The organism is Dechloromonas denitrificans (assembly GCF_001551835.1).
In the GTDB taxonomy this organism is placed as follows: Bacteria; Pseudomonadota; Gammaproteobacteria; order Burkholderiales; family Rhodocyclaceae; genus Azonexus; species Azonexus denitrificans.
In genome coordinates, this window is the sequence record NZ_LODL01000002.1 from 57,672 (window position 1) to 171,669 (window position 113,998).

The following is a 113,998-nucleotide window of genomic DNA, read 5'->3' on the forward strand; positions in this document are numbered from 1 at the left end:
CAGCACATCGCGTTGAGAATGCAGGATCTGCAGCGCGGAAACCGGCTCGACCAGTTCCATGGCGACAATGAACTCGGTCCGCGGATCGAGCAGTTCCGGCGGTACTGGCGGGGCCGGCACATCGTGCAGCTCCTCGACGGCTTCGGCCGGCGGCGTGCTGCGTACTGCCTTGCGCAAGGGCATGGCCGGCGCTTCCGGTTCGGGCAGGGGTTCGGGCTCGGGTGCACAAGCTGGCTCGGCTTCGTGGGACTGTTCCAACTCCGCCTCCACTTCCTCGACCGCCGGGACGAAATCGTCGGACGGCAATGTCGGATTGGGATCGGTAAAGACGGGCTCGACCCGCTCGGCCGCCACCGGTTCATCGAGACGAATTTCCGGCTCGCTGCGTTCTGGCGCTACCGGCGCTGCCTTCGGCCCGTCACCAAGCAGCACATCGTCGTGATGCGGCTTGAGCACGGCTTCCGCCAGTTTGCGATGGCGGTATTCCTGCCATTTGTTGTAAGCGAACACGCCGACCACCGCCGCCGCGCCCAAGCCAATCAATCCCATCTGGAGTTCGGTCATTTACGCCGCATCCCTCATCTTCAAAGCTTCTTCGATATCCACTTCCACGACCCGCGAAACGCCGGATTCCTGCATCGTCACGCCGACCAGTTGCTCGGCCATTTCCATGGCGATTTTATTATGGGAAATGAATAGGAACTGCGTATTGGCGGACATTTTCTGCACCATGCCACAAAAACGCTCGGTATTAGTATCGTCCAGCGGCGCGTCGACCTCGTCAAGCAGGCAGAACGGCGCCGGGTTGAGCTGGAACATCGAGAAGACCAGCGCAATCGCCGTCAGCGCCTTTTCGCCGCCGGACAGCAAATGGATGGTCGAATTCTTCTTGCCCGGCGGCTGGGCGATGACCTGGACGCCGGCATCGAGGATTTCCTCACCGGTCATCACCAACTCGGCCCTGCCGCCGCCGAACAGTTCGGGGAAAAGTTGCCCAAAATGGCCGTTGACCGTGTCAAACGTGCTCTGCAGCAGATCGCGCGTCTCGCGGTCGATGCGGCGGATAGCGTTTTCCAGGGTTTCCATCGCCTCGTTGAGGTCAGCCGCCTGCATGTCAAGGTAGCCCTTACGCTCGGTCGCCGTTTCCAGTTCCTGCAGCGCCGCCAGATTGACCGCACCGAGATCGGCAATGGCGTTGCCGAGCCGGGTGATTTCGCCCTGCAGGCTGGCCGGCCGGGCATTGCCCAGCTCCGGCAGCAGGGCTTCCTCGTCGGCCCCGGCTTCCAGCAATTGTTGCGCGAACTGCTCGGTATTCAGCGCCGCTGCCTGCTCCTTCAGCTTCAGGTCACCAATCCGGACGCGCAGCGGCTCCAGGCTCTGCTCGATCTTCAGGCGCTGCTCTTCCAGGCCGCGCAGACCGTTGGTCGCCGCCTCCAGCGCATCGCGCTTCTCGGCCAGCGCCTTTTCCTTTTCCTGACGCAATTCGAGCGCCGCCTGCAGGTTGTCTTCCATGACATCCGGCGGCGCTGCTTCGACCTGTTCGGCGCACTGCGCCCGGTCCTTCTCGATCCGGTTCAACTCGCGCTGGGCGGTGGCCTGCTGGGCAAAGATGTCCTGCAACTTGCTTTCCGACTCGCGCAGCGAGAACTGCGCCTCGCGCAGCGCCCGATCGTAGTCCGAATTACGCTCGCGCTCGGCGCGCACGGCCCGCTCGGCTTCGTCCAGCCGGGCCTGCGCCCCGGCCACCAGCACGCGAATCCGCCCGAGGCCGTCGCGGATCTCGGCGATTCGCTCGTCGGCCGACATGTCGCGCTCGCGCTCGCTTTCCTCTTCCTCGGCCAGTTCGGCCATCTGCTCCTGCAGACGCTCCTTCTGTTCGCGATAACGCTCGATGGCCTGGCTCAGCTTGAGCACTTCAAGCTGCACGGCGTGCACGCGCTGCTGGCGGTCGGTGATGTAGTGGCGGGTTTCGGTGACTTCCTCGCGCTTGTCGTCGAGTTGCTCGTCGAGCACGGCCAGTTGCTCGCGAATGCCCTCGGCCTTTTCCTCGAAAGCGGCGACGCCTTCGGCCAGCGCTTCGATTTCGCGCTGGCGTTCGAGCAGGCCGTGTTCGCTCTTGTCGGGCGCGAAGAAGGTCAGGCTGGAACGGGTCAGGATGTCGCCGGTCTTGGTGACCAACGCGACGCCGGCCGGCAGGTCGGCCCGCACAGCCAGTGCCGCATCAAGGCTCTCGGCCGTGCGCACGCCGCCCAGCCAGTCGGCGAGCACGGCGGCCAGCGCCGGTTTGTCGCAACGCACCTGCTGGCCGAGATTACCGGCGGTGGACGTGCTGTCAGGAGCAAAATCCGTCGCCGGCGGAAAGACGACGCTCAAGCGGGCATCCGGCCGGTCGTGTAACCATTCGTCGAGCTTGGCCGGATCGTCGCAGGCAATGGCGCTCAAACGTTCGCGCAACACCGCCTCGACCGCCGATTCCCAGCCTGCTTCGACATGGATCTGCTGCCACAGCGGCAAGGCGGCATCGAGGCCGTGACGATGCAGCCATTCGGGCAATTTGCCGCTCCGCTGCGTCCGCGCCTGCATTTGCTCCAGCGCGGCACGGCGCGCCTGGCCGGCCGCCAGTTCGCGCTCGATACGCTGCAATTCCTCCTGCACTTGCCGGCGCGAGGCTTCCAGTTGCGGCAACTCGTGCTGCAACTGTTGCAGGTGGTCCTGATCGCCGGCCAGTTCCTCGCGCAGCAGCGCCAGCTCCTCTTCCTTCTCGGCCAGATCCATCGCGTCCGGCGCATCCTGCCCGCCCGCCTCGTCGCGCAGGCGTTCCCGGCGTTGGACGATGGCCTGCAGCGCCCGCTGCGCATGCGACTTGTTGGTCAGCTCGACTTCCAGCTTCTGCTCGCCATTGACCGTGCGTGCCTTCAGCCGCTGCAGTTCCTCCTGCGCCTGGGCGTGGCTTTCCTCGACCTGCGGTGCGATATTCATCTGCTGATCAAGGCGCTCTTCGGCTTCCTCGACCCGCAGGCGGGTGATTTCCTGCAACTCCTCCCAGCGCAGGCGGTCCTCGGCCAACTTTTCCGCCGTCGCCGACCACTGGGCCAGTTCGCCTTCCAGCTGGGCGAGCCGGGTTTCCAGCTGGCGCTGCGATTCGCGGCGGTGGCGGATTTCCGCTTCCAGCTTGGCGACTTCGGCATTGGCTGCGTACATCTCGCTCTGCGCCTGATGCAGGGCGTCACCGGCGGCGAAATGCGTCTCGCGCATTTCCTCGGCCCGGGCCTCGGTCTCGCGCAAGGCGGCGCTCTGCGCTTCGAGCTCAGTCGTCGCCCGCTCGACTTCCAGCGACAGACGCTGGCGTTCGGCCTCCGCTTCCCGTTTGCGCAGCAGCCAGAGGATCTGCTGGCGCTGGACCAGTTGCTCGTTCAGCGCATGGTAGCGCCGCGCCACTTCGGCCTGCGACTCCAGGCGCTCCATCTGGTTGCCCAGTTCGAGCCGGATATCCTCGACGCGCAACAGGTTTTCACGGGTATCTTCCAGTCGACCGTTGGTTTCCTTGCGGCGCTCCTTGTAGCGGCTGACACCGGCCGCCTCTTCAAGAAAGACGCGCAGGTCGTCCGGCTTGGCCTCGATGATGCGCGAGATCATGCCCTGGCCGATGATGGCGTAGGCGCGGGGCCCGAGGCCGGTGCCGAGGAAGAGATCGGTAATGTCCTTGCGCCGAACCTTCTGGTTATTGATGAAGTAGTCCGACTGGCCCTGCCGGGTCAGCAGGCGCTTGACCGACAGTTCGGCGTATTGCGACCACTGGCCCATCGCCCGGCCGAGCGAATTGTCGAAAATCAGCTCGACCGAAGCGCGCGACACCGGCTTGCGGTTCGAGGAGCCATTGAAAATGACGTCCATCATCGACTCACCGCGCAATTCCGACGCCTTCGACTCGCCCAGCACCCAGCGCACGGCATCCATGATGTTGGATTTGCCGCAGCCATTCGGGCCGACGACGCCGACCAACTGCCCGGGCAGGGCAACGGCAGTCGGATCGACGAAGGATTTGAAACCGGCGAGTTTGAGTTTGGTCAGGCGCATGGATTAAGCCAGGCGGCGCGCCAGGCGGCACCGCAACGGGGGCCGTATGATAGCATCGCAGACACGCATGACATGGCGCCCGCCCGTTTCGGGCCGCGACGCCAGGCACACGGAGAATCGGCAGCCATGAATCCGGATGATCAATTTCTCGCCCGCGCCATCAACCTCGCCCGCCAGGGCAGCACCAACGGCGACGGCGGCCCGTTTGGCGCCGTCATCGTGCACGACGGGAAAGTCATTGCCGAAGGCTGGAACCGCGTCGTCAGCAGCGGCGACCCGACCGCCCACGCGGAAGTCAATGCCATCCGCAGCGCCTGCGCCACGCTCGGTCACTTCCACCTGACCGACTGCACCCTCTACGCCTCCAGCGAACCCTGCCCGATGTGCCTTTCCGCCGCCTACTGGGCACGCATCGGGCGCATCGTCTTCGCCAACAGCCGGGCCGAGGCAGCGGCCATCGGCTTCTGCGACGACGAACTGTATGACGAACTGGGCCGCCATTTCTCGGCGCGCAGCATTGTCATGGAACATCACCCGCTACCGAATTCACTCGGCCCAATGCAAGAGTGGGCCGACAACCCAAAACATATCCCTTACTAGCGCCGCTCGACGCGAAATTCCAGGCGGTTGCCCTGGGCATCGACGCCGCTCCCCCGCCATGCCCGACAACTGATCGCCTGCCAGCGCACCGGAATCTTTCGCCCGTCGCTGCACAGCACCTCGCCCTCACCGGCATCGTCGGCGCAATTGCCCGAATTCGGTAAAGCCTTTGCGGGCAATGCCTGCCCATCGCAACTCAGACGCCCGTCCCGATCGCTCAAGGAAAAACGCCCGCCACCCCGGTTGCCCGGATAGCCCTTGCCGAGCAGTTCGCCCGGCACGTCGCTCAGGCTGCCGGTGGCCCGATAGCCGAAGGCACAGGCGCCCAGTAAAACGGGGACAAGGAGGAGGACAGCAAAGGCGCGTTTGTTCACGAGGCAGCGAAAGCGTTTTCAGGGATAATCGACATTTTTACACCCATTCGACGCTCGACGTGAATCCGCACCTCGCCCAACTCCAGCCCTACCCCTTCGAAAAGCTGCGCGCCCTGTTCGCCGGCGTCACCCCGAACCCGCAATATAAAGAGATCAAGTTGTCGATCGGCGAGCCGCAGCACCCGACGCCGCCCTTCATCATGGACGCGCTGGCACACGGCCTGAAAGGCCTGGCCAACTACCCGACGACGGCAGGTGTCCCGGCCCTGCGCCAGGCCATCGCTGCCTGGTGCCAGCGGCGCTACGACCTCGAATTGAATGCCGAAACCGAGATCCTGCCGGTCAACGGCTCGCGCGAGGCACTTTTCTCCTTCGCGCAGACGGTGATCGATCCAAGCCGTGGCCATGTTCCACTGATCGTCAGTCCGAATCCTTTCTATCAGATCTACGAGGGCGCCGCCTATCTGTCGGGTGCCGAGCCACGCTTCCTGAACAACCTGCCGGACAACGGCTTTGCCTTCGACTACGCGGCACTGTCGGAAGAGGAATGGGCGCGCGTCCAGTTGTTCTACGTCTGCTCGCCGGGCAACCCGACCGGCAAGGTGCTGTCGCTCGACGACTGGAAGACGCTGTTCGCACTCTCCGACAAGTACGGTTTCATCATCGCCTCCGACGAGTGCTACTCGGAAATCTATTTCGACGAAGCCAACCCGCCGATCGGTGGCCTGCAGGCGGCCAAGCTGCTTGGCCGCTCGAACGAGCGACTGGTGATGTTCTCCAGCCTCTCGAAGCGCTCCAACGTGCCCGGCATGCGCTCCGGCTTCGTCGCTGGCGATGCGCAGATCCTGAAGAAATTCCTGCTCTACCGCACCTACCACGGCTGCGCCATGGCGCCACCGGTGCAAACCGCCTCGATCGCCGCCTGGAACGACGAAGCGCACGTTCTCGACAACCGCGATCAGTACCGCGAGAAATTCGCTGCCGTGACGCCGCTGATCGCCGAGGTGCTCGGCACCGGCATGCCGGACGCCAGCTTCTATCTGTGGGCGAAGACGCCGATTGCCGACACCGAGTTCGCCCGTGGTCTGCTCGAACACTATAATGTCGTGGTGCTGCCCGGCAGCTTCCTCGCCCGCGAGGCCAACGGCGTCAATCCGGGCACCAATTTCATTCGTATCGCCCTGGTTGCTTCGCTCGCCGAATGCCTCGAAGCGGCCAGCCGTATCCGTCAATTCGCACAACAACTGTAAACAGAGAGAACCCCTCATGAGCCATCCGCTGCAAGCCACCATCGACGACCTCTGGGAACGCCGCACCGAGCTTTCCACCCAATCTACCGACGCCATCAAGATCATCGAATCCGTGATCGGCGACCTGGACAGCGGCAAGCTGCGCATTGCCGAAAAAATCAACGGTGAATGGGTCGTCAACCAGTGGGCCAAGAAGGCCGTGCTGCTCTCCTTCCGCACCCGCGACAACCGCGTCCAGGAAGCCGGCGACGTCCGCTTCTACGACAAGGTCGACACCAAGTTCCAGGGCTGGACCGAGGAGCAGTTCAAGGCCGGCGGCTTCCGCGTCGTGCCCGGCGCCTTCGCGCGCAAGGGTTCGTTCATCGCCAAGAACGCCGTGCTGATGCCCTCCTTCGTCAATATCGGCGCCTACGTCGATGAAGGCACCATGGTCGATGCCTGGGCCACCGTCGGTTCCTGCGCCCAGATCGGCAAGAACGTGCACCTGTCCGGCGGCGTCGGCATCGGCGGCGTGCTGGAGCCGATCCAGGCCGGCCCGGTCATCATCGAAGACAACTGCTTCATCGGCGCCCGTTCGGAAGTCGTCGAAGGCGTCGTCGTCGGCGAAAACTCAGTCATTTCGATGGGCGTCTACATCGGCCAGAGCACCCCGATCTACGACCGCGAAACCGGCGAAATCACCTACGGCCGCATCCCGCCGGGCTCGGTCGTGATCTCCGGCAACCTGCCGAAGGATGGTGGCAAGTACAGCCTGTACGCCGCCATCATCGTCAAGAAGGTGGATGCGCAGACCCGTTCGAAGACCAGCATCAACGAACTGCTGCGCGCCTAATCAACGCATCACGGACCCGGACGTCCCGCCATGATTCTCGACAAACTGTTCCTCCTGATGTCGGAAAAGCAGGCCTCGGATATTTTCATTTCCGCCGGCACGCCGATCCACATCAAGATCCAGGGCAACACCATGCCGGTCAACCAGCAGGTGATGCTGCCCGACATGATCGAAAAGATCGCCTACGAACTGATGTCGCCGGAGCAGATCAAGACCTTCGAAAGCACCTGGGAAATGAATCTTTCCTTCGGTGTACCGCAGGTCGGCAACTTCCGGGTCAATATTTTCCGCCAGCGCGGCTCGATCGGCATCGTCGTCCGTTTCATTCTCGGCAACATACCGGGGCTGGAAAGCCTCGGCCTGCCTTCGGTACTGTCCGATCTGATCATGGAAAAGCGCGGCCTGATCCTGATCGTCGGCGCCACCGGCTCCGGCAAGTCGACGACCATCGCCTCGATGCTGGATCACCGCAACGCCAACCGTTCCGGCCATATCCTGACCGTTGAAGACCCGATCGAATTCCTGTTCAAGCACAAGAAATCCATCGTCAACCAGCGCGAAATCGGCATGGATACGGTCGACTGGCAATCGGCCCTGAAAAACGCCATGCGCCAGGCCCCGGACTGCATCCTGATCGGCGAAATCCGCGACAAGGAAACCATGCAGGCGGCCATTGCCTATGCGCAGACCGGCCACCTCTGCCTGGCGACGCTGCACGCCAACAACAGCTATCACGCGCTGAACCGCATCATCAGCTTTTTCCCGATCGAGAACCGCCCGGCGCTTTTCCTCGACCTCTCGGTCGCCATGCGCGCCATCGTTTCGCAGCGCCTGGTCAAGAAGCCGGACGGCAAGCGCATCCCGACCAGTGAAATCATGCTCAACACGCGCCATATCAGCGAACTGATCGAGCGCGGCGAAGTGCAGGCGATCAAGGACGCCATGGAGCAAACCCTGGCCCCGGGCTCACAGACCTTCGAACAGGACCTCTTCCGCCTTTATCGCGAAGAGGTCATTACCCTCGACGAGGCCCTGGCCAATGCCGACTCGCCGACCAATCTGTCGTGGCTGATCAACAACTCCGAGGCCAGCACCGGTAACGGCCACGAAGAAAAGAAGAGCGATATTGCGCTCGAGTTCGACAGCACCAATCTGGGCGGCACCTCCTTCAAGGAGTTCACGCTCAGCCTCTCCGATACCGACGAAGACAACCCCTGATGTCAGACCCCACGCTAGACCTGGCCCAACAAATCATTGGCCGCCCTTCGGTCACCCCGGAAGACGGCGGCTGTTGCGACCTGTTCGCCGAGCGCCTGCAAGCCCTCGGCTTCAGCATCGAATTCATCAACCGCAACGGCGTCACCAACCTCTGGGCACGCCGCGGCACAACCAAGCCGCTGTTCGTTTTCGCCGGCCACACCGATGTGGTGCCGACCGGCCCGCTGGAAAAATGGACTTCGCCGCCCTTCGCCCCGGAAATCCGCAATGGCATGCTCTACGGGCGCGGCACGGCCGACATGAAATCGTCCCTCGCTGCGATGTTGACCGCAAGCGAAGCCTTTGTCGCCGCCAACCCGAACCACCCCGGCTCGCTCGCCTTCCTGCTCACCTCCGATGAAGAAGGCGACGCCAACGACGGCACGATCGCCGTCGTCGAGGCTCTGAAGGCACGCGGCGAACGCCTCGATTTCTGCGTCATCGGCGAACCGACCTCGGTCGACACCCTGGGCGACATGATCAAGAACGGCCGGCGCGGCTCGCTGTCCGGCGTGCTGACGGTCAAGGGCATCCAGTGTCACATCGCCTACCCGGAAAAGGGTCGCAACCCGATCCACGAAGCCGCCCCAGCGCTGGCCGAATTGGCCGCCACCGAATGGGACCAGGGCAACGAATATTTCCCGCCGACGACCTGGCAGATCTCCAACATCCACGGTGGCACCGGCGCTACCAATGTCGTCCCGGGCCACGTCGAAATCAAATTCAATTTCCGCTTCTCGACGGCCAGCACACCGGAAGGCCTGCAGCAGCGCCTGGGCGCCATTCTTGAAAAGCACAAGCTGGATTACGAGATCAAATGGACGCTCGGCGCCAAGCCCTTCCTGACCGGTCGCGGCCCGCTGGCTGATGCGGCGACGACGGCGATCCGCGAAATCTGCACCATCGACACCGAGCTTTCGACCACCGGCGGCACCTCCGACGGCCGCTTCATTGCCGAAATCTGCGAGCAACTGCTGGAAATTGGCCCGGTCAACGCGACCAGCCACAAGATCGACGAATGCGTCGAAGTCGCCGCCCTGCCCAAGCTTTCCGCCATCTACTGCCGCATTCTCGAACAGACCCTGACCGCATGACTACTGCCGCCAAGAGCGAACTGATCACCGTTCGCGACTATCTCCGTTACGCCGTCAGCCGCTTCAACGCGGCCGGCCTGTTCTTTGGCCACGGCAACGACAACGCCTGGGACGAAGCGGTTTACCTGACGCTGCACACTCTGAATCTGCCACTCGACCGTCTTGAGCCCTTCCTCGACGCCCGCCTGCTGCCGCATGAGCGCGAAATGCTGCTCGATATTTACAGCCGGCGCAGCCAGGACCGCCTGCCGGCCGCTTACCTGACCCATGAAGCCTGGCTCGGCGAGCACCGTTTCTATGTCGACGAACGCGTCATCGTGCCGCGCTCCTTCATTGCCGAACTACTGCAGGAACAACTGACGCCGTGGATCGACGATCCCTGGGCCGTCGAGTCGGCGCTCGATCTATGCACCGGCTCCGGCTGCCTGGCCATCCTGACCGCCCTCGCCTTCCCGGAAGCGCAGGTTGATGCGGTCGACCTGTCAAAAGATGCAATTTCCGTTGCCGAGCGCAATGTCGCCGACTACCACCTGACCGAGCGCGTCGAGCTCATCCAGTCCGACGCCTTCAGCCAGCTCGATGGCAAACGCTACGACCTGATCATCTCGAATCCGCCCTACGTCAATGCCGAATCGGTCGCCGCCCTGCCGCCGGAATACCTGCATGAGCCGGAAATGGCCCTGGGTTCCGGCGACGACGGCCTCGACTTCACCCGCATCATCCTGCGCGAAGCCAAAAAGCATCTGACGGCGAACGGCATTCTCGTCGTCGAAATCGGCCACAACCGCGACGAACTGGAAGCCACCTACCCGACCCTGCCCTTCACCTGGCTGGATACTGCGGCGGGCGACGAATACGTCTTCCTGCTCCACGCCGCCGACCTGCCCGACTGATCGGCAAAGCGAAGCGGGCCAGGCCCGCTTCGCGATATCGGCGAGCTCGACCAGCTACTTGTCGGCCTCGCCCGCCTGCTCGGCCGACTGCTGCATTTGGTGGTTTGCCAGATCGAGCTTTTGCTGAAACTGCTCCATCGACTTTTTGGCCTGGTCCGCTTCCTGTTTCTTCAGTGCCGCAGCCGTCGCCGCCGTACCTGCCGTTTCGACACCGCAGGCCGCCAGCGACAAAAGAAGCACCAGGTTAACGATCCGCTTCATTGCGAACTCCCCTGCAAGAATGGCTTCAGCTTACTGCCGCCAGAATCGACTGCAACAGATGCCAGCAGCGACCGACCGAAGCGACCTCGACCGACTCGCCCGGCGCATGCGCCCCACGGATCGTCGGACCAAACGAGACTATATCCAGCCCCGGGTACTTGGCACCAATGATGCCGCACTCCAGCCCGGCATGAATCACCTGCACCGTCGAGTCGGCGGCAAACTCGGTCCGATAGACCGACTGGCAAAGCGCCAGCAGTGGTGACTCCGGGTTCGGTGCCCAGCCCGGGTAATAGCCCGCCTTCTCTGCCTTTGTTCCGCTCAACGCAAACAGACTGACAATCTCGTCGGCCAGCGCCGTACTACCGCTATCGAGCAATGAGCGCACCATAAAGTTGCAGGAGCCACCATTCGGGTGCAAATCGACCATCCCCAAGTTATTGGAAGTTTCCACCACACCCGGCACTTGCCGGCTCATCCGATAGACACCATGCGGCGCCGCGTGCAGCGAAGCGAGCCAGACCGCCTGCTCGGCCGGCGCCATGACCTGTGCACTATTGGCTGTTGAGAACTCCAGTTGCAGACCGGGCTCGACACCGAGCAATTCCTGACGCAAAGATGCCTGCATCTGCGCCAGCCATTGCGGTAGCGCCTGCATCGCCTCAGCCGACAGCGCCAGCATTGCGCTCGCCTCGCGCGGCAGCGCATTGCGCGCCGAACCACCCTGCAGCGCCGCCAGCCGCAGCGGGAATACCGCTTCCAGTTCGCGCAGCACGCGAACCAGCAACTTGATGGCATTGCCCCGCTCTTCGTGAATATTGACGCCCGAATGCCCGCCGCGCAGACCGCGCAGGCTGATCCGGCATGCCTGCAAACCCGCCGGCAACGGCGAGGTCTGCCCCTGTCGCTCGACGTTTACATCAAGCCCGCCAGCGCAGCCCAGGTAAAACTCACCCCATTCCTCGGTATCGAGATTGAGCATCAGGCGCCCCTGCAAAATGCCGGGAGCCAGGCCGCGGGCACCGCCCATGCCCGCCTCTTCATCAACTGTCAGTAGCGCTTCCAGTGGTCCATGCACGAGATCCGGCGCCTCCAGCGCAGCCAGAATCAGCGCCACGCCGATGCCGTTATCGGCGCCCAGCGTCGTCTCTTCGGCCATCAGCCAGCCATCGCGCAGCACCGGGCAGATCGGATCACGGGAAAAGTCATGGGCGCTCTCGCCATTCTTCTGGCAAACCATATCCAGATGGGCCTGCAAAATAACCGCGGGGGCATTTTCGCGCCCCGGGCTCGCCGCCTTCCTGATAATCAGGTTGCCGACAGCGTCCACCGCAGCACTCAGGCCGCGAGCCACCGCCCAGTGCTGCAGCTTGTCGCGCAAGAGACCTTCTGCCTTGGAAGCGCGCGGTGTCTCGCAAAGTGTGGCGAATTGCGCCCATACCGCCGCCGGTTCAAGATTCAGGAAAGCAGCGGGGAGGTTGGCGGGTAACATGCGGCGACTCCAAAGAGAAAACCCCCGAGAGCCTTTCGACTTTCGGGGGTTGAATTCTGGGGCGACTGATGGGGCTCGAACCCACGACAACCGGAATCACAATCCGGGACTCTACCAACTGAGCTACAGCCGCCGCTGAAGAAGGCCCGCATTGTAGGGGCTTCTCCTGCAACTGTCTACAGACTTTTCAAATATGTTTGAAAAAAATGCTGGCATTCCGGCTTTGATCTACCGTGATAGAATCGTCCGCTTTATTTTTCGGCCCTGTTGTCACAAGGAATCCTCATGGAAGCAACTACTGCACAAGCTAACGAACTCGAACGCCGCGTCGACCTCTCCATCGCCATCGCCGATGTCGAGAAGGAAATGGAACAACGCCTGAAGCGCATGGGCAAGAACGTCAAGATGTCCGGCTTCCGCCCGGGCAAGGTTCCGTTCAGCATCGTCAAGCAGCAGTACGGTGACCAGGCTCGCCACGAAGTACTGTCCGAACAACTTGATCGCGTTTTCGGCGAAACCGTTACCGAAAAGAAAATGCGCGTTGCCGGCTACCCGCGCATCGAGCCGAAGACCAGCGAAAGCACCTCGCACCTCGAGTTCTCCGCCATCTTCGAGGTTTACCCGGAATTTACGCCGGGCGACCTGTCCACCGCAGAAGTCGAACGTCCGGTGCTCGAAGTCAGCGCCGCCGAAGTCGACAAGACCCTCGACATCCTGCGCAAGCAGCGTGTTTCCTACGCTGACGCCGACCGCGCCGCCGCCAAGGAAGACCGTGTCGTTATCGATTTCCTCGGCAAGAAGGACGGCGTGCCGTTCGCCGGTGGTGAAGCCACGGATTACCCGTTCGTTCTCGGCCAGGGCATGATGCTGCCCGACTTCGAGAATGCTGTTGAAGGCGCCAAGGCGGGCGAGTCCAAGACTTTCGACCTGACCTTCCCGGCCGATTACCACGCCAAGGATCTGGCGGGCCAAACGGTCCAGTTCGACATCACCGTCAAGCAGGTGCAAGCCCCGGTCCTGCCCGAACTCGACGCCGAATTCGCGACCAGCATGGGCATCGCCGACGGCGACGTCACCAAGATGCGCAGCGAAATCGAAGCCAACCTGAAGCGCGAAGTGAAGCGCCGCATCGAGGCCAAGCTGAAGGATCAGGTCATGGAAGCCCTGCTCAAGGCCAACCCGATTACCGTCCCGACCGCCCTGATCGATATGGAAGTCCAGCGCCTGATGCAAGCAGCTCGCCAAGACATGGAACAGCGCGGCATGAAAACCAAGGACTTCCCGATCCAGCCGGAATGGTTTGCCGACCAGGCCAAGCGCCGTGTTTCCCTGGGCCTGATTCTTGCTGAAGTAGTCAAGACGGAAAAGCTTCAGGCAAGCCCGGAACAAGTCCGTGCGATGGTCGAAGAAACGGCGGCCTCCTACGAACAGCCGGAAGAAGTTATCCGCTGGTACTACGCCCAGCCGCAACGCCTGCAGGAAGTTGAAGGTGTCGCAATTGAAAACAACGTCGTGGCATGGGTGCTGAGCAAGGCCAAGGTCACCGACAAGGCTGCCGTGTTTGATGAACTGATGGGTCAGAAGCAGTAATCTGAACATCGTCACAAAAACGACAAACGTCTGAAATGCAACAGAGAAGGGCTGACATGAATATCGACAACGCAAGCAACTGGGATCCGCAGGCTCTGGGCCTCGTCCCGATGGTGGTTGAACAGAGCGGACGCGGTGAGCGCGCGTACGACATCTATTCGCGCCTGCTGAAGGAGCGGGTGATTTTTCTTGTCGGCCCGGTCAACGACGCCAGCGCCAACCTGGTCGTCGCCCAATTGCTGTTCCTTGAAGCGGAAAATCCGGACAAGGACATTTATTTCTACATCAATTCACCGGGTGGCTCGGTGACGGCTGGCATGTCGATCTACGACACCATGCAGTTCATCAAGCCCGACGTGTCGACGCTGTGTATCGGCCAGGCCGCCTCGATGGGCGCCTTCCTGCTCAACGCCGGCGCCAAGGGTAAGCGTTTCGCGCTGCCCAACTCGCGCGTGATGATTCACCAGCCGCTGGGCGGCTTCCAGGGTCAGGCCTCGGATATCGCCATCCACGCCAAGGAAATCCTGTCGATTCGCGACCGCCTGAACCGGATCATGGCCGAACACAGCGGTCAACCGCTCGAGCGCATCGAAAAGGATACCGACCGTGACAATTTCCTGTCGGCGGTCGAAGCGGCAGAATATGGTTTGATCGACAAGGTGTTGACCCGCCGCGATGCGGCTTAAGCAAGGAGATACAGATGTCTAAAGGCGGCCAGGAAAAACTGCTCTACTGCTCCTTCTGCGGCAAAAGCCAGCATGAAGTCAAAAAGCTCATCGCCGGTCCGTCGGTGTTCATCTGTGACGAGTGCATTGCACTCTGCAACGACATCATCCGCGACGAACTCCCCGAAGAAGCTGCCAAGGCAGGTCGCTCCGACCTGCCGACGCCGCGCGAAATAAGCTCCATCCTCGACCAGTACGTAATCGGCCAGGAAGTCGCCAAGCGCATTCTCGCCGTTGCTGTGTACAACCATTACAAGCGCCTGCGCCACACCGCCAAGAACACCGGCGAAGTGGAATTGGCGAAGAGCAATATCCTGCTGATCGGACCAACCGGCTCCGGCAAGACCCTGCTCGCCCAGACATTGGCCCGCATGCTCAATGTGCCCTTCGTGATGGCCGATGCAACGACGCTGACCGAAGCCGGCTATGTCGGCGAGGACGTCGAAAACATCATCCAGAAGCTGCTGCAGAAATGCGACTACGACGTCGAGAAGGCGCAGCAGGGCATTGTCTACATCGACGAAATCGACAAGATTTCCCGCAAGTCCGACAACCCGTCGATCACCCGTGACGTTTCGGGCGAAGGTGTGCAGCAGGCCCTGCTCAAGCTGATCGAAGGCACCACCGCCTCGATCCCGCCGCAGGGTGGCCGCAAGCACCCCAACCAGGACTTCGTCCAGGTCGACACAACCAACATCCTGTTCATTTGCGGCGGCGCTTTCGCCGGCCTTGAAAAAGTGATCCAGAAGCGCTCCGAAAAGGGCGGCATCGGCTTCGGCGCCGAAGTGAAGAGCAAGGATGATGGCAAGGCCGTCGGCAAGGTTCTGCTCGAAACCGAACCGGAAGACCTCATCAAGTTCGGCCTGATTCCCGAACTGATCGGTCGCCTGCCGGTGGTCGCCACCCTGCAGGAACTGGAAGAGGATGCCCTGGTACAGATCCTGACCGAGCCGAAGAACGCCTTGGTCAAGCAATACCAGAAGCTGTTCAACATGGAAGATGTCGAACTGGAAATCCGCCCGGGTGCGCTATCTGCAATCGCCAAAAAGGCCCTGGAACGCAAGACCGGCGCCCGCGGCCTGCGCTCGATCATGGAACACGCTCTGCTTGACACGATGTACGAACTTCCCGGCATGGAAAATGTCGAAAAGATCGTCATCGATGAAAACATGATCACCGGCGACACCCCGCCCCTGCTCATTTACGCCGATCAGCCAAAGGTTTCCGGCTCGAACTGAGCCGGGACTTGAATTGCGGTTTCCCGCCCCCACGTAGGGGGCACATACCTATTTCAAAGGCTTCGTAATGTCGAACCCCAACACGCTCCCGGAAACCGTCGAACTGCCGCTGCTGCCGTTGCGCGATGTCGTCGTCTTCCCGCACATGGTCATCCCCCTCTTCGTCGGCCGCCCGAAATCGATCAAGGCCCTCGAAATGGCCATGGAAGCCGGCAAGAACATCCTGCTGGTCGCCCAGAAATCGGCCGCCAAGGACGATCCGGAGCCGGAAGACCTCTACCGCATTGGCTGCATGGCCAACATCCTGCAAATGCTCAAGCTACCGGACGGCACCGTCAAGGTGCTGGTCGAAGGCACCCAGCGCGCCCGCGTCGAAGCCATTGAGGTGCAATCCTCGGTCTTCATGGCCACTGCCGCCCCGTTACCGCAAGCGGCGATTGAAGATCACGAGATCGAAGCCATGCGCCGCGCGGTGGTTGCCCAGTTCGACCAGTTCGTCAAACTGAACAAGAAGATTCCGCCGGAAGTCCTCTCCTCCATTGCCGGCATCGAGGATGCCGGCCGTCTGGCCGACACCATCGCCGCCCACCTGCCGCTCAAACTGGAGCAGAAGCAGGAAGTGCTGGAAATGGAAAGCATCCGCGACCGTATCGATCGTCTGCTCTCCCAACTCGAATCCGAAATCGACATCCTGCAGGTCGAAAAGCGCATCCGTGGCCGCGTCAAGCGCCAGATGGAGAAGAGCCAGCGCGAGTACTACCTGAACGAACAGGTCAAGGCGATCCAGAAAGAACTCGGCGAAGGCGAAGAAGGGGCCGACCTCGAAGAACTGGACAAGAAGATCAAGGCCGCCGGCATGAGCAAGGAAGGCCTAGCCAAAGCGCAAGGCGAGCTGAAAAAACTGCGCCTGATGTCGCCGATGTCAGCTGAAGCCACTGTCGTCCGCAACTTCATCGAAACCCTGATCGGCCTACCCTGGCGCAAGAAGACCCGCATCAGCAAGGATTTGCACGAAGCGGAAAAGGTGCTCGACACCGACCACTACGGCCTGGAGAAGGTCAAGGAGCGCATCGTCGAGTATCTCGCGGTGCAACAGCGCGTCGACAAGGTCAAGGCACCGATCCTGTGCCTGGTTGGCCCCCCGGGTGTCGGCAAGACCTCGCTCGGCCAGTCGATCGCCAAGGCAACCAACCGCAAGTTCGTCCGCATGGCACTGGGCGGCGTCCGTGACGAAGCCGAAATCCGTGGCCACCGCCGCACCTACATCGGTTCGATGCCGGGCAAGATCCTGCAGAGCCTGACCAAGGTCGGTGTCCGCAACCCGCTCTTCCTGCTCGACGAAGTGGACAAGCTCGGCCAGGATTTCCGTGGCGACCCCTCCTCCGCATTGCTGGAAGTCCTTGATCCGGAACAGAACCATACTTTCCAGGATCATTACGTCGAGGTCGATTTCGACCTCTCCGACGTGATGTTCGTGGCGACCGCCAACACCCTGAACATTCCAGCCCCGCTACTCGACCGGATGGAAGTTATTCGCCTGTCCGGCTACACGGAAGACGAGAAGGTCAATATCGCCATGCGCTATCTACTGCCCAAGCAGATCAAGAACAATGGCCTGAAAAAGACCGAAATTGCGGTGGCCGACAGCGCCATTCGCGACATCGTCCGCTACTACACGCGAGAAGCAGGCGTCCGCGCCCTCGAACGAGAAATCTCCAAGATTTGCCGCAAGGTCGTCAAGACCTTGGTACTGAAGAAGCGCGACACGAAGATTGCGGTCAACGCCCGCAATCTGGACAAATTCCTCGGTGTGCAGCGTTACAGCTTCGGCATGGCCGAAAAGGAAAACCAGGTCGGCCAGGTTACCGGCTTGGCGTGGACTGAAGTCGGCGGCGAATTGCTGACCATCGAATGCGCCAACATGCCGGGCAAGGGCAACATCCTGCGCACTGGCTCCTTGGGCGATGTTATGAAGGAATCGGTTGAAGCAGCCCGTTCGGTGGTCCGCGCCCGCTCACGCCGCCTGGGTATCAAGGACGAAGCGTTCGAGAAGACCGACATCCACATCCACGTTCCGGAAGGCGCCACGCCCAAGGATGGTCCGTCTGCCGGTATCGCGATGACCACGGCCCTGGTCTCCTCCTACACCGGTATTCCGGTCCGCTGCGAAGTTTGCATGACGGGAGAGATTACCTTGCGTGGCGAGGTGCTGGCCATTGGCGGCCTCAAGGAAAAGCTGCTGGCCGCCGTGCGCGGCGGATTGAAGACAGCCTTGATCCCGGAAGAGAACGTCAAGGACCTCACCGAGATCCCGGACAACATCAAAAACAAGATCGAGATCGTCCCGGTCAAATGGATCGATCAGGTACTGGAGCGAGCACTGGAGCGCAAACCGGAAGCCCTGCCGGAGCAATCCGAGCAAAATTCAGGCGTCGCAGCCGGCGCCGATAGCGCTGCATCACAGGCCATCCTTACTCATTGATTTGAAAGGAAAGGCATGCTGGACCATTCGTCCGGCATGCCCGCCTGGATGTTCCGCCCCGGTGAATGCCGCCAGAATCCGCTTGACACAAGGATTTCGGCAGAGATATAAATCCGTCCTCACAAAATTTTTGCGGTTAAAATCCTTCCATTTAGGGGACTCAAGATGAATAAAACTGAACTGATCGATCAGATTGCTGCTTCTGCTGACATTTCCAAAGCAGCTGCTGCTCGCGCCCTCGACGCCACCGTTGCAGCCGTCAAGGATGCACTGAAGGCCGGCGATACCGTCAGCCTGATCGGTTTCGGCACCTTCTACGTTGGCGAGCGTGCCGCCCGCACCGGCCGCAACCCGCGTACCGGCAAGACCCTGGAAATCAAGGCCGCCAAGTCGCCGAAGTTCCGCGCTGGCAAGGGTCTGAAAGACGCCATCAACTAAGAGCTTTCCGGGTGCTTAGCTCAGTTGGTAGAGCGTCGCCCTTACAAGGCGAATGTCGGCGGTTCGACCCCGTCAGCACCCACCAAGACTCCTGAAAAGGATTACATCAACCCCGCTCCCGTAGCGGGGTTTTTGTTGGGAAGGATCAAATGACTGCGCTGCAAGATGACAACAAGACCGGTGATGCACTCAGAGCCCAGCGTTTTGAGATGCTGGCAGATATTGCCAAGGAACTCGCTGGTGAAGTTGTGTTTCCCACATACTTCGACGCGGTGTTGCGCCTTCGCAAGGCTCTTCAGGAGCAAAACCAGTCGCTGGGCAGGATCGCTGCCGCAGTCGCAGCTGAGCCGCTGATCAGCGCCAAGCTGCTGCACCTCGCCAACTCGGTCGCCTTCAACCCTGGCGGCACCGAAGTGCTCGATCTGCAAGCAGCCATCGCCCGCCTCGGCATCAATGTAGTACGCAGCACGGCACTGTCAATTGTCATGACCCAGCTTCTCCGGGCCAAAGGCATGGCCGCGTACAGCGAACTGACCCATACCCTGTGGGATCATTCGATAAATACTGCCGCGGCCGCTCGCATCATCGCCCGCAAGCTGACCCGCATCAACCCTGAGGAGGCCATGCTGGCGGGCCTGATTCACGACCTTGGTGCCTTCTACATGCTCTATCGGGCAACACAGTACGAGGAGCTCAGCCACCGGCCGGAGAGCGTCAAATACCTGATCATCCAGTGGCACGAAAGCATCGGCGTTTCGCTGCTTAACGCGCTCGGCTTGCCCGAAGAAATTGTCAAGGCGACAGAAGATCATGATCGCCTGCGCCCGCCGCCCAACCCGGTGCGTACCCTGACTGATGTAATTTACGTGGCCAACATGCTGGCTGGCGGACATTTCGAATGGACTATGCAGGATCTGCCGATGTGCTCCGCAGACCTTGAGGCGCTTGAAACTCAGTTTGCCGAGATCAGACCAGAAATTGAAGCGGAAGCTTCAGAAATGCGCACATCCTTCGGCTGACCGGACCAATCAGTCCTTGCGCCCGTAACCGGTCTTGACCTGGGTTGATGCCAGCACGCCACGCAGAATATTGATCTCATCTTTTTCGAGACGTACTCGCCCAAACAAGCGCCGCAATTTAGGCATCAAACGACCCGGTTGTTCGGGGTTGTAGAAACCGGTGTCGGTCATGACTTTTTCAAGATGGCCATAAAGCCCCTCGACTTCATCAAGCGTCGCCGGCGGCGAAGCAAAGGGGGTCACCCCCAGCACCCGTATCGGCGGCTGACCAGCAAACGCAGCCATCCGGCTTTCATAGCAAAGCACCTGGACTGCCGAGCCGAGGTTTAGGGAACTGAAGTCAGGGTTGGTCGGAATCGTGACGGCTGCCTGGCAATGCAGAATCTCCTCATTGCTCAGCCCCATGGTTTCGTTACCGAAGACCAGCGCAACCTCACCCTGCTCCGCCTCGCGCAACAGGCGCGCCACCGTTTCGCGTGGCGCACCGATCTCCGGCCCCAAATCACGCTGCCTGGCTGACAGTGCAACCGCAAATATCGTTCCGGCCAAGGCCTCTTTCAGCGAACTGGTGATTTTGGAAGCCTGAAGGACGTCGACCGCACCAGTTGCCCGCACATCCGCCTCGGGGTCGGGAAACTGTTTGGGCTCCACCAGATACAGACTGGACAATCCCATCGTCTTCATCGCCCGCGCCGCTGCACCGATGTTGCCCGGATGACTCGGACGGCACAGAACAACTCTGATGCGTGAAAGCAGGAGTTGAGGGTTCATAGTGTAAAATCCAGTCTTTCAAATATAAATCGGGTGGCCTCGGCCACCCGTTAGCTCTTTAAGCCCATGCATCCAGCCCTGAATATCGCCATCAAGGCGGCGCGCCGCGCCGGCCAGATCATCAACCGTGCCTCCAACGACCTCGACTTGCTGAAGGTTTCGACCAAGCAACCGAACGACTTCGTCACTGAAGTCGACAGAGCAGCCGAAGCTTCGATCATCGAAACCCTGCAGGAGGCCTATCCCGGCTACGGCATTTTAGCAGAGGAGTCTGGCGAGACTGCCGGCAAGGGCAACAACGATGCCGAATACCAGTGGATCATCGACCCACTCGATGGCACTACCAACTTCATTCATGGCATGCCCCAATACGCGGTCTCCATCGCCCTGGCCAAGGCCGGGGTCGTTGAGCAGGCAGTCGTCTTCGATCCCAATCGCAATGAACTCTTCACCGCCAGCAAGGGCGCAGGCGCCTTCCTCAATGAGCGCCGCATCCGTGTTTCGAAACGGCTCAAACTTCAGGATGCGCTGATCGGCACCGGCTTCCCGTACCGCGAGTTTCAACACATCGACACCTACCTGGCCATCTTCAAGGAATTGACCCAGAAGACTGCCGGCTTGCGCCGTCCCGGCGCCGCTTCACTCGACCTCGCCTACGTCGCCTGCGGCCGCTACGATGGCTTCTGGGAGTTCGGCCTTTCTCCGTGGGACATGGCAGCAGGTTCCCTGCTGATTTCCGAAGCAGGCGGACTGGTCAGTGATCTGCGTGGCGAAACAAACTATCTCGAAACCGGCAACATCATTGGCGGCACCCCGAAGGTTTTCTCGCCGCTACTCAATCTGATTCAGGAAAAACTGCCCGAATCCGTGCGCGGCTAAATTTAGCCAGCCACAACCCAAAAGCGCCAACATGGCGCTTTTTTTATTTCAATTACCCCATATGGAATGGGATGACACATTTTCCCTTGGAAAAGAACTGCCTGATCGCTACACAAAAACACCTAGCACCAATCCCTGGGAATACGTACAAAAATACATACTTCCCGGAATTACACCCTTCACGCCAAGACAACAAAATCGGATTGAGAAAATACCGAACAGCATGGACGAGAAAACGCTTGGAAGCACCTGTCACTCATCAATGACAACCTCTAAAAAGCAAACTAAAGGTTGAGATGATAAAAACGGTGTAATTGATTTCCAGTCTTTACCATCCGTTCTCTCGGTTAAAAACGGATCAACAAAAAGCTGGAGACACCATGAAAATCACACTCAATGGCGTGGGCAATAATCACTGCCTAGTTTTTGAAGGCAAAATGACCTGCAAGTTCGCCCGCGAAATCGAAAACAGTATTATCGACATGATGCGCCGGCATCCGAAAATTAACGTCGACCTGTCACGGGTTCACGAAATTGATCGATGCGGCGTACATCTTCTTTCGGTACTAAAAAGCTTCGGCGGTGAGGCAGTCAAAATCATTGCGACCTCACCCGAAGTCGAAATAACTCTGCATCACTTATATCCGCTTCACCAACATGTTCGACCAGGCAGCAACGGCTCAAAATTCAGAAAAGCCCCTGCGTTGCAGTCCGCTTCGTTGTGATTTTGGATCAAAAACCAAGCAACAGAAGTACTCACCAACATAACGGGTGAATACTTGGGTAATGACACGCATTGAGCACAGCATTAATCCTACCCTGCTGCGGTTTACAGTGCCTCACCACACCTCGACTACCGAGATCACCGTAACCAATTTAGCGCTGTACGAGTATTTCATATTTATCCGAAATAAATAAAACTTTTCCTTAGTCAGGAATATTGCCTGTAAATATAAATTATTAATCATATAGACAATATTAAATTAAAATCCGTGGGGAAAAGAATGACAACCGGAAGCGTAGTTCTGATCGATCCTCAGAGTTACATTAGCCAGCAAATACAAAAACTGGTAATTGAAAACATTAATTTTTTTTGCGTCGAATCAACGGCGGATGCAAAGAATCTTTTATCCAGACAACCGTGTTCGGTGGGCCTGGTTATCCTTGACCCGTCGCTGAAGGACAGTCTGGAAGAGGTCGAGTCACTCGTCGTGGCAACATCAAAGACCGAGTGGATTGCGCTGGTTGCCCCGGCATTTATGGAAATGGCTCATGTGCGTTCATTTGTCGCCAATGCGTTTTACGACTATCACACATTACCGGTCGACCTACAGCGCCTGCTCATGACGATTGGCCACGCCTGCGGTATCGCTCATCTCAGGCTTTCGCTCGCCAAGAGCAAGAAAGAGAATGCGGACCCTGGCCACTTTGGTATTCACGGCAATAGCGCCATCATGCAGACCTTCTTTCAGCGACTGGACAAGGTCATCAATGCCGATCTCGCCGTATTAATTGGTGGCGAAACCGGAACCGGCAAAGAGTTGGTCGCCCAAGCCATCCACGGTCACTCCCGGCGTTCAAAGGGCCCATTTGTAGCAGTCAACTGTGGAGCGGTCCCGCAAAACCTAATTCAGTCAGAACTCTTTGGTCACGAGCGTGGCGCATTCACCGGTGCACAACAAAGAAAGATCGGCAGCATTGAAGCCGCGAATGGTGGGGTGCTGTTTCTCGATGAGATCGGCGATTTGCCACTCAACCTACAAGCAAATCTGCTCAGAGTATTGCAGGAACGCACGATCACCCGGCTCGGCTCGACCCAGCCGGTTCCTGTGGACTTTCGCATCATTGCCGCCACCCACGTTGACCTGCAGCAAGCCATCCAGAACGGCAGTTTCCGGGAAGACCTGTATTACCGCCTCAGCGTCATCCAACTTGATTTGCCGCCCCTACGCAGTCGAGATGGGGATGTTCCATTACTGGCAGAGGTAATATTCAAAAGACTTTCGGCAAACAATCCGCACTGCCGGGCAAACGGGTTCACCAGTCAAGCATTGCGGGTGATGAGCACATACCGCTGGCCAGGCAACGTCCGCGAACTGATCAACCGGATTCACCGCGCAGTTATTCTGTGTGAGGGCAAGCTGATCGGTGTCAGCGACCTTGGGCTGGATGCCTATGTAGACATTCCTGAAGCAAAGACACTGGAGGACGCAAGAGCCTCTCTTGATCGTAGCATTCTCGAAATAAGCCTGCGCAATAACGGGAACAACGTCTCACGCGCCGCACGTCAGCTTGGCGTTTCGCGCGTCACCTTTTATCGGATGATGAACAAGCACAACATTGCAGCGACCCATTAGACAAATTTCGTCGCACCTTACTACCGGTAAACGGGTAGTCAATTAATTACTATTCGGTATTCCTCTTACCGATTCGCAAACATATGATTCCAAGGTAAAAAATACCAATTACATATGGGATTTTCGTGATCAAAAGAGGAATGATGCCCGGCATCAAAGCAACCGGACACCACTTGGCCGGAGCACTGGCTCTGGCTTTCGTCGGAATGGCACAAGGAGCCGACCTGACTCCAGAGGATGAACAATTCCTTCGCAAGCAGATCATCGAGCAATCCAAACAGCTTGACGCACTCAAGCGACAAATGGCGGAGACTGACGCCAAGTTGCTTGAGATGCAGCGAATTCTCAACAAGGAAAAACTCCGCACTACACGTGCGACTGGCACTACCCCGCCACAGGGTGGCACGTCCCCGTCATTTGATCTGGCTCAGGCCCCGCAAGCGCAGCCGAAAAACCAGCCGGAAACGGTCGGCCAGCCCGAAGAACGGTCCCGTGTGCAACAGATTGCTCAGATCTTTGAACAACCCGGTGTCCTGACGCCACGCGGCAAATTCATGCTCGAACCGGGGCTGCAGTACGGCTACTCATCAAGCAACCGAGTTTCTCTGGTGGGCTACACGATTATTCCGGCGATACTGATTGGCCTGATCGATGTAAAGGAAGTCAAACGCAACACCTTCACCCCCAGCCTGACTGCACGCTGGGGCATTACCAACCGCCTCGAACTGGAAGCCAAGCTTCCCTATGTCTATCGTGATGACACAGTCGTATCGCGCCCGCTTAACTTGGGTGCTGCGCGTGATGAGGTTTTCAACAGTACGGGTTCCGGCATTGGTGACTTTGAAATGACCGGTCGCTACCAGTTGAACGAAGGTGGCGTCGACAACCCTTATTACATCGCCACGATGCGCTTCAAGAGCCGTACCGGCAAAGACCCGTTTGAAGTTGAAACGGATACTCTCGCACCAGGAAGAATTTCCAATGAATTGCAGCGGGAACTACCTACCGGCTCCGGTTTCTACACACTCCAGCCCGGCCTGACTGTGCTCTATCCGTCCGACCCGGCCGTCTTCTTTGGCGGCATCAGTTATCAGTACAACATCAAACGCTCGGGCGTCTCGATGAATACCACCAACGGCCCGGTCGCAATCGGCGAAGTCGAGCCCGGCAGTGTGTTGGGTTTCAACTTCGGTATGGGCCTGGCACTCAACGACCGTTCGTCGTTCAGCATTGGCTATGATCACGCCTCGGTCGGCGCGACAAAAATCAACGGCACGACCGCTGTCAACTCGGTTCGTACCGAACTCGGCACCTTGCTGCTTGGTTATTCGCATCGCCTGAACAAGAGCACGTCGTTGAACGTTTCGGTCGGCGCCGGCGTAACGCGGGACACCCCGGATGTACAGCTCTCTGTTCGCTTGCCGATGACTTTCTAAGTCATCAAAAATCGAAGGCCACCACTGCGTTCCGCAACGGTGGTCGGCGTTTTTAGCCGCTGCCAGGCCAGCGACTAACGACGCAGGGAGTTAACGATTCCGTCATGCACGGCGGACTGCACCGACATCGCGCGCATCATCTGTGCGCTATTCACCGTTGCATTGATGGTCGTCACATTCTGGATTGTCTGATTATTCAGCGTGTTCTGGATTACCGTGCCCCCCAGATTGGCGCCAACCTGAGCAGCAATGCCGTTACCGGCGCCATTCTGCACCAGCCCGACCGAGCCGGGCATATTGCTGGCAACCACCACCTGCGGCACCCCGCCGCCGACCGCGGCTTGCAAGTCCTTGACGTTGAGTACGGTCGAGGTAACGAGTTGGCCGTTGATAAATACTGCTCGCTCGATCCCGAAGGAGACTTTGAGGGCGCTATCCGCAAATTCGAAGCCGCCACGGATATCATCAAGCGACTCATCAGCCAAGACCAGAAGATTATTGTCGAATGGGCTGCGAGTGCTACCCGCCGGCGCCTGTGTCAGCTTTTCAGTTTTTTTCTGCCCGACTTCCGCCGAATTTGTCTGACCCCGGCGGTCAACCGTCTCCAAATCCGGAAAATCATTCTCCGGGAGCGTTGGTATCTCGGGCATTGCAGTCAATACGACATCGTTGCCCGAACACTCCACGGGTTCGTTCGTGTCCAGCGGCCAGCTCGCCAAGGCCAGTAGCTCGGGGGCGACTTCCAGCGAGCGACGTATGGCTAATTCGCAAGCGCTGGTTAATAGCTCAGTACGCATCAGCAATGCGGTGGGTGTCATCTCGACTTTGCCGTGATCACGTTTCGTGGCATCGAGGCCATGCGCCAGAGGCTTGCTGGCGAACCAACTGGCAGCCGAAACGCAGACCAGCAGGGAAACACCCATTTTGCTGGTTTGCCTGCCGGAACCTGGATTGCGTAGACGCATCGCCAGACTCCTAAAAATCGTTGGGACCGCGTTTGGGCAGCATGGACTCGGCCGCCCCACGGTAGACACCGTCGGCAACCGGCCCCCTGGGGCTGACTCGCCAGTCCGCATCGGCGTTGAATTTGGCCAGTTCCGTCTTGTTCCGAATCACGAAGAGGATCCGGTTTACCCACATCTCCTTGAATTGGCTCTGCGGCATGGCACGGGTTCCCGATGACGGATCACCGATCAGGATGCGCCCTTCGCGCAAGCCCTTGACCACGACAAAGTGGAAATAGCCATTTTCCTTAACCAGGGCGATGGCCGGAATACCCGCCACCTGCAGTTGCTCGACATCAGCAACAAAACCATCCGCTTGAAAACCGCGCGCATCGAGATAAGCCTTCATGTCGAGCAGCGAAAAACCTTCCTTGCGAATCTTCGCTTTGTCGCCTCGCTCGTACATCTCCTGAAAAACATCCTGCTCACTGATCGAATAGGAATAGTGATGCGTCAGCAAAGTCGCCAAGGCGGCCGAACCGCAACTGAAGTCGTACTTCTGCCGTAGCGTATTACGGAAGCGCACATCCCTCATGCTGGTTACCGGAACCGAAAACGCGCCGCCGGACTGAATCGGCATCTCGATCCGCGAACTGGGCTCGGCTGCAAAGGCAGTCTCTACGGCCGTACTTGGCAGCAAAAACAGGAGAAGTAATGCAGGAAAGACTTTCATCGCCGATGGAAAGCTCATTTGATCTGAACATTGACGATGGTGGAATTCTGGATCAGTACATTGTTACCCGAGTTTTGAATCACCGTCGCCAGACCACTGCTCCCGGCAAAAGACCCATCGCTGACCAGGTTGCTCCCGGTCTTCAAGTTATAGGCCTGGTTATCGCGCACCAAGCCCTCAAGCGCATTCTCGCTATTGACCTGCTCGGCACCACCGCGGAGACTCGCCAGTTGCTCTCCGTTGATCGCATCACCACCCAATTCAACAATGCCCGCCGGTGGCGCAGGTGTAACCACCATCGACCCATCGGTTGGCACCTCTGCATGGGCCGAACCAGAAGCAAAGCAAACGAGCAACAAGCCAGCCATCAAGCGCCAATAATTTATATTTGTCATGACAGTGCTCTCCGGTGTGAAGAAATACCCGGAGGCCGGCTGGCCCCCGGGTTTTCGTTCAGTTACTTGCCGACGTTCAAGTTGGCTTGAACATTGACCGTTTGCTGAACCAGCGAGGCCATGCCGCTGTTTTGGCTGGACACCATGATGCCGGCGCCATTGGTGAAGCTGCTGGTGATGTTGTTGGACATGTTGAAGCTTCCGGCATCAACCAGGACCGAGCCACCGTTGCCACCGTTGCCGCCCGTTGCGCCGTTACCGACGCCACCGACACCACCTTCACCCGCACCACCTTGACCACCGGCTCCGCTCTGGGCACCAACCGCCCCATCCGCACCTTGAGCCGAACCGCCCGTGGCGCTACCGTTCGAAGCTTGGGTCGAAGCGCCGCCATTGGTGGCAGAACCATTGCTGGCCGAACCACCAGCAGCACCGGCACCGCCGGTATTGCTCGCCACGCCACCCGAACCACCAGTTGCCGTGCCACCATTACCGGTTGCATTGGCCGTGCTGGTCGCTGCGCCGCCGGTTGAACTGGCCGTACCACCGGTCCCTGCACCGCCAGTCGAGCTGGCCGAGCCGGTTGCCGCACCGCTGGAAGCGGTCGATTGACCCGTGGTTGCAGCACCGCCACTTGCAGTAGCCGTTCCACCTCCGTTACCAGCCGTCGCGGTAGCCGTTCCGGTCCCGTTGCCAGCCGTCGAGCTGGCCGTCCCGGTGCCGTTGCCAGCCGTCGAGCTGGCCGAGCCCGTTGCTGCGCCGCCGGTATTGGTCGCCGTTTGCGAATTGGCACCAGTCGACGAAGTACCGCCAGCGGCCCCGGTTGCATTGCCGGAAGTCGTTCCGCTGCTATTGGTTGCATAACCGCCGGCTCCACCCGGAGCGGCGGGATCGGCGGCCGCCGCCCCACCGTTACCACCCCATGCCTTGTTCGTCGAGAGTGCAGCGCCAGCCGCGGTCTTGCTGTTGGCATCTGCACTGCCGGTACCTGTCTTCTGACCAGAACTGGAGACCCCACCCATCGCCATATCCGCGGCCTTGGCCGAACCGCCCTTGCTCACGTCGAAGGAGGTTGCGGAGCCACCCTTGGTCATGTCGGCAGCCTTGGCTGAGCCGCCTTTGGAAATATCGAAGGCATCTGCCGAGCCGCCCTTGGCGACTGAAGTATTGTCGGCCGAACCGGTCTTGGCCATATCCATGGACATGGCAGAGCCGCCCTTGGCATTGGCATTGGCATCAGAAGCACTCGTCTTCTGGGCAGTCATGTTCGTCGCGTCACCGCCATATGCCTTGGCATCGCCGCCACCGTAAGCCTTGGCATTCTTGGCATTGCCGCCATCGCCACCATAGCCGGCCGTAGCGCTGCCATTCGTGGCGCTGCCATTTTTGGCATTACCGGCCGAGGCGCTGCCATTGGATGCATTGGCACTGCCACCCCAGCCACCATCACCGCCATTACCGCCATTACCGCTAGCGCCACCATCGCCGCCGGTGCCGCCCTTGCCATCGCCACCGTAACCCTTGCCGCCGGACCCGCCAGCTGCGCCGTTGGCACTGCCAAAGTTGCTGGCGCTATTGCCAATCCCGAAAATCTTGTTGCCGCTGACCGTACCGCTCAAGTCAACCTTGGCAATGGCCTTGCTAGTATTGAAGGCATTGTTGAAGTTGGAGGTCGCCGTTCCGCCACTGCTGGCAGCCGTGCCATAGTCCCTGGCCTTGGCATCGCCCTTGTTTTTGCTGTTGGTGTTGGTCTCGGTCTCCGTTTTGGTATCGTTATCGTTCTTGGTCAAGTTGATAGTCTTGGTATCGGAATCGTTCTTGGTCAAGTTGATCGTCTTGTTGCTGGTGCTGCTATCGGTCTTGCTATTGTTGCTGTTGTCGGTTGCCGTCGAATATTCGTTGGCCTGGACATTCTCCTTGCCGGTCTGCTTGGAGGTGGCCGTTGCGGTTTGCTGGAAGGCGGCGCCCGAGTTTTCCTGATTGGCAGTCGGCTGCAGAGCGCTTTCAGTTGGCGGCGTTGTGACCACCGGGGGATTGTTGATATTTACCGTACCTGCGTTATTGGTAGGATTCGCCAAGGCAGTCGTCGAACCAAAGGCCAATGCGATTGCCGTCGCCATGAGTGTCTTGTTCATGAGAATTCTCCTGTTCGAGGTTAGACGCTGCCCTATGCCGCGCCCTCCGCAACTCCCAACGCAACGGCTGTGCCAACCCAAAAAATTCAATACAACTAATTGTTTTTTAATGATTTGTCAAAAACAACCAGCCACCCGAGCGATCTTTGAAAAAGCCCTATCTGTAACGCCAGAGAAACAGCTTCCGTTACCTGCGACACGTTCAAGACCCCTGTTTTCAGCCGGACAACGAATCAAACAGGGGGCTCACGGGGCAAAGACGCACGGTGTACCAAAACTGAAACAGCGACGCGGGGGCCCTTTCCTGATATCGCCAGGCTGAGGCTTGCCTGGCGCCCCCCGACTGCCGTCCAATATTGCAAGTAGGCGGTATCTAATTGAGAATGAGGCTCTGCTCCTTCAGGGAAAGCCAACCCGCTGGTGCCAATGGATACCCGCTCTCGGGTAATGATTGCTTGGTAAGGTTTTGCTACTCTGATCCCATAATCAGCTAATTAGAATTTACCGATCAGAAGCCGGCGTACCTGACAGGCGCAGCGGACCGATTGGAAGGGATACTGGTTTGGCAAAAATCACATCACCGCTGGATGAGCGGCAAAGAGACACTGAGTATCCGCAGCCGGAAGCAGCCGGCTCAGGTAACAAGCCCCTTTCGGAAATTGGCCTTCTGGAGGAGTCGACCGCAGGATTCTGCATTGCGGGTATTGGTGCATCAGCTGGCGGCTTGGAGGCCATCTGCGAGTTTTTCGAGGCAATGCCCACTGACAGCAACATTGCCTTCGTGGTCATTCAGCATCTCTACCCAACGCAAAAGAGCCTGGCAGCGGAGATCATCGGTAAGCACACGACGATCAGAACAGTGGCTGCAGAAAATGGCATGCGCCTCGAACCCAACTGCATCTACACGATCCCGCCCAATTGCTACCCATCGATTTCCGATGGACAACTCTCTCTCACCCTGCCACCTGACCACAAAGGCCCCCGCCTCCCCATCGACCACTTCTTTGCCTCGCTGGGCAATGACCAGCACGAACGTGCGATCGGGATCATCCTTTCCGGTAGCGGAAGCGATGGCTCGCTTGGCTTGAAAAGTATCGAGGCGAATGGTGGCCTCGTTCTCGCCCAGACACCGGGCAACGCCCAGTTCGACAGCATGCCGCGCACCGCCATCGCTACCGGGCTGGTCAATTTTGTACTGCCGGTTGTCCAAATGCCGAATGCACTTGTCCGCTATTCGCGTCACGAATATGCCGCCGAGCCTCAGAGCAGTCTGGAAAACGAGCAAGAGCAGCTAGGTATCGACAAGATACTCAACATGATCCAAAGCCGCAGCGGCTACAACTTCAGCGGCTACAAACGCAACACCTTGATACGGCGAATCTGGCGCCGCATGGGACTGGCCTCGATACACAGCCTTGTCGACTACGCCGCGCTGCTGGCGACTGACCCGGCGGAAACAGATGCCTTGTTCAAAGATATGCTGATTGGGGTCACCGAATTCTTTCGCGACCCCGAAGCATGGCAAATACTCAAAAACGAGGCCATTGCCCCGCTGGTAGCCAGCAAGAAACCAGGCGAAACGATCCGGGTCTGGGTTCCCGGCTGCTCAACCGGCGAAGAAGCCTATACGATCGCCATCCTGATTCTTGAGCAACTGCGCGAAACCGGAAAGAACTGCCCTCTGGCTGTCTTTGCCACAGACGCCAATGAAGCTGCCCTGCAACTTGGACGCAACGCCAGCTACCCTTTGGGTGTGGCTACCCAGATAAGTAGCGAATACATGCAACGCTACTTTGTCGAAAGCACTGACAACCATCACTTCCAGGTGACCAAACCACTGCGCGACGTCATCATTTTCGGCGCCCAGAACGTGATGAGCGACCCACCCTTTTCCCGCGTGGACATCATCTGTTGTCGCAACATGCTGATCTATTTCGAAGCCGAGATTCAGCAAAAGATTTTCTCGCTGTTCAATTTTGCGTTGCAGCCAAACGGCTACCTTTTTCTCGGCAGCGCGGAAAGCATCGGCAAGCTATCAAACATCTTCACGCCCATCTCGAAGAAGTGGCGCATCTATCGTCATACCGGAACCTACCGTCCGGCCGATCTTCAACTGCCGATCCACAATGCCAGCAAGCCGATAGTGCCGCTTGAATTTCCGCAGCGGGGCGAAGCGGCGAATGTTTCACCGCCCGCCCCTCAACTGGCCAGCCTTTGCCAGCAGATGATGCTGGATTTTTTCTCGCCGGCGGCAGTACTTACCAACCCGAACTTTGAAATCCTGTATTTCTCCGGCCCGACAGCAAACTATCTGCAAATGCCGCGCGGCACGCCAACCAACAACCTGCTTGCCCAGGCACGCGAAGGTCTGCGCTCGCATTTGCGCGTCGCTTTGCGTCGGGCCATTTCGAGCGGTAGTGCGGTTTTTGTCGATGATGCCAGGGTCCAGCGCCGAAACAGCTACCACCCGGTTCGCTTCAGCATCCTTCCCGCCACAGGCAGCCACAACGGAGAAGCGCTGTTCATGGTGGTGTTTGAGGACATCGCAGTGGCCGAGAGCAAGAATGGTGAGAGTCCGCAGCTTCGCCAACTTGAAGAAGAATTGCGTGCCACCAAGGATGACTTGCAGAACTCCATCGAGCGGCTGGAGATATCGAATGAGCAGTTGAAAGTCTCCAATGAGGAAATCGTTTCGATCAACGAAGAGCTGCAATCGATCAATGAGGAACTCGAAAGTTCGAAGGAAGAACTACAATCGCTGAACGAAGAGCTGGTCACGGTCAACCAGCAACTTCAGGCCAAAGTGCAGGAGCTGGAAGGCAGCAATACCGATATGCGCAACTTGCTCGACAGTTGTGAAATAGCCACGATCTGCCTTGATCGCCAGCACAACATCCGCTGGTTCACGCCCAACATGAAAGGGATCGGCAACATGATTGCCGGTGACATCGGCCGCCCGATCAGCGACTTCTCGACCGCAGGCCTCGGCCCCAACCTGATCGATGACGCAGAGACTGTCCTCAAGACGCTCAGCCTGAAGCAGCGCGAACTTGTCTCGCAGGACAATCACTGGTATTTGCGCCGCATCGTTCCCTATCGCACGGAAAACGGCCACATCAATGGCATCGTTGTCACCTACACCGACATCACCGAGGCCAAGCAATCATCCCAAGCTGCAGCTGGCGCCATGCGCGCCATGGCCAACTCGCTGGAAGAGCGGGTACGCGAGCGCACGGCGCAACTGCGCACCCTGACTGCCGAATTGACCTTGACCGAAGAACGCGAGCGGCGCTTACTGGCTCGCGACCTGCACGACGATCTCGGCCAGGTACTGGCTATCGTCAAGATCAAGCTCTCGTCAGTGGAAGGCTCCGAGCGGCGTGGCGCGCTCAAGGCATCATTGAAAGATATCGAACAACTGGTGGACCAGGCCAACCGCTCGGTCCGCTCCCTGATGCTGCAACTGAGCCCGCCGATTCTGCAAACGCTCGGACTGGTTCCGGCACTGGAATGGCTGGCCGAGGAAATGGAGCGTCTTTACGGCCTGGCTGTGCACATCGATCACTATGGTGAACTGCCGGCTCTCCAAGAACCGGCCCGGACAACCATCTTTCGGGCAATTCGCGAATTGCTGATCAATGTCGCCAAGCACGCCAATACGAATGTGGCCCAGGTCTTCTGCCACCCGACCGACGATGGTCGTATTTCGGTATCAGTCACCGATCAGGGGCAAGGTTTCAATTATCAGGAGGCAATGAACAAACCGTCCGGCGACAGCGGCTTTGGCCTGATGAGCGTCAGGGAGCGCATCGAATTCATTGGCGGAGAAATGACAGTGGATACCATGCCGGGATATGGAACAACAATATCGATTGTCTTCCCGGAAAAGCACGAACGTGGACAGGAGGGGGTAAGAAATGGCAATTCGAGTGATGTTGGCGGACGATCACAAAATACTCCGTGAGGCGTTGAAAGGGATACTGGAGCGCGAGCACGATTTCGCGCTGGTCGGCGAGGCAAATGATGGTGCGGAGGCGATCGAACTCGCTCGCAAATTGCGTCCAGACATTATCCTGATGGATATCGGCATGCCGGTCATGGGGGGTATCGAAGCGGCCCGCGAGCTTATTGCCGAGCAACCAGAGATCAAGATCATCGCGCTGTCGACCTACTCCGACCGCCGCATCGTGCTGCAAATGCTCGATGCCGGGGCGCGCGGCTACATCGTCAAATCGGCAGGGCGCGATGAGTTGCTGCGCGGCATACGCGCCGTTGCCCACGGCAGAACCTATCTCTGCCCCGACGCCTCGGCAGTGCTGGTCGATAGCGTGCGGACCAAGAACCCGAGCGAGCCATTTTCCAGTGAACGGCTTGGCAAACGCGAACGCGAAGTCCTGCAATTGCTGGCCGAAGGCCATACCTCGCCGGAAATCGGCAAGCGCCTGCATATCGCCACCAGCACCGTCGAAGTCCATCGCCGCAACATCATGCGCAAACTTGAATTGCACAGCATTGCCGAACTGACCAAATACGCGATTCGCAATGGCCTGACCTCCTCCTGACCCGCCGTCCATCCGGAAAACCCGGAATTACAAGTATCCGCGTATCGGAAATATGGGCTTGCGGGTATTTTGGCTACCCATTGCCGGCGATAAAGTGGCTCCATGGCAAAAGATTCTTCCCGGCAGAACTCGCCGAGTTCTAGCCTGAATCAGGAGTCCGCAAATGGATGGACATTACGATTCCACTGCATTCTCGATGGCAAGGGAACAGTTGCCGCCGCAGCCGGAAGGTAATCGTCTCTCGAAAGCACAGGCCATTGAGAGTCCGATGGCGGTTCTCGACAAGTATGGCATTGTCAGTTTCAGCACGCCGGCGATGGGCGATATGTTCAAGTGCACTCAGCGCGAACTGGAGGGGCGCGATGTCGCCTCGCTGATCCCCGGCCTCCCCCTGAAAACGCTGACCCCGGGCTACAACCTCGCATTCGCAGACTTTTGGGGAAACAAAGGCGAACTGCTCAAATTCAAGGGTCACTCGCCGAACGGCGAACGCATTCCACTGGCTGTTTCGCTGAACAAACTGAGTATCGACAACACCCCGCTTATCCTGCTCCGGCTACTCCCCGGCAGCGAACATGCCATACCGAACGGCGAATTTGAACGCCTGATCGAGAGTGCCAAAAACAAAACGGATGTCGTGATGATTACCGACACAACGGGAATCATTCAGGCCGTCAATGATGCCTTCGCGCAGGCCACGGGCTATAGCAGGGAAGAAGCCGTTGGCCAGCCGGCCAGCCTGATGAAATCCGGTCTGCACACCCCGGAGTTTTACAGCAAGATGTGGCATACGCTATTGGCCGGCAATGAGTTCCAGGCCGTATTCGTCAATCGGCGGAAGAATGGCGAGATTTTTCATGAAGACAAGAATATTCGGCCCTTCATCGACAAATCCGGGCAAATCACCCATTTTGTCTCGACCAGCCACTGCCTCAGCGAATCGCTACGGACCACCCTGCTCCAACTTCACCACGAGGCCTATCACGATGCCCTGACTGGCCTACCGAATCGCCACCTGTTCGAGGATCGGCTCAAACAGGCATTTTCCCGTGCCTTGCGGCGGGGTGAAAACTTCTCCCTGGTTTACCTGGATCTCGACAGCTTCAAGGAAATCAACGACACCTACGGTCATACCGTCGGGGACGAGGTTTTACGCACCACCGCCACGCAACTCAAGGCCTGCGTTCGCAACGAAGACACGGTGGCTCGTCTGGGGGGCGATGAGTTTGCATTGATCCTGCTCGACATCCATCGCCGCGAAGACGTCGAGATCGTTCTCAAGAAAATATTGAGATCACTTGAGCAGGGCATCCATCTCGGAAATAAGCGAATTTCCATTCTCGCCAGCCTTGGCGCCAATATCTTCCCCGACGATGGGACCGATAGCGAAAGCCTGATGATGCGGGCCGATTTCGCGATGTACAAAGCAAAATCGGACGGCGGCCATGGCTTCCACTTTTTCGACAAGGATGAATTCGCGGGGAGCGCGGCAAAAAAACGGCTGGCAGAACTGTTGACCGCAGGCAAACGCCTGAATATCGCTTCCTGCACCAGCGAGCAGTCGACCCGGCACTAATCGACGAAGGGCAACTCACTGCCTGGTAAGCAGGCCGGTCAGATACCGAGCGCACTGCCCTGAAATGCGCAGTCGAACGGGATCGGAGGCATGGTCACGAAGCCAAGATCGGCTTTTGAAGCAAATATCCGGGGGGCGCCATTGCCCCGCACCAGCATTTTTCCGGGCTTGCCAGACTGGGCATCGATGCTGATCGTCGCCGGCAAAAAATCATTGATCAATTCGGCGGTGAGCAGCATTTGCTCGCTGACAGAGGAAGTCGTCAGCGCCGATTCGCCGTTGGCAAAGCTCAAGGGCAGCAACAACTGACTGGCCAGATGCGAGTCGAGCGCCCCCTCTTCGCAATGCAGATGGGCAATCAACGAATCAGCCGCCTTGTTGGCCACCACCTCCGGCGGATGCCCCAACTCACCCAGCGTGAAAAAGGACTGCTTGCTCTGCTCGAACTCGGCCAGCAACACGATGAATGCGCCAGGCAGAGGCGCCGACACCGCCCCTGAGTTGATGTCGATCGGGACGTTCAAGCCTTGCAGGCGCGACATCAACTGCAGGCGTTGGCGCGCCGCCACCGACTGATCCAGACAGGCAACCAGCGAACAGCCCGAGATCCGCAGCAAGCGGCCACGTTCGACAAGATGCAGAGGCTCGACGGCACTGACTGGCTGGATGGAAACCTGCATGACGCCGCCGCCTTTCGGCGCAAACCCGGCTCTTTCGAGCCCAATCTCGGCGCGATAGCCAGCCTGGCGGAGCAAAGGCAGCCATTGCCAGTCGATATTCTCGAAGGCCGGACTGCGTGGTGCATGGGTAACGCCGACCAGACGCAGGCGCGTTGGCAGTGGCGAAAAACTGAGCGGCAGCAACAGGCTTTGCAACAGAAGGGTCAGCGAACCGGGGGTGTCGATATCGATCACTGGCTCATGGGACAACGCCCGTCGCGGCTCAAAGCCCAAACTCTGCGAACCGATCGCCGCGCCATCGACCGCAGCGCCGCTGATGCGGGCCAGCACGTCGATCAAACGCAGGTGCTGCAATTTCAACCCCGGACTGGTCCGCCTGGCACGAATATGCGTCAGGCGAACCGCCTGCCCGGTCAGGACCGACAAGGTCAGGGCGCCACGCAGCAGCAAGCCGCCACCGCTCCCCCTCGATGCATCAATCCTGATCACCATGCTCGACTCCGCCTGTAATTCCGCTAGAGACTGCCTGCTCAAGCGGCTATTTCATCTCGACTGTTCGATGCTCGACCTTTTCGTCTTTGGCCAGCAGGACTTCGAGAATTCCATCCTTGAGATTGGCACTGATTTTCGCCGCATCGACACCGGCGGGAATGAAGAGACTCCGGAAAAAATGCCCATGGGCAATTTCGCTGCAGAAATAGTCGTTCTTCTGCACCTTGACCTCACGGCTTACCCGCCCCTTGATCACTAGGATGCTATCGCTGACCGAAACTTCAAGATCCCTCTTTTCAACACCGGGAAGCTCGACCCGAATCAGGACGTCCTGGTCGCGGTCGATCATATCCACTTGCGGCACCCGAACACCTGGCTGCGCCTCGTCAACGGCGCCCCACAATGGCCCATCCCAGGCGGTGGGTGCAAGCCAGCCGCGTGGCATCAAACGATCAAAGAGACTTTCCACTTCCTCGTTCGTACTGAACATTTGCGCCGAGCGAAACTCGACGCCCCCACCCCCGGATGGAGCACCAACTGCAACATCCTGCTTGGTTTCATTGGCCAAGACATTTCTCCTGAACGATACGGGACTACTTCGGCCCTCGCATGATCTGCAATAACAGTATGAGGAACTCCATTCGCTGATCGGCCTGTTCGCAATTGCCCGAAGCCTGGCCGCTCTCGCCATTTGACGATTTACCGGTCGCAGCCAGATTAGATTCCTGAGCGTCTCGATCGCGCTTTGCCCGCGTATCTCGTGAGACCTTCGAATAACAGGAGGTCTGGGAATCCGTTTTTTTATCGATGTCCTGGGCCGAAGAAGCCTCGGCAACCATCAATGCCGACAATACCCAAACAGTGCACGAGAATAAGGAATGCCGCATGATGCCTCCTCTGATCTGCAAAGTGCCTAATCCAGAAAGGCAAGATCGAGCAATTAGCGATGCCTCAAACTTAATCTATCGTCTCGGGCCGGCGCTCGATATACGGGCAGCGGTGTATTTTGATTACCGGTCACAAGGTAACGGCCCCGACGACGATCTCCCCAGCGTGGATGGCTAGACCGACGAACACTGCGCCGTCCCGGTCAGGGGAACGAAGACCACCGGCAGGGTGCAGCCTTGCGCAAGCCTTCCCTGCTCGTCTTTCCTGAGCAGGCGTAACGTCTGACCGGAATAGCGTTCGCCGACCGGCATCACCAGGCTGCCGCCGGGCTTGAGTTGCTCGATCAACGCCTGAGGTATCTGCGCAGCGGCGGCAGTGACGAGCACGGCGTCGTAGGGGGCATGTTCCGGCCAGCCGAAACAGCCATTGCCGGCAGCAACCTCCACATTGGCGTAACCCAGTCGCTGCAGGCGCTCGCGGGCTGCCGTGGCGAGCGCCTCGATGATTTCCAGCGAGTAGACCTGCCTGACCAGCGACGCCAGCACCGCCGCCTGATAACCGGAGCCGGTCCCGACTTCAAGCACCACGTCGTCGGCCTTCGGCTGAATCAGGTCGGTCATCAAGGCCACGATATAGGGTTGGGAGATGGTCTGGGCATGGCCGATCGGCAAGGGCGAATTGCAATAGGCGCCGGACTGCCAGTCGTCCGGAACGAAGGCATGGCGCGGCACCTTACGCATCGCCGCCATCACCCGCTCGGCCAGTTCGGTGCGACCGGTGTAGGCGGAGGTAGCGCGGACTTCTTCGCGAATTTCGCCGAGCAGGCGCTCGACACTCGATTCGACAGCATCTTTCATCGGCCATTCTCCACTACCGACGCCAATACCATTCGGTTAAGCGTCATTCCGCCCCCGCAGGACGTACCCTTGGCGCAAGGGAACGACAAATACCAAACTGCCTCCTGCTCATCTGACAAAAAAACTGTAAGGGAATCAAGCGTTTTATTGCATCGAATTGAAAATTACATAAAAGCCGTTAAGCAAAATACCGAGCCTCAAGTATTCAACGCCAACCCTTCGAAACTAGAATATGAATGCTGGGTATCGAACGCTCGACGAGCCCGTTTCCGCATCGCCCACCCGGCCAAAGCAAGTTCAAGGCAAATACACCTCACCCCGCCACACGCTTGGGAAAACGGACCGATTCCCGACAGCCGGGCACCCATTCGGGAGTTCCATCATGTTGGAAAATTTGAAGGAAACGGGAAAATCGATCAGCCAGGAAATCAGCCGGGCCTGGGACCTGCTGTCGGATGGCTGGCGTGAAATCTTCAACCGGAGCAGCAATGCCCTCACTCATTTTTCGGGAGGCAAGGACATGCCCCACCCGGCTGGCAACAATCTTCTGCCCTACCCGCGCTGGAGCCTGCTGGCTGGCGAAATCGAGGAAAGCGGCAACGAATTCATCGTCCGCCTCGAAGTGCCCGGCATGGACAAGGAAAACTGCCAGGTCCGGATCGAGGGCAACCGGCTGATCCTGAGTGGTGAAAAGCAATTGGAACGGAGCAGCGAAACCAGCTCCTACCATGTCATGGAACGCGCTTATGGCGCCTTTCAGCGCATCATCCCGCTGCCCGGCTCGGTTATTGAGGACAAGGCTGAAGCCAGCTACAGGAATGGCGTGCTGACCGTTCGCCTGCTCAAGCGCGGGCCGGAAACAAGCATGACGATTCCCGTTTCCTAGCCGGCTACGGCGCCGGGACAGTCAGCGAACATTGCGCTCGCCAAATGCACGCCGAAACGGAGTCCGGTGCTGTAGCGGCCAGATTGCTGCGGGTGCTCGGCGCCCTGGTCGATGAAATGCATCCCGGGGGCGGCTACCCGGTATCGCTCCATAGCCATCTTGAGCGCGACCTGGGTCTGGACAGCCTGGCCCGGGCGGAGCTTTTGCTGCGCCTCGGCCGGGAGTTCGGCAGTACATTTTCCGACCAGGCACTGAGCGACGCGGAGACACCCCTCGATTTATTGCGGGAGATTGGCCGACACGAGACGGCCCTCACCGGCAAGCCGCTCGACATCTTGCCGGAAGCTCCGGAAACAGCCTTGCCAACCCAGGCGAAAACGCTGATCGAGGTGCTCGAATGGCACGCCGCCAAGCATCCGCAACGCACCCATGTCCTGCTCTATGGAGCGGACGAATCAACCGATGCGCTGACCTACGGCGCCCTGCACGATAAGGCGCTGCGTATTGCCGCCGGGCTGCTCGACCGGGGCCTGCTGTCCCGGCAGACGGTGGCCCTGATGTTGCCGAGCGGGGAAGACTATCTGAGCAGTTTTTTCGGCATCATGCTGGCCGGCGGCATTCCGGTACCGATCTACCCGCCGACCCGCCTGGCGCAACTGGGCGAACATTTGCAGCGTCATGCCGGCATCCTGAACAACGCCGAGGCCAGCTTTCTGATCACCGTACCGGAGGCCAAAGCGGTCGCCGCCTTGCTGCAAAGGGATGTGCGCAGCCTCAATGAAATTCTCACGCTGGGCGACGTCGACCGCCGGCATGCCCCGCTGCACTACCGCCCGCGGGCCGAGGACATCGCTTTCCTGCAATACACCTCGGGCAGCACCGGCGACCCGAAAGGGGTGATGCTGACGCATGCCAACCTGCTCGCCAACCTGCGCGCCATGGGCCAGGCGACCGGGGTCGGCAGTCAGGACATTTTCGTTTCATGGCTGCCGCTCTATCACGACATGGGGCTGATCGGCGCCTGGTTTGGCTCGCTCTATTTCGGCGTACTGCTGGTCCTGATGTCGCCCCTATCCTTTCTCGCCCGCCCGGCGCGCTGGCTGAACACCATCTCGCGACATCGCGGGACGATTTCCGCCGCGCCCAATTTCGCCTACGAACTGTGTGCCCGAAAACTGGGCGATGCCGATCTGGCCGACCTCGATCTGTCATCCTGGCGGCTCGCCCTGAACGGCGCCGAACCGGTCTCTCCGGCGACGCTGCAGGCCTTTACCAAACGCTTTGCCGGCTGCGGCTTCAAGCCGGAAGCGATGACCCCGGTCTATGGTCTTGCCGAATGCTCGGTCGGCCTGAGCTTTCCACCGCCCGGCCGGGGACCGCTGATCGATCTCATCGACCGCGCCGCCTTTACCAGCGAAAAACGGGCCGAACCGGCCACCGGCGGCCCTGGCGAGCAAATGCAGATTGTCTCCTGCGGTCGACCATTGGCAGGGCACGAAATCCGCATCATCGACGAAACCGGCGCGGAGCTGGCGGAGCGCCGGATCGGCCGCATCGAGTTTCGCGGAGCATCGGCGACCGCCGGCTACCATCGCAATCCCGAAGCCAGCCGGCGGCTGTTCAACGGTGCCTGGCTGGATACCGGCGACCGCGGCTACAGCGCCGCCGGCGAACTCTACGTCACTGGTCGCGACAAGGATCTGATCATCCGCGCCGGGCAAAACATCTATCCCTACGAACTGGAGCAGGCGGTCGGCAACATTCCCGGCATCCGCAAAGGTTGTGTCGCCGTCTTCGCCGGCACCGACCCGGACAACGCAACGGAGCGCCTGGTCATCGTCGCCGAGACGGCAATCGAGGAAAGCGGCGCCCGGGCCGCACTGGGCCAGCGCATCAACGAGATCGCGCTGGACATCATCGGCATGCCAGCCGACACGGTCGTGCTCAGTCGGCCGAACAGCATCCTGAAAACCTCGAGCGGCAAGATCCGGCGCGCTGCTTCGCGCCAGGCCTACGAGCAAGGCCGGCTCGCCGCCCGGCCGGTGGCGGCCTGGCGACAAAAGCTGGCGCTGGGCACGGCACTGCTGCGCAACGGCCTGAGCATGAGCGCCCGCCGCACCGGCCACTTTCTCTTCGCCGGCTTGTGCTGGCTGCTCTTCGCACTGATCGGGCTCCCCGTTGCCGCACTGCTGGCCGCCCTGCAAAGCCCCGATAGCGGATGCCACCTGCTGCACGTCGCGACCCGCCTCTTCCTCCGGCTGAGCGGCATGCCGGTTCGCGCTATCGACAACAAGCAACTGCCGGAGACGACGCATCTGCTGCTCGTCAATCACTGCAGCTATCTCGATGCCCTCGTTCTCTACGCGGCACTACCGGCCAGCCGGCACTACGCCTTCGTCGCCAAGGACGACCTGGCCAGGCAGCCGCTGATCCGCGCCATCCTGCGGGGACTCGGCACCGTCTTCGTGGCCCGTTTCTCGACGGCGAAAAGCATGCAGGAAGTCGAGCGGATCAGCAGCGCGCTGAACCGGGGGCAAAATCTGGTGATTTTTCCCGAAGGCACCTTCAGCCGCGAGGCCGGCCTCAAGGCATTTCACATGGGCGCCTTTGTCGCCGCCTGCCGGAGCGGCGTGCCGATCCAGACGGCCGGCCTGCGCGGCACGCGCCTTGCCTTGCGCGACGGCAGCTGGCTGCCCCGGCATAGTGCGCTCGGCTTTGCACTCGGACCTTTGCTCGAGGCACCGGGCAACAACTGGCGAACCGCCATCCGCCTGCGCGATCAGGCACGCGGCGAAATATTGAAACTGTGCGGCGAACACGACCTGGCCAGTACGGCAATCAGTGAAGTGCGCGATGAAAATCCTTAGCAAAACACTGAAATATGGGTCATCCCCGCGAAAGCGGGGATCCAGTTTGTTGATTTTTCTGGATTCCCGCCTTCGCGGGAATGACATATTTGAATAAATAAGCATTTCCTTAGCCAAAATACCGCCAAATGAGTATTTAGGCCGCAAGGCGAGCGCATAAACTGGTAGTCAACTGGCGATGGCACCCCCGAAGACAATGAAAGGAACGAGTGATGGGATTCACACTTGTATCTGAAGCATTCAAGGACAACGGGCTGATCCCAATGCGCTATACCTGCGATGGCTGGGACATGTCGCCGCCCCTGCTCTGGCTTCACCTGCCGGAAGGAACGAAGAGCCTGGCCTTGATCATGGACGACCCGGATGCCCCGCATAAGCCATGGACCCACTGGCTGCTCTACAACATCCCACCCGACATCCACAGTCTGAAGGAAGGCATCACGAAGCGGGAGCTGCCAGGCGGCTGCCAGCAGGGGAAAAACGACTGGGGACGAAGCACCTACGGCGGCCCCTGCCCGCCCGAAGGCAAGCATCGCTATTGTCACCACCTGTATGCCCTCGACACCGTCTTGCCCGACCTGAAAACCCCGGGCAAGGCAGCACTTGAAAGCGCCATGCAGGGCCATGTCATTGCCCAGACCACGCTGACCGGTCTCTATCAAAGGGCGCGCGTCTAACCGGAAAACCGCGCAGGCGCCAAGCTACAAGAACGGTTCGACGGCCTCGCTTTCGATTTTGGCGCGGACCGCTCAGGCAGCATTTTTGCCCTGCCGCGTCGTCGACCGCAGCCAGGCGCAAATAAGCCGCAAAAACACATGCCTCGGGCTTTGTAAACGGGTAATACTCAAGTCATAATTTGAGCCAAGCTTCCCCCTTCCCCGCCAACTGCCAGAGAGAGTCATTGCGCATGCAGAATCTGGATCCCGCTCACTATCAGGATATCGTCGACAGCCTGCAGGACGGCCTCTGGGTATCCGACCACGAGCACCGGATCGTCTACGCCAACCCGGCGATGGCGGCCATTGCCGGCATCCCCCGGGAAAATCTCGTTGGCGCCAACGTGCTGGCCGACTTTGGCGAGGAAACCATCAGCAACTTCCGTCATTTCTACCTGGCTGCGGTCGACTCGGGAAAACCGACCAGATACGAATGCCTGGTCGTCACCCCGGCCGGGCGCAAAACCTGGCAAGGCGGCTGGCTGACCCCGCAGCAGAAGGATGGCAAGTTTTCCGGAATGGTCTGCACGGTGCAGGATCTCAGCCAGGCCGAAAACTCGAAGCTGCTGTTGCTGGCCAGCGAATCGCGCTTTCGCAACTTGCTGGAAGCGATCCCCTGCGTTGCCGTGCAGGGCTATGGCCCGGACGGCACCACGCATTACTGGAACCAGGCCTCCGAACGGCTCTACGGCTACTCGGCCGAGGAAGCAATCGGACGCAACCTGCTCGAACTGATCGTGCCCGCCGAAATGCGGGAACACGTCGGCAAACTGATTCGAAAAACCTACGAAACCGGGCAACCGATACCGGCCGGCGAACTCTCGCTGCTGCGCAAGGATGGTTCGTCGGTGGCGGTATTTTCCAGCCATGCCTATATCCATGTGCCGGGCCAGCCGGCCGAAATGTTCTGCGTCGACATCGACCTCACCGAAGTCAAACGGTCCGAACAGACCTTGCGGCGACGCGAAACCTATCAGCGGGCGCTGCTCGACAATTTTCCCTTCATGGTCTGGCTCAAGGACGAGCAAAGCCGCTTTCTTGCGGTCAACCGGGCTTTTGCCAAGGCATTTCAATGGCCGTCGCCGGCCTCGCTGGTCGGCCGCAACGATTTCGACATCACCACGCCGGAACAGGCCGAACTGTACCGGGCCGACGACCAGGCCGTCATGGACAGCGGCAGCAGCCGGCAGACCGAAGAATTGATCGGCTCGCCGGATCATCAATACTGGGTTGAAACCTACAAGTCGCCAGTCATCATCGATGGCAAGGTCACCGGTACCGTCGGTTTTGCCCGGGATATCACTGCCCGCAAAAAAGCCGAGATGGAACTGCTGGCGGCCAAGGCCGAAGCCGAAGCTGCCAACCGCAGCAAGTCGAACTTTCTCGCCGCCGCCAGCCACGACCTGCGCCAGCCGCTCTCGGCGCTCTCGCTCTACGTCGGCCTGCTCAAGGCCGCGGCCCCGGCGGAATGCATCGCCCTGGTAGGCAATATCGAGAATTGCGTCGGCAGCCTGAGCGAACTGCTCACCGACCTGCTCGACGTCAGCAAGCTGGAAGCGGGCGTCGTCGTCCCCAAACAGTCCGATTTCGCCATCGACGATCTGCTCGGTTCGCTGGTCGCCCTGCACGCCGCCGAGGCCGAAGAGAAGGGCCTGCGCCTGCGCTGGCGCCGCTCGAAGGCACTGGCCCGTTCCGACCAGCAACTCTTGCGCCGCATCCTCGGCAACCTGATTGCCAACGCCGTGCGCTACACCCGCCACGGCGGCGTACTGATTGCCTGCCGACGACATCAGGGCAAATGCTGGATCGAAGTCTGGGATACGGGAATCGGCATTCCGGCCGAAAAGACCGGGGTGATCTTCGAGGAATTCACCCAGCTTGGCGTCGATCCACTCAGCCGGGGCAGCGGCTTGGGCCTCGCCATCGTCGCCAAGACCGCCGCCCTGCTCGGTCTGCAGATACGCCTGAACTCACGGCCGGGCCGTGGCTCGATGTTCGCCATCGAACTACCGGACGGCGAGGACCACCCATCGGCGCCAGCCTTGCCAATTGTGCGCAACAACCGGCAATTGCGCATCGCGCTGGTGGACGACAACCCCCAGGTGCTGCGCGCCCTCGCGCTGACCCTGCAAAGCGCCGGCCATCAGGTCGTCGCCGCCAGCGATGGCCAGTCACTGTTCGAACAACTGAACGACAGTGCCCCCGACATCCTGATTTCCGATTACCGCCTGGGCCTGACCGAGAACGGATTCGACGTCATCCAGGCGGCAAAGAACCGCTTCGGCGCACACCTGCCCGCCTTCATCATCACCGGTGACACCGACCCGGCAATTATCCGCAGCATGAGCGGACGCGGCATCGCGGTGCACTACAAACCGCTGTCGATGGAGAGTTTGCAGGCCATCATCAGTGAAACCGTGGAGCGCAGCCCATCATGAAACATCGCATCCTGCTCGCCGACGACCACGCGCTGTTCCGGAATGCCCTGCGCATGAGCCTGGAAATACTGCCCGACATGGCTATCGTCGGCGAGGCACGCGATGGCGAAAGCGTCATCGAAACCGCCCGGCAGACCAGGCCGGATGTCGTTTGCCTCGACATCACGATGCCCGGCCCCAGTTGCACGGAAACAATCCAACAATTGCTGGCCACCGATCCTTCGCTCAAAATCATCGCCATGTCGGCCTATGGCGACCTCTTCCTGGTCGCCCGGATGGTCAAGGCCGGCGCCCTCGCATTTGTGACGAAAATGGATATCGCCAGCCAGTTGCCGGCAGCGATCCAGAGTGTCAGCCAGAACCGGATCTATTTCAGCGCGGACCTGGGCATTAGCGATGTTGCCGAACTGGCGCCCTATGCTCCAACGGACTGAGCGCCGCGGCATCCCGCCAAATATGCCCCGGTAGCGAGTCGACCGGAGGACACATGAACGAGCTGCTCGCCCTCCCCCTGCTCGCCAAGCAGGCAACCGGTGCCGTCGGCTACGGCCGGCGGGCAATCCGAAAGCCGCAGATGCTGCGCGATTTCGGTAGCCACCGCCGCTTGATGTCGCGCCAGTGGACCGAGACCGAGGCTCGCTAGCGAAAGCCCCGGCCCATGCCAAGCTCACGATTCCAGGCAGCCTCGGCCGGCCACTGGCTCTGCTGCCTGTTGCTGGCCCTCCTCGGCCTGCTGCAGCCCGTCAGGGCGGACACGGCAAAACCGGTCATCGAAATTTATGTCAGCCCGGGTTGTCCGCACTGCGCCGAAGCACAGGACTTCCTGCGCCAACTGGCCATTGAGCAGCCGGGCCTGCAATTGAAAATATTCGACATTCAGCACAACCCCGAAGCGCTGCCTCGGCTGCAACTGCTTTCACGGCAGGCCGGCATCGCCCAGGCCGGCGTACCGAGCCTGTGGGTCGGCCAACAGCTGATTGTCGGCTTCGACAGTCCGGCGACAAGCGGCGCCCGGATACGAGCGGCCCTTGCCGGCAGTTCCTTGCCGACTGCAGCCGATAATCAGGCCACCTGTCGCATCAGCGACGAGACCCTGTGCCGACCGGAAGACGAGAGTTCGATTGAGATTCCGCTGCTCGGTCAAAAAATCAGCATCGCAGCCGTCGGCCTCCCTCTGTTCACCATCGTGATCGGCCTGCTCGATGGCTTCAATCCGTGCTCGATGTGGGTTTTGCTCCTGATGATCTCGCTGCTCGCCGCGCTTGGTGACCGCCGCCGGATGCTGGCCATTGCCGGTACCTTTGTTGCGCTCCAGGGCATGGCCTATTTCGCCTTCATGGCCGCCTGGCTCAATCTTTTTCTGCTGATCGGGCTATCCCGTCTCTCGGAGATCGCCATTGCCCTCTTCGCCATCGTCGCCGGCTGCCTCAACCTGAAGGACTTTGTCGCCTTCGGGCGCGGTCCGACGCTGTCCATTCCCGTTGCGGCCAAGCCCGGCATCTATGCGCGCCTGCGCGCCATCCTGCAAACCGAACGTCTGTGGCCCGCGCTGCTCGGCACCGCCCTGCTCGCCTTGCTGGTACAGATGGTCGAACTGCTGTGCACCTCGGGATTTCCGGCGCTCTACACCCGGCTGCTGACACTGCACCAGCTCGATGCGCCAAGCTACTACGGCTATCTGCTGCTCTATAACCTGATGTACATGCTCGACGACGTACTGATTCTGGGCATTGGTGTCCTTACGCTGAGCCAGCGCCGCCTGCAGGAAAAAGAGGGGCGCCGACTGAAACTGCTGGCCGGTCTGGTCATGCTGGGCCTCGGCCTGTACCTGCTCCTGCCCGGCAGCCGCTAATACCCGCTTGGCGGTAGGCACGAATACCGTACCTGGAGAATATCCGCCGAGACCAAAATCCCGCAAAGTGCAATTCACGCTGGTCGGGCTGTCGGCCTCGCCAGCGTGCCTGGCCTCCTGTCAACGAAACAGGGCCGGGCTACGGAGTTAAAGGAGACGCTGGAGATGAATCGAAAAGGCCATGTGCTCGGCGCCCTGTTCGGCGCAACGCTGATTGCGTTCAGCGGCGGCGCGCTTGCTGCCGGTAACGCGGACGGCGAATGCGCCAAAGGCAAGACGCAGTGCCGGGAAGCCGGCCGCGAGCAGCACGACAGCGATCTCGCCCCCCTGAAACGACAACTCTTCGAATTCGCCGGCCTGCCCGACCGGCAGCGCGGGCCAAGCCCGAGCCTGAGCCGCACCAGGCAAGCCGCCGAGCGGCCGCTACCGGGTCGCCAGGCATGGCCGGTGTTTGGCGAAGGCATGGGTTTCCTGGGACACACGCTTTCCAGCCGACTGCTGGGCTTGATCGGCTGGTTCGGCAGCCGCTAGCCTGGCTCGGCCCCGGGCGGGGCGAACGACAGCGAAGCGGATGATGACCCCGGTACTCCGCAACAGCATTTTCCTGCTCGGCCTGCTCGGTTCGCCCGCGCTGCTCTTCGCCGATCCCCAACGCGAACTCGGCCAGCGGGAATATGCAGCGAACTGCGCCATCTGCCATGGCCCGGACGGCAAGGGCGGCGAGCGCCCGGCGCCGGATATGCCCGACCTGACACTGCTCTCCAGCAATAACGGCGGCCAGTTTCCTGTTGCCCAAGTCTATGGCGCAATCGATGGCCGGGCCGAACTTCGGGCCCATGGCCTGCGCGAGATGCCGGTCTGGGGAAACTACTACGCAATGATGGCCGTCCCCGATCACGACGATTACCGGCATCTCCCCGAAGCCTTTGTCCGCAGCCGCATCCTCGCCCTGATCGACTATCTGCAGGGCTTGCAGCAGGCAGCGCCTGCCCCTTGATGTCGATCAGCAGCTACCGACGGGCGGCCGTGGCGGCGAATCGCCTCTTGCCCTGAAGCAAAATTGCCATTTTTTGCCGGTCGACCGCAGGAGCCGCTTCCTGACATGCCTTGCGCGAAACATTGCAAAAGCAGCGGTGCCCCGGCCTTCCCGCTCAGCGGCACCAATGGACGCGGAGCCGCTTTTCGGCCTCGTTGTAGTGAAAGTCGAGTTCGCCGTGATAGGCCTTGTGCAGCGCATCCCCGATATCCCGGGCGAGATGGAGATCGGTCGTCGTGATGACGATGCCGCCTTCGCCGCTGGCGTCTTCGGTGATCGCCATGATCCTGGCCAGCGGGTGCTCGGCCCTTTCCTTCTGCGTGTGATGCTGGATCAGGCTGAGTATTTCCTGGCGATGCTCGACAAAAAATGCGCCGCCGAGATGGACGAAGCCGGCCGGAAAATCATCGCGAATACGCTGGCAGGCCGGACAAAGCACCAGTGCGGCATTTTCCTGCTTCTCACCCCACTGCCAGCGGCCGGCATGAAAGCTGGCCCCGCACTCGGAACAGGCCGCCGGCTCGCTTGGCTTGCCCTGCTGCCGGTAGCTGTCATGCTCGCGCTCCTGATGCAACTGATCACGACGAATGGGATGAAATCCGGTATCGCTTGGCTGTTGTTTCATGACGCTCTCCTTGGTGAAAAATCATGCCGGCGCCCGACTGTCGGTCGCTGCGGCAGACGCCTGACCGCCGGCACCGGTTCGCCGATCGACCTCTTCGGCCAATTGACGCAAGGCAGCGGAGACCTCGACCGGATAAAGCTCGGCCGGCCCCAGATGCCACATGCCGGACGGCAGGGTCAGCAGTTGCGCCTGGGCGTACGCCCGACTGGCGGAGAGCGTCGGCAGATGCGCGACGCGCCGGCCGCCGCGCATTACCGGTTGCAGCAAGGGGGTGCCCGGGCAGGCTTCGGCCAGCAGACCGAGCCGGTCGCCGAACATGCGCCCGCGGCTGTCGTAGCTTCGCCAGACCTGTTTGCGCCCCGGCCAGGTCGCCTTGCCGGCCGACCGCTTGCGACAGGGCAAGCCGGCGTATTCCTGCAACTTGTAGGCGCAATCGAGATAGGGCTGGTCGGCCGAGGTGTTCATCCGGGTGCCGACGCCGAAGCCGTAGATCGGCGCGCCGCCGGCGACCAGCGCCTGCACCGCGTATTCGTCGAGATTGCCACTGGCAAAAATGCGCACCCCGCTCAAGCCACCGCTATCGAGAATGGCCCGCACGCGCCGGGCCTGTTCGCCCAGATTGCCGCTGTCGATGCGCACGCCCTGAATGGCAATGCCCTCCGCCGCCAGTTGCCGGGCCAGCGCGACCACGCCATGAGCCGCCGCTTCGCTGTCGTAGGTATCGATCAACAGCGTGTTGGCCAGCGGAAAGGAACGGGCGAAATCGGCAAAAGCCGCGTTTTCGCTGGCATGGGTCTGGACAAAGGAATGGGCCATCGTGCCGAACAGCGGTACGCCCCAGCGCAGGCCGGCCTCGACCGTGGCTGTCCCGTCAAAGCCGCCGAGATAGCTGGCGCGTGCCGAGAGCAGGCCGGCTTCGGCACCGTGCGCCCGGCGCAGGCCAAAATCGACGAGCAGGCTGCCCGGCGCGGCGAGCCTGACCCGGGCCGCCTTGGCGGCGATCATGCTCTGGAATTGCAACAGGTTGACCAGCCGGGTTTCGATCAACTGCGCCTCGCGCAGCGGGGCGACGACGCGCAGGATAGGCTCGTCGGCAAAGAATGGCGTGCCCTCGGGCATGGCATCGACCCCGCCGGTGAAATGCAGCCCGGCCAGCGAGCCGACGAAACGCCGGTGAAAACGCCCGCAATCGGCCAGCCAGTCCAGTTCATCGCTGCTGAAGTGGAGATCTTCCAGATATTCGACCACCTGCTCTAGACCGCCGGCAATCAGGAAATTGCGCTGTTCCGGCAAGCGGCGGACAAAAAACTCGAAGACCGCCTTCTCGTTCATTCCGCGCTCGAAGTAGACCTGCAGCATGGTCAGCTGGTAGAGATCGGTGAGCAGCGCACTGATCGCCATGCTTAGCCCCTCAACAACTGGGCACCGGCCGCGCACATGGCGGTGATCGCCCGGTCGCCATCGCCGGGCCGCAAATCGACCGGCCGCACCGCATCGCCGAGCAGGACAACGCGGTAATTCAGCCGCAAGGCATCGTTGACCGTGGCCAGAACGCAATAATCGGTGGCCAGGCCGCCGATAAAGAGGCGGCTGATTCCCTGGTCGCGTAATTCACGATCGAGTTCGCTGCCGGCAAAGCCCGAGTAGGCTTCGGCCTCGCGCTGGCGCCCCTTGCTGACCACAATGCTGGCCGGCGGCAAGGCCAGTTGTGCAGGAAAGGCAGCCCCGGCACTACCGGCGACGCAATGTGCCGGCCAGGGGCCGCCCTGCGGCCGAAAGGAACAGTGGCCCGGCGGATGCCAGTCGCGGGTCACGAAGATCGGTAGCCGGGCCTGCCGGAAACGGGCAATCCAGGCATTGAGCGGTTCCAGCACCGCCGCGCCGCTCGCCACCGGCAAGGCGCCACCGGGCAGGAAATCGTTCTGGACGTCGACGATCAGCAAGGCATCCCCGGCCTGCAGCATCTCTTCCGGCACCGGCGGCCGGAGCTCAATGACATTGCCGGAGCGCAGTACGTGCAGCGTCATTGCAGGTCCCGGAGCAGGAAGGTGACATCCTCGACCGGCAAATCGTTGATCCCGGCGGCACTGGCCCGGCCATCGCCGCCATGGCGGCGGGCCAGTCGATCGGCCGCCACGCCGTAGCCCTCCGGCACGCGCAGGCTGACACTGAGCTTGCTGTGGCCGTTGGGGACCAGCACGGCACAAATCCGCCCGCGCTCGCTGTTCACCAGATGATTGGCGTAGATGCCGATGACCCGCCGGGCCCAGGCGGCATCCGGCAGGAGGACGGCGGTCAGCCGCTCGGTCTTCAGGATCGGCCGGACAGCGTTGGCCAGTTCGAGATCCTCGGCCCGACGCTGGGCGATCCGCAAGAAGGCATCGGCCTCGGTCATGAACTCGAAGGGATCGACGAAAGGCGCCATGATTTTGCGCAGGTCGGCCGGCCGGATGGTGAGGTCGGCTTCGCTTTCGCCATAGGCGTTGTAATTCAGGCATTCACCCAGCACCCGGAAGAGATAGGTCTTGCGCTGATCGAGGCCGATCGAACGAGCCAGTTCTTCCGCCGTCGCCGCCATGTTGTCGCCAAAGGCGCCGACCACGGCCCAGGCACGGAAACGCCCGCCGAGATGGCGGTCGACCAGCAGGCTGGTGCACACCTTGGGCGCCGGATCGAGTTTGAGATGCAGCAAGGCGTGCTCCGGCGGCTGGGCGGCATGGTGATGATCGAAATACTCAATGCTGACGCCGACTTCGAGCAGTTGCAGCAGTGCCTCGCGATTGACCCCGACCGGCAGATCGACCACTGTCACCGAATCGCCGGGACGCGCCTTGACCCGGGGCAGCAGCGCATGATCGCGCTTAACGCCGGTAATCAGCACCGACTCCCTGGGCTGGGCGAGACGCAACTGCTGCAGGGCGCAGAGGCCATCGGCATCGCCGTTGAAGACATCGAAATGGGTATAGCGCGGCGCTTTCATGGAGCAGCCTCCTCGACAAGTTGACGCAGAACAGCCGCCAGCGAACCCTCCCGGCCATCGACGACCAGGCATTCCCGGGCTTCGGCCGCAGTCAGCGGCTCGCTGTTCTGCAGTTGATGGCGCAACACGGGCGGGCCGGCATCGGAAGCGTCGCAGTTTGCCAAGGCGCGCGCCTGCAATCGCTCGCTCAGCTGCGCCACCTCGGCACGACAGCTAAGCAGCCGGAAAGGCACGCCCTGGGCCTGCGCCTGGCTGCGGAAGATGGCCCGCTGCCAGCCCTGCAGGCTGGCCGCATCGACTACCACGGGAAAACCGGCGTCCAGGATCTGCCGCGCCAACTGGACCAGATGGCGGTAGGTCGCCCGTGTGCTCTCCGCCGAATAAATGCCGCTGTCGATGCCGCAGCCATCCCGAACGGTGGGCGCCAGCCCGGCCAGACGCTTGCGCTCGACATCGGCGCGAATGCGGATGGCGCCGATGCTTTCGAGCACGGCCTGGGCCACCGTCGTCTTGCCCGCGCCGGACAAGCCGTGCATCAGGATCAGCAAACGCCGGCGCGGCTTCGTCGTCTGCTCGGCACAGGCCAGATAGCGCTCGGCCCCGGTCGCCGTCGCGCCACCTTGCGCGGCGCGGATGCGGGCGACCATGGCGCGCACGATGGCGCGGTAAACCTCGTAAAAAGGCAATAATTGCAGGCCGCCGTAATCGCCGCTGCTTTCCAGGCTGCGATTGAGAAAGCGCCAGGCGTAATCCGCCCGGCCATGGGCGGCCAGGTCCATGCTGGTGAAGGCGAGCTCGCTGATGGTGTCGATCCAGCGCAGATTGGCGCTGAACTCGATGCCGTCGAAAATCTGCGGTTCGTCCGGCCACCAGGCGATGTTGCCGAGATGCAGGTCGCCGTGGCATTCGCGGACAAAGCCGCTGCTTTTGCGCTCGGCGAGCAGGCCCTGCCGGCGACCGAATTCACGGTGTGCCCAGCGTTCAATCGCCGATAGTTGGGCCAGTGCCGCGGCATCGGCCGGCCCGCCAAGTTGCTCCCGCAAGCGGGCCATCGCCCCGCTGATGGCACCCCACACGGCGCTCGGCGTACCGTAGTCGTCGCCGCTGCCGGCCCGGGGAATATCCTGGTGAAAACCAGCTATCCGGTCGGCCAGCGCATCGATCTGCGCCGTCGTCACCGCCCCCTGGGCGAGCATGCCGTCGAGCAGGGCCGACTGTGGAAATTCCAGCATCTTGACGGCGTATTCGACAGCCGGCGCCGGGCCCCCGATCAGGCAGCCGCCTGCCGCATCGCTGATCGGCACGACCGCCAGATAGAGATCAGGCGCCAGCCGACGGTTCAGGCGCAGCTCTTCCTGGCAGTAAAAGCGGCGCTGCGCCAGGCTGCTGAAATCGAGAAAACCGAGATCGACGGCTTTCTTGATCTTGTAGGCAAAGTGCCCGGTCAGGAAAACGTGTGAGATATGGGTTTCGAGCCGCCGGATCTGGCTCACCGGATGCGGATAGGCCGCCGCCTCCAGCAGGCGCGCCAGCCAGGCGGCCGGCTTTTCGGGGCGGGCAGCAGGCAAGGGACGATTCATCGGTGGCGGCAAGGCTGACGGGCTGGCGAAAGCCTCCGTCAGCCCTGCAAGATCGGCCGGCCCCCTGCCCTTTCCCCGGGCAGCGGAGACGGCAAGGCTTTCAGCCTGGGCAAGGCAATCTCCGGTTGGCAAGGTGCGAACCCACGAGGCCAGCGACGAGTTATTTCTGCAGGCGGCTGATGTATTCGATCAGCGCCAGAATCCGGCTGCGAACAAAAACCTCCGGGTTGTAAGGCACCTCGAAAAAGCGTTCGCCGGCGATGGTCCGGTAGGCGTTGCCCCAGATCGGCATGTCACGTTCGCCGTGGCCCTTGACGACTTCACGGCCATCGATCACTTCGTAGACCCGGGCAAAGGGGAAAACCCCCTTGTTATTCTTGGTCAGCTTGGTCAGGTCGCTGGCGCTCTTGTTGAGCAGGTGGGCATATGGCCCATTGCCATCGCCGGCCTCGCCGTGGCAATTGAGACAGTTTTCCCGATATTCCTCTCGCCCGATATCGACCCGCTCGGCGGCGCCTGACAGGCCGCTCGCCACAGCGAGCAGAAGGCCGGAGAGCACGGAAATGGCTGCTTTTTTCATTTTTTCCTCCCGATGTGTATCGCCCCGTCTGGTCGAGCGACAAGACCGGGGCAGGCAAAACTGGTATTGGCAATGACTTGCCATGCCCTGATTGTGACGTTCAGAAAATGCCGTTGATATTCCGGTTTACAGGTAAGCCCTTACCGCAAACCGGGCAGCCTGGGCTGCGCTCAAGGCGGGCTGGTCTGGAACCGGATCGACTCGACGCCCTTGGCCGACGACGGCGCACCGAGGTAGAGACAACCCCGGCCGAACAGCGCCTGTTCCTTGTTATGGACAAAGATTTCGATCTGCTCGTCGAGGACCAGATAGGTACCGTTCGCGCTGCGGTCGACAAAGAAAAAATGGTCAAAACGGCGTTCGATCCGGCCATGCAGCCGCGAACAGCGGGCGTCGCGCAGGACGATGTCCGAATCGGGCTGCCGCCCCACGGTCAGGAAGGATTGCCGCTCGTCAACATGCTGGGCCATGCCGCGATGGTGCAGATACAGGCAATCCGCCGTCCGCCCGATATCCGAGAGCATGCTGCGCACGGCGTGCGGATCGCCGTCCTGCCAGGCAATCTGGCAGATGCCGAGTTGCCGCTTGCCGCAACTGAGCGGCAGGTCGAGACCACCGTCCGCCGCCAGCAGCAGGCGCGGCAACAGCTTCAGGCGGCGCGGCAGACTGAGCAGGATATGCGCCGGATCGGCCATCGCCGACAGGCTGGCGGCAGGGTTCGGCCCGTCGCCTGAGAAAAACCGGGCTTCAGCCGTCTGGTGGCCGGAGCAGACGCCAACCCGCACTGCCAGCGGCTGGCCGGCATAGCGCGGCAAGTCGGCGACCCGGTGCTGGATATCGATGCCCGCCTGCAAGGCCTGGCCGCCATCGCTGAAGAAGGCGGTCAGGTTGCTGCCGGCTTGCCTGACCAGGCGACCACCATGATTTTCGAGAACGTGCCGGATCCGTTTCTCGCAACGACCGAGCACATACTGGATTTCCTCCTGATTCAGGCTGCCGGCCAAACGCCCGCCGCCGCCGAGATCGACACTCAGGACGGATAAGCCATCATCGTTCATCGCCATGCCAAACCTCATTTATTCGCTGGCAGCCATGCCGCCGGTCAACGCAAATCCGACTGCCTTTTCCAGCGTTCGAATTCGGCGAACGAGGCTTCCTCGACTTCGGGAATCCGCCGTTCCGGGGTCCGACGCCGCTCCCTGCCGGTGAACCAGGCGACCGCTTCATCAAGGCGCCGGTCACCCGCCCGGCGTACCTTGAACGGGACAGGGCGAATCACTCTCCGGCGTGGGGTTTCGCAGGGTGGTGCCGGCATTTCACTGACGGGCGGCGTTTCGCTGACCAGCGGAGGCGTTTCGGCAGGCACGCCACGCCGTCTGACTTTGCAGAGCACCCATTCACGAAACGAAATTTCCTCGATTTTCATAAGCCGTATCCCTCGTCTCGCTGCGCCGGGCAGAGACGCCAGCCTTGATCGTAGGCATCTGCCGCCTACCGGGAAATACTGAGGCTGCCTTATTTGCGCTAGCGGGATACAGGTAGTCGGCCGCGCAGGCGGCAATGCCGGCGGTCGACCATCGTTCAATGGCAATTTTCAAGGCGTACCGGCCAGCCGGGTTTCCATGGCGTTGGCCATGGCGTCGTCGACGTTTTCAATGAAGACGAATTCGAGTTTTTCCCTGGCCTCGGCCGGCACGTCCTCGAGATCCCGCCGGTTCCGCTCGGGCAGCAGCACCCGCCGGATGCCGGCGCGCATCGCCGCCAGCACCTTCTCCTTGATGCCGCCGACCGGCAGCACCAGGCCGCGCAGGCTGATCTCGCCGGTCATCGCCGTATCGCTGCGCACGGCCCGGTCAACAAACAGCGAAGCGAGCGAGATGAACATGGCGACCCCGGCGCTCGGACCATCCTTCGGAATGGCGCCGGCCGGCACATGGATGTGCACATTGCATTTCTCCAGTTCGGCCGAATCGATGCCGAGGCTGGACGCCCGCGTCTTCATCAGGGTCAGCGCCGCCTGCGCCGATTCCTTCATGACATCGCCCAACTGGCCGGTCAGCGTCAGCTTGCCGTCGCCCGGCGTCCGCCCCGACTCGATGAACAGGATATCGCCGCCGACCGGCGTCCACGCCAGGCCGGTGGCGACCCCCGGCATGCCGGTGCGCAGGGCGACCTCGTTGTCGAACTTGCTGGGCCCGAGAATCGGTGCCAGGTCGCGCTCATCGACCAGCACTGCGGCAGCACCGCCTTCGGCAATGTTGACCGCGGCACGACGGCAGACGGCGCCGATCAGCCGTTCGAGCGAACGCACGCCGGCCTCCCGCGTGTAGTCGCGAATAATCGCCACCAGCGCCGCATCGGTGATTTCAAACTGGCCGGCCTTAAGGCCATTCTGGGCAATCTGCCGGCCGACCAGATAGCGCCGGGCGATCTCCAGCTTTTCTTCCTGCGTGTAACCGGGCAGATGAATGATTTCCATGCGGTCGGCCAGCGGCCCGGGAATGTTGTCCAGCACATTGGCCGTGGTAATGAAAAGCACGCTCGACAGGTCGTAGGGCAGCGCCAGGTAGTTGTCGCGGAAACTGTTGTTCTGCTCGGGGTCGAGCACTTCGAGCAGCGCCGCCGACGGGTCGCCCTGAATGCCGCTACCCAGCTTGTCGATTTCGTCGAGCATCAGCACGCAGCCGCGCGAACCGGCCTTGCGGATCACCTGCAGGATATTGCCCGGCAAGGCGCCAATATAGGTGCGCCGATGGCCGCGGATTTCCGCCTCGTCATGTACGCCGCCGAGCGAGGTGCGAACGAACTTGCGGCCGAGCGCCTTGGCGATCGACTGGCCGAGCGAGGTCTTGCCGACGCCGGGCGGCCCGACGAAACAGAGGATGGGGCCATGCCCTTCGGGGTTGAGCTTGCGTACGGCGAGAAATTCGATGATCCGCTTCTTCACCTGCTCCAGCCCGAAATGGTCGGCATCGAGCATGCGCCGGGCCTCGCCGATGTCGATCCGGTCGGCCTCCGGCGGTTTCCACGGCAATTCGATCAGGCAGTCGATGTAGGCCCGGATCATCGAATATTCCGCCGAACCGTCCGGCATCCGCTCCAGTCGTTTCAGTTCCTTGCCGGCGTGCCGCGCCACCTCCTCCGGCATCTGTGCCTCGGCAATCGCCTTGTGCAGTTCCGCCAGTTCGGCCGAACTGCCCTCATCGTCCTCACCCAGTTCTTTCTGGATCGATTTCAGTTGTTCGAGCAACAGAAAATGCCGCTGGCGCTCGTCGAGGCTGGCCTTGGTGCGCTCGTCGATTTCCCGCGACAGCTTGAGCACTTCGAGACGGCGCAGCAGGTAGTCGAGCACCAGGTCGAGCCGGGGGACGAGATCGACCGCTTCGAGGACCGCCTGTTTTTCATTCGGGCCGATCTCGAGAAATCCGGCGATCAGGTCGGCCAGCGCTCCGGGCGAACTGATACCCTTGACGGCGGACGACACCTCGAGCGAAGCCTGCGGTTCGAGCTGCAGGACTTGCAGCGCCCGCTCCTTGAGCCGGATGAAACGCGCCGTGATTTCGTTGTTGGCAACCTTGAGATCGTCGATGCCGGCGAAACGAACCACCGGGCAAGCGTAGCCCGGCAAGTACTCGATGACGCGAAAACGTTGCACGCCCTGACAGACGATGACATGCGTGTCGTCGGGCAAGGTCAGGTAGCGCAGGATGTTGGCGACGGTGCCGAAGCCATAGAGATCGTCAGGCCCGGGCCGGTCGATCTCGGGTTCGCGCTGGAGCAGGATGCCAACCGGCCGTTCCAGCTTGAGCGCCTGCTGGGCGGCGAAGATCGATTGTTCACGGCCGAGCGTCAGCGGCAGGATCATCCCGGGAAAGAGAACGACATTGCGCATCGGTACGATCAGCAGTCCGTCATCGGGCATGGCAGCGGCATGATGATCGCCCTCGCCCGTCGGCTGCGCGGGGGATTCATCGAGGATGAGGTCGAGACTCTCGGTTTTCATCGCCGCCTCCGATCAACTCGGCGCCAAGACAAGGGCCAGGCAACCGTCCTCGAAGACCTGCCGGCGCAGACGATAATCGCTGCGCGGCAGCGCCACCTGGCGCTCGAAGCGGCCATAGGGAATTTCCAGGCGCTGAATGGCGGCATGCTTAAAATCGGCCGGCATCGACCGTCGACCGCAGACCATCAGGCTGTCGCCGATCAGGCTGACCTCAAGCTGCTCCGGATGAACGCCGGGCAAGGCGACCAGCAGATGCAGCTCGTCCCCCTGCGCGTACATATCGACCGCCGGCTCCCAGCACGGCAAGGCATGGACGATATCCAGCACGAAATACCGATCCCGCAGGTGCTCGGCATTCCGCAGCAGTTTCAGGGCTTCGGCCCACACCCAGAATCCGGCATCGTGATGGATCATTGACCGCCCCCTCGTGTTTTCATGCATGGCGTAACGTAAAAACCACTGCCCCCGGCGGTCGCCCCATCGAAATATCAGCGGCGCGATAGCGCCATGCCGACAACTTCAATCAAAACACCAAGACCCAGCAATAAAACGCCGGCCCAGGTGGCCGGCGCGAGAAACATCAAAAGCCCGCCGACAGCAAGGCAGGCCAGCACAAGAAAATGCCGGATGCCGGATGCCGGTTAGCCTGGCCGGCCGCTGCTTCATGACTGCAGCCGCATGTAAACCGGTATCCGCTTCTGCCCGAACGGCCGGCCGAATTTTCCGAAAACCCCGGCAATGCTCGCTCCGCAATTCGGGCAATTCCCCTGAGGAGTCAATTCATAGCTCAGGATCTCGTACCAGTCGCGAACAACCAGTGCCTGCCGGCAACTCGGGCAACGGGTGGTTTCCCCCTCCTGATCGTGGACATTGCCGGTATAGACATAGAGCAGCCCCTCGCCGAGCGCGATGCGGCGCGCCATGCTCAGTGTCGCTGGCGGCGTCGGTGGCACATCGATCATCTTCCAGTCGGGATGAAAGGCGGTGAAATGTAGCGGCACCTCTACCCCCAGCTCGGTCGCCACCCATTTCGCCAAGGCAGCAATTTCGCCCGCCGAGTCGTTATGGCCGGGAATCAGCAAGGTGGTTATTTCCAGCCAGCAAGTCGTTTCGTGACGAATGTAGCGGAGGGTATCGAGCACCGGTTGCAGATGGCCGCTGCAAAATTTGAAATAGAAATCCTCGCTAAAGGCCTTCAAATCGACATTGGCCGCATCCATCCGGGCAAAGAACTCGCGCCGCGGCGCAGCATGGATATAACCTGCGGTCACCGCCACCGTCTTCAGGCCCCGGTCATGGCAGGCATCTGCGGTATCCAGCGCATATTCGAGAAAGACCACCGGATCGTTGTAGGTAAAGGCAACGCTATGACAGCCATGCCGGCGGGCCGCCCGGGCAATGGCCTCCGGCGAAGCCTGATCCATCAGCCGGTCCGTGTCGCGCGATTTGGAAATATCCCAGTTCTGGCAGCACTTGCAGGCCAGATTGCAGCCGGCCGTACCAAAGGAAAAGACACTGGAGCCCGGATAAAAATGGTTGAGCGGCTTCTTTTCGATGGGGTCGATACAAAACCCCGAGGAGCGTCCATAGGTGGTCAACACCATCCGGTCATCGACCCGCGCGCGGACGAAGCACGCCCCGCGCTGGCCTTCATGCAGCTTGCAGTCACGCGGGCACAGATCGCACTGCAGTCCCCCGTCTTCCAGCATGTGCCAGTAGCGCGCGGGGTAATGCTGATCAGCTTCGATCATCTGAGCCATATCCGGGAACCATTTCTTTGCCAGCCAGCGGATTGATCGGGAAGTTCCTTGAAACACCCTTCATCGCCCGGCTCGCCCAGCCAGAGATGGCAACTGCGAAAACTCCGGATAAATAGACATCCCCCCGCTACTTCTTCGTAATAGCAGAGGGCGCTCATTGAGCGGAGTGAGGCAACGGTAGGGCACGCAGGGTGTTTGCCGAAACAGTATCCTGCGCAGCCCAAGAGGCCATATACCGGAAAAAGATGGTTTTACTACCCAAAAACAAATACAGCCAAGGCATGGCAAGGTGAAGAGACAGATCGACGAAAAAGGCACGCCGGAACACCCCTGCCCGCCTCTCGGCATCAGGTATTCCCAGTACATATTCCAAAGTATTGCTGGCACAAGAGGACTTGAATAACCTGAATACGCTTGCTCTGGTGGGCCTTGCTCAGCAGCTGTCTTTCGGAAGAGCAAGGTTCGAAGCTGATTTCAGATAAGAAAGTCCATTCCTTACACCTCATCGGTATCGGGCATGGACGCCCAAGGGGAACTCAGGGGGAAAAAATGTCGAAACAACAATCCATCGTCAATGCCTTGGCGATCTGCATCTTGTGCCTCGCCTCGTCGGTCAAGGCCATGCCGGTGGTAACCTCAAGCAGCACGACAATCACATTCGATCCAGGCTTTGCAGTTGCTGGAGCCCCAGACGTAGTAGGGCCGATTCCGATTCCTGCCGCCTTTCCGAACTATCAGTATCAAGGCAAAGTTTTCAATGATGCCGCCTCTGGGGCAATCAGTACGGCAACAGCCGGTATCAGCACACTCACTCGCCCCGATATTTTTGGCGCGATTTTCCCCAATGGGACAGGTGTCGGTCAGACAGCACCAGCTGGCGCCGGATTAAATCCGGCAAGGCTGAGAATCGACTTCAACGTCGTGTTCAGCATCAACGGAGCCCCCTTCGGTCCACCGTTGTTTGATCAGTTTTACTTCCCCCTGGCCGGCAATGTCGGTGGCAATCCAGGCGATTTCGTCTCATTCGTGCTGGATGCCAAATTCACCGATACGGCGGGCACAGCCTTCCACGATCTGACCTGTGGATTTATTCTGGCGCAGCCGGGGAACTTCGAGAATCGCGATTGCAAGGGTAAATTTCCGATCTTCGACCCATTGGGCGGCGCAGCTTTCCTTCCTGTCGGCGATATCGTCACGCTAAACGGCTTTATCGAGTTTAAGGCCAAGGACGATGGACTTGGTACATCATCAATCTATTTTGTCGGCCCAAGCGGGATCAATCCCCCTCCGGAGTTTTTCACCCCGGAACCCCCTATGCTTTTGCTGGTGGCTCTAGGGTTTTTGGCCATGCCGTTAAAGCGTATCGCCAGAAAAAAAGCCCCTACCCAGAGCCTTATCGAGCCTTCAAAGGCTTCTTGATAAGGAAATAATCCGGCTCAAACTAAAGATCAGGGTTCAGCTGTAACAAGGCGGTAATGCGGGACAAATAATATTTCGGCGCTTTCATAACTACTAGAGGATGAGACAAGTGACTGATTCGACGACAAACAACTTTCTGAGCACCAGTGCAGCGTATCTCGGTTTGGGCATGGCGGTGAAGAGCTGAACGGCTTCGGCCGGATATTGCCTAACACGCGCCAGCACCAACGCCTTTAGTACCAGGAGGAGATCATCCGTTTCCCGAAATGAACGAATGGCTGCTCGATAAGCCTGTAGGTGAATTCAGCAAGCAGTCGGGTAACGACGACTGTGATCAATAGAAACGAGATTTCGTAAGCAATCGATGCCACGCCCTCTTTGGCGAATGGCCAGATACTGTGCAGAAAAGTGTTGCTGTATCCAAGCACTGCAAAATGCAGGATGTAGGCGCTGAAACTGACTTTCCCTAGCCCGGTGATGGCCGAATTGATGGCATACCCAGTCGGCTTGAGGATAAGAACAAGCGCCCAGGGCACAAAGCACATTGACAGCAGCAGATGGGTCGGCGGCAGCCCCGAAGTAACGTCGAAAAACTTCCTCACCCCATAGAACGAAATCACTAAAAACGTCAGCAGCATGGCTGCTGAAGCCTGATTCCCGGTGATTTGGCTATCAACAATGCGCTGGCTGATCCCGGGATGCTTGATCAGGTGATAAAGCAAAAAGCCCAACGAGAATATGATCAGGTGATTCGGCGGCCAGAAATACAGAAAGTTGGCGCGTGCCTCCTGGGCGATTTCCGGGTAAAGCACTTGGCCGTAATGGGAACAGGCGATCAAGACGAGAAGCGATATCCCGAAAAACACCAGCGACCGGCGCAGATTGGTGACCAATAGCGCGAGCAGCGGGAAGATGAAGTAGAAGCAAAACTCGACGCCGATGCTCCACCCGCCCGGCACGGGCGTCCAGCCAGGCACAGTGGGGATCCAATAAGGACTCCACGCATTGTAGAAAAACAGACTGGCGAACAGGAGTTCAAAGCTGAATTCACCGGGTGCCACGTTGTAGGCAAACCAGTAAATCAGTATCGCGCTGTAGTAGAAAGGTGCGATTCTGAAAAAGCGACGGATCAGGAACTTGGCACAGCGCTCGCCGAACGGCCCTGTGCTGCGGTGCCAGGACATCAGCAAGGTGACCGCCGATGCAATGAAGAACAGTTGCACGCCGTAAAAGCCAAGAGACAACAGGCGCTTTACCGGCCACACCAGTTCGCTGACATAACCCACGGAATGCACGGCGATAACGAGCAAAATCGCGTAGCCACGCAGCGCATCGATAACCTGGAGATGATCCTGTTTATCGAAGCCGGCGGTGATGCCGAGGGGCAACTTTTCCAATGCTGTCATCTTGGGCGATAAAGACTTCAGTTAGCTTTTGATTTGACAGCATCGTAACGCACAAAAAGAAAAAGCCCCTGATCAACAGGGGCTTTCTCTTTATAACCTGGCGGAGAGGGCGGGATTCGAACCCGCGGTAGGGGATTACCCTACACACGCTTTCCAGGCGTGCGACTTAAACCGCTCATCCACCTCTCCGGAAGGCGCGCATTATAGCAAGCGGATCGGAATAGTCAAACAAACTTCCGCATTAGAGCCAGGCCAATCCACAGGCAGAACAACACTACAAAACAACATATGCCAATCGTTTTTTCACCGGCCGCTTTGGGCAGCAGATGGGCAACAACTCGGCGAGGAGCGTGGGTAATCAGGGCGAATAGCTGATAAATCGGATTTGCCTGCCTTTTAGGGCCGGCCAGTAGCGCCAGCATGCCCTGCCCGATCAGGCAAAGTCCAAGCATTTCGATGATTGCGCGGAGCGCCGCGATCAGGAACAACATTGCAACCTAGGCTTACTTGTCTTCGATGCCGTATTTGGCATCCAGTTTGCGCATGCGGCGGTTGTAGTACCAGATGATGGCCAGATAGATCAGCAGCAGGCCCTGGGCATCCATGTAGAAGCCGAGCGGGAAATCGAGGAAAGTTAAGTCGTTGAGTTCGCGGGCAAACCAGTTCATTACGAAGGTCAGCGCGATCCAGAGCAGCAACAAGGCGAGGGTCAGACGTTTGGTCTGGCGCCAATAGGCATCGCTGCTCGGTCTCACGCCCTGCCCTCCCTGTCGCTGCTGCAGCGGATTCCCTGCAGAAAGCTGGTAGCCTGTGGATCGGGTTTGGTGAACAGGCTGACGACGACAATCGTCAAGAATCCTGCCAGCACGCCAAAGAGCCCGGCCGATGTCGAGTGGACATGGAACCACGGCACCATGTTGAAGCCGCTGATGCCCAGCCAGGGGATGCTGTCGAACTCGACACGCAGGATGTAATAGATGGAAAGCAGCGAGCCGACCAGCATGCCTGAGAGGGCGCCGGCCCGCGTTGCACGGTTCCAGAAAATACCGAGGACCAGTGCCGGAAAGAAGGCAGAACCGGCAATCGAGAAGGCCCAGGCCACCATCGAGAGGATGGTGCCCGGCTTTTGTGCGGCAACCGTGGCGGCCAGTACGGCAACCACCAAGAGCAGCGACTTGGAGATGACGAGGCGTAACTGGGTCGAGGCATCGGGGCGGACGATGCGGTAATAGACGTCGTGCGACAGCGCCGTGGTAATGGTCAGCAACAGGCCATCGGCCGTCGACAATGCGGCGGCCAGCCCGCCTGCCGCCACCAATCCGGACACCACGTAGGGCATGCCGGCGATTTCCGGGGTGGCAAGGACGATCACGTCGGGATTCATCGACAGCTCGGCAATTTGCAGGATGCCATCGCCGTTGATGTCCTCGATACTGACCAGGCCGACCTTGGCCCACGCCGCAACCCAGCCGGGCAACTTGGCGATGGGAATTTCAACGAGGTGCGACAGCACCTCGTACTTGGCAAAGACGGCATAGGCCGGTGCCGTGATGTAGAGCAGCAGGATGAAGAGCAGCGACCAGAAGACTGAGTCGCGGGCCTGACTGACCGTCGGCGTGGTGTAGTAGCGGGTCAGCACATGCGGCAAGGCGGCGGTACCGACCGTTAGACAGAAAATGAGGGCAAGGAAATTGATGCGCTGTATCAGTTGCTGCTCGGCATCATCGCCGGGAAAGGCTTCGGCGTGATGAATGGGCGGCTTGCTGCGGTCGACCGCCGAAAACATCGCACTTTCCCAGCGCGCCTTGGCCTGTTCCGGATCATGCGGCATATCGCGACGCTGCTTTTCAAGCGCGACGATGTCTTTCATCTGCGTATCGCTGTTCTTCATTTCATTGATGCGCTGCGACAGTTGTTCGCGTTCGTGGCTCAGCGAATGCGGCAACTGCATGATTTTCTGGGCGTAGAGATCAGCCCGTTCCCGGTAAAGCTTGCGCACCTCGATTTCGGCCGGCGTATCGAACAGGCGCTCTTCGAGTCGCCCGACTTCCTGCAGCACCTTGCCGTAAACCAGTTGCGGCACCGGGTTGCCGGTGACGTTGTAGGAGAGGATGGCGACCGGCGTAATGTAGGCGATGATCAGGATCACGTATTGCGCGACCTGCGTCCAGGTTACGGCTCGCATGCCGCCGAGGAAGGAGCAGACGAGGATGCCGGCCAGGCCGACGAAGACGCCGATCTCGAATTGCAGGCTAACGAAGCGGCTGGTGATGACACCAACACCGTAGATCTGGGCGACGACATAAACGAAGGAAGCGAGAATCGCCGCCGCCACGGCGACCAGTCGGATGGCGTTGCCGCCGTAGCGGGCGCCAAGAAAGTCCGGGATGGTGTATTCGCCGAAGCGGCGCAGATAAGGCGCCAGCAGCAAGGCGACCAGCACGAAGCCGCCGGTCCAGCCGATCACGTAGGCCAATCCCTGATGGCCGGAGAGGTAGAGCGTGCCCGCCAGACCGATGAAGGAGGCGGCGCTCATCCAGTCGGCGCCGGTCGCCATGCCGTTGAAGAAGGCGGGAACGCTGCGGCCGGCAACGTAGTACTCGGAGACATCCGAGGTCCGGCTCATGATGCCGATCACCGCGTACATCGAGATGGTGAAGAAGAGGAAGGCGTAACCGATCCAGCGTGGCGGCATGCCGTGCTGCTCGAGCACGGCAAGCGCCCCGATAAACAGCAGGAAACTAGCTGTGTAGTAGAGGTAGTAACGTTGCAGTTTGGTCAGGGAACCGAACATGCGGCGTGCTCAGTGCGTCCGGCGCAGGAAACTGCTGGCCCGCGATTCATCGATCAGCCGGGCGGCGGTCGTGATGTCCTTGTCGGTCACCCGGACCAGCAGCATCTGGAACAGGCGGGCCAGCATCAGTGTGTTGGCCATCGCATCGCGCCGGGCCCCGCCGGCCTCCAGCCCGAACAGTTCGAGCCATTGATCGAGCGGTAGCAGGGTGTGCGACTTCTCCTCGAACATCACCGGCAACAGCCAGGCCAGATCGACCCATTGCGGCTCGAAATTGATCCCCAGCCGTTCCTTGTACAGGCGCTGCAGGAAGCCGCCGACATAGGGCACATGGTAAGTGACCAGCGGTGCCTTGGCGGCGAATTGCAAAAAGGCCATTAATTGACGGTCGACCGTAGCACTATCACCATCGAAGCTGGCGAAGTCGAGATAGAAGGCGTCTTCCGGCTGCACCATGCCCCCCTGGCTAACCGCGGTGGCGGCGATGCCGAGCAGCTCGTCGCTGTCCGGATTGAGGCCGGTGCTGACAATGTCGATGACCAGGTAACGGACATGAAAATGCGCGTCGTCGAGCTCCGGCGCCGGCAAGTTCCGCCAGGCCTCGATGGCGGCCCGCACATCGTCCGGCAGGTGTTCGGGCGAGCCGGCCTTGAAGAGAAGCTTCTTGAGGCTGAACATGCTCAATTCACCTGGTAATCGAGTTTGAGGCGGGTCTGGAGCTTGCGCGCCTGGCGGAAGGATTCCTTCAGGATGCGGCGATCCAGCTCGTTCAGCGTATCCGGGTTGATCAGGTTGTCGCCCTGCGTGCCCGGCTCGCCTTCCAGATACTGGTGCTGCAGGCGCAGCAACTGGATGAAGTCGAGGCCTTCGAGGATGGCATTGATTTCCTCGTCGCGAATCGACAGCCGCTTGGAGGCCAGACGCAGGCGCTGCACCGAGTTGGTGTTATGGACGCCGGTGGCCAGCGCGTAGATGCGCGCGACATCGACAAAGATACGCGAGCCGTATTTCTTGAGGTCGATCTTGCCCGGCTGGTCCGGCTCGAGATCGGTCAGGAAATCGCGGATCTTGCCGAGCGGCGGTTCGACATCGAGCGCATTGTGCGCCATGGCGCGCAGGAACATCGGGTTGGACGAAGTCTGGGCCAGCAGGTGGCGGCGCATCGACTCGGCCAGTTCGATCTTGCCGAACAGCGGCCGGAAGTCGAAGAAGATGGTCGCATTGAGCAGCGCTTCCGGCTGCGGCACGCGGATCCAGTTGCTGAACTGATCGCGCCACTCGTCCAGAGTCAGGCACCACTGCGGGTTGCTGGCCATGATGTTGCCCTTGCACAGCGGGAAGCCGCAACGGTCGAGATCCTTGTTGACGTCCAGGGCATAGGCCAGAAAACGCTGGCGCAGCGCGTCGACCGCGTCCGTGTCGGGGCAGGCGAAAACGATGCCGTTATCCTGGTCGGTACTGAAGGTCTGCTCGTCGCGGCCCTCCGAACCGAAAGCCAGCCAGGCCCAGTCGATGCCCTCGAAATTGTGCTTGTCGAGATTGAGCTGGATGACGCGGCGGGTCAGCGCATCGTTCAAGGCCGAAATGAACTGGGTCAGTTGCTCGGCACCGACGCCTTGGGCCAGCATGTTGAAGGCCAGTTGCCGGACATCGGCCGCCGCGTGCTGCAGCGCCTCGACGTTGTGCGCCCCTTCGATGGACTGGCGTATCTGGCGCAGGCCGACTCGTTGCAGCGCAAACAGGTCGCGCTCGGAAACGACGCCGGTCAGCTTGCCCTCGGCATCGGTCACCAGCACGTGGCGAATACCGTGGGTGGCCATGGCCAGCATGGCGTCGTAGGCCGTGGCATGTTCTTCCAGCTTGAACGGGTTGGCCGACATCGCCTGGCTGATCGGCACGTCGTGCGGCAGATCGGCCAGCACGACCCGGTCGAGCAGGTCGGATCGGGTAAAAACGCCGACCGGCTGGCGGTCTTCGCCGGCGATGACGAGCGAGCCGACCCCGGCCTGCGACATTTTTTCCAGCGCCGCCCGCAGCGGCGTCTCGGGCGCCACCGACACCGGCGAGCGCGAGCCGATGCCGGCCAGCGGCGAATTCAGCGTCTGCTGTTCGCTGGCCCGCTGGGCGAACTGCAATTGCAACTGGCGCCTCGACTGGTCGAGCAGGCTGGCGATGTATTGCGTGCAAAACAGGTTGAATTCCGGACTGCTCGCCATCAGGCGCAGGAAATCCTCGGCCGGCAACTGGTAGCAGAAGGTGTCTTCGACCGCCGTGTAGGTATTGGTCGATGGCCGGCCGGCGGTCACCGCACCGATTGGAAAGCTCTCCCCGGCTCCGAGGCTGAGGATGGAATATTCGGTCACCGTCACCTCGCCGGCCTGGCGCGCCTGCACCTTGCCGGATTCGATCAGGTAGAAGAAGCGGACGTTGCCGGCAGCCGGCCCGACAATTTCGCTGCCGGCCGGGTGAAAGGCCAGTTGCGCCTTGTCGGCAAAAACCTGCAGCGCCTCGGCACCCATCTTGTCGAAGGGCGCGTGATTCTTTAAAAAGGCCAGGGTATTGCCGGCGACGCGACGGCGCCCTTCCTGGCGCAGCGAGGTTTCCAGCGGATTCATGGTCGCTTGTTCTGTTTGTGTATTCACGACAACCTCTTCTTCTCAGAGTGCATAGTTTAGCTTGAGGCGCAATTGCAGTCGCCGTGCCTGTTTCAGCGACTCGCGCAGGATCGCCCGATCGACCTCGTTCAACTCGGCCGGCTTCAGGGCGTAACCGGCGGCCTTGCCCGCCGTGGCGTCAGCCATCTGTTGCTGCAGGCGCAGGCGCAAAATGTGCGAAAAAGCACCGTCGACCGCGGCAATCTCGTCAGCCTGCAAGCCGGCGGCGGCGCCGGCCTGGTGCAGGCGCTGGCTCGAATTGACGGCCGGCACGCCGGCCGCCAGCGCGAAAATACGCGCCGCATCGACAAAGATCCGGCTGCCGAATTTTTTCAGATCCAGCTGCCCTTCCGCATCGAGCGCCACCTCGCCGCGAAAGTTGAGCGGCGCCTCGGCCTGCACGGCGTTGGCCGCCATCAGGTGCAGGAAGGACGGGGTATCGACGGTCAGCGAGAGGAGCAGTTTGCGTAGCGCATCGCCCAGTTCGAGCGCGCCGCACAACGGCCGGAAATCAAAAAAGATGCTGGCGTTGAGCAAGGCGGCCGGTTCCGGGCGGCGCACCCACTCGATGAACTGCTCCCGCCATTCGTCGAGCGACAGGCACCAGGCCGGATTGCCGGCCATGATCTGGCCAGTGCACAAGGCAAAGCCGCATTCGGCAAGCTGCCGATTGACGTCCTCGGCAAAGGGCAAAAACAGCGCGCGCAACGCCGCCGCCTCCTGGTTGTCGGCAGCGTTGAAGACCAGGCCGTTATCCTGGTCGGTGACGAAGGTCTGCTCCTGCCGCCCTTCCGAACCGAGCGCCAGCCAGCACCAGGCAACCGGCGGCAAGCGATGGCGCCGGGCAAGCAGGCGAACGACTGCTGCGGTCAACCGGTCATTGAGGCAGGAAACCAGCCGGCTGACCAGCGGCCCGCTCGCGCCACCGGCCGCCAGTATCCGGCACAGTTCGCCGATGCGCCCGGCCAGCACCGGTGCCTCGGCCGGCTCAGCCAAGTTCTGCAACTGCGCTTCGAGGCTGGTCAGTTGCTGGCAGGGCAGCCAGGTTTCGATGGTGGAACGCACCTCAGTACTTGATCCGGGCGTAATAGGTTTTTTCCGAGGCTTCGAGCGCCTGACGGACGGTGACGATGCCCTGATCGGCCAGCAAAGGCACCAGCTTCAGGAAAACGGCGGCGGTCGCCAGTGCGTCTTCCAGCGCGTTGTGCCGCTTGTCGATCTGGATGCCGAGCCGTTCCAGAATGACGTCGAGCTTGTGCGACTCCTGGTTCGGGTGCACCACCGCCGAGAGCAGCAAGGTATCGAGCACCGGCTGGGTGAAGCGGATGCCGGTGCGCTCCTCCTTCAACTGCAGGAAACGCATGTCGAAGGCTGCGTTGTGGGCAATCAGCACGGTGTCTTCGCAAAACTCGTGAAAGGCCGGCAGCACGATGTCGATATTGGGCTGGCCGCGCACCATGTCTTCGGTGATGCCATGGATCGGGATGCCCTCCGGGCGCAGCGGCCGCTCGGGGTCGACGATCTGGTTGAAAACTTCCTGACGCAGCAGGCGGTTATTGACGATGCGCGTCGCGCCGATCTGGATGATTTCGTCGCCGTTCGATGGCTCCAGACCGGTCGTTTCAGTATCGAACACGGTGTAGGTCAGTTCGCTCAGCTTGGTGTCGAGGTCGATCGACTTGTCGGCAAAATTGAAGAGGTCGAAATCGTAGTATTCCGGCCGCCCGCTGCCGCGCTTGCGCTCCTCGTCCTCGTTGGCGATCTCCGGCGTGGCAACCGGCAGCACGAAGCGGAAGAAGGCCCGGTGCGCCGCCTTTTCGCGCTGATACCAGATTTCGCCGCCATGCCGGTCGATGACGTCGCGCAGCGTCAGCGGCGAGTTCTCGCCGGCCACGTGCATCGTCTCCATTTCCCAAGTGTAGAAGGTTTCCGACGACATCGCGGCGCCGGCCCAGATCAGATCGAGGTAGGCCAGCTTGCCTTCGGAAGTCAGACGGAAACGCAGTTCGCGCGGCTCGTAATGATCCTGCAGCTTGGCCGCCAGGCTGAGCAGCGCGAAAACCAGGGAAAAACTGTCGGCCTTGATCCACAGCGCGTCGTCCAGTTCTTCGGTCTTCGTCGCCAGCTTGAGCTTTTCGTCGATCCGACGCTGGGCGGCGGCGATGATGTCGATGCCGAGGACATCCTCGAGCGGCCAACGCGTCTTCATCGAATCGGAAAACTCGACCATGGTCTGGTCGAGACGCTGGCTCATCCGGGCCACCTCGTCGTCGATCACCTTGACGAAGCGCTCACGCAGGTCCAGTTCCATGTCCGGGTAATCGATCAGGTTGGTCACCGCGGCGCGGATGCTACCCAGTGCCGAACGGCTGCCCTCGGTCAGCGAATGCAGGGCCTGATCGCGACGGGCTTCCTGCTCGATGCTGCGCGTGATGTTTTCGACCGTCAGCACGTAGCCGCTCATCGCCGCTTCGCCCTCACCGGCAGCGGCTGACAACACCGGCACCATCTGGGCACGCAGCAACTGGCCGCCACGCGTCGTCGTGATGAAGTTGGAGAGCGCCGTCTTGCCGGCTGCCAGGCGCTGGTGAATGACTTCCTGGGCGTGTTGGACCTGGTTCTTTTCGAGAATCGAGAAAATCGACCGACCGAGGCCGATCAACGCTCCGCCCGACACCGAGGTCGGGCCCTGGGCCAGGGCCTTGAACTGCAGCCGGGCGCGGTTGTTGTAGAGCAGGATGCGGCCATCGAGGTTGCAGACGACGACGGCCTGGGCCAGTTCCGACATCAGCGCCGCCAGCCGGTTTTTCTCCTCCTCGACCGACGCCTTGGCCCGGGCAATCTGTGCATCGACGTCGTCCATCAAGGCATCGCGCTGCTGCGCCAGATCGTTGGCGGCGCGCGCCAGTTGCTGCACTTCGGGCGGCCCTTCCAGAGTCACCCGGAAATCGCGGTTGGCGCCCAGCATCAGGCGGAGCGTTTCGGCCATCCGCAACAACCCTTCGACATACTGCTTGAACAGCTTGTGCAGCACGATGACGCCGACCACGAAGCCGAACAGCGTCATCATCGTGCCGACCGGCAGGCGCGACAGCAGCAACTCCATCAGCATGTTGCGCTCGGCCTCCTTCATGTCCAGCCAAACGAGCAGCGAGGTGACGACGAACGGCCCGGTCATCAGCAGACCGAGAACGCCTACGGCAAAGATGAAACGATGTTTAGCCTTCATGGCAGTGATCCCGATGATTTTTGGCCTGGCGAGGCCGTCGACCGCAGCACTCGGAGGCCGGGCCTCCGGGCGGCGCCATTCCGGCTCAGGCCACCCCGAGCATGCCTTTCACCTTGGCCACCAGGTCCTTGGTCGAAAACGGCTTGGTGACATAGGCATCGGCCCCGATGGCCAGCCCCTTGGCAACTTCGGTATCGCGCCCCTTGGCAGTCAGCATGACGATCAGCAGGCCTGCCCGGGCCGGGTCGGCACGCAGCGCTTCGCAGACTTCGTAGCCGGATTTTTTCGGCATCATCACGTCGAGCAGGACCAGGTCGGGCGCGAAGCTGGCAACCTTGGCCAGCGCTTCGTCGCCATCGCCGGCGACGGCGATCTCGAAGCCTTCCTTCTTCATCAGGAATTCGAGCGAAATGATGATGTTGGGTTCGTCATCGACGATAAGGATTTTTTTGCTCATGTCTTTTGTCTCCCTTGTTATTCCTCCGATGCCGGCAAGGGCACCGTGAAAATGAAATTCGCGCCTGCTCCGGGCCGACTTTCGACCCACAGATTACCACCAAAATATTCGACGATCTGACGGCTGATCGGCAGGCCCAGACCGGTGCCCTGCGGTTTGTCGGTCAACGTGTTTCCACCCTGACGGAATTTTTCAAAAATGACGGTGCATTCCTCGGCCGTCAAACCCGGGCCGTTGTCCGCTACCTCGACCCGGACCCGCTGGCCGGCCACCGCCACCCTCACCTGCACCCGGCCGCTGCCGCCTGGAACAAACTTCACGGCATTCGACAGCAGATTGATCATGACCTGGGTCAGCCGGTCGCGATCGGCCAGCACGACCGGGCCCGGGACCGGAATATCGCCTTCCAGCGCGACGTTTTTGTCGCGAAAAAGCTGGCCGAGCGCATCCATCGCCTCGCGCACCACCTCGCCGATATCGACCTCGCCGGTCGTCCATTCGGCACGACCGGATTCGAGCTTGGCCATGTCGAGAATCTGGTTGATCAAGCGGGTCAGGCGCTCCGCCTCGCCCACGATGATGCCGAGAAAACTCTTGCGATCGCTCAGCTCCAGCCGCGGGTCGTCATGCAGCATTTCGGACAGGGCACGGATAGAGGTCAGCGGCGTGCGCAGTTCGTGGGTCACGGTCGAGATGAAATCGTCCTTCATCCGGTCGAGTTCGCGCAGACGGTCATTGGCCGCCCGCAACTCGCCGGTCGCCGCCTGCAGTTCGTGCTGCTTGACCTCCAGTTCGCGACTGTAGGCACGCACCTGGGTTGCCTCGTCGAGAATATCGAGCACCTCGTCGAGCCCGAGATCCTCTTCCTGCGCCACCGAAGCGACCATGACGCGGGCGCTGGCCGAGCCGATCGCCCCGGCCAGTTCGGCCTCGGCGAAATGTACGAAATCGGCGTCGGCCGGCATTCTTTTCCAGTCGGCAATCTGCCGGCTGGCTGCATAGGCCGCCATTTGCTGGCGGGCGCGGGCCGGCCCGAGAAAGCGTTCGAGCAAAGCGACAAGTTGCTCGACCGAGGCGCTGCCCCGCCACAGACGTGCATCGGCCTCGCGGCCGGCATGGCGGAATATATCGACGAAGCGCTCTGCCTGCCGTGCCTCGGTCGCATCCGGCCGCGAATTGAGCGACACCACGACATACAGGCCGATGTTGGTGAACAGGCTCCACAGCAGGCAGTGCGAGATTTCATCCAGCCCGGATAAACCGAACAGCGCCTGTGCCTTCAACCAGCCAAGTCCAAGCAAGCCTTCCTCGACAAAGCCGCCGCCGATCCAGTGCGACTTGGCAAACGACGGCAGCAACAGCGTGTAGAGCCAGACGGCGAAACCGCCGAGCAGCCCGGCCACGGCGCCGGCCCGCGTACCCTGCTTCCAGTACATGCCACCGAACATGGCCGGGGCAAACTGGGCGACGGCGGCGAAGGAAATCAGCCCGATGCCGACCAGCGCATAGGCTTCGCCGGCGGCGCGGAAATAGATGTAGCCGAGCAGCAGAATCAGCGCGATGGCGGCCCGCCGGATGCCGATCAGCAGCCCCGACAGATCCTGCCGTTTTTCGGCCTGCAGCCAGGTCGACCGCAGCAACCACGGCATCACCAGATCATTGCAGACCATGGTCGACAAGGCGATGGTTTCGACGATGACCATGCCGGTCGCCGCCGACAGGCCGCCGATGAAGACAAGCAGCGCCAGTCCATGCGCCCCGTGAGCCAGCGGCAGGGTCAGCACGAACGTATCCGGATTGACGGCCTGCCCCTGAAAATGCAGCAAACCGCCAAGAGCAATCGGCAACACGAATATATTGATCAGCAGCAGATAAAGCGGAAACAGCCAGACGGCCCGCCGCAAGTGCGACTCATCGACATTCTCGACGACGATGATCTGGAACTGGCGCGGCAGAAAGATGATGGCCAGCCCCGAGAGCAGGACCATCGCCGTCCACGTCCCGGCTCGGCCGGTATCCAGCGACAAGAGACGAACCAGTTCCGGCGAGGCTGCAGCGCGCTGAAAGAGATCGCCCATGCCGCCGAAAATGCCATAGGTGACAAACAGGCCGACGGCGATGAAGGCAAGCAGCTTGACCACCGACTCGAAAGCCACCGCCGCCACCATGCCCTCGTGGCGCTCGGTCGCATCGAGATGGCGGGTGCCGAACCAGATGGTGAACAGGGCCAGGACGATGGCGATCAGGAAAGTCGTATCCAGCCACCACGGGAACAAGTCGTTCCCGGCCTGCGCAAACAGCACGGCCAGGCTGGCCGAAATGGCCTTTAGCTGCAAGGCGATATAGGGTACGACGCCGACCACCGCGATCACCGTCACCAGGCCGGCCAGCAACTGGCTCTTGCCGTAGCGCGAGGCGATGAAGTCGGCAATCGAGGTGATGCGGTGCACCTTGCTGATCCGCACCATTTTCAGGATGACGCCCGCGAAGAGCAGCATCAGCGTCGGTCCGAGATAGATGGTCAGGAAGGACAGCCCACCGGACGTGGCGCGCCCGACGCTGCCGTAAAAAGTCCACGAGGTGCAATAGACCGCCAGCGACAAGGCATAAACATTGGCCGAGATAATCGACTTGCCGGCATCAGCCCGCGCATCGCCGAAACGGGCGACAGCAAACAGCAGGGCGAGATAGCCGGTGGCCAGCAGCGCGATGAACCAGCCGGAAAGCAGCACTTACGGCCCCTTCCGTTCGGCCACCCAGGCGGCGAGTGCGATCAGCCCGGCCCAGACGCCGAACAGATAGAGGTAGCCGGCCGGAATACCGGCCCAACTGCCGCTCGGCAGCCCGAGCAGTGGGTAGGTCAGCAAAGGCAGGCCGAGCAGGCCGAGCGCCGCCAGGCGTTGCCGCGACAGACTCGCGCGCTTCATCGCACCCTCCGAAAATAGAAAACGGCTGACACGCAAAGCGTGCCAGCCGCTGTTGGCATGCAGTCTGATGCGACCACACGGGAGGCCACCTTATGGGCGACCATTGTCTCCTCCTTGCCTTTTAGTCGTTAGAGGCAGCGTGGCAAGCTCGCCGCCTCTTTGGCTCATACAGGAACACAGGGGAGCAACTCTGCGGTTGCTTCCGGAATGACCGGGTTTGGGCGAAGCCGAAACCCGGGGACATTCCTTAACCCTTCAGTTGTTCCAGAATGGCCGGATTTTCCAGCGTCGAGGTGTCTTGCGTCAGCTCCTCGCCCTTGGCCAGACCACGCAGCAGACGGCGCATGATCTTGCCCGAACGGGTCTTCGGCAGGTTGTCACCGAAACGGATGTCCTTCGGCTTGGCGATCGGACCGATCTCCTTGCCGACCCAGTCGGACAGTTCCTTGATGATGCGCTTGGCGTCGTCACCAGTCGGGCGCTGGCCCTTGAGTACGACGAAAGCGACAATCGCTTCACCGGTCAGATCATCCGGACGGCCGACAACGGCAGCTTCGGCGACCAGCGGGTTGGCAACCAGCGCCGATTCGATTTCCATCGTGCCCATGCGGTGACCGGAAACGTTCAGCACGTCGTCGATACGGCCGGTAATGGTGAAATAGCCGGTGTCCTTGTCGCGGATCGCACCGTCGCCAGCCAGGTAGTACTTGCCCTGGAAGTCGGCCGGGTAGTAGGACTTGACGAAGCGCTCGTCGTCGCCCCAGATGGTACGGATCATCGACGGCCACGGACGCTTGACGACCAGGATACCGCCCTGGCCCCAAGGCACGTCGGCACCGGTTTCATCGACGATGGCGGCCTGGATGCCGGGGAACGGCAGCGTGCAGGAACCCGGCACCAGCGGCGTGGCGCCCGGCAGCGGGGTGATCATGTGGCCACCGGTTTCGGTCTGCCAGAAGGTATCGACGATCGGGCAGCGACCGCCGCCGACGTTGTCGTAGTACCACTGCCAGGCGGCCGGATTGATCGGCTCGCCGACCGAACCGAGGATGCGCAGCGACGACAGGTCGTAGGCCTTCGGATGGATGGCCGGGTTGTTGTCGGCCGCCTTGATCAGGGAACGGATCGCGGTCGGGGCGGTGTAGAAGATGTTGACCTTGTGGTCCTGGATCACCTTCCAGAAACGGCCGGCATCCGGATAGGTCGGCACGCCTTCGAAAACGATTTCGGTGGCGCCGCAGGCCAGCGGGCCGTAGGTGATGTAGGTATGACCCGTCACCCAGCCGATGTCGGCCGTACACCAGAAGGTATCTTCCGGCTTGATGTCGAAGGTGTACTTCATGGTCAGGATGGCGTGCAGCAGGTAGCCGCCGGTCGAGTGCTGAACCCCCTTCGGCTTGCCGGTGGAGCCCGAGGTGTAGAGCAGGAACAGCGGATGTTCGGCTTCGACCCATTCCGGTTCGCAGGTTTCCGGCTGATTGGCCAGGGCATCGTGCAGCCACTCGTCGCGGCCGGCAACCATGTTGACGTCGGCGCCGGTGCGCTTAAAGACGATGACGTTCTTGACGCATTCACAACCACCCATGCCGAAAGCTTCGTCAGCGATCGGCTTCAGCGGAATGGCCTTGCCGCCGCGGAACTGGCCGTCGGAGGTGATCAGCATGACGGCGCCGGCATCGTGCATGCGGTCGCGCAGGGACTGGGCGGAGAAGCCGCCGAAAACGATGGAGTGGATGGCGCCGACGCGGGCACAAGCCTGCATGGCGACAACGCCTTCGATGGTCATCGGCAGATAGATGACAACGCGATCACCCTTCTTGACACCCTTGGAACGCAGCAGGTTGGCCATCTTGCAGACCTTGACCAGCAGTTCCTTGTAGGTGACCTTGGTGACGTCGCCGTTGTCGGCTTCGAAAATTATCGCGACCTTGTCGCCGAGACCGGCTTCGACGTTACGGTCGAGGCAGTTGTAGGAAACGTTCAGTTTGCCATCGGCAAACCATTTGAAGAAGGGGGCATTGGACTCGTCAAGCACCTGGGTGAACGGCTGCTTCCAGGTGACCAGCTCCCGGGCGTGCCTGGCCCAGAAACCTTCGTAGTCGGCCTCAGCTTCCGCGCACAGCGCCCGATAGGCGTCCATCCCGGAAACCGCCGCGTTTTTGACGATTTCGTCAGACGGATAAATAAGCTGCACGGACTCATTCGACATATTCTTCTCCTCTGCGGTACTTCGCAATTATGTTGAAACAACCGATCGGATCTCGGGTTCTAACCCGGGATTATTAAAGCCGCGCAAGCTGGAGACCTTTAGCATTCCCCTCGCCAGCGTTGAGGCGGCATTAGACGTTGATAATCTTACAAAGGCCTTACGGAATCACGCTGCAGCGCAGCAATTCGGCATATCCGGAGGACGCTGCAGGCGCGTGGTAAACTCCCGCCCTTTGCAACAAACGACCCGCACGATGCGCTCACCTGTCAAATTCCTCGAATCCTTCATTTTTTCCAGCCGCTGGATTCAAGCCCCCCTCTACATCGGCCTGATCGTCGCCCAGTTGGTCTATTGCTGGCTGTTCATGGTCGAACTGAGCCATCTCGTCCATAACGCCTTCGACACCGCTCACCTCAGCGAAACAGAGGTCATGCTGGTTGTCCTCGGCCTGATCGACGTGGTGATGATCGCCAACCTGCTCGTCATGGTTATTGTCGGCGGCTACGAAACTTTCGTTTCCCGCCTCGACCTCGAAAACCACCCGGACCAGCCGGAATGGCTGTCGCACGTCAATGCCGGCGTACTCAAGATCAAGCTTTCGACGGCGATCATCGGTATCTCGTCGATCCACCTGCTGAAAAGCTTCATCAATGCCGCCAACCTGTCCCAGCATACGCTGATGTGGCAGGTCCTGATCCACGTCGTATTCCTTTTCTCCGCCCTGATCATGGCCATTGTCGACAAGACCATGACCCAGACCCTCGCTCTTCAACACCAGAAACATCACTGACCCGGAGTTGCGCATGACCGCCATCAAACAGGAAGACCTGATCCAGTCCGTTGCCGATGCCTTCCAGTACATCAGCTACTACCACCCGCTCGATTACATCAAGGCGCTCGGTGAAGCCTACGACCGCGAGGAATCCCCCGCTGCCAAGGACGCCATTGCCCAGATCCTGACCAATTCCCGGATGTCCGCCGAAGGCCACCGCCCGATCTGTCAGGATACCGGCATCGGCATGGTCTTCATCAAGGTCGGCATGCAGGTCACCTGGCCGGATGCCACGATGAGCATCCAGGAAATGATCAACGAGGGCGTGCGTCGCGCCTACGGCAACCCGGACAATCCGCTACGCGCCTCGGTGCTGGCCGACCCGGCAGGTGCCCGCAAGAACACCAAGGACAACACCCCGGCCGTCGTGCACTTCGAGATCGTCGAAGGCCACCACGTCGAAGTGATCTGTGCCGCCAAGGGCGGCGGTTCCGAAGCCAAGTCCAAGTTCGCCATGCTCAACCCGTCCGACGATCTGGTCGACTGGGTCCTGAAGAAGATCCCGGAAATGGGTGCCGGCTGGTGTCCGCCCGGCATCATCGGCATCGGCATCGGCGGCACGCCGGAAAAGGCCATGCTGCTGGCCAAGGAATCGATCATGGCGCCGGTCGACATCCATGAACTGAAAGCCAAGGCCGCCAGCGGCGCCAAGCTGACCCGTCCGGAAGAACTGCGCCTCGAGCTGATGGAAAAGATCAACGCACTCGGCGTCGGCGCCCAAGGCCTGGGCGGCCTGACCACCGTGCTCGATGTCAAGGTGCTGGATTACCCCTGCCACGCTGCCAACCTGCCGGTTGCGCTGGTCCCGAACTGCGCCGCGACCCGCCATTGCCATTTCCATCTCGATGGCTCCGGCCCGGCCAAGCTCGAACCGCCGAAGCTGGAAGACTGGCCGGCCGTCACCTGGACACCGGATCTCAAGGCGGCGACGCAAGTCAACCTGAACACCCTGACCAAGGAAGAAGTTGCTGCCTGGAAACCGGGCCAGAAACTGCTCCTCAACGGCAAGATGCTGACCGGCCGCGATGCCGCCCACAAGCGCATTGCCGACATGCTGGCCAAGGGCGAAAAGCTGCCGGTCGACTTCACCAATCGCGTCATTTACTACGTCGGCCCGGTCGATCCAGTGCGTGACGAAGTCGTCGGCCCAGCCGGCCCGACCACCGGCACGCGGATGGACAAGTTCACCCGGATGATGCTCGAACAGACCGGCCTGATCTCGATGATCGGCAAGTCCGAGCGCGGCCCGGTCGCCATCGAGGCGATCAAGGACAACAAGTCAGCCTACCTGATGGCTGTCGGCGGCGCCGCCTACCTGGTCGCCAAGGCGATCAAGTCGGCCAAGGTCGTTGGCTTCGCCGATCTGGGCATGGAAGCGATCTACGAATTCGATGTCGAGAACATGCCGGTGACTGTTGCGGTCGACTCGTCAGGGATCAGTGTGCACAACACCGGCCCCAAGGAATGGCAGGTCAAGATCGGCAAGATTCCGCTCAGCGCCTGATGCAGAAATGACCAAAGCCGGCTCAGCCGGCTTTTTTATTAACCGAGTGCCGGCTCGCTCTTGGCGCGCTCGCGCAGCAACTGTTCCATTTTCTCGATCGGCAGGCCAAAACGAAACGAGTCTTCCAGTTGTTTGAGCAAAGGCAGCATGAGCAGGCCAACCTGACCCAGATGCGGCGCCAGCATCTCGGCGGCAGCGCCTTTACCGAGCAATTCGTTGAAGCACTGCAGCACCTTTTCCTGCTCGAGCTTGCCGGCCACCACCTGGTTGCCGCCGGCCTTGACAGCCATTTCCAGGCGTCGCTCGGCCATACCCAGCAGTTCACCACCCTTCAGGCGATCGCCCTCCTCGGGGAAACTGACCACCCCGACACTGACCGTCATCTCGACCCGCCGCCCACCGACACTGACCTCGGCCGCCGCAAGGCGTTTGCAGATGCGTTCGGCAAATGCCGAGCACAACTTCAGGTTGGTCTCCGAAGCAAGGATGACGATCCGGTCGGCCGCCACTTGCGCAATGCTGTCGCCGGCCCGGAGTTTCCCGCCGAGCAACTGAGCGAACTTCGCCTCGATACGGTTGGCCATCTCTGGGCCAAAGCGCTTGACCAGTCCGCCATAGCCATCCATCCCGAACACCAGCAGGCCAACGCCGCGCAGGCTGGCGTCCGTGGCCAACAAGGTATTCAGGCGCGCCTCGATCTCGGCACGCGAGACCAGTGCCGAAGAAGGCGATTCGCGCCGAGGCACCCGGCTGGCGGATTTTCGGGAAACGATGCCGGCCACCTTGTCGAGCGGCCCGAATATGTCGCTGACCCCGAGATCAGCCCCCAGACAACTGGCCTCAGCCGGGACGGGCGGCCGGACAACGGCCGGCTTGGGAAGCGTCTCCTGAGTGGCGGGTGCCAGAAGGTTTCTGACGATGCGGACAATTCCCGCCGCCCCGGCGCCTTTCGGGACAAACCCCGACACCCCGCAAGCCATCGCATGCTGGCGGATATCCTCTTCCATCGTTTCGGAAGCGATCAACAAAAAGGGAATGTTCTTCAGGCGGCTGAGCTTGTTGCCGCGCAGCCTTTCCAGCAAGCCATAAGCATCGAGTTTCGGCAGGGAAATACCGGCAATCACCGCCACAATCGACGAGTCGAGAACCAGGGTCTGCCAGGCCGACTCGCCGTTGTTTTCCTCGCGGATTTCGAACTGCCCTTTCAGATTCTTGGCCAGAGAAGCACGAACCACTCTGGAGCTATCAACAATAAGCAAGTGAGGCAATTCGGACATGGCAAAGCCTAGATGGTCAGGAGACAACAGGGGCAGCGGTCAAAATGCTGCGTAAATATGAAATTCTACACCGCCATATATTTTAGTTAAGTACGTTGTAATAGGCTCGGCATTTACCTGCTTTAACAAAGGGAAACCAGCCTCCTGCCCGGTTCGGCAAACCTCTGCGGATTGCCTACGGAATAGCGCTTGCAATTCTGTTTTTTCTCCGCCATAGTTCGCCTTCCTGTTTTCCCCACCCAGATCATCGCAACCATGTCCAACGCCACCGCCTTCCGTCTCGACACTGCCCGCGCAGTGCTGCCGGTCGTCGTACGCGTAGTCGTCGTAGGTGTCGTTACGGACACGCCGTCGCGGATCGGGTAAGCAGAAGCAGCACAGAATTCCCCAACCCCCGCCGGCGCAAACCGGCGGGGGTTTTGTTTTGGAGCCCGCCGGTCAAGCCACCAACCGAAAGGAAACCTCCATGACAGAAACACTCACCGGCGCCCAGATCACCGTGCGGCTACTCGAACGCCAGGGCATCCGCATCGTCACCGGCTATCCGGGCGGCGCCATCCTGCCCATTTACGACGCCCTCGGACAGTCGACCGCCATCCGCCATGTGCTGGCCCGTCACGAACAAGGCGCCGGCTTCATCGCCCAGGGCATGGCCCGCGCCACCGGCCAGCCCGCCGTCTGCCTGGCCTCCTCCGGCCCCGGCGCGACCAACCTGCTGACCGCCATCGCCGACGCCAAGCTCGACTCGATCCCGCTGGTCGCCATCACCGGCCAGGTGCCGCGCGCCATGATCGGCACCGATGCCTTCCAGGAGGTGGACACCTACGGCCTGTCGATCCCGATCACCAAGCACAACTTCCTCGTCTCTTCGGTCGAGGAGTTGCTGACCGTTATTCCCCGCGCCTTCCAGATCGCCGCCTCCGGCCGGCCCGGCCCGGTGCTGATCGATATCCCGAAAGACGTCCAGGCGCAGGCCATCGAGGTTAGCGAGTGGCCGGCCCCCGGCCAGGCCACCCCGGCACCAACCGCCGCTAACGAGGCAATCGCGGCGACCGCAGCGATGATCAATGCCGCCCAGCGCCCGCTGCTCTACCTCGGCGGCGGCGTCGTTCATTCCGGGGCGGCCAGTCTAGCGGTCGACCTCGCCGAAAAAGCCAATTTGCCAACCGTGATGACCTTGATGGCGCTCGGTGCGATGCCGGTCGATCATCCGTTGTCCTTGGGCATGCTCGGCATGCATGGAGCGCGCTATACCAACCTGGCGCTCGACGAGTGCGACCTACTGATCGCCGTCGGCGCCCGCTTCGACGACCGGGCGACCGGGAAGGTGGCGCAGTTCTGCCGGCATGCGCAGATCATCCACATCGACATCGACCCGGCCGAACTCGACAAGATCAAGACAGCGCATATCGGCATCACCGCCGATGTCAGCCAGGCCCTTGCCGCCCTGCTCCCAGTGGTAAATGAAAATGCCCGCCAAACCTGGGTTGACCGCATCCATGCCCTGCAGGCCGAGTTTCCTTTCCACATGCCGGATGCCGAGCAGCCGCTGTCGCACTTCGGCCTGATCCGCACCGTTGCCGCCTGCCTCGACAACGAGGCAATCATCGCCACCGACGTCGGCCAGCACCAGATGTGGGTCGCCCAGGCCTACCCGCTGCGCCGGCCGCGCCAATGGCTGACTTCCGGCGGACTGGGCACGATGGGCTTCGGCGTCCCGGCGGCGATCGGCGCCGCCCTCGCCGAACCCGAGCGAACGGTGGTCTGCTTCACCGGCGACGGTTCGATCCTGATGAATATCCAGGAACTGGTCACCGCCGCCGAGCAGAACGTCAATCTGAAAATCGTGCTGATGAACAATGCAGTCCTCGGCCTGGTGCACCAGCAGCAAACGCTGTTCTATGGCGAGCGGCTGTTCGCCTCGCAGTTCCAGGCCATGCCGGATTTCATCATGGTCGCCAAAGGCTGCGGCATTGCTGCGGTCGACCTCGACCAGGCGGCAAATCCCTGCGCCGCACTGATGGAAGCCATCGCCCGCCCCGGCCCCTGCCTGATCCACGCCAGCATCGACGCCGAGCAGAAGGTCTACCCGATGGTGCCGCCGGGCGCCGCCAACCACGAAATGATCGGACACTGAAATGAACGCCATCCATCGCAACGAACAGCAGGCGCTGGCCCGCGCCGTGCTCGAAATCAACGTTAACAACCACCCCGGCGTCATGTCGCACGTCGTCGGCCTCTTCTCGCGCCGTGCCTACAACGTCGAGGGTATTCTCTGCCTGCCGCTCGGCAACGGCCAACATTCGCGCATCTGGCTGCTGGTCAATGAAGACGGGCGCCTGCCGCAAATGATCAAGCAACTGGAAAAGCTGGAAGACGTCATCGCAGTCCGGCGGCATGGTGCCGATCACGCCGTCTTCAGCCAGTTGGAAGCATTCTTCCAGGCCTGACGCGGCTCAAGGTCGTTCTTGCGGCGCCGGCTCAAGGCGCCAGCAGGAACGACCAGTCACACCCCAGTTAACGGACTACTTCAGGTTGACGAAACCGGGCCGGCGGCACGTTTCGCACTTCGCGCCCGCAGCAGGCTTTCGTAAGCCTGGATAACCTGCAACTGCTCATCGCTGATCGACTCGAAGCGCAGGCCGACCAGATGCTGATGCCCGACGCGGCGGATGCGCATCACGCTGACATAGGCCTCGACCGGGCAAGCCAGATCGGGCGATTCGATGGTGCAGATACCGACCGCCCCGCTCGGCTTGGCGCCAAGCACTGCCACATCGAGCATGACGCCGACCCCCGACACTGAAATATCGGCGGCCGGAAACTCGAAGCGCTGCCCCCCCAGTTCGAGCAGGACCTTGCCTTGCAGGTTGAAGCGGTGGTTACGGCGGCGTTCTCTCACAATGACATCCCCAATAGCGAAGCGGCATTTTCCCACGCTTCCTCCCCGGCCCGCAAAAGGAATAGGAAGCGCGACACAGCTCAAATCGCCGCCCCCCCGAGCACGGCTATACTCGCGGCATCGCAACCCGAAACCGCATCATGACCACCCAGCCGATCACCTGGCTCAGCAGCCAAACCTACTCCGATATCCTTTATGAAACAGCGGAAGGCATCGCCAAGATCACCATCAACCGCCCGGAACGCCGCAACGCCTTCCGCCCGGAAACCGTCAGCCAGCTAATCGACGCCTTCCACCGCGCCCATCACGACAATGCCATCGGCGCCATCATCCTGACCGGCGCCGGCGACGAGGCGTTCTGCGCCGGCGGCGACCAGAAAGTACGCGGCGACGAAGGCTATATCGATGAAGGTGGCACGCCGCATCTCAACGTCCTCGATCTGCAGATGCAGATTCGCCGCTGCCCGAAACCGGTGGTCGCCATGGTCGCCGGCTACGCCATCGGCGGCGGCCACGTCCTGCATCTCGTCTGCGACCTGACCATCGCCGGCGACAACGCCCGCTTCGGCCAGACCGGCCCCCGCGTCGGCAGCTTCGACGCCGGCCTCGGCGCCGGCCTGATGGCCCGCACCATCGGCATGAAACGCGCCAAGGAAATCTGGCTGCTCTGCCGCCAGTACGATGCCACCACCGCCCTCGACTGGGGCCTGATCAATGCCGTCGTCCCGGTCGACCAGCTGGAAGCGGAAACCGTCACTTGGTGCCGGCAGATGCTGCAACTGTCGCCGATGGCGCTACGCATGATCAAGGCCGGCTTCAATGCCGACACCGACGGCCTGGCCGGCATCCAGGAACTGGCCGGCAACGCCACCGGCCTCTTCTACATGAGCGAAGAAGGCCAGGAAGGACGCAACGCCTGGCTGGAACGCCGGGCACCGGATTTCGGCAAATATCGCAAGCGTCCGTGATCATCATCGCCGCCGACTGGCTGCCCTACGTTTTGCCGCTGCAGCGCCCCTGGCAAACCAGCCAGGGACAAGTCCTTGAGCGCCGGGGCAAACTGCTCTGCCTGCGGAACGATCGCAGCCTGAGCGGCTGGGGCGACTGTGCGCCACTGCCGGAATTCGGCATCGACGAGCCTGCAGCCCGGGCCTTCGCCGAAGAAATGGCGCATCTTGACCTGGTCGCCCAGTCGGCCGGCCTGCCGCTGCACGCCTGGCTGAGCGGTGATCCGGCAGTCGCCAGCCTGGCGGTCAACAGCAATTTGGGGGCAATTTCCGGCCTCAGCGAAGGGGCACTTCAGGCGAGCCTTGACGCCGGCTTTCAAGTGCTGAAAATCAAGGTGGGCCTGGCAGCGCCGGCAGAGGAAATTGCCCGTCTGCGCGAACTCGCCGCCGGCTTGCCGGCGACGATCAAACTGCGCCTCGACGCCAACGCCGCCTGGTCCTTGCCCGAGGCCCGGCAATTTCTCCAAGCCTGTACCACCTTGCCCATCGAAGGCATCGAGGAACCGCTGCGCCATCCCGTCCCGGACGAACTGGCTCAACTCCAGGCCGGCCTGCCTTTTCCGCTGGCCCTCGACGAGTCCTGCCACCTGCTGACGCCGGCCTTCTTCCGCCACCCGCCGCTACACCGACTGGTCCTCAAACCGGCCCGCCACGGTGGACTGCTGAAAAGCATGGAGATCGCATTACGTGCCCGTGCCGCCGGTCTCGAATGCATTGTTACCTCAAGCCTGGAAAGCAGTTGCGGCCTGCTCGCCTGCGCCCAACTGGCGGCGGCGATTGCCCCAAACTCGGTGCACGGTCTGGGCACGGCCGAATGGCTGGCCGCGGATACGGGCCAGGCGCCACGGATCAGTGGCGCCCGGCTTTACCTGCCGGAGGGCAACGGTCTGGGTTTTGTGCTTGCTGAAAATTGGACCAAGGTGCAAGACCCCGGTTGAACCAATCAATTTGCTGCGGTAGACGCCCCAAAAATGGCATTTTCGCCAACGCACTATCGGCATCGGACAGGACGGATTCAGCAGCTGCCGAATCCGTCGGCGCATAGTTACTTGTCGACCTTGTCGCCCGGATTCGCCTGGAAGCCGGTGAACATGGTCCGCGTCTGTGTTTGCAGTTGATCCTGCATCGACTGGAACATCTTCTTCGACTGGTCCATGTAGGCCGTCATCATGCTCTGCATGGCCGGCTGCTGGAAATTCAGGAACTGGTTCCAGAAATCCGCCTGCATATGGGTGTTGTCGCCAGCCCCGTACATGGTGCGCGACTGGTCCTGCAGCTTATTCTGGAAATCGACGAAGGTCTTCATATTGTTTTCCAGGTACTTGCCGAGCATGCCCTGCATGGCGCTACCGTAGAAACGAATGAAGCCGGAGAGCAACTCGCTCGAGAACATCGGCATGCCGCCGGTTTCTTCTTCGAGAATGATCTGGAGCAGGATGCTGCGCGTCAGATCTTCGCCACTCTTGGCATCCAGTACCTTGAACACCTCAAACTTGAGGACCAGATCCTTGACGTCCCCCAGCGTGATGTAGGCGCTCGTCTTGGTATCGTAAAGACGACGGTTGGGGTATTTCTTGATCAGGCGTACCGGTTCCGACATGCTGCCATCCTTGAACGATTTTGTGTGCAGTGCAACATTATAGCTGAAAAAACAGGCGCCCGAAGGCGCCTGCTTGTGCTGCAATGCAAAAAATCAGCAATATTTTAGGCCGATTTCTGCACGAAACAGCGATTACTGGTAGTACAAGCCACCGTTGATGTTCATCGTTGCGCCGGTCATGAAGGCAGCAATGTCAGAAGCCAGATAAGCACAGGCGCCGCCGATTTCTTCCGGCTTGGCCAGACGCTTCATCGGGACGGAGTCAACGATGGTTTGCAGCACTTCCGGCTTGATTGCCATGACCATCTTGGTGGCGACATAGCCCGGGCAGATGGCATTGACGGTCACGCCCTTGGCGGCCAGTTCGGCAGCCAGCGCCTTGGTGAAGCCGATCACACCAGCCTTGGCAGCGGAGTAGTTGGTCTGGCCAGCCTGACCCTTGACGCCGTTGACGGAGGAGATGTTGATGATGCGACCCCAGCCACGCTCGGCCATCTTGGCAGAGACTTGCTTGGTCATGTTGAACAGCGAGGTCAGGTTGGTGGCGATAACTGCATCCCAGCCGTCCTTTTCCATCTTGGCGAACATGCGGTCACGGGTGATACCGGCGTTGTTCACAAGAATATCGACCTGGCCAAGAGCGGCTTCGGCTTCGGCAACCATCTTCTGGCAATCTTCGAGAGAAGAAACATCACCAGGAACACAGACGAAATCATTGAAGCCGGCGGCAGACATTTCCTTCAGCCATTCTTCCTTGTTGTCGAACTGCGGGTGATAAGAGGCAACCACCTTGTGACCGGCCTTGGCCAGTTCCTGGCAAATTGCGGTACCCAGACCGCCCATAGCGCCGGTAACGAGAGCAACACGTTGCGTCATAGTCTTTCCTTCCTTGTTGTTGATACAGCTAAAAAAACACCGGTCAGTACATGTGCTGACCGCCGTTGATCGAAATATTGGCCCCGGTCACAAACGCTGCCTCATCGGAAGACAGGTAGGCAACGAGGCCGGCGATTTCTTCCGGCTTACCCAGTCGATTGACCGGGATCTGCGGCAGAATTTTTGAATCAAGAATTTCCTGCGGGATCGCCGTCACCATCTTGGTGCCGATATAGCCCGGCGAAATGGTGTTGACCGTCACCCCTTGCTTGGCCACTTCCAGGGCCAGCGCCTTGGTAAAACCGTGCATGCCGGCCTTGGCCGCCGAATAGTTGGTCTGCCCGAAAGCGCCCTTCTGGCCGTTGACCGACGAAACATTGATGACCCGGCCCCACTTGCGTTCCAGCATGCCATCCATGACCTGCTTGGTCATATTGAAGACCGAGTCGAGATTGGTGTGCATCACCGCATCCCAGTCCGCCTTGGTCATTTTCTTGAAGGTCATGTCGCGCGTGATACCGGCATTATTGACCAGCACATCGACCGGCCCGACCTCGGCCGTCACCGTCTCGACACAAACGCGTGCCGATTCAAAATCGGTCACGTCGCAGGGGTAGGCCTTGAAGCCGTAGCCCATGTTGTTCATGGCCTTAAGCCAGTCCTGAACCTTGGCGTTACCCGGCGAATAGGTGGTCACCACCTTGTAGCCCAGCGCAGCCAGCTTGATGCAGACGGCCTCACCGAGACCGCCCATTCCTCCAGTAACCAGTGCAACTCGCGACATTGTTATACCCTCGCTCAGAAGTTTTTATACCGCGCGTTCCTTTACATAACGGCCGGGCGCCGGTTCGATCGGCTTGTATTTTGCACTTCCCGGTTTACGCGGTGCTCGCTGCTCTCCTGACAACGGCTTCAACCAGACAGCCCAATCGTTCCACCAGCTGCCCTTCTTCTCTTCTGCTGCGGTCAACCAGCCTTCGGCATCGATTTTCACATCGTCATTGACCCAGTAACTACGCTTGTTCTTGCTTGCCGGATTGATGACGCCGGCGATATGCCCGGAAGCACCGAGCACGAAGCGGACATTGCCGCCCAGGATGCGGGTGCTCTGGTAGGCCGACTGCCAGGGCACGATATGGTCTTCGCGCGTCGCCAGCAGGTAGACCGGCATCTGCAGGCTACCCAGATCGACCTTGGTGCCGCACATCTCGAGCTTGCCCGGCACGCGCAGACTGTTGTCGTGATACAGATTGCGCATGTACCAGCAAGCAAACGGCCCCGGCAGGTTGGTCGAATCGGAATTCCAGTACAGCAGATCGAAGGCCTGGGGCTTCTGGCCCTTCAGGTAATTGCCGGTCACGTAATTCCAGACCAGATCATTGGCGCGCAGGAACGAGAAGGTCGTCGCCAGGTCGCGGGCCGGCAGCAGGCCGCCCTTGCCGATGCTCGACTCGCGCGCCATCAGGCCGTTGTCGTCGATGAACAGGCCGATTTCGCCGGTATCGGAAAAATCGAGCAGCGTCGTCAGCAGCGTCAGCGAAGCAACGCTATCCTCGCCGCGCGCCTTCAGCACCGCCAGGGCCGAGGTCAGGATGGTGCCGCCGACACAGAAGCCAAGGGCATTGACCTGCTTGACCTTGGTGATTTCCTTGATGACTTTCAAGGAGGCAATCGGGCCGTTTTCCAGGTAATCGTCCCAGGTCAGATGGCCCAGTGCTTCCTGCGGATTACGCCAGGAAATGAGGAAGACGGTGTTGCCCTGCTCGACCATGAAGCGGATCAGCGAATTGTCCGGCTGCAAGTCCATGATGTAGAACTTGTTGATGCAGGGCGGCACGACCAGCAGCGGCCGGGTGCAGACCTTGGGAGTCAGCGGCGCGTACTGAATTAGCTGCATCACGTCGTTTTCGAAGACGACGGCGCCTTCGCTCGTCGCGATGTTCTTGCCAACCTCGAAGACCGATTCGTCGGTCATCGAAATGCGACCCTTCTCGAAATCCTTGATCAGGTTGTTGATGCCGTCGGTAATGCTCTGGCCCTTGGTTTCCAGGGCGCGCTGGATGAATTCCGGATTGGTTGCGGCAAAATTGGACGGCGCCATCGCGTCGGTCATCTGGCGCGCCAGGAAACGCATGCGATGGCGCGCCTTGTCGTCGGTCGCCGGGATGATTTCGACCATTTCCTTGAGGAACTTGGTGTTCAGCAGATAGGCCTGATGCAGATAGTCATAGATCGGGCTATCGCGCCATTCCGGCGCCGAGAAACGACGGTCGCCTGCTTCCGGAGCCACCTTGAAATTTTCCGGCTGTCCCTGCTGCTTGGCCAGCACCGACTGCCACAACGACATCTGCTGATCCGTGAAGCGCTTCTGCAGTTCGGTCATGGCTTGCGGATCGGCCACCGGCGGCTGGGTCATGGTTGGATTTCCGGCCTTGCCGAAAAACTCCATGAACTGCTGCGCCACGTTCTGTCCGGCCTGCATGAACTGCATGGCAGAACCAAGAAATGCGTCGTTGTTGTTCGATCCCTGCTGCGCCATGGGCTTCTCTTTGATATGTCGGGGGCTTGAGCTTCTGGATTCTGCATACCCGTCCCAGCCCTGTCAATGCATTTGCATGCATAATTAAGGCCCCTGCGAGGCACCCCCTATGTACATTGTTGCAATCGGCTGGCTTTATGTAACATTGCTGGTTGCCGCCAACGAACCAAGCGTCGTTGCCGGCATAATTTCATTCTTTTTTTACGGGCTGCTGCCCTGCGGACTGCTGCTCTGGATCAGTGGCAGCAAGGTGCGCCGGCAGCGCCGGCGCTACCGCGAATTACTCGCCAACCAGCGTCCGGACGAGGGCGATCGAACCGATACCCAGCCCGATCAATAGCACCTGCTGAAGCGTCGCCTTCAACTCGGTCCGCTTGTGCAAGCCGGGAATCAGGTCGGCGACGGCGACATAGATCATGCTCGCCGCAGCCAGGCCGAGTAGCGTCGGAATCCACTCGGTCAATTCGGACAGGGCAAAATAGGCGAGCATTGCCCCGACCAAGGTCGCCAGACTGGACAGCAGATTGAAGGCCAGGGCGCGCACCTTGCTGTAGCCGGAGTGCAGCAGGATCAGATAATCGCCGACTTCCTGCGGAATTTCGTGGGCGATGATGGCCAGCGCGGTGACGATGCCGAGTTCGGTACTTTCCAGGAAGGCCGCCGCGATCAGGATGCCGTCCACAAAGTTGTGGAAGGTATCGCCGACCAGGATGAGCAGGCCGGAACGTCCATGATCGTGCGCCGGCGCATGTGCCTCATGCGCCTCGCAATGGTCGTGGTGGCAATGCCGCCAGAGAACCAGTTTCTCCAGGACAAAAAAGACCATGATGCCGAACAGTACAGTCGCCGCCATGTTGTGCGGCTCGCCATGCTCGAGGGCGTGCGGCAGGATTTCCAGAAAAGCAGCGCCGAGCAACGCACCAATCGCGTAGGAAATCAGCATGCTGACTCGCTGAGTACCAACCGCGACGCTTAGGGCCGCCGCTGCGACAACGCTCAAAACGCCGCCCGCCAGCGACACGGCAATAATCCAGGAAAGAGTACTCACAGGGGTCTGATACTTGGGGAAAGGCGCGGATTATACGCCCTCGCCCCCGTCGACCGCCGGCTCATCCGTTCGTGAGCGACGAACCCCGCCCGAGGCCTGCACCTCGGCCAGCAACCAGCAGCGAAAGGCCGCGACCGAGTCGCGCTCGGCGACGGCCTTGCGCATGACCAGATAATAAGCGTAGGGGGAAGGCACCGAAAGCTCGAAGGGAACGACCAGGCGTCCTGCGGCCACATCGGCCTCGACCAGCGGCTGCAAGGCCAGCGCGACGCCCTGTGCTTCAAGCGCCGCCTCAACTGCCAGCAGCGCATTCGAAAAGCGCGGGCCGCGCTGCGCTTCGACGCCACGCACTCCGGCACTGGCCAGCCATTCCCGCCAGCTCGGCTGACGCTCCTCATCCTCGATCGTTTCATCATGAATCAGCACATGCCGAGCCAGATCTTCGGGCACCTTTAGCGGCGGTCCAAGTTCGAGCAAACGCGGACTGCAGACCGGCACCCAGTCCGGGGAAAGAATCTGCTCGACCCGAAAGCCCGGGTAGTTGCCGGTGCCATAGCGAATCGCCAGCGCGCTGCTCGCCGCACGCAGATCGACGGGCTCGCCTTCCAGTTCGCGCTTTTCACCCCGCCGGTCGACGGCATCGCCACTGCTCGAAAGGCGCAACTTGACCTCCGGGCAGGCGGCGGCAAAGCGGGGCAGGCGCGGCACCAGCCAGCGCGCGGCAAACGACGGCGGCGCCAGGATGGTCAGGACACCATCACCGGGGCGGCGGGTACTATCGACGGCGCTGGCAAAGCATTCAAAACCCTCCCGTACCTTGGGCAGCATAGCGCTCCCTTCAGCCGTGATTTCCAGCGCGCGAGTCAGCCGGCGAAACAGGCTGACGCCGAGATACTCTTCCAGCGTCTTGATCTGCTGACTGATCGCCGCCGGCGTGACATGCAGTTCTTCGGCTGCCTTTTTGAAGCTCAGATGGCGACTGGCTGCTTCAAAAGCACGCATGGCGGACAGGGGGGGCAGGCGATAAGCCATTAACGATTAAGATTTTCTAAAGTGTCAGATCATAAATTGTCGTTTGCCGCCGGGCAAGCCGATCACTATCTTTCACCCTACGCCGCCGCTGCGGTGCTTTTGTCCGATAGTGAAAGGAAGTACCAGAAATGAAACGATCCCTGCTCGTTGCCGCCCTGCTCGCCATAGCCCTGACCGCTTGCGGCAAGAAGGAAGAAGCGACGACTGCCCTGCCCGCCCCGGCCACAACCCCCGCCTTGCCGGCAGCCGCGCCCGACAGCCAGGCCGAAACCCCGAAGGCTGCCGATGCTTCCGCCCCGCTGGCAGCGCCGGACGCAAAGCCGGCCGGCGAGGAAAAGCCGGCGAACTGATTGCTCGCCGCAAGCCGATCGCACACGATTAAGATTTTCTTACCTGTCGCGTAAAAAAATCTCGTTCGTTGGCTTTTCCGGCTTTTGTTAGATTTGCGCACCGTCTCCTCCAGACCTTAATGCGCTTTGGATCTGGATTTGAGCCCGCCTCGTGCGGGCTTTTTTTCGGCCCGGTCGACTGGAGACGTTTTCATACCGCTATTCAGGAGCATTGAGAAAATGGGTGGAGCATCCCGCGTCCATAACGCAGCATTGCGCAGCAAGATCATGTCGGCCGAAGAGGCCGCCAATCTCATTCCGTCCGGCGTCAACGTCGGGATGAGCGGCTTTACCGGTGCAGGCTACCCGAAGGTTGTGCCTTCGGCGCTGGCCAAGCGCATCATGGACGCCAACCTGTACGGCAAAAAGTTCAAGATCGGCGTGTGGACCGGCGCCTCGACGGCCCCCGACCTCGATGGGGCGCTGGCCATGGTCGACGGCGTCGAACTGCGCCTGCCCTACCAGTCGGATCCGACCTGCCGCAAGCGGATCAATGCCGGCGAGATGGAGTACATCGACATCCATCTGTCGCACGTTGCCCAGTTCGTCTGGTCCGGCTTTCTCGGCAAGCTGGATATCGCCGTCGTCGAAGTCGCCGGCATTCTCGAAGACGGCCGCCTGATTCCCTCATCGTCGGTCGGCAACAACAAGACCTGGCTGGACCAGGCCGACAAGGTGATCCTCGAGGTCAACTCGTGGCAAAACCCGCATCTTGAGGGCATGCACGACATTTACTACGGGACCAGCCTGCCCCCCAACCGCCGGCCGATCCCCTTGATCAAGACCAGCGACCGGATCGGCGAGCCCTACCTGCGCTGTGACCCGAGCAAGGTGATTGCCGTCGTCGAAACGAACAGCCCAGACCGCAACTCCGCCTTTTCGACGCCGGACGACAATTCGCGCAAGATCGCCGGCCACATCCTTGAATTCATGGAGCATGAGGTCAAGCTGGGCCGCCTGCCCGCCAACCTGCTGCCCCTGCAATCCGGAGTCGGCAATATTGCCAATGCGGTAATGGGCAGCCTGAACGAGGGGCCGTTCGACAACCTGACTGCGTATACCGAAGTATTGCAGGACGGCATGCTGGAAATGCTCAAATCCGGCAAGCTGACCTGCGCCTCGGCCACTGCCTTTTCGCTCAGTTCCGGTGCGCTGGCGGAATTGAATGCCGACCTCGAACGCTATCGCGACAGCATCATCCTGCGCCCGCAGGAGATCAGCAATCATCCGGAAATCATCCGCCGGCTGGGTGTAATTGCGATGAACGGCATGATCGAGGCCGACATCTACGGCAACGTCAATTCAACGCATGTGATGGGTACCAAGATCATGAACGGCATCGGCGGTTCCGGCGATTTCGCCCGGAATGCCTATATCTCGATTTTCATGACCCCCTCGCAGGCCAAGAATGGCGAGATCTCCTGCATCGTGCCGATGGTCTCGCACGTCGATCATACCGAGCACGATGTCCAGATCCTGGTAACCGAACAGGGCCTGGCCGACCTGCGTGGTCTGTCACCGAAACAACGTGCCAAGGTGGTCATCGAGAACTGTGCTCACCCGCACTTCCGGCCGGCGCTGATGGATTACTACAAGCGCTCACTGGATCTATCGCCGGGTAAGCAAACGCCCCATTTGCTTGATGAAGCCCTGAGCTGGCACCTGAACTATCTGCGCAGCGGACGGATGTAAGCCCCAGGCGTAAAAAAGGCAGCGCACGACACGCGCTGCCCTTGCTGCTACTTGAACACTTTCCTCAGAAAAGCTCGATATCGGAAGCGTCCGAGTTTTTCGCAGCGTTGCCCAGCAGCTTGATCGAGTCGCTCTTCTGATGCGAGTCGACCAGCAAAGCGACCAGTTTCTCCGAACGCTTCTTGAAGCGCAGCAGACCATCGGCCTCGCTCTGATCCTGATGCAGGCCGAGGAAGGCATGCAGGTACTGGCCAACGTGCAGCATGCGCTGGGTAATCCGCGTCATGCGCTGGGTCACCAGGTCCTCGAACTGGATGGCGAGTACTCCTTCCTGGGTCAAGCCATGCATCCGCTCGGTGACTTCGGTAATGTGACGCGAGTGCTGACGCGCCTTATCGGTCAGCGAGAGCATTTCCTGGCCGAGACTGATCAGCGTCGCCTGGGAGTTTTCGGCAACACTCATGTCGGTCTTCGCCGCCTCTTCAACACGACCACCGACCGTACTCAGCGAATTGACGATATCGCCGAGAGCCTGACGAATTTCGACGTTGAAGGCACTGGTCCGGGCCGCCAGATCGCGCACTTCGTCGGCCACCACGGCAAAGCCGCGACCAGCCTCGCCGGCCCGTGCAGCTTCGATCGCCGCATTCAGGGCGAGCAGATCGGTTTGTTTGGTAATGCCGGCGATATCGTTGAGCTTGCTCGAAATCGTCGTTACCTGATCCTGGATCTGCTCGAAACCACTGGCGATTTCAACGCTGGCTTCGCGCAAGTCGCCCATTTTCCTGACGAATTCGGCAATCAGCGTTCGCGTTTCCTCGAAAAAGCGCTGCAAGCCGACCTGTTCGCGACTGGTTTCAGATTCGGAACCGGTCATGTCGAGCAGTTCGTCGATCAATGACTTCAGAACCTGGCGCTGATCGGAAGAGTTGGATTCGAGGCCGGTCAGGCTTCCCGACAGCGTACTCACCGAGTCCCGGATAATCTTCTGCGCGCCCTCGATCTCCCGCTCCAGATCGGCGAATTGCAACTCGGCATGGGCCATCGCCTCGTTCGAGAGGACGTGGTACTCGCTCATGATGTTTTCAAGATTCTTCATGTTCTGGCTTTGCCGGGATTTCCAGCGCCCCCGCTCCCGATGCGAAAGCATCGTCGCGCCAGCGATCAGGGCGAGTGGCAGTAGCAGCAACACTGGCGACAAGGCTCCGACAAATTGCCCCCAGCCCCAGATCCCGGCCAGCGTGACAATGGTCAACCAGGTCAGAAGGTCGTCAATACGTTTCATCTAGAAGTCTCGATTGCATGACTGAAAAAGCCCCCTGCAACCGGCAGGGCAGCGCATTAGGCAATATGTTACTTGGCCCGGCCTTGATCCATGGCAAGGATGGCCCGCTATTTGACCAGACAAGTCGCTAGACCAGCCAGATCAGACTGGCCATGCGGCCGGTCACCCCGTCCCGCCGGTAGGAGAAAAAACGGGCGGCATCACTGACGGTACACAGCTCGCCGCCACTGATCGAGCCGAGACCGAGCGATGAAAGACGCTGGCGGGCCAGGAGATAGATGTCGGCCAGCCACTTGTCCCCTCCATGACCGACGAAAGCGGCAGCGGCGAGCGGATCACGGGCAACGAAGGCAGTACGCACCTCATCCCCCACCTCGAAGCAGCTCGGGCCAATGGCCGGGCCAAGCCAGGCGAGGAGTTCGCCCGGCGGCACACCCATGGCTGCCACCGTCGTTTCCAGCACGCCGTCCAGCAAGCCACGCCAACCGGCATGGGCGGCGGCGACGACACTGCCTGCCCGGTCGCAGAAGAGCACCGGCAGACAATCGGCCGTCATCACGGCGCAAACGGTACCGGACCGGCGGGCATAAGCGGCATCGGCCTCGGGCATTTTTGCCGAAATATCAGCGTCGACCGCAGCAATGCCATGCACCTGGCGCAACCACAGCGGCTCAGCCGGCAAATGCCGACGTAGCAGGGCACGATTGGCCTCGACATGGACGAGGTCGTCCCCGACATGATCACCCAGATTCAAACTGCGCCAGGGCGCCGCACTGCAGCCACCGCTACGCAGGGTTTGCAGCGCCCGGACGTTGGCCGGGACCGGCCAATCCGGGACCAGCAACTCAGCCATAACGCAGTTGGTCGAGCAGATCGCGCATATCTGCCGGCAGCGGCACTTCCCACTGCATTTTAAGCCCGGTCAGCGGATGCACCAGGCCGAGACGGGTGGCGTGCAGCGCCTGGCGGTGGAATTCCGGCAACTTCGGGTTGCGCTTGCCGTAGACCTGGTCGCCAACCAGCGGATGATGGATGGCCGCCATATGGACACGGATCTGGTGGGTACGCCCGGTTTCCAGCGAGCACTCGACGAAGGTGGTATAGGTAAAGGCTTCGAGGATGCGGATGTTGGTGATTGCCGGCTTGCCGCCCCGATTTTCCGGCACCACGGCCATCTTGATGCGCAGCGACGGATGCCGGCCGATTGGCTCGTTGACCGTCCCCTCATGCTTCATCGCGCCAGCCGCCAGCGCCAGGTAGATGCGCCGCACGGTGCGGGCCTGCAACTGACGGACGAGGTCGGTCTGCGCCTCCAGCGTCTTGGCGACGACTAGCAGGCCACTGGTGTCCTTGTCCAGCCGATGCACGATGCCGGCCCGCGGCACCGCCTCGATGCCCGGCACGTGGTGAAGCAGCGCATTCATCAGCGTACCGCTCCAATTGCCGCTGCCCGGATGCACGACCAGCCCGGCCGGCTTGTTGATGACGAGCAGGGTTTCATCTTCGAAGACGACATCAAGCGGAATATCTTCCGGCTGTTCGGCCAGCACATGGGCCTCCACCGGTGCCTCGACGAGCAGGCGCTCGCCACCGAGCAACTTGCGCTTGGGTTCGCTCTCGACTTTTCCATCAACCTGAACGCAGCCTTCCCGCACCCAGGCTTGCAGACGGTTACGGGAATGCTGCGGCAGCAGTTCAGCCAGCACCTGATCAAGACGCCGACCGTAGCTGGCGTCAGGAACCGTCAGGTGGAGCGGCTCAGTTCGGCTATAATCGCCGGAATCTTCAATAGGATCGTTCATGATGCGAAGTTTACCCGCATTCCAGTCATTCCCCGCCCTCTTCCGTCTGTTCCTGGCACTTTTCGTCGCCGGCGTCATGGCTGGTTGCAGTTCGTTCGGCAATGGTCCGGATGAAACCGCCGGCTGGTCAGCCAGCAAGCTTTACTCCTCGGCCAAGGACTCGCAGGAAGATGGCGCCTGGGACAAGGCGGCCAAATACCTGGAAAAGCTGGAATCGCGCTACCCCTACGGCCGCTTCGCCCAGCAAGCCCAGCTTGAACTCGGCTATGTCTACTGGAAGGGCAATGAGCCCGGTTCGGCGCTGGCCGCCTGCGACCGCTTCATCAAGCTGCACCCGAACCATCCGGCCGTCGATTATGTCTATTACCTGAAAGGCCTGATCAACTTCAACGAAGATCTCGGCTTGGCCGGCTTGATCAGCACGCAGGACCCGACCGAACGTGACCCGAAGGCAGCCCGCGATGCGTTCGATGCCTTTCGCGAACTGGTCATCCGTTTCCCGAACAGCAAATACACACCGGATGCCAGCAAGCGCCTGAACTATCTGGTCAACGCGATGGCCTCGCAGGAAGTCAACGTCGCCCGCTACTACATCAAGCGGGGCGCCTACATTGCAGCGGCCAATCGCGCCCAGATGGCGATCAAGACCTACCCGCAGGCCCCGGCCAACGAGGAAGCGCTGTTCGTCATGATCACCGCCTACGACAAGCTGGGCATGACCGATCTGCGCGACGATGCCGACCGGGTGCTGCGCCAGAACTATCCGAACAGCCGTTATTACAAGGATGGCCTGGAGCGCAAGGTGGCCTGGTGGAAGCTCTGGTAAGACGACCAGCCAACTGCTAGCAAGACAACGATGCCCGCCCTGCGGGCATCGTGCTTTCCGGCCTCAGCTTCCCTGCTTGATCGCCAGCACCGCCTGATTGCGCAGCGTGCGCAGCAGCGACAGTTCCTTTTCGGGAATATCGATCCCGCCCGGCTCGTCACGATCGGCGTAGATCAGGGCTACCGGGTTGCCCTTGATGTTGAGCGGCAAGAGCACGAAGGAATGGGCCGGCACGGCCTTGCGATACCAGTCGGGAATACGGCTGGCGATCTTGGGATCGTTGATGTCGCTGATCAGGATATCGGCCCCCTTCGAGGTTGCCGCATGGAAGATGTCCGGCGTGAAGGTCAGCGGGAAGCGAAAGGCCTTGGCGATCTCGTTGGCCTCGGGCCCAAAGCCGAAACGCCCCTGCATGCAGCCGCTCTTGGCATCGCGGATGCACAGCACGACGCGCTTGAACCCCATCGCCCGGTACATGGTTTCGAGAATGATGCGCAGGATGTCGTTCAGCTTGAAGCCATCGACCAGCGTATTGCTGATGTCCTGGATACCGGCCGTCAGGATGGCTTGCGCATCGACCACCGCCCCGCCCGGATCATCCGGATCGCTGGTGCCGAGCGGGCCGCTCTCGCGGAGCAGCGTGCCATTCATCGAATCATCGCCATTTGATGCGTCGACCGCAGCCCTGCCTTCCTGGGCGCTGCCGCGGGCAAACTGCCGCATCTGCTTGCCGAACGTGGTCTGCTGCAGATTGAGATGAATGATGCGGGCGAATTCGGCAATTTCCTCGACGGCCCGTTGCACCGTCTGCTGCAATTCCTTCTGATCGAGCGACACGGCGCTGGCAAAGCGGGTCATCGCCTTCTTCATTTCCCGGTCACGCGCTTCCGGTGTCGCCTGGGCAATCACGTCGCACAATTCGTTGGAGTAGCCGGATAGAACACGCAGGCGCTCCTCCTGCGTCACTGGCTTCTTGACGGGGCCGGCCGGCAGTTTGCGCATGGTGCCGACGATCAGTGGCGGAAAACCCCATTGGCGGGCGATGGCGATGCCCATATCCTCGAAGGAAATCCCCAGCACCTGTAGCGCAGCATTGTCTTCGCTGCAATTCTTCTGCGCCATGATGCGGCGGATCTCGTCCGACTCCTCGGGGAAATAGTATTGCGACAAAAGGCGCCCCAGGCTGTGGAACAGTGCGCAGATGAAGGTCTGCTCCAGATCGCGCATCTGCGCCACCGCACTGATGTCCTTGGCGAGAATGCCGGCCAGGTTGGCACGCAGGAAATCTTCCTTCAACTGGTTGGCATTCGACTTGTTCTGCAGGTGCTCGAACAACAGCACGGTAATCGCTATATTGCGTACCGCCTCGAAACCTAGGACGATCACCGCCCGCGACACGGTACTGATGCTGCCGCCACCGGCCGGCCGGAAATAAGCCGAATTGACCAGGCGCAGAATCTTGTTGGTCAGCGCGAAGTCCTTGAGGATGGAATTGGACAGCTTGTTGATGCTCTCCGTCTCGCTGTTGGCAATCTTGTTGATCGCACTGACCGATTCCGACAGAGCGGGGAAATCGCTCTTGTGGCGCATGCGACGGAGCAGGAAATCGAGCGTTGCCTGTTTGCCGCCGGCGTTTTGCGCCGCGTCCTCTTCCGGGTCGAGATAATTGTCGAGCGCCTCGGCAAACTGCGTCGCCGACTGGTAGCGCACCGACGGGTCACGGGCCAGCGCCTTGTACAAAATACCGCTCAAACGCTCGTCGACCGCAGCACTCGCCGGCAATTTGACATCTTCGTTGGCAATCCGGTGCATGACCTGGAAGATGTTGCTCCCTTCCACGGCGCGCCGCCCGGCCAGCATCTCGAACAGGATCAGGCCAGCCGCGAAAACATCCGAGCGTTCGCTCGACTCGCGCTTCTCGACATATTCAGGCGCCATGTAGGCTGGCGTCCCCGAATACTCGTCGGCCGACTCGCTGACACTGCCGAGACGGGTGGCGATACCAAAGTCCATGACGCGCGGCGTGCCGTTTTCATCGAGCAGGATATTCGACGGCTTCAGATCCCTGTGGATGATGCCCTGGGCGTGAGCCTGCGCCACGGCGTCGAGAATCGGCCGCAGAATGCCGACCGCCTTGACGGCCGACAGTGCGCCGCAGTCACGCAGGAACTCGGCCAGATTCTTGCCCGGCACATATTCGAAGACCAGGTAGAGATCGCCGCCGTCCTCACCGGCCTCGTAGATCGGTACGATGTTCGCATGGCGCAACTTGCCGACCGTCCGCGCTTCATCCAGCAATACCTGATTCTGCGCCGGGTCGGGCTTGCTGAAATGGACGGTCTTGATTGCGACCTCGCGTTGCAGTTGGGCATCGAAACCCAGATAAACCGTACTCTGGGCGCCTCGCCCCAACTCGCCACGGACCTCAAAACGACCGATTTTTTTTGCCATCATGCGTCGCCGTACTCAATCCAGAGCAGTCGCGGCACGCCATCGGCGCCGCCAAAAACCACCGCATTCTGGCCATAATCCTGACCCAGGGCACAGGCGTCTTCCGCCGCGATATCGGCGACGAAACAGCTTTCCTCGACCGGCCAGGCCGCGTCATCGGCCACATTCTCGCCGGCGTAGGGCTCGTAGTTACCCTCCAGCAGATCGCATTCGAGCAACGACTGTTGCTCCGCATTCTTCGCTGCATCCACCAACTGCGAACCCGGATTGCACGCCGTAATGATGGCAAAGTTCGACGCCCCAGCGGTTTCCAGCCAGCAACTCAGCTTTTCACAGGGCTGGTCGATACGCAGGTCGCAATGCCCCCCCGGCAAGAACACCCGGTAAGTTGTTGCGCGGTACAGCGCCTCCAGTTCACTCGTCTTCGCCATCAAACTCCACCACCCCAATCAATTGTTCCGATTCCGCCACCGGCAGCGCCTCGACTTCCTTTAGTTTGCGCGAGAGCTGACGGGTGCGGGTTTCTGCCTTGCTGATACTGCTGCTCGCTTCATCGAGCTTCTTTTTGGTATGCGCCAAGGCTTCGCCAAACTTGCCGAACTCGGTCTTCACCGCGCCGAGCACGGCCCAGACTTCGGCCGAGCGCTGCTCGATGGCCAGCGTCCGAAAACCCATCTGCAGCGTATTGAGCAACGCCGCCAGCGTCGTCGGACCAGCCAGGCTGATCCGGAAATCGCGCTGCAGCGTTTCGGCCAGGCCCGGCCGGCGCAGCGCCTCGGCGTACAGCCCCTCGATCGGCAGATAGAGCAAGGCAAAATCCGTGGTCTGCGGCGGCGCGACGTATTTGTCGCGGATGCTTTTCGCCTCGCTCTTCAGGCGCAATTCGATACCCTTGGCGGCATCCTCGACAGCCGCCGGATCGCCGCGCTCCTGAGCCTCGCTCAACCGCAGGTAATCCTCGATCGGAAACTTGGCATCAATCGGCAGCCAGACCACTGCGCCATCATCCTTGCCCGGCAGGCGAATGGCAAAGTCGACGCGCTCGTTGCTGCCCGGCCGCGTCGCGACATTCGCCGCGAACTGATCGGCGGTCAGCAATTGTTCGAGCAGCGCCGAAAGCTGCACCTCGCCCCAGGTGCCGCGCGTCTTGACGTTGGTCAGCACGCGCTTGAGATCGCCGACCCCGACGGCCAGCGTCTGCATCTCGCCCAGCCCGCGATGGACCTGTTCCAGCCGATCGCTGACCAGTTTGAAGGATTCGCCGAGGCGCTGTTCCAGCGTCGCATGCAATTTTTCATCGACAGTCCGCCGCATCTCTTCCAGCTTCGCCGCATTATCGGCCTGGATTGCGGTCAACCGCCCTTCAACGGCCAATTTCAGGCGTTCGAAACGTTCGTCCAGGCCGAGCGAAAAACGGTTCAGTTCACGGGCAAAGGCTTCGAGCCGCTCGCCCTGCAGCGTGCCGAACTGACCAACCTGGGTGCTCAGCGCCTGGCCGAGCAGGGTTGATGACTGGGCCCGCTCCTCACGGTCACGAAAGGCCTCCTCGGCATCTTCGCGCCGGCCGCGCGCCAGTTCCTCGCGCAACTCACGCTCGAGGCGCGCCAGGCCTTTTTCCTGCGCCTCCTGCAGGCTGCGCAAACGCAACTCATCGTCCGGGCGCCGCCCGCCGCGCAGCAGCACAACCACCTGCAGCAGGATGACGACCACGACCGCGGCGATCAGGGCAAGCCCCATCGTTTGGCTCATCGCATCATCTCAACGAAAAATCGACCCGGCTGGTCTTGGCTTTTTCATCGGCTTCGATCTTTGCCGGCAGCAGGAAGATTCGCTCGACCGGCACCTTGCCCGACTCGACCAGCCAGCCCTGTACCGTTTCGGCCCGGCGCACGGCCAGAGCACGGACATCGTCATCGCTCGCCGGCAAGTTGGTCAGCATCAGCTTTTCCATCTCCTCGACCGGCAGCTCCTTCTGCATGCCGACCATGTTGCGCGGCTTCGGGAACTTGGCTTCCTTGTAGGCCCGGGTCAGGTAGGTTTTATATTCTTCCGGCGCAATTTCAATACTTTCCAGAGAATCCCCCTCGCCGCTCTTCTTCAGCGTGTCCTTCAGCTTCTCGGCCTTCATGGCGCGTTCGATGGCAACCCGCTTGATGCCTTCCTTGTCGGCCTCCGGATCGGCCCGGCCGGTAATTTCCAGCTTCAGCGCGGCGCGCTCGTTCAGCGCCTTGGCCAACGCTTCCAGCTTTTTGCCGGCTGCCTCGTTGATCGCCGCCCGGCCCGGAGCGAACTCGACATTCGACAATTCCTCGCCGCTGCCGAACATCGAACCGAGCAATGCGAACGGGGAAGTGACCGCCTTGACGAACAGGTTGCCGATCACCTTGAAAATCAGGCCACCGACCGAGAACTCCGGGTCATCCAGCGAACCGGAAATCGGCAGGTTGAGATCGATCTCACCGCGATTGTTCTTGAGTAGCGAAATCGCCAGATTGACCGGCAGCTTGGTCGCATCCGGACTTTCGATCTGGTCGCCGAAAGTGAATTGATCAATGAACAGGCGGTTGTCGGCAGTGAGCAGGTTGTTCTCCAGCTTGTAAGCCAGATTCAGCGACAACTTGCCTTTCTCGATGGCGTAGCCGGCATACTTGCCGGAGTACGGCGAGAAGCCGACCAGATCGACACCGGTCACCTCCGCCTTTATGTCGAGGAATGACTTGGCAGCCAGCGGGTTGAGTTTGCCGGCTATCTGAACAGGCGCCGAGTTGGCATAACTACCCCGCAATTCGAGATCGGCCAGCGTATCGGCCGCCGATGACAGGCCGGAGATACGACCGCCGAGCTTGGTGACATTCACCGTGTAATTCGGCTTGACGAAAAAATCGGAGAAATTGACCGTCCCGTTTTGCAGCGTAATCTTGGCGATCTTGATCGGCACAACCGGTTTCGCCGCTACAGCCTCCTTGGCGGGCGGTTTGACGGCTGCCGTCTTGCTCGCCTCGGTCGGCCCCTGGGTCGGCGCCGGCGGGGCAACGACAACTTCGCCCTCCGGTTTTTTGACAATATCCTGAACGTTCAGTCGTCCGGCCGCATTGAGAATCAAACGGGAGTAAAAATCGGCGAGTGCGATTTCACCGACATTGATCGTCATCGGCTGCAACTGGAAATCGACGCCGCCGACATAGAGGGATTTCCATTTCAGGAAATCGGCACTGTTGATCTTGTCGACCGCAAGAAAATCGCCCAGCGTCAGCGAACCCTTGTAGCCGGCCTTCAACTCTCCCTTGTCGATGACGGCCGTGGCTTCGCCCTTGTTCGAGAACTGGCCGCGGCTCAGCGCGATATTCAATTGCTCGCTGAAATAGGGCTGCAGCGGCATCAGCGGGATCGCCTCGGTCTGGACCTTGAGGGCGACGCTGAGCGGCATGATCTGGACAGTGCCATCGACGTTCAGGTTGCCCTTCTTGTTGATCTTGCCCTTCAGGGAAACCGTGCCTTTTTTGCCCGGCTCGTTACCCAGGTGTTCACCGTGCAGGCTGAAGCCCTCCAGTTCCTGCACGGCGGCAGGGCGGGTCGTCTGATCCTCCAGACGGAAGGCCAGATCCTCGATGGAAAGCTTGGCGATAGCGCCAACCCACGGCCGTTCATCTTCGACTTTCTCTTTGGTGGCCCGGATCGTTTTCAGCACTGGCGAACTGACCCACTCGATCTGCCCTGTCTTATTGCGCAGCATGCGGGCCCGTGTCTGGCTGTTGCTCACTTCGGCAATATCAATCCGATGCGCCGGCAGATCGACGCGAATGCCCTTGATCTGCATTTTTTCGACCCGGAAACGCTCTCCGAGATCGACTTGATAACTGACCTCGCCAATTTCGATCGGCTCGACCAGTTTGCTATCGAGCCGGCCAACCACTGCTTGCAGATGGCGCACCTCGCCCACAACGGGTGCCAGTTTCGAATCGTCGTTCCAGCGCAGCAAACCGTCGGTCAGCACGAATTCCCCGAGCGACCATTCGAGCGGTTTAGCCGGCGAGCTTGTTGCCGCTGGCTTCTCAGTCGGGGCTTTGGCAGCCGGTCGGGCCAGTCTGTCGGCCAGCATCAGGATATTGAACTCACCCTGGCGGTTGACCGTAAGCGTTGCGTCCAGCCCGTCGAGCGTGATTCGCTTGATGGCGATTTTCCGATTGATCAGATCGGCATTTTCCAGATCGACATCCAGCCGCTTCCAGCCAATCAGCGGCTGGCCGCCGCTTTCGGCCAATGCCAGGCCGGAAACATGCGCGCTGCCGACGACAGCCAGCGAAAAGACCTGCTCGGAAAGCTCCCTGAAGACGATCTTCAACTCCGAGTCGAGCGTACCGGCGCCGAGATGCAGCGGCACCGAATCCGGCAGGTAGGGCTGGAAGCCCGCCAGATCGAAACGATCCAGGTCGAGATCGAGTTCGCTTTCATGCTTGCCGGCAAAGGGCTTGCTGCGCCCCTTCAAGGCCAGCGGGGCACCGTTGATGACGGCCGAAAAGCTCGGTTCAATATGGACTTCGGCCTGATACGGCAGGCTGGAGACAAAAGGCAGGCCGAGATTGATATTGCCGATCGTATGGACCTTGCCTTTGGGCTGATCGTCGAACTCGATCTTGCCGCCGATCACCTGAATATTGTTCAGGGAAAAACGGGGCAGCGGACTCTCCGGCTCCTCCTTCGGCTTCATCCACGCATCGAGCAGATCCGAAATGTCGTAGCGCCCCTCGCTGAGTCGCGCCACCGCCAGGCGTGGTCCCTGCAGGCGGATGGCATCGACGACAAGGCCCGCCTGAAAAACGGAGAAGGTCGACAGGTTGACGAACAGTTCGTCAAAGCCGGCCAGCTCCTTGCCCCCCTCGGCCTTGATCGACAAGCCGCTGATGCGGGCCGACAAGGCGAAGGGATTGATATCGATACTCTCGATGCTGACCTCGCGGTGCAGCTCGGTCGAGAGTTGCTTGAGCAAAATAGATTTTACGAGCGGCGGCGCGGCAAAAAAGCCAAACAGACCGAAAAGAAGCAAAAATCCGCCGAACCATTTCCCAAAACGCCGGCTGCGTGGGGAGTTCAACACGGCGCTGGCGCGCGACATCGTCGTCGAATTGGTGCCTGTTTCTTCAGCCATGATAATCTACCGGGTAACTCTATTTTGTATTTGTGTCGAATTTAGCACAATGACCCAGACCGAAACGCGGCAATAATTCATGAAATGGCTGTTTGACGAACTGAAGAATCTGGCTGCCCAGCTCAAGCGTGGCGAAACCTGGCTGGGCCTTGCCCTGCTGACCGGCTTCGGCCTGCTCACCTATACCGTCAGTCAGTTTGCCTTCAAGACCGACTCGGTACTGCGTTACCTGCATTACACCGCTGCCTCCTGCCGCGACCTGTCGAACGGGCCGATCATTTTCCTGTTTTGCGGGATGATTTTCTTTGGCCTGGCGGTCGTCGTCACCTTCGGCGAATTTCAGCGCTATTTCGACTGCAGGAAACGGGCCGGCCATTACGAGGCGCGCCAGGCCTTGATCCAGGGCACCATCTGGGGCCTGGTTGCCATTGGGATATCGGCCGCCGCGCTGCTGTTCTTCTGGACATATTGTCGTTAGACTTCGGGCGGCCAATTCTCCAAGTCCGCCATGAAAATCCTGATTGTCGAAGATACGCGCTCCAATCTGCTGGTTCTCACCCAGTATGTCGAGCGCTTGGGTGCGACGGCAGTCAAGGCTGAAACCGGTGCCCAGGCCATCGAGATTTTTCAGTCGGAACATCCCGATATCGTCCTGCTCGACGTCGTCCTGCCCGATACCGACGGTTTCGCCGTCGCCCAGCGCCTGCGCGGTCTGGAAAGAGCCGAAAACTGGACGCCGATCATCTTTCTCTCCTCGCTCGGCAAGGATGAAGACATCGAACGTGGCATCGCCTCGGGTGGCGACGACTACCTGCACAAGCCGATCAGCGAAGTCGTGCTCGGCGCCAAGATTCGCGCCATGCAGCGCATCATCCAGATGCGCACCTCGCTGGTCGTCCTCGCCCGCAAACTGGATACCGCCAATCAGGAACTGAAACGCCTGTCGGCCAGCGACGGCCTGACCGGCATCGCCAATCGCCGACTGTTCGACGAATACATTTCCCGCGAATGGCGTCGTGCCCGCCGCACCTCGAACAGCATTGCGCTGCTGATGTGTGACGTCGATCATTTCAAGCTGTTCAACGACACCTACGGCCACCAGGCCGGGGATGACTGCCTGCGTCAGGTCGCCGGCGTCATTCAGCGGACCATGGAACGCGCCTCCGACGTCGCCGCCCGCTATGGTGGCGAAGAGTTTGCGGCGATCCTGCCGGAAACCGCCATTGGCGGCGCCCTCTTTGTCGGCGAAAAAATCCGCCATGCCCTGCATGCCCTGAATATTCCGCACGCTGGCTCGCCGCACGGCCGGGTCACGCTCAGCATCGGCATTGCCGCCCAGGTTCCCGATACCGAAGGCCTGCACGATGACCTGATCAAGGCCGCCGACCGCGCCCTCTATCGTGCCAAGCACGAAGGCCGTGACCGGGTGGTCCGGGCCGATGCCATGCTGGCTGATCATGAATAGCAAACGAACGACCATCGTCATTGTCGACGACAACGACATGATGCGCGGCATCCTGCGCGGCATTTTGCGCGGCGAAGAATACGAAGTGATCGGCGAGGCCCGTAACGGCAACATCGCCGTCGACATGGCAGAACGCCTGAAGCCGGACATCATCTGCCTGGACGTCATGATGCCGGAAAAGGATGGCCTGGAAGCCTTGGTCGAAATCAAGGCCGCCCGGCCACTGACCGAAATCGTGATGATTACCGGCAACGCCGACCCCGACACCGTTCAGGAATCGATCATGAACGGCGCCAGCGGCTTTATCATCAAACCCTTCAATGCGGCCCGCGTCCTCGATGCGCTGGCCAAGGTGACGGCTCGCCTGCGCCAGAAAGCAGCTTAAAAGCTGTTCCGCCAGGCGCGGATGGCGGTGAAAATTGCCGTTTTTGAACGGTCGACCGCAGCATGTTGCAAACCGGCCGCCACGACGGCCGCTTCCTCGCAACGCAGGAAGGGATTGGTCGCTTTTTCCTCACCCAGCGTCGCCGGCACGCTGGACTGGCCAGCCGCACGCAGCGCCGCCACTTTCGCCACCCGCTGCTGCAAGGCTGGGCTTTCAGGCTCTACGGCCAGCGCAAAACGCAAATTCATTTCGGTGTATTCGTGGGCGCAATAAACCAGCGTCTCATCGGGCAGCGCGGCAAGCATCGCCAGCGAAGCCGCCATCTGTGCCGGCGCACCCTCGAACAGACGACCACAACCGGCACCGAACAGGGTGTCGCCGCAGAACAGGGCGGGCGCCGCGTAGTAGGCCAGATGGCCCAGCGTATGGCCGGGCACCGCCATGACCTCGACCGTCTGGCCGAGCACCTCGATCCGTTCGCCGCCGCGCAGGGGGTGATTACAGCCTGTGATAGACTCGGCAGCCGGGGCAAAGACCGTGGGCTGCCAGCGCTCGGCCAGTGCGCCGACGCCGCCCTGGTGATCGGCATGGTGATGGGTGATCAGGATGCTTTCCAGCGTCAGCCCCTCGGCCTCCAGCCGGGCGATGACCGGCGCCGCCTCGCCGGGGTCGACCACGGCAGCGTGCTGGCCCTGGGTCAGCAGCCAGATGTAATTGTCCTTGAACGCGGGAATGAGTGAGATCGTAAACATGCCGGAACTATCGAGCCAGGAGCAGCGGATGTCAATTCCCGGCCTCGATCGCTGGCTGAATACGGCCCAGGGACGTTACGTACTGAACTGGGAACAGGCGGTCCTCGACAACGCGGTGGCCGACGTTTTCGGCTTCAATGCGCTGCAATGCGGTCTGCCGCAATACGATTTCCTGCGCGCCAACCGCATTCCGCTGCGCCAACGGGCCGGCTGCACCGGGCCGGTCGATGTCCTCTGCGACCTGAGCGCCCTGCCCTTCGCCTCGCACAGCACCGACCTCGTCGTCCTGCCCCACGTCCTGGAATTCAGCGACGACCCGCACCAGATCCTGCGCGAGACCGAACGGATCCTGATTCCGGAAGGTCAGGTCATTATCGTCGGCTTCAACCCGCTGTCGCTGTGGGGCGCCAAGAAAACCCTGAAGCGGTCGGGTGAGTTCCCGTGGAACGGCAGTTACCTGTCGACCCAGCGCCTGCGCGACTGGCTCAAGCTGCTCGGCTTCGAAGTCGACGGCGGCACCTACGGCTGTTATGCCCCGCCCTGCGAAACCCAACAATGGCTGCAACGCTGGCAGATGCTGGAGGCGGCCGGCAATCGCTGGTGGAGCTTCTCCGGCGGTGTTTACATGCTGCGCGCCATCAAGCGCACTCACGCCATGCACTTGATTACTCCCAATTGGCGACAAAAGCCGGTGCGCGCCAAGGCGCTGCGCCCGGTGGCACACAAGGAAAGCGATGTCTGCTGAAGAAAACGTTGAAATTTTTACCGATGGCGCCTGCAAGGGCAATCCCGGCCCCGGTGGCTGGGGCGCGATCCTGCGCGTCGGGCCGCATGAAAAGGAAATGTGGGGCGGCGAGCCGGAAACCACCAACAACCGCATGGAACTAATGGCGGCGATTCGCGCCCTCGAAGCCATGAAGCGGCCGATCGCCGGCAAGGTCTACACCGACTCGCAGTATGTGCTGAAAGGCATCAGCGAGTGGATCCACGGCTGGAAACGCAACGGCTGGAAAACGGCGGACAAGAAGCCGGTGAAGAATGCCGACCTCTGGCAACGGCTCGATGCCCAGGTCAAGCCGCACAAGCTGGAATGGATCTGGGTCAAGGGCCATGCCGGCCACCCGGAAAACGAACGCGCCGATGCGCTGGCCAACCGCGGCATCGACGAATTGAAGAGATAAGCATGCGACAGATCGTTCTCGACACCGAAACCACCGGCCTCGACCCCCGCTCGGGCCATCGCATCATCGAAGTGGCCTGCATCGAGATGGAGAATCGGCGCTTGACCGGCCGCCATCTGCATAAATACACCAACCCGGAACGCGAGATCGACGCCGGCGCCCAGGCGGTGCACGGCATTTCGCTGGAGTTCCTCGCCGACAAGCCGAAGTTTGCCGACATCGTCGATGAGTTCCTCGAATTCATCAATGGCGCCGAACTGATCATCCACAACGCGCCGTTCGACATCGGCTTCCTGAATGCCGAACTGCGCCGCCTTGATCGCGTCCCGGTCGAAACCGTCTGCAACGGCGTCATCGACACGCTGCGCATGGCCAAGGACCTCCATCCGGGCAAGCGCAACAGCCTGGACGCGCTGTGCGAACGCTACGAAATCGACAACTCCAGCCGCACGCTGCACGGCGCGCTGCTCGACACCGAACTGCTGGCCGACGTCTTCCTGGCCATGACGCGCGGCCAGAACAGCCTGATGATCGAGCCGGATTCGGCCCCCCGCCCGCAACTCGGGGCGGATGGCGTGGTTCGCCAGCGCAAGCCGCTCATTGTCCGCCGAGCGGCGCCCGATGAGATTGCCGAGCATGAACGGGTGCTGCAGGTGATCGACAAGGAATCCAAGGGCGCCTGCATCTGGCTGCCGAAAACCGAAGTGGCGGCCTGAACAGCATGGTTCCTGTTTCGCTGCTGCTCTGGATGGCGCTGGAAATCTCCGGCTACCTCGCCCTCGCCCGCCTTGGCCTGCATCTCGACTGGCCCTACGCGATTGCCTTGGCGATCGGCACCCTGCTCGGCGTGCGCGCCAGCATCAATGCCGTGACCTGGATGTTCGGCATGGCCTTCGCCTCGCCGGCGCCGCGCCTCGGCTTTGCGAGTACGGCCCGGCTGATGTGGGACGAATACCTGGCTTTCCTGCTCACCTTCCTCATCGTGCTGCCGCTCGAACGCCTGTGGATGCCGGCCGATCGCCTGCCGTCCGGCCGCCCGGTCGTGCTGCTGGTGCATGGCTACGGCTGTAGCCGCGGGGTCTGGTGGAAACTGCGCCGGCGCTTCGAAGCCGCCGGCTACGCGGTAGCCAGCGTCAGCCTGGTGCCGCCCTACACCAGCATGGGCAAGATGGTGCCGCTGCTCAACCAGCGCATCGAAGCCGTCTGCGCGGCGACCGGCGCCAAGCAGCTGACCCTGGTCGCGCATAGCATGGGCGGCTTGGTCTGCCGTTCCTACCTGGCCCGCCACGGTAGCAGCCGGATCGCCAAGCTGGTGACGCTCGCCACCCCGCACGCCGGAACCGAAATCGCCCGCGTCGGCTTCGGCCAGAACGCCCGCGAAATGGAACCCGATTCATTGTGGCTGCAGGACATGGCCGGCGAAACGCCGAAAGTGCCGGTCGTCAGCCTGCGCAACCCCTACGACAACTACGCCATGCCGCAGGACCGCCAGCGCCTGCCTGGCGCCACCGATGTCGAGCTGCCGGCCGTCGGCCACATCGCCATGCTCTACGACTCACGCGTCGCCGAAGCCCTGCTCGCCGCCTGCAGCAAGGAAGGAAACCAACGATGATCATCCCCGCCACTGCCCGCACCCAGGCGCAAGACCTGCTCGACTTCATCGACGCCAGCCCCAGTCCGTGGCACGCCGTCGAAAGCTGTGAAAACCGCCTGCAAGCGGCCGGTTTTTGCCGTCTGGAAGAAGTCGACCGCTGGCATCTGGTTGCCGGCGGCCGTTACTACGTCGTCCGCGGCGGCGCCTCGATCATCGCCTTCATCGTCGGCAGTCAGCCGGCTGCCGAAAGCGGGCTGCGCCTGATCGGCGCCCATACCGACTCGCCGGGCCTGCGCCTCAAGCCGAAACCGGCGGAGGACGCCGCCGGCATGGTGCGTCTTGGCGTCGAAGTCTATGGCGGCCCGCTGCTCGCCACCTTCGCCGACCGCGACCTGTCGCTGGCCGGCCGGGTCAATGTCCGCACGGCGGACGGCTTCTTCACCCGCCTCGTCCGCTTTGCCGAGCCGCTGCTCCGCCTGCCCAATCTGGCCATCCACATGAACCGCGAGGTTAACGAAAACGGCCTCAAGTTCAACAAGCAGACCGAATTGCCGCTGCTGCTCGGCATTAGCGAGGAAGGGGGCAGCGCCGACCGCCGTTTCCGCCAGCCGATTGCCGCCGCGCTCGGGGTCGAGGCCGACGACCTGCTGACTTGGGAACTGAATGCCTACGACACGCAAAAAGGCACGTTCTGGGGTGTCGACCGCGAGTTCGTCGCCAACAGCCAGCTCGACAACCTGGCCTCCTGCCACGCCGCGCTGAATGCCCTGCTCGCCACGCCAGAGCCGGCAGCAACCTGCCTGATTGCCTTCTTCGACCATGAGGAAGTCGGCAGCGAAAGCGCCACCGGTGCCAGCGGCAGCTTCATCGCCGACCTGGTCGGTCGCCTCGCCGGCCAGGCCGGGCTGGATGGCGAAGACCAGCGCCGGATGCTGGCCCGCAGCTTCTTCATCAGCGCCGACATGGCGCACGGCTGGCACCCGAATTTTCCGGCCGCCTACGAGCCTTGCCATCGGGCGCTGGTCAATGCCGGCCCGGTCATCAAGAGCAACGCCAACCAGCGCTACAGCACCAGCGCCGATACCGCCGCCCGCTTCATGGCGCTCTGCGACAAGGCCGGCGTGCCCTGCCAGCAATATGCCCACCGCACCGATCTCGGTTGCGGCAGCACGATCGGTCCGATTGTCGCCTCGCGCCTCGGCATTCCCAGCGTCGATGTCGGCTCGCCGATGTGGGCCATGCACAGCATCCGCGAAAGTGCCGGCGTGCTCGACCATGCTTATATGATCGCCGCCCTGAGCGCCGCCTTTACCGACTAATCAACTGGCGCCTATTCCGGCGCCAGCTTGTTGCCCATCATCTCGTTGCAGGTCGCCCGGCCGAAGGTTTCCGCCTTCTTCGGGCTGGAAATCTGCGGCTCTTCGTAAATGCGCTGGATGATCAGGTTGGTGATGCGCGCTCCGTCGCTGCCGTCCTCCTCGAACAGCTTCATCGGCCGGCCCTTGTCGCGATTGTAGAAAGCCTGCAGGGCATGGTCGCGAACGCGCTCGCAGAAGCGGATGCGCTGGGCATCCGGCATGCTGTCGTCGACCGGCGCCGGGTGACCATGCGCCCAGGCGCTGCTGGCGAGTACTGCCGCAATGGTGGCCAGCGCATAGCGCTTCATTCCTTCGGCTCCTGGATCGAGGTCAGATAGGCCAGGATGTCCTGGATATCCTGCGCCTTCAAACCATTCAGCACGCCAACCGTGCCCTCTTCGTCATGCGGCCGATCGCCCTTCAGATAGAGCTCGACCTGGCGCTGCAGGTAATTGGTGTACTGGCCGACCAGCATCGGGAACATGCCGCGGCCGCGCCCCGTCTTGCCGTGACAGGCCGCACACTGCTTCTTGTAAAGCTTCTCGCCATTGTCGAGGTCGCCCTCGGCGCGCGGGATGATCATCACCTTCTCGGCCATCAGCAGCTTGGTCAGCGCATCTTCCTTGCCGGTATAAGTCGGCATCTTGGTATCCAGCTCGATGCCGGTCAGATAGGCGGCGATATCCTTGATGTCGGTATCCGACAGTTCGCGCTCCTGGGTGTAGGGGAACATCGGGATATTGACCCGGGTCCGCGCCCGGAAATTCTTCAGCTGGGTTTCGATGTATTTGACCTGCTGGCCGGCAATGCGCGGGTATTCACCCTTCTTGCCACCCTGGCCGTTGTCGCTGTGGCAGGCGGCACAGGTGCCGTTGATTTCCTTGCCTTTTTCGAGGTCGACCGCAGCAACCGGGTTGGCGGACAACATACCGGCAAGACACAGGGCAAAAGACAGGCGTTTCAACATGCAAGATCACTCCAAGGCAGACTGCGGCTAATTGTCGCACGCGACCAGCATCTGAAAATTGACACAAATCACGCATAATTCGCCCCATGCCTTTCATCTCCTGTGCTGCCGACGGAACCGACCACCTGGCCAACCTGCGCCGACTGGTCGCCAGCCGCTGGATCGTGCTGGCCCTGATGTTCCTGCTGGTGATGATCGCGCCCGGCCTGCTCGACATTCCCATCCAGCAAATGCCGCTGCTCGCCGTGCTGGCCATCACGCTGTGCTTCAATGCCGCCGTCCATTGGCGGTTGCGCCAGGCCCGCAGCGCCACGCCTTATGAACTGTTCAGCCAGTTGCTGATCGACATTTGCGCCTTGGGCGCCCTGATTTTTTTCAGCGGCGGCGCCACCAACCCGCTCGTCTCTTTGCTCCTGCCCTCGGTGGCGATTGCCGCGCTAACCCTGCCCGGGCATTGCGTGCTCGGCATCGGCCTGATCGCCGTCGTCGCCTACTCGCTGCTGATGGTTTTCTACATTCCGCTGCCGATGCCAGATGCGACGCGTGCCACCCGCCTGCACCTGATCGGCATGTGGCTGACCTTCGTCGTTTCGGCGACGATGATCGCCTGGTTCGTGGTCCGCATGACCCGCCTGATCCGCCTGCGCGACGCCGAACTGGCGGCCGCCCGCGAACAGGCCTTGCGTGACGAACGGGTGATGGCGATGGGTACGCTGGCTGCCGGCGCCGCCCACGAACTCGGCACGCCGCTCGGCACCATGGCGCTGCTCGCCGGCGAACTGGCGCACGAGTTTGCCGACAACCCGAACCTGCCGCAGACGGCCCGCGACGATATCGCCCTGCTCCGCCAACAGATCGGCGTCTGCAAGGACATCATCACCGTGCTCTCCCGCCGCGCCGGCGCCGAACGTCTGGAAAACGCCCAGAAGGAAGCCGCCGATCGCTGGCTCGATGCCATCCGCCAGCACTGGCACGCTGTCCGGCCACAAGTCAGCTGCCGGCTGGTGCTCACCAGCGACGGCCCGGCCCCGGCCATCCTGGCCGACCCGCGACTGGAGCAGGCCATCCTCAACCTGCTCAATAATGCCGCCAACGCCAGCAAGCCACTCCCCCTCGAACTGCGCCTCGGCTGGTCGAGCCATGATCTCTGCATCGACATTCGCGATCATGGCCCCGGCTTTCCGCAACACGTGCTGGAGCGCGTCGGGCACAGCACCTTCCCGCCGCACGAGCGCGGCAGCGGCATCGGCCTGATGTTGACCAGTGCCGCCATCGAACAGCTTGGCGGTCGCCTGACCCTGAGCAATCCCGACGACGGCGGCGCCCTGGCCCGCATCGAACTT

General features: G+C 60.9%; 104 protein-coding genes and 3 tRNA genes (2 of these 107 only partly in view). 50 read left to right on the plus strand and 57 right to left on the minus strand.

Translation table 11 applies throughout. The features are described from left to right. Positions 1 to 564, minus strand: partial view of a cell division protein ZipA C-terminal FtsZ-binding domain-containing protein gene (locus AT959_RS00250; protein WP_066879179.1) — the beginning only. The gene continues 723 nt to the left of window position 1, outside the view; 564 of the gene's 1,287 nt are visible here — the first part of the coding sequence; the start codon lies at positions 562 to 564; its stop codon lies off the left edge, out of view. Next, positions 565 to 4,077, minus strand: coding sequence for a chromosome segregation protein SMC (smc, locus tag AT959_RS00255; RefSeq protein WP_066879182.1), 3,513 nt, complete (start codon positions 4,075 to 4,077; stop codon positions 565 to 567). A 126-nt stretch (positions 4,078 to 4,203) separates the two neighbouring features. On the opposite strand from smc, the gene AT959_RS00260 reads away from it, so the two are divergent. After that, positions 4,204 to 4,677, plus strand: a complete 474-nt coding sequence (locus AT959_RS00260; protein WP_066879185.1) for a nucleoside deaminase — start codon at positions 4,204 to 4,206, stop codon at positions 4,675 to 4,677. Here the strand turns inward: AT959_RS00260 and AT959_RS00265 are convergent. After that, on the minus strand, positions 4,674 to 5,051 hold the full coding sequence (locus AT959_RS00265) for a hypothetical protein (RefSeq protein WP_066879188.1): 378 nt from the start codon (positions 5,049 to 5,051) through the stop codon (positions 4,674 to 4,676). The genes AT959_RS00260 and AT959_RS00265 overlap by 4 nt on opposite strands. 59 nt (positions 5,052 to 5,110) lie before the next feature. Here AT959_RS00265 and dapC point away from each other — a divergent pair, with 59 nt between their 5' ends. Genes dapC through prmB form a run of 5 tightly spaced genes read left to right on the plus strand, consistent with a single transcriptional unit; the run spans position 5,111 to position 10,377 of the window. Next, positions 5,111 to 6,301, plus strand: coding sequence for a succinyldiaminopimelate transaminase (gene dapC / locus AT959_RS00270; RefSeq protein WP_066879189.1), 1,191 nt, complete (start codon positions 5,111 to 5,113; stop codon positions 6,299 to 6,301). Between the two features lie 16 nt (positions 6,302 to 6,317). Further along, the gene (gene dapD / locus AT959_RS00275; protein WP_066879191.1) at positions 6,318 to 7,133 is read left to right on the plus strand and encodes a 2,3,4,5-tetrahydropyridine-2,6-dicarboxylate N-succinyltransferase; all 816 of its coding nucleotides are present in this window, start codon (positions 6,318 to 6,320) and stop codon (positions 7,131 to 7,133) included. Positions 7,134 to 7,163: 30 nt separating this feature from the next. Then, positions 7,164 to 8,351: a PilT/PilU family type 4a pilus ATPase gene (locus AT959_RS00280; RefSeq protein ID WP_066879194.1), complete on the plus strand. Its 1,188-nt coding sequence runs from the start codon at positions 7,164 to 7,166 to the stop codon at positions 8,349 to 8,351. After that, entirely contained in the window at positions 8,351 to 9,484 is a 1,134-nt protein-coding gene (gene dapE, locus AT959_RS00285; protein WP_066879197.1) for a succinyl-diaminopimelate desuccinylase, read from the plus strand. Before AT959_RS00280 ends, dapE begins: the two co-directional genes overlap by 1 nt. Beyond that, positions 9,481 to 10,377, plus strand: coding sequence for a 50S ribosomal protein L3 N(5)-glutamine methyltransferase (gene prmB / locus AT959_RS00290; RefSeq protein ID WP_066879200.1), 897 nt, complete (start codon positions 9,481 to 9,483; stop codon positions 10,375 to 10,377). Before dapE ends, prmB begins: the two co-directional genes overlap by 4 nt. A 54-nt stretch (positions 10,378 to 10,431) precedes the next feature. On the opposite strand, the gene AT959_RS00295 is transcribed toward prmB, so the two are convergent. From AT959_RS00295 to AT959_RS00305, 3 genes are all read right to left on the minus strand, one after another. Further along, positions 10,432 to 10,638: a hypothetical protein gene (locus AT959_RS00295; protein ID WP_066879203.1), complete on the minus strand. Its 207-nt coding sequence runs from the start codon at positions 10,636 to 10,638 to the stop codon at positions 10,432 to 10,434. Between the two features lie 25 nt (positions 10,639 to 10,663). Further along, positions 10,664 to 12,130, minus strand: a complete 1,467-nt coding sequence (locus tag AT959_RS00300; protein ID WP_066879206.1) for an aminoacyl-histidine dipeptidase — start codon at positions 12,128 to 12,130, stop codon at positions 10,664 to 10,666. Between the two features lie 57 nt (positions 12,131 to 12,187). Continuing rightward, a tRNA-His gene (locus tag AT959_RS00305) sits at positions 12,188 to 12,263 on the minus strand. 152 nt (positions 12,264 to 12,415) lie between these two features. Between AT959_RS00305 and tig the strand changes: the two genes are divergently transcribed. The 7 genes from tig (at position 12,416) to AT959_RS00340 (ending at position 19,622) form a co-directional block, all read left to right on the plus strand. Next, the gene (gene tig / locus AT959_RS00310; RefSeq protein WP_066879209.1) at positions 12,416 to 13,720 is read left to right on the plus strand and encodes a trigger factor; all 1,305 of its coding nucleotides are present in this window, start codon (positions 12,416 to 12,418) and stop codon (positions 13,718 to 13,720) included. A gap of 56 nt (positions 13,721 to 13,776) precedes the next feature. Then, positions 13,777 to 14,406, plus strand: coding sequence for an ATP-dependent Clp endopeptidase proteolytic subunit ClpP (clpP, locus tag AT959_RS00315; RefSeq protein WP_066879212.1), 630 nt, complete (start codon positions 13,777 to 13,779; stop codon positions 14,404 to 14,406). A 14-nt stretch (positions 14,407 to 14,420) separates the two neighbouring features. Next, positions 14,421 to 15,683 carry an ATP-dependent Clp protease ATP-binding subunit ClpX gene (gene clpX / locus AT959_RS00320; RefSeq protein ID WP_066879215.1) on the plus strand — a complete coding sequence of 421 codons (1,263 nt, stop codon included), beginning with the start codon at positions 14,421 to 14,423 and terminating at the stop codon, positions 15,681 to 15,683. A gap of 67 nt (positions 15,684 to 15,750) precedes the next feature. Further along, positions 15,751 to 18,165, plus strand: a complete 2,415-nt coding sequence (gene lon, locus AT959_RS00325; protein ID WP_066879218.1) for an endopeptidase La — start codon at positions 15,751 to 15,753, stop codon at positions 18,163 to 18,165. Positions 18,166 to 18,330: 165 nt separating this feature from the next. Further along, positions 18,331 to 18,603 (plus strand): HU family DNA-binding protein, encoded by a 273-nt coding sequence (locus AT959_RS00330; RefSeq protein WP_066879221.1) that lies wholly within the window; start codon positions 18,331 to 18,333, stop codon positions 18,601 to 18,603. A 9-nt stretch (positions 18,604 to 18,612) separates the two neighbouring features. After that, positions 18,613 to 18,688 (plus strand) — tRNA-Val (locus AT959_RS00335). Positions 18,689 to 18,752: 64 nt separating this feature from the next. Next, a complete protein-coding gene (locus AT959_RS00340) occupies positions 18,753 to 19,622 on the plus strand; it encodes an HDOD domain-containing protein (RefSeq protein ID WP_066879224.1) in 870 nt (289 codons plus the stop codon). Between the two features lie 9 nt (positions 19,623 to 19,631). Here the strand turns inward: AT959_RS00340 and AT959_RS00345 are convergent, their stop codons facing one another. Continuing rightward, positions 19,632 to 20,393 (minus strand): RNA methyltransferase, encoded by a 762-nt coding sequence (locus AT959_RS00345; RefSeq protein WP_066879227.1) that lies wholly within the window; start codon positions 20,391 to 20,393, stop codon positions 19,632 to 19,634. 66 nt (positions 20,394 to 20,459) lie between these two features. Between AT959_RS00345 and AT959_RS00350 the strand changes: the two genes are divergently transcribed. The 5 genes from AT959_RS00350 (at position 20,460) to AT959_RS00360 (ending at position 25,065) form a co-directional block, all read left to right on the plus strand. Next, positions 20,460 to 21,272 (plus strand): inositol monophosphatase family protein, encoded by an 813-nt coding sequence (locus tag AT959_RS00350; RefSeq protein ID WP_066879230.1) that lies wholly within the window; start codon positions 20,460 to 20,462, stop codon positions 21,270 to 21,272. A gap of 31 nt (positions 21,273 to 21,303) precedes the next feature. Beyond that, a complete protein-coding gene (locus tag AT959_RS20800; protein ID WP_157651155.1) occupies positions 21,304 to 21,567 on the plus strand; it encodes a hypothetical protein in 264 nt (87 codons plus the stop codon). An 85-nt stretch (positions 21,568 to 21,652) separates the two neighbouring features. After that, positions 21,653 to 21,997, plus strand: a complete 345-nt coding sequence (locus tag AT959_RS20805; RefSeq protein WP_157651156.1) for a hypothetical protein — start codon at positions 21,653 to 21,655, stop codon at positions 21,995 to 21,997. A 279-nt stretch (positions 21,998 to 22,276) separates the two neighbouring features. Continuing rightward, positions 22,277 to 23,629, plus strand: a complete 1,353-nt coding sequence (locus AT959_RS00355; protein ID WP_066879233.1) for a sigma-54 dependent transcriptional regulator — start codon at positions 22,277 to 22,279, stop codon at positions 23,627 to 23,629. A gap of 140 nt (positions 23,630 to 23,769) precedes the next feature. Then, the gene (locus AT959_RS00360) at positions 23,770 to 25,065 is read left to right on the plus strand and encodes an acetate kinase (RefSeq protein ID WP_205629802.1); all 1,296 of its coding nucleotides are present in this window, start codon (positions 23,770 to 23,772) and stop codon (positions 25,063 to 25,065) included. Positions 25,066 to 25,139: 74 nt separating this feature from the next. Here the strand turns inward: AT959_RS00360 and AT959_RS00365 are convergent, their stop codons facing one another. The 4 genes from AT959_RS00365 to AT959_RS21940 all read right to left on the minus strand — a co-directional run bounded on the left by AT959_RS00365 (position 25,140) and on the right by AT959_RS21940 (position 29,362). Continuing rightward, on the minus strand, positions 25,140 to 26,030 hold the full coding sequence (locus AT959_RS00365) for a hypothetical protein (protein WP_157651157.1): 891 nt from the start codon (positions 26,028 to 26,030) through the stop codon (positions 25,140 to 25,142). Positions 26,031 to 26,040: 10 nt separating this feature from the next. Beyond that, complete coding sequence (locus AT959_RS00370; protein ID WP_240481643.1) at positions 26,041 to 26,760, minus strand: C39 family peptidase; 720 nt, start codon at positions 26,758 to 26,760, stop codon at positions 26,041 to 26,043. Next, positions 26,757 to 27,137, minus strand: a complete 381-nt coding sequence (locus AT959_RS00375) for a hypothetical protein (protein WP_066879239.1) — start codon at positions 27,135 to 27,137, stop codon at positions 26,757 to 26,759. The genes AT959_RS00370 and AT959_RS00375 overlap by 4 nt, the downstream gene beginning before the upstream one ends. Positions 27,138 to 27,199: 62 nt before the next feature. Next, a complete protein-coding gene (locus AT959_RS21940) occupies positions 27,200 to 29,362 on the minus strand; it encodes a hypothetical protein (RefSeq protein WP_157651158.1) in 2,163 nt (720 codons plus the stop codon). Between the two features lie 472 nt (positions 29,363 to 29,834). Here AT959_RS21940 and AT959_RS00385 point away from each other — a divergent pair, with 472 nt between their 5' ends. The 3 genes from AT959_RS00385 (at position 29,835) to AT959_RS00395 (ending at position 35,410) form a co-directional block, all read left to right on the plus strand. Next, positions 29,835 to 33,236, plus strand: a complete 3,402-nt coding sequence (locus AT959_RS00385; RefSeq protein WP_083518118.1) for a chemotaxis protein CheB — start codon at positions 29,835 to 29,837, stop codon at positions 33,234 to 33,236. Then, positions 33,205 to 33,834 carry a response regulator gene (locus tag AT959_RS00390; RefSeq protein WP_240481644.1) on the plus strand — a complete coding sequence of 210 codons (630 nt, stop codon included), beginning with the start codon at positions 33,205 to 33,207 and terminating at the stop codon, positions 33,832 to 33,834. Before AT959_RS00385 ends, AT959_RS00390 begins: the two co-directional genes overlap by 32 nt. Positions 33,835 to 33,997: 163 nt before the next feature. Continuing rightward, positions 33,998 to 35,410, plus strand: a complete 1,413-nt coding sequence (locus AT959_RS00395) for a sensor domain-containing diguanylate cyclase (RefSeq protein ID WP_083518119.1) — start codon at positions 33,998 to 34,000, stop codon at positions 35,408 to 35,410. A 38-nt stretch (positions 35,411 to 35,448) separates the two neighbouring features. Here the strand turns inward: AT959_RS00395 and rtcA are convergent, their stop codons facing one another. After that, positions 35,449 to 36,582, minus strand: a complete 1,134-nt coding sequence (gene rtcA / locus AT959_RS00400; protein WP_083518120.1) for an RNA 3'-terminal phosphate cyclase — start codon at positions 36,580 to 36,582, stop codon at positions 35,449 to 35,451. A 46-nt stretch (positions 36,583 to 36,628) separates the two neighbouring features. Next, a complete protein-coding gene (locus tag AT959_RS20175; protein ID WP_157651159.1) occupies positions 36,629 to 37,150 on the minus strand; it encodes an Hsp20/alpha crystallin family protein in 522 nt (173 codons plus the stop codon). A 239-nt stretch (positions 37,151 to 37,389) separates the two neighbouring features. Here AT959_RS20175 and AT959_RS21485 point away from each other — a divergent pair, with 239 nt between their 5' ends. Further along, positions 37,390 to 37,647, plus strand: coding sequence for a hypothetical protein (locus tag AT959_RS21485; RefSeq protein ID WP_157651160.1), 258 nt, complete (start codon positions 37,390 to 37,392; stop codon positions 37,645 to 37,647). Here the strand turns inward: AT959_RS21485 and AT959_RS00415 are convergent. Continuing rightward, positions 37,644 to 38,327 (minus strand): protein-L-isoaspartate(D-aspartate) O-methyltransferase, encoded by a 684-nt coding sequence (locus tag AT959_RS00415; protein WP_066879262.1) that lies wholly within the window; start codon positions 38,325 to 38,327, stop codon positions 37,644 to 37,646. The two genes, AT959_RS21485 and AT959_RS00415, sit on opposite strands and share 4 nt — an antisense overlap. A 382-nt stretch (positions 38,328 to 38,709) precedes the next feature. Between AT959_RS00415 and AT959_RS00420 the strand changes: the two genes are divergently transcribed. From AT959_RS00420 to AT959_RS00455, 9 genes are all read left to right on the plus strand, one after another. Beyond that, positions 38,710 to 39,213 (plus strand): Hsp20/alpha crystallin family protein, encoded by a 504-nt coding sequence (locus tag AT959_RS00420; RefSeq protein ID WP_066879265.1) that lies wholly within the window; start codon positions 38,710 to 38,712, stop codon positions 39,211 to 39,213. A 44-nt stretch (positions 39,214 to 39,257) separates the two neighbouring features. Further along, positions 39,258 to 42,080, plus strand: coding sequence for an AMP-binding protein (locus AT959_RS00425; protein WP_066879269.1), 2,823 nt, complete (start codon positions 39,258 to 39,260; stop codon positions 42,078 to 42,080). Positions 42,081 to 42,292: 212 nt separating this feature from the next. Further along, entirely contained in the window at positions 42,293 to 42,757 is a 465-nt protein-coding gene (locus tag AT959_RS00430; RefSeq protein ID WP_066879272.1) for a YbhB/YbcL family Raf kinase inhibitor-like protein, read from the plus strand. Positions 42,758 to 42,987: 230 nt separating this feature from the next. Further along, positions 42,988 to 45,234: a PAS domain S-box protein gene (locus tag AT959_RS00435; protein WP_066879276.1), complete on the plus strand. Its 2,247-nt coding sequence runs from the start codon at positions 42,988 to 42,990 to the stop codon at positions 45,232 to 45,234. After that, on the plus strand, positions 45,231 to 45,668 hold the full coding sequence (locus AT959_RS00440) for a response regulator (RefSeq protein WP_066879279.1): 438 nt from the start codon (positions 45,231 to 45,233) through the stop codon (positions 45,666 to 45,668). The genes AT959_RS00435 and AT959_RS00440 overlap by 4 nt, the downstream gene beginning before the upstream one ends. A gap of 53 nt (positions 45,669 to 45,721) precedes the next feature. Next, a complete protein-coding gene (locus AT959_RS20815) occupies positions 45,722 to 45,877 on the plus strand; it encodes a hypothetical protein (RefSeq protein ID WP_157651161.1) in 156 nt (51 codons plus the stop codon). A 15-nt stretch (positions 45,878 to 45,892) separates the two neighbouring features. Further along, positions 45,893 to 47,086 carry a glutaredoxin family protein gene (locus AT959_RS00445; RefSeq protein WP_083518122.1) on the plus strand — a complete coding sequence of 398 codons (1,194 nt, stop codon included), beginning with the start codon at positions 45,893 to 45,895 and terminating at the stop codon, positions 47,084 to 47,086. Between the two features lie 165 nt (positions 47,087 to 47,251). Beyond that, on the plus strand, positions 47,252 to 47,617 hold the full coding sequence (locus AT959_RS00450) for a hypothetical protein (protein WP_066879282.1): 366 nt from the start codon (positions 47,252 to 47,254) through the stop codon (positions 47,615 to 47,617). Between the two features lie 43 nt (positions 47,618 to 47,660). Next, entirely contained in the window at positions 47,661 to 48,083 is a 423-nt protein-coding gene (locus tag AT959_RS00455) for a c-type cytochrome (RefSeq protein ID WP_157651162.1), read from the plus strand. Positions 48,084 to 48,237: 154 nt separating this feature from the next. Here AT959_RS00455 and AT959_RS00460 read toward each other — a convergent pair whose 3' ends face one another. From AT959_RS00460 to amrS, 12 genes are all read right to left on the minus strand, one after another. After that, on the minus strand, positions 48,238 to 48,747 hold the full coding sequence (locus AT959_RS00460) for a BCAM0308 family protein (RefSeq protein WP_066879288.1): 510 nt from the start codon (positions 48,745 to 48,747) through the stop codon (positions 48,238 to 48,240). A 21-nt stretch (positions 48,748 to 48,768) separates the two neighbouring features. Then, the gene (locus AT959_RS00465) at positions 48,769 to 50,148 is read right to left on the minus strand and encodes a nicotinate phosphoribosyltransferase (RefSeq protein ID WP_066879291.1); all 1,380 of its coding nucleotides are present in this window, start codon (positions 50,146 to 50,148) and stop codon (positions 48,769 to 48,771) included. A gap of 2 nt (positions 50,149 to 50,150) precedes the next feature. After that, positions 50,151 to 50,774, minus strand: coding sequence for an isochorismatase family protein (locus tag AT959_RS00470; protein WP_240481646.1), 624 nt, complete (start codon positions 50,772 to 50,774; stop codon positions 50,151 to 50,153). Continuing rightward, entirely contained in the window at positions 50,771 to 51,727 is a 957-nt protein-coding gene (locus AT959_RS00475; protein WP_066879293.1) for a DHH family phosphoesterase, read from the minus strand. The genes AT959_RS00470 and AT959_RS00475 overlap by 4 nt, the downstream gene beginning before the upstream one ends. Continuing rightward, complete coding sequence (locus tag AT959_RS00480) at positions 51,724 to 53,307, minus strand: bifunctional aminoglycoside phosphotransferase/ATP-binding protein (protein WP_066879296.1); 1,584 nt, start codon at positions 53,305 to 53,307, stop codon at positions 51,724 to 51,726. Before AT959_RS00480 ends, AT959_RS00475 begins: the two co-directional genes overlap by 4 nt. Positions 53,308 to 53,467: 160 nt before the next feature. Continuing rightward, positions 53,468 to 53,887: a c-type cytochrome gene (locus AT959_RS00485; RefSeq protein WP_066879299.1), complete on the minus strand. Its 420-nt coding sequence runs from the start codon at positions 53,885 to 53,887 to the stop codon at positions 53,468 to 53,470. Positions 53,888 to 54,057: 170 nt separating this feature from the next. Next, a complete protein-coding gene (locus AT959_RS00490) occupies positions 54,058 to 54,951 on the minus strand; it encodes an FHA domain-containing protein (protein ID WP_066879302.1) in 894 nt (297 codons plus the stop codon). A 38-nt stretch (positions 54,952 to 54,989) separates the two neighbouring features. Continuing rightward, positions 54,990 to 55,313: a hypothetical protein gene (locus AT959_RS00495; RefSeq protein WP_066879305.1), complete on the minus strand. Its 324-nt coding sequence runs from the start codon at positions 55,311 to 55,313 to the stop codon at positions 54,990 to 54,992. Positions 55,314 to 55,481: 168 nt separating this feature from the next. Further along, positions 55,482 to 57,890 carry an endopeptidase La gene (gene lon / locus AT959_RS00500; protein WP_066879308.1) on the minus strand — a complete coding sequence of 803 codons (2,409 nt, stop codon included), beginning with the start codon at positions 57,888 to 57,890 and terminating at the stop codon, positions 55,482 to 55,484. A gap of 12 nt (positions 57,891 to 57,902) precedes the next feature. Beyond that, positions 57,903 to 58,304, minus strand: a complete 402-nt coding sequence (locus AT959_RS00505) for an Hsp20/alpha crystallin family protein (protein WP_066879311.1) — start codon at positions 58,302 to 58,304, stop codon at positions 57,903 to 57,905. Between the two features lie 74 nt (positions 58,305 to 58,378). Continuing rightward, positions 58,379 to 58,504: a hypothetical protein gene (locus AT959_RS21945; RefSeq protein ID WP_276203647.1), complete on the minus strand. Its 126-nt coding sequence runs from the start codon at positions 58,502 to 58,504 to the stop codon at positions 58,379 to 58,381. A gap of 48 nt (positions 58,505 to 58,552) precedes the next feature. Beyond that, positions 58,553 to 59,641, minus strand: coding sequence for an AmmeMemoRadiSam system radical SAM enzyme (amrS, locus tag AT959_RS00510; protein WP_240481648.1), 1,089 nt, complete (start codon positions 59,639 to 59,641; stop codon positions 58,553 to 58,555). A gap of 558 nt (positions 59,642 to 60,199) precedes the next feature. Between amrS and AT959_RS00515 the strand changes: the two genes are divergently transcribed. Next, entirely contained in the window at positions 60,200 to 61,069 is an 870-nt protein-coding gene (locus tag AT959_RS00515; protein ID WP_066879317.1) for a hypothetical protein, read from the plus strand. A gap of 233 nt (positions 61,070 to 61,302) precedes the next feature. Here AT959_RS00515 and AT959_RS00520 read toward each other — a convergent pair whose 3' ends face one another. From AT959_RS00520 to acs, 13 genes are all read right to left on the minus strand, one after another. Further along, positions 61,303 to 62,466 (minus strand): acyltransferase family protein, encoded by a 1,164-nt coding sequence (locus AT959_RS00520; RefSeq protein WP_157651163.1) that lies wholly within the window; start codon positions 62,464 to 62,466, stop codon positions 61,303 to 61,305. Positions 62,467 to 62,573: 107 nt separating this feature from the next. Then, positions 62,574 to 62,664: transfer RNA gene (locus AT959_RS00525), tRNA-Ser, on the minus strand. Between the two features lie 35 nt (positions 62,665 to 62,699). Then, entirely contained in the window at positions 62,700 to 62,966 is a 267-nt protein-coding gene (locus AT959_RS00530; protein ID WP_066879323.1) for a hypothetical protein, read from the minus strand. Positions 62,967 to 62,978: 12 nt separating this feature from the next. After that, positions 62,979 to 63,230 (minus strand): DUF4212 domain-containing protein, encoded by a 252-nt coding sequence (locus tag AT959_RS00535; RefSeq protein WP_066879326.1) that lies wholly within the window; start codon positions 63,228 to 63,230, stop codon positions 62,979 to 62,981. Next, entirely contained in the window at positions 63,227 to 65,269 is a 2,043-nt protein-coding gene (locus tag AT959_RS00540) for a sodium:solute symporter family protein (protein WP_066879329.1), read from the minus strand. Before AT959_RS00540 ends, AT959_RS00535 begins: the two co-directional genes overlap by 4 nt. Positions 65,270 to 65,278: 9 nt before the next feature. Continuing rightward, positions 65,279 to 65,947 carry a 3'-5' exonuclease family protein gene (locus tag AT959_RS00545; RefSeq protein WP_066879333.1) on the minus strand — a complete coding sequence of 223 codons (669 nt, stop codon included), beginning with the start codon at positions 65,945 to 65,947 and terminating at the stop codon, positions 65,279 to 65,281. A gap of 2 nt (positions 65,948 to 65,949) precedes the next feature. Beyond that, complete coding sequence (locus AT959_RS00550; protein WP_066879337.1) at positions 65,950 to 67,884, minus strand: DUF294 nucleotidyltransferase-like domain-containing protein; 1,935 nt, start codon at positions 67,882 to 67,884, stop codon at positions 65,950 to 65,952. A 42-nt stretch (positions 67,885 to 67,926) separates the two neighbouring features. Beyond that, a complete protein-coding gene (locus tag AT959_RS00555) occupies positions 67,927 to 68,988 on the minus strand; it encodes a DUF294 nucleotidyltransferase-like domain-containing protein (RefSeq protein ID WP_066879340.1) in 1,062 nt (353 codons plus the stop codon). Between the two features lies 1 nt (position 68,989). After that, on the minus strand, positions 68,990 to 71,152 hold the full coding sequence (locus AT959_RS00560) for an exonuclease domain-containing protein (RefSeq protein ID WP_066879343.1): 2,163 nt from the start codon (positions 71,150 to 71,152) through the stop codon (positions 68,990 to 68,992). Between the two features lie 85 nt (positions 71,153 to 71,237). Continuing rightward, positions 71,238 to 71,609, minus strand: a complete 372-nt coding sequence (locus tag AT959_RS00565) for a response regulator transcription factor (RefSeq protein ID WP_066879348.1) — start codon at positions 71,607 to 71,609, stop codon at positions 71,238 to 71,240. Between the two features lie 17 nt (positions 71,610 to 71,626). Further along, entirely contained in the window at positions 71,627 to 74,338 is a 2,712-nt protein-coding gene (locus tag AT959_RS00570; RefSeq protein ID WP_066879487.1) for a sensor histidine kinase, read from the minus strand. 3 nt (positions 74,339 to 74,341) lie between these two features. Beyond that, complete coding sequence (locus tag AT959_RS00575) at positions 74,342 to 74,536, minus strand: hypothetical protein (RefSeq protein ID WP_066879350.1); 195 nt, start codon at positions 74,534 to 74,536, stop codon at positions 74,342 to 74,344. Between the two features lie 247 nt (positions 74,537 to 74,783). Next, positions 74,784 to 76,745 carry an acetate--CoA ligase gene (gene acs / locus AT959_RS00580; RefSeq protein WP_066879354.1) on the minus strand — a complete coding sequence of 654 codons (1,962 nt, stop codon included), beginning with the start codon at positions 76,743 to 76,745 and terminating at the stop codon, positions 74,784 to 74,786. 253 nt (positions 76,746 to 76,998) lie between these two features. Here acs and AT959_RS00585 point away from each other — a divergent pair, with 253 nt between their 5' ends. After that, a complete protein-coding gene (locus AT959_RS00585) occupies positions 76,999 to 77,535 on the plus strand; it encodes a TIGR00645 family protein (protein ID WP_066879357.1) in 537 nt (178 codons plus the stop codon). Positions 77,536 to 77,548: 13 nt separating this feature from the next. Continuing rightward, entirely contained in the window at positions 77,549 to 79,081 is a 1,533-nt protein-coding gene (locus AT959_RS00590; RefSeq protein ID WP_066879360.1) for a fumarate hydratase, read from the plus strand. Positions 79,082 to 79,119: 38 nt separating this feature from the next. Here the strand turns inward: AT959_RS00590 and AT959_RS00595 are convergent, their stop codons facing one another. Next, positions 79,120 to 80,358 (minus strand): GGDEF domain-containing response regulator, encoded by a 1,239-nt coding sequence (locus AT959_RS00595; protein WP_083518125.1) that lies wholly within the window; start codon positions 80,356 to 80,358, stop codon positions 79,120 to 79,122. Between the two features lie 466 nt (positions 80,359 to 80,824). Between AT959_RS00595 and ilvB the strand changes: the two genes are divergently transcribed. Both ilvB and ilvN read left to right on the plus strand, forming a co-directional pair. After that, the gene (gene ilvB / locus AT959_RS00600; RefSeq protein ID WP_066879367.1) at positions 80,825 to 82,495 is read left to right on the plus strand and encodes an acetolactate synthase large subunit; all 1,671 of its coding nucleotides are present in this window, start codon (positions 80,825 to 80,827) and stop codon (positions 82,493 to 82,495) included. A gap of 1 nt (position 82,496) precedes the next feature. Beyond that, a complete protein-coding gene (gene ilvN / locus AT959_RS00605; protein ID WP_066879370.1) occupies positions 82,497 to 82,808 on the plus strand; it encodes an acetolactate synthase small subunit in 312 nt (103 codons plus the stop codon). An 80-nt stretch (positions 82,809 to 82,888) separates the two neighbouring features. On the opposite strand, the gene AT959_RS00610 is transcribed toward ilvN, so the two are convergent. Continuing rightward, a complete protein-coding gene (locus AT959_RS00610; RefSeq protein WP_066879373.1) occupies positions 82,889 to 83,260 on the minus strand; it encodes a PilZ domain-containing protein in 372 nt (123 codons plus the stop codon). Positions 83,261 to 83,400: 140 nt separating this feature from the next. On the opposite strand from AT959_RS00610, the gene menB reads away from it, so the two are divergent. After that, positions 83,401 to 84,228 carry a 1,4-dihydroxy-2-naphthoyl-CoA synthase gene (gene menB / locus AT959_RS00615; RefSeq protein ID WP_066879376.1) on the plus strand — a complete coding sequence of 276 codons (828 nt, stop codon included), beginning with the start codon at positions 83,401 to 83,403 and terminating at the stop codon, positions 84,226 to 84,228. Next, a complete protein-coding gene (gene menC / locus AT959_RS00620; RefSeq protein WP_083518127.1) occupies positions 84,225 to 85,205 on the plus strand; it encodes an o-succinylbenzoate synthase in 981 nt (326 codons plus the stop codon). Before menB ends, menC begins: the two co-directional genes overlap by 4 nt. A 107-nt stretch (positions 85,206 to 85,312) precedes the next feature. Here menC and phaR read toward each other — a convergent pair whose 3' ends face one another. From phaR to gcvA, 6 genes are all read right to left on the minus strand, one after another. Continuing rightward, on the minus strand, positions 85,313 to 85,867 hold the full coding sequence (gene phaR / locus AT959_RS00625; protein ID WP_066879493.1) for a polyhydroxyalkanoate synthesis repressor PhaR: 555 nt from the start codon (positions 85,865 to 85,867) through the stop codon (positions 85,313 to 85,315). A gap of 132 nt (positions 85,868 to 85,999) precedes the next feature. Further along, positions 86,000 to 86,743, minus strand: a complete 744-nt coding sequence (gene phbB, locus AT959_RS00630) for an acetoacetyl-CoA reductase (RefSeq protein WP_066879379.1) — start codon at positions 86,741 to 86,743, stop codon at positions 86,000 to 86,002. A 43-nt stretch (positions 86,744 to 86,786) separates the two neighbouring features. Then, positions 86,787 to 87,527 carry an acetoacetyl-CoA reductase gene (phbB, locus tag AT959_RS00635; protein WP_066879382.1) on the minus strand — a complete coding sequence of 247 codons (741 nt, stop codon included), beginning with the start codon at positions 87,525 to 87,527 and terminating at the stop codon, positions 86,787 to 86,789. A gap of 24 nt (positions 87,528 to 87,551) precedes the next feature. Next, entirely contained in the window at positions 87,552 to 89,282 is a 1,731-nt protein-coding gene (phaC, locus tag AT959_RS00640; RefSeq protein WP_066879385.1) for a class I poly(R)-hydroxyalkanoic acid synthase, read from the minus strand. 280 nt (positions 89,283 to 89,562) lie between these two features. Further along, the gene (locus AT959_RS00650) at positions 89,563 to 90,330 is read right to left on the minus strand and encodes a ZIP family metal transporter (RefSeq protein ID WP_066879390.1); all 768 of its coding nucleotides are present in this window, start codon (positions 90,328 to 90,330) and stop codon (positions 89,563 to 89,565) included. 30 nt (positions 90,331 to 90,360) lie between these two features. After that, the gene (gene gcvA, locus AT959_RS00655; protein ID WP_066879393.1) at positions 90,361 to 91,362 is read right to left on the minus strand and encodes a transcriptional regulator GcvA; all 1,002 of its coding nucleotides are present in this window, start codon (positions 91,360 to 91,362) and stop codon (positions 90,361 to 90,363) included. Between the two features lie 128 nt (positions 91,363 to 91,490). On the opposite strand from gcvA, the gene AT959_RS00660 reads away from it, so the two are divergent. Beyond that, positions 91,491 to 91,712, plus strand: coding sequence for a hypothetical protein (locus tag AT959_RS00660; RefSeq protein ID WP_066879396.1), 222 nt, complete (start codon positions 91,491 to 91,493; stop codon positions 91,710 to 91,712). A gap of 219 nt (positions 91,713 to 91,931) precedes the next feature. Continuing rightward, entirely contained in the window at positions 91,932 to 93,443 is a 1,512-nt protein-coding gene (locus AT959_RS00665; RefSeq protein WP_066879399.1) for an acetyl-CoA hydrolase/transferase family protein, read from the plus strand. Positions 93,444 to 93,507: 64 nt separating this feature from the next. Here AT959_RS00665 and AT959_RS21345 read toward each other — a convergent pair whose 3' ends face one another. From AT959_RS21345 to rluD, 3 genes are all read right to left on the minus strand, one after another. Next, on the minus strand, positions 93,508 to 94,728 hold the full coding sequence (locus AT959_RS21345; RefSeq protein ID WP_066879402.1) for a methyl-accepting chemotaxis protein: 1,221 nt from the start codon (positions 94,726 to 94,728) through the stop codon (positions 93,508 to 93,510). Between the two features lie 127 nt (positions 94,729 to 94,855). After that, positions 94,856 to 95,581, minus strand: coding sequence for a peptidoglycan editing factor PgeF (gene pgeF, locus AT959_RS00675; protein ID WP_066879406.1), 726 nt, complete (start codon positions 95,579 to 95,581; stop codon positions 94,856 to 94,858). Beyond that, positions 95,574 to 96,530 (minus strand): 23S rRNA pseudouridine(1911/1915/1917) synthase RluD, encoded by a 957-nt coding sequence (rluD, locus tag AT959_RS00680; protein WP_066879408.1) that lies wholly within the window; start codon positions 96,528 to 96,530, stop codon positions 95,574 to 95,576. Before rluD ends, pgeF begins: the two co-directional genes overlap by 8 nt. On the opposite strand from rluD, the gene AT959_RS00685 reads away from it, so the two are divergent. Then, positions 96,529 to 97,356, plus strand: coding sequence for an outer membrane protein assembly factor BamD (locus AT959_RS00685; RefSeq protein WP_276203648.1), 828 nt, complete (start codon positions 96,529 to 96,531; stop codon positions 97,354 to 97,356). The two genes, rluD and AT959_RS00685, sit on opposite strands and share 2 nt — an antisense overlap. Positions 97,357 to 97,419: 63 nt before the next feature. Here AT959_RS00685 and AT959_RS00690 read toward each other — a convergent pair whose 3' ends face one another. The 4 genes from AT959_RS00690 to AT959_RS00705 are packed head-to-tail and all read right to left on the minus strand — an operon-like array spanning position 97,420 to position 104,953. Continuing rightward, complete coding sequence (locus AT959_RS00690; RefSeq protein WP_338032486.1) at positions 97,420 to 99,810, minus strand: protein kinase domain-containing protein; 2,391 nt, start codon at positions 99,808 to 99,810, stop codon at positions 97,420 to 97,422. Then, positions 99,807 to 100,238, minus strand: coding sequence for a DUF3293 domain-containing protein (locus tag AT959_RS00695; RefSeq protein WP_066879414.1), 432 nt, complete (start codon positions 100,236 to 100,238; stop codon positions 99,807 to 99,809). The genes AT959_RS00690 and AT959_RS00695 overlap by 4 nt, the downstream gene beginning before the upstream one ends. Next, a complete protein-coding gene (locus AT959_RS00700) occupies positions 100,222 to 101,556 on the minus strand; it encodes a DNA recombination protein RmuC (RefSeq protein WP_083518129.1) in 1,335 nt (444 codons plus the stop codon). Before AT959_RS00700 ends, AT959_RS00695 begins: the two co-directional genes overlap by 17 nt. A 4-nt stretch (positions 101,557 to 101,560) precedes the next feature. Then, the gene (locus tag AT959_RS00705) at positions 101,561 to 104,953 is read right to left on the minus strand and encodes a DUF748 domain-containing protein (protein WP_083518130.1); all 3,393 of its coding nucleotides are present in this window, start codon (positions 104,951 to 104,953) and stop codon (positions 101,561 to 101,563) included. Between the two features lie 79 nt (positions 104,954 to 105,032). On the opposite strand from AT959_RS00705, the gene AT959_RS00710 reads away from it, so the two are divergent. The 3 genes from AT959_RS00710 to AT959_RS00720 are packed head-to-tail and all read left to right on the plus strand — an operon-like array spanning position 105,033 to position 106,803. Then, the gene (locus tag AT959_RS00710) at positions 105,033 to 105,431 is read left to right on the plus strand and encodes a hypothetical protein (RefSeq protein ID WP_066879420.1); all 399 of its coding nucleotides are present in this window, start codon (positions 105,033 to 105,035) and stop codon (positions 105,429 to 105,431) included. A 30-nt stretch (positions 105,432 to 105,461) separates the two neighbouring features. Then, a complete protein-coding gene (locus tag AT959_RS00715) occupies positions 105,462 to 106,418 on the plus strand; it encodes a diguanylate cyclase (protein WP_066879423.1) in 957 nt (318 codons plus the stop codon). Further along, positions 106,411 to 106,803: a response regulator gene (locus AT959_RS00720; protein ID WP_066879426.1), complete on the plus strand. Its 393-nt coding sequence runs from the start codon at positions 106,411 to 106,413 to the stop codon at positions 106,801 to 106,803. The genes AT959_RS00715 and AT959_RS00720 overlap by 8 nt, the downstream gene beginning before the upstream one ends. Here AT959_RS00720 and gloB read toward each other — a convergent pair. Continuing rightward, the gene (gene gloB, locus AT959_RS00725) at positions 106,800 to 107,555 is read right to left on the minus strand and encodes a hydroxyacylglutathione hydrolase (protein WP_066879429.1); all 756 of its coding nucleotides are present in this window, start codon (positions 107,553 to 107,555) and stop codon (positions 106,800 to 106,802) included. The genes AT959_RS00720 and gloB overlap by 4 nt on opposite strands. Before the next feature lie 28 nt (positions 107,556 to 107,583). Here gloB and AT959_RS00730 point away from each other — a divergent pair, with 28 nt between their 5' ends. Genes AT959_RS00730 through AT959_RS00750 form a run of 5 tightly spaced genes read left to right on the plus strand, consistent with a single transcriptional unit; the run spans position 107,584 to position 111,649 of the window. Continuing rightward, entirely contained in the window at positions 107,584 to 108,300 is a 717-nt protein-coding gene (locus AT959_RS00730) for a class I SAM-dependent methyltransferase (protein WP_066879501.1), read from the plus strand. Beyond that, the gene (rnhA, locus tag AT959_RS00735; RefSeq protein ID WP_066879431.1) at positions 108,290 to 108,736 is read left to right on the plus strand and encodes a ribonuclease HI; all 447 of its coding nucleotides are present in this window, start codon (positions 108,290 to 108,292) and stop codon (positions 108,734 to 108,736) included. The genes AT959_RS00730 and rnhA overlap by 11 nt, the downstream gene beginning before the upstream one ends. 2 nt (positions 108,737 to 108,738) lie before the next feature. Next, positions 108,739 to 109,452, plus strand: coding sequence for a DNA polymerase III subunit epsilon (gene dnaQ, locus AT959_RS00740; protein WP_066879434.1), 714 nt, complete (start codon positions 108,739 to 108,741; stop codon positions 109,450 to 109,452). A gap of 5 nt (positions 109,453 to 109,457) precedes the next feature. Then, complete coding sequence (locus AT959_RS00745) at positions 109,458 to 110,348, plus strand: esterase/lipase family protein (protein ID WP_066879437.1); 891 nt, start codon at positions 109,458 to 109,460, stop codon at positions 110,346 to 110,348. Then, a complete protein-coding gene (locus tag AT959_RS00750; RefSeq protein ID WP_066879440.1) occupies positions 110,345 to 111,649 on the plus strand; it encodes a M18 family aminopeptidase in 1,305 nt (434 codons plus the stop codon). Before AT959_RS00745 ends, AT959_RS00750 begins: the two co-directional genes overlap by 4 nt. Before the next feature lie 11 nt (positions 111,650 to 111,660). Here the strand turns inward: AT959_RS00750 and AT959_RS00755 are convergent, their stop codons facing one another. Beyond that, positions 111,661 to 111,996, minus strand: coding sequence for a hypothetical protein (locus AT959_RS00755; RefSeq protein ID WP_066879443.1), 336 nt, complete (start codon positions 111,994 to 111,996; stop codon positions 111,661 to 111,663). Then, positions 111,993 to 112,655, minus strand: a complete 663-nt coding sequence (locus AT959_RS00760; protein WP_066879446.1) for a c-type cytochrome — start codon at positions 112,653 to 112,655, stop codon at positions 111,993 to 111,995. The genes AT959_RS00755 and AT959_RS00760 overlap by 4 nt, the downstream gene beginning before the upstream one ends. An 86-nt stretch (positions 112,656 to 112,741) precedes the next feature. Between AT959_RS00760 and AT959_RS00765 the strand changes: the two genes are divergently transcribed. Next, positions 112,742 to 113,998 carry the 5' portion of an ATP-binding protein gene (locus tag AT959_RS00765; RefSeq protein ID WP_066879449.1) on the plus strand. Its footprint extends 18 nt past the window's final position, so only the first 1,257 of its 1,275 coding nucleotides appear in the window; its start codon is at positions 112,742 to 112,744; its stop codon lies off the right edge, out of view.

What these genes read in the sequence shown, in the direction of transcription:
- smc (WP_066879182.1), bottom strand. Translation starts at nt 4,077, where the DNA reads ATGCGCCTGACCAAACTCAAACTCGCCGGTTTCAAATCCTTCGTCGAT.
- AT959_RS00260 (WP_066879185.1), top strand. Translation starts at nt 4,204, where the DNA reads ATGAATCCGGATGATCAATTTCTCGCCCGCGCCATCAACCTCGCCCGC.
- dapD (WP_066879191.1), top strand. Translation starts at nt 6,318, where the DNA reads ATGAGCCATCCGCTGCAAGCCACCATCGACGACCTCTGGGAACGCCGC.
- AT959_RS00280 (WP_066879194.1), top strand. Translation starts at nt 7,164, where the DNA reads ATGATTCTCGACAAACTGTTCCTCCTGATGTCGGAAAAGCAGGCCTCG.
- dapE (WP_066879197.1), top strand. Translation starts at nt 8,351, where the DNA reads ATGTCAGACCCCACGCTAGACCTGGCCCAACAAATCATTGGCCGCCCT.
- prmB (WP_066879200.1), top strand. Translation starts at nt 9,481, where the DNA reads ATGACTACTGCCGCCAAGAGCGAACTGATCACCGTTCGCGACTATCTC.
- AT959_RS00295 (WP_066879203.1), bottom strand. Translation starts at nt 10,638, where the DNA reads ATGAAGCGGATCGTTAACCTGGTGCTTCTTTTGTCGCTGGCGGCCTGC.
- AT959_RS00300 (WP_066879206.1), bottom strand. Translation starts at nt 12,130, where the DNA reads ATGTTACCCGCCAACCTCCCCGCTGCTTTCCTGAATCTTGAACCGGCG.
- tig (WP_066879209.1), top strand. Translation starts at nt 12,416, where the DNA reads ATGGAAGCAACTACTGCACAAGCTAACGAACTCGAACGCCGCGTCGAC.
- clpP (WP_066879212.1), top strand. Translation starts at nt 13,777, where the DNA reads ATGAATATCGACAACGCAAGCAACTGGGATCCGCAGGCTCTGGGCCTC.
- clpX (WP_066879215.1), top strand. Translation starts at nt 14,421, where the DNA reads ATGTCTAAAGGCGGCCAGGAAAAACTGCTCTACTGCTCCTTCTGCGGC.
- lon (WP_066879218.1), top strand. Translation starts at nt 15,751, where the DNA reads ATGTCGAACCCCAACACGCTCCCGGAAACCGTCGAACTGCCGCTGCTG.
- AT959_RS00330 (WP_066879221.1), top strand. Translation starts at nt 18,331, where the DNA reads ATGAATAAAACTGAACTGATCGATCAGATTGCTGCTTCTGCTGACATT.
- AT959_RS00340 (WP_066879224.1), top strand. Translation starts at nt 18,753, where the DNA reads ATGACTGCGCTGCAAGATGACAACAAGACCGGTGATGCACTCAGAGCC.
- AT959_RS00345 (WP_066879227.1), bottom strand. Translation starts at nt 20,393, where the DNA reads ATGAACCCTCAACTCCTGCTTTCACGCATCAGAGTTGTTCTGTGCCGT.
- AT959_RS00350 (WP_066879230.1), top strand. Translation starts at nt 20,460, where the DNA reads ATGCATCCAGCCCTGAATATCGCCATCAAGGCGGCGCGCCGCGCCGGC.
- AT959_RS20800 (WP_157651155.1), top strand. Translation starts at nt 21,304, where the DNA reads ATGGCGCTTTTTTTATTTCAATTACCCCATATGGAATGGGATGACACA.
- AT959_RS20805 (WP_157651156.1), top strand. Translation starts at nt 21,653, where the DNA reads ATGAAAATCACACTCAATGGCGTGGGCAATAATCACTGCCTAGTTTTT.
- AT959_RS00355 (WP_066879233.1), top strand. Translation starts at nt 22,277, where the DNA reads ATGACAACCGGAAGCGTAGTTCTGATCGATCCTCAGAGTTACATTAGC.
- AT959_RS00360 (WP_205629802.1), top strand. Translation starts at nt 23,770, where the DNA reads ATGATGCCCGGCATCAAAGCAACCGGACACCACTTGGCCGGAGCACTG.
- AT959_RS00365 (WP_157651157.1), bottom strand. Translation starts at nt 26,030, where the DNA reads ATGCGTCTACGCAATCCAGGTTCCGGCAGGCAAACCAGCAAAATGGGT.
- AT959_RS00370 (WP_240481643.1), bottom strand. Translation starts at nt 26,760, where the DNA reads ATGAGCTTTCCATCGGCGATGAAAGTCTTTCCTGCATTACTTCTCCTG.
- AT959_RS00375 (WP_066879239.1), bottom strand. Translation starts at nt 27,137, where the DNA reads ATGACAAATATAAATTATTGGCGCTTGATGGCTGGCTTGTTGCTCGTT.
- AT959_RS00390 (WP_240481644.1), top strand. Translation starts at nt 33,205, where the DNA reads ATGTTGGCGGACGATCACAAAATACTCCGTGAGGCGTTGAAAGGGATA.
- AT959_RS00395 (WP_083518119.1), top strand. Translation starts at nt 33,998, where the DNA reads ATGGATGGACATTACGATTCCACTGCATTCTCGATGGCAAGGGAACAG.
- rtcA (WP_083518120.1), bottom strand. Translation starts at nt 36,582, where the DNA reads ATGGTGATCAGGATTGATGCATCGAGGGGGAGCGGTGGCGGCTTGCTG.
- AT959_RS21485 (WP_157651160.1), top strand. Translation starts at nt 37,390, where the DNA reads ATGTCCTGGGCCGAAGAAGCCTCGGCAACCATCAATGCCGACAATACC.
- AT959_RS00415 (WP_066879262.1), bottom strand. Translation starts at nt 38,327, where the DNA reads ATGAAAGATGCTGTCGAATCGAGTGTCGAGCGCCTGCTCGGCGAAATT.
- AT959_RS00420 (WP_066879265.1), top strand. Translation starts at nt 38,710, where the DNA reads ATGTTGGAAAATTTGAAGGAAACGGGAAAATCGATCAGCCAGGAAATC.
- AT959_RS00425 (WP_066879269.1), top strand. Translation starts at nt 39,258, where the DNA reads ATGCACGCCGAAACGGAGTCCGGTGCTGTAGCGGCCAGATTGCTGCGG.
- AT959_RS00430 (WP_066879272.1), top strand. Translation starts at nt 42,293, where the DNA reads ATGGGATTCACACTTGTATCTGAAGCATTCAAGGACAACGGGCTGATC.
- AT959_RS00435 (WP_066879276.1), top strand. Translation starts at nt 42,988, where the DNA reads ATGCAGAATCTGGATCCCGCTCACTATCAGGATATCGTCGACAGCCTG.
- AT959_RS00440 (WP_066879279.1), top strand. Translation starts at nt 45,231, where the DNA reads ATGAAACATCGCATCCTGCTCGCCGACGACCACGCGCTGTTCCGGAAT.
- AT959_RS20815 (WP_157651161.1), top strand. Translation starts at nt 45,722, where the DNA reads ATGAACGAGCTGCTCGCCCTCCCCCTGCTCGCCAAGCAGGCAACCGGT.
- AT959_RS00445 (WP_083518122.1), top strand. Translation starts at nt 45,893, where the DNA reads ATGCCAAGCTCACGATTCCAGGCAGCCTCGGCCGGCCACTGGCTCTGC.
- AT959_RS00450 (WP_066879282.1), top strand. Translation starts at nt 47,252, where the DNA reads ATGAATCGAAAAGGCCATGTGCTCGGCGCCCTGTTCGGCGCAACGCTG.
- AT959_RS00455 (WP_157651162.1), top strand. Translation starts at nt 47,661, where the DNA reads ATGACCCCGGTACTCCGCAACAGCATTTTCCTGCTCGGCCTGCTCGGT.
- AT959_RS00460 (WP_066879288.1), bottom strand. Translation starts at nt 48,747, where the DNA reads ATGAAACAACAGCCAAGCGATACCGGATTTCATCCCATTCGTCGTGAT.
- AT959_RS00465 (WP_066879291.1), bottom strand. Translation starts at nt 50,148, where the DNA reads ATGGCGATCAGTGCGCTGCTCACCGATCTCTACCAGCTGACCATGCTG.
- AT959_RS00470 (WP_240481646.1), bottom strand. Translation starts at nt 50,774, where the DNA reads ATGACGCTGCACGTACTGCGCTCCGGCAATGTCATTGAGCTCCGGCCG.
- AT959_RS00475 (WP_066879293.1), bottom strand. Translation starts at nt 51,727, where the DNA reads ATGAAAGCGCCGCGCTATACCCATTTCGATGTCTTCAACGGCGATGCC.
- AT959_RS00480 (WP_066879296.1), bottom strand. Translation starts at nt 53,307, where the DNA reads ATGAATCGTCCCTTGCCTGCTGCCCGCCCCGAAAAGCCGGCCGCCTGG.
- AT959_RS00485 (WP_066879299.1), bottom strand. Translation starts at nt 53,887, where the DNA reads ATGAAAAAAGCAGCCATTTCCGTGCTCTCCGGCCTTCTGCTCGCTGTG.
- AT959_RS00490 (WP_066879302.1), bottom strand. Translation starts at nt 54,951, where the DNA reads ATGGCGATGAACGATGATGGCTTATCCGTCCTGAGTGTCGATCTCGGC.
- AT959_RS00495 (WP_066879305.1), bottom strand. Translation starts at nt 55,313, where the DNA reads ATGAAAATCGAGGAAATTTCGTTTCGTGAATGGGTGCTCTGCAAAGTC.
- lon (WP_066879308.1), bottom strand. Translation starts at nt 57,890, where the DNA reads ATGAAAACCGAGAGTCTCGACCTCATCCTCGATGAATCCCCCGCGCAG.
- AT959_RS00505 (WP_066879311.1), bottom strand. Translation starts at nt 58,304, where the DNA reads ATGATCCATCACGATGCCGGATTCTGGGTGTGGGCCGAAGCCCTGAAA.
- amrS (WP_240481648.1), bottom strand. Translation starts at nt 59,641, where the DNA reads ATGATCGAAGCTGATCAGCATTACCCCGCGCGCTACTGGCACATGCTG.
- AT959_RS00515 (WP_066879317.1), top strand. Translation starts at nt 60,200, where the DNA reads ATGTCGAAACAACAATCCATCGTCAATGCCTTGGCGATCTGCATCTTG.
- AT959_RS00530 (WP_066879323.1), bottom strand. Translation starts at nt 62,966, where the DNA reads ATGTTGTTCCTGATCGCGGCGCTCCGCGCAATCATCGAAATGCTTGGA.
- AT959_RS00540 (WP_066879329.1), bottom strand. Translation starts at nt 65,269, where the DNA reads ATGTTCGGTTCCCTGACCAAACTGCAACGTTACTACCTCTACTACACA.
- AT959_RS00545 (WP_066879333.1), bottom strand. Translation starts at nt 65,947, where the DNA reads ATGTTCAGCCTCAAGAAGCTTCTCTTCAAGGCCGGCTCGCCCGAACAC.
- AT959_RS00550 (WP_066879337.1), bottom strand. Translation starts at nt 67,884, where the DNA reads ATGAATCCGCTGGAAACCTCGCTGCGCCAGGAAGGGCGCCGTCGCGTC.
- AT959_RS00560 (WP_066879343.1), bottom strand. Translation starts at nt 71,152, where the DNA reads ATGAAGGCTAAACATCGTTTCATCTTTGCCGTAGGCGTTCTCGGTCTG.
- AT959_RS00565 (WP_066879348.1), bottom strand. Translation starts at nt 71,609, where the DNA reads ATGAGCAAAAAAATCCTTATCGTCGATGACGAACCCAACATCATCATT.
- AT959_RS00575 (WP_066879350.1), bottom strand. Translation starts at nt 74,536, where the DNA reads ATGAAGCGCGCGAGTCTGTCGCGGCAACGCCTGGCGGCGCTCGGCCTG.
- acs (WP_066879354.1), bottom strand. Translation starts at nt 76,745, where the DNA reads ATGTCGAATGAGTCCGTGCAGCTTATTTATCCGTCTGACGAAATCGTC.
- AT959_RS00585 (WP_066879357.1), top strand. Translation starts at nt 76,999, where the DNA reads ATGCGCTCACCTGTCAAATTCCTCGAATCCTTCATTTTTTCCAGCCGC.
- AT959_RS00590 (WP_066879360.1), top strand. Translation starts at nt 77,549, where the DNA reads ATGACCGCCATCAAACAGGAAGACCTGATCCAGTCCGTTGCCGATGCC.
- AT959_RS00595 (WP_083518125.1), bottom strand. Translation starts at nt 80,358, where the DNA reads ATGTCCGAATTGCCTCACTTGCTTATTGTTGATAGCTCCAGAGTGGTT.
- ilvB (WP_066879367.1), top strand. Translation starts at nt 80,825, where the DNA reads ATGACAGAAACACTCACCGGCGCCCAGATCACCGTGCGGCTACTCGAA.
- ilvN (WP_066879370.1), top strand. Translation starts at nt 82,497, where the DNA reads ATGAACGCCATCCATCGCAACGAACAGCAGGCGCTGGCCCGCGCCGTG.
- menB (WP_066879376.1), top strand. Translation starts at nt 83,401, where the DNA reads ATGACCACCCAGCCGATCACCTGGCTCAGCAGCCAAACCTACTCCGAT.
- phaR (WP_066879493.1), bottom strand. Translation starts at nt 85,867, where the DNA reads ATGTCGGAACCGGTACGCCTGATCAAGAAATACCCCAACCGTCGTCTT.
- phbB (WP_066879379.1), bottom strand. Translation starts at nt 86,743, where the DNA reads ATGACGCAACGTGTTGCTCTCGTTACCGGCGCTATGGGCGGTCTGGGT.
- phbB (WP_066879382.1), bottom strand. Translation starts at nt 87,527, where the DNA reads ATGTCGCGAGTTGCACTGGTTACTGGAGGAATGGGCGGTCTCGGTGAG.
- phaC (WP_066879385.1), bottom strand. Translation starts at nt 89,282, where the DNA reads ATGGCGCAGCAGGGATCGAACAACAACGACGCATTTCTTGGTTCTGCC.
- gcvA (WP_066879393.1), bottom strand. Translation starts at nt 91,362, where the DNA reads ATGGCTTATCGCCTGCCCCCCCTGTCCGCCATGCGTGCTTTTGAAGCA.
- AT959_RS00660 (WP_066879396.1), top strand. Translation starts at nt 91,491, where the DNA reads ATGAAACGATCCCTGCTCGTTGCCGCCCTGCTCGCCATAGCCCTGACC.
- AT959_RS00665 (WP_066879399.1), top strand. Translation starts at nt 91,932, where the DNA reads ATGGGTGGAGCATCCCGCGTCCATAACGCAGCATTGCGCAGCAAGATC.
- AT959_RS21345 (WP_066879402.1), bottom strand. Translation starts at nt 94,728, where the DNA reads ATGAAACGTATTGACGACCTTCTGACCTGGTTGACCATTGTCACGCTG.
- pgeF (WP_066879406.1), bottom strand. Translation starts at nt 95,581, where the DNA reads ATGGCTGAGTTGCTGGTCCCGGATTGGCCGGTCCCGGCCAACGTCCGG.
- AT959_RS00685 (WP_276203648.1), top strand. Translation starts at nt 96,529, where the DNA reads ATGATGCGAAGTTTACCCGCATTCCAGTCATTCCCCGCCCTCTTCCGT.
- rluD (WP_066879408.1), bottom strand. Translation starts at nt 96,530, where the DNA reads ATGAACGATCCTATTGAAGATTCCGGCGATTATAGCCGAACTGAGCCG.
- AT959_RS00690 (WP_338032486.1), bottom strand. Translation starts at nt 99,810, where the DNA reads ATGATGGCAAAAAAAATCGGTCGTTTTGAGGTCCGTGGCGAGTTGGGG.
- AT959_RS00695 (WP_066879414.1), bottom strand. Translation starts at nt 100,238, where the DNA reads ATGGCGAAGACGAGTGAACTGGAGGCGCTGTACCGCGCAACAACTTAC.
- AT959_RS00700 (WP_083518129.1), bottom strand. Translation starts at nt 101,556, where the DNA reads ATGAGCCAAACGATGGGGCTTGCCCTGATCGCCGCGGTCGTGGTCGTC.
- AT959_RS00705 (WP_083518130.1), bottom strand. Translation starts at nt 104,953, where the DNA reads ATGGCTGAAGAAACAGGCACCAATTCGACGACGATGTCGCGCGCCAGC.
- AT959_RS00710 (WP_066879420.1), top strand. Translation starts at nt 105,033, where the DNA reads ATGAAATGGCTGTTTGACGAACTGAAGAATCTGGCTGCCCAGCTCAAG.
- AT959_RS00715 (WP_066879423.1), top strand. Translation starts at nt 105,462, where the DNA reads ATGAAAATCCTGATTGTCGAAGATACGCGCTCCAATCTGCTGGTTCTC.
- AT959_RS00720 (WP_066879426.1), top strand. Translation starts at nt 106,411, where the DNA reads ATGAATAGCAAACGAACGACCATCGTCATTGTCGACGACAACGACATG.
- gloB (WP_066879429.1), bottom strand. Translation starts at nt 107,555, where the DNA reads ATGTTTACGATCTCACTCATTCCCGCGTTCAAGGACAATTACATCTGG.
- AT959_RS00730 (WP_066879501.1), top strand. Translation starts at nt 107,584, where the DNA reads ATGTCAATTCCCGGCCTCGATCGCTGGCTGAATACGGCCCAGGGACGT.
- rnhA (WP_066879431.1), top strand. Translation starts at nt 108,290, where the DNA reads ATGTCTGCTGAAGAAAACGTTGAAATTTTTACCGATGGCGCCTGCAAG.
- dnaQ (WP_066879434.1), top strand. Translation starts at nt 108,739, where the DNA reads ATGCGACAGATCGTTCTCGACACCGAAACCACCGGCCTCGACCCCCGC.
- AT959_RS00745 (WP_066879437.1), top strand. Translation starts at nt 109,458, where the DNA reads ATGGTTCCTGTTTCGCTGCTGCTCTGGATGGCGCTGGAAATCTCCGGC.
- AT959_RS00750 (WP_066879440.1), top strand. Translation starts at nt 110,345, where the DNA reads ATGATCATCCCCGCCACTGCCCGCACCCAGGCGCAAGACCTGCTCGAC.
- AT959_RS00755 (WP_066879443.1), bottom strand. Translation starts at nt 111,996, where the DNA reads ATGAAGCGCTATGCGCTGGCCACCATTGCGGCAGTACTCGCCAGCAGC.
- AT959_RS00760 (WP_066879446.1), bottom strand. Translation starts at nt 112,655, where the DNA reads ATGTTGAAACGCCTGTCTTTTGCCCTGTGTCTTGCCGGTATGTTGTCC.